This window comes from Paenibacillus anaericanus, assembly GCF_003994475.1.
Lineage (GTDB): Bacteria > Bacillota > Bacilli > Paenibacillales > Paenibacillaceae > Fontibacillus > Fontibacillus anaericanus.
Map to the genome: position 1 here is coordinate 1 of NZ_RZNY01000013.1, position 115,343 is coordinate 115,343.

A 115,343-nucleotide genomic window follows, 5' to 3' on the forward strand; every position below is an offset into this window, starting at 1 on the left:
CGTCATTCTTTTTACTGTCTACTTAAAGGGGATAATATCACTGTACAGGAGTCATCTTTTGTCTTCCCCACTGATATCTGTGATGGTTGTAATAACGAATATATCGATTCACTTGACGTTGAAGTTCAAGGAAGGAGGAGCAACTTCGATGATCCACATGGTCCTTCATGTGACCAAAAAAGGATTCTTGAGGAGCACAGTTTCCGCGTCTAGACATAGACTGTCCTAGACCATGATCTCTCAACAGTTTTTGGTAGACTGGGCTGGTATAGTGACTTCCTTGATCGGAGTGAATGAATGCATCCGTATGCAGTTTTACATTTCGTTGCTTTAAAAGACCATCTACCGTATCTGTGGCAATGTCGAGCGTGATCCGATCGGATAGGTTATAAGCTAACACCTCTCCTGTCGATGCATCTAGCAGGGTAGACAAATAGGCCATCTCAGAGCGGCCATAAGGAAGGTAAGTAATATCGGTGAGTAGAACCAGTCCAGGAATCTCTTTTCTGAAATCTCGTTGTAGGAGATTAGGCAGCGTCCGGTGTTCCTTCGTGGCTTTAGCAATGCGTTTATACGGGTTAGGCTTACGGTGAGGACATACCAAATTGAATTTTTTCATAAGTCTGCTAATTCGCTTCAAGCTATAAGTGACCTTAAAGTCTTGCTTTAAGACCATCTTAATCGAGCGTGCACCCTTTTTGAATCCACGACGGTTGAATGCTTTTTTTACGAGTTTTCCGGCTTCTTCATCACGTTTAGCACGTTCTAGACGTGCATTTGTGGATGCGAGATAGTTGTAGTACCCTGAACGAGAAACCTGAAGGAGCTCGCATAGATATCCCGTCAGTCTACTAAATCCCTTATCTACCGTGTTCTTGATGAGTTCAAACTTAACGCTTATGCTTCGCTTTATTCCGCTGAGTAACAGCCTCCTTTCGTTCTTGTCTAACTTTTTTAACAGTTCAATTTGAGACTCGAGCAGATTGATTCGTGCCTCTTGTTTCGCAATCACTTCTTCCGAGGTTAGTTCTCTTTGAAGAGGACGACCAGAAGCACCCTTTCGGTTATCTAATAACCCGATAATCCCATCCCGGCTATATGCCTTTTTCCATCGATCTGCACTCTGCTCCACGCGTGTCATACCAATGATATGGACAGGAAGACAATGGCTCTCAAAGATCTCTCTTGGCAATTTACCTATCATGAGCTCTTCTATGAATAACCGCTTAAACTCGTCTGTAAAGGTAATTGATCTTTCACTAATTTTGCTTACATAGTTATTCTTAAGTAAAAGTATTTGATCTGCTTCACTAAAAAGTTTCTTACTCATGTCATCCCCCCATGCTTACTCTAGTATACAAAAGTACCCACAGCCTAGACACCTTTTTTTCAAAGTGTCCAGTCTATGGGTACCAGTTTAGTAGATGATCAGGGAACTGCTCTTTTTTTAATAATTTTTTTCAAGGACTAGTTGGATCCAATAGGTTGATTACTCCACTTATTCTCCAGTTGCTGTGGAGTGTAAGTCTCCATCTGATGTATCAGTTCTTCCGCATGTTCAGCGACATTAAGCAAACTTAAGTGCGTGGGCTTGACGAAACCTTCAGTAATGCTGGTCTGAATCATCTTAAGTAGTGGATCAAAGTAACCTTTGACGTTCAGCACACCAACCGGTTTCTGATGAATGCCTATTTGCGACCAACATAGTACCTCGAATAATTCTTCATAGGTTCCAAAACCACCGGGTAAGGCAATAAATCCGTCAGCAAGCTCCGCCATCTTAGCTTTACGCGAATGCATGCCATCTACCTCAATCAGCTCTGTCACTTCCCTGTGCACCACCTCACCGGCAAATAGTCCGGTTGGCATCACTCCGATCACTTCACCACCACAAGACATAACCTCATTGGCTGTCACCCCCATAAGGCCCATCCTTGATCCACCGTATACTAAACGATAATTCTGCCGTGCCATATACCCGCCGAGCTCAATTGCCGCTAGTCTGTAAGCCTCATCAGATCCCATGTTGGACCCTGAAAAGACACAAATTGTTTTCATATTATCGCCTCCAACTCAGGTATCTATATGTATAGCAAAAGACAATTATAATTATACTGTATTTTTGTAAAATGTAATGTAACCCTACTCAAATACAAAAAATACAACCGGAAGCTACAGGTAAGTAGATCCGGCTGTATTTATTCGGGAGCTGGGTCTTCAACCGGCTGCTATGATGTCACAGCGAGAACGACCATCCCGATCCCTTGAACCTTCAGCTTATTGTATTCTAGGGCACTCACAAATTCCCCACCATACCGTACCTTCCAGCGCCCAAGATTAGGCAGGTCAAGTATAGTAAGATGGCGATTAGCGTTATAAAGTACGTACAGATGAAGGTCAGGGTCTCCTCCTGCGTGGTTTCGAAGTGTGTAGGCTACAGTATGACTTGGTGCATTCTCAAAAATGAGATGCTCACGAATTTCCTGCGCTTTACGGAGAGAAAAGGCGGGATGAGCTTTACGTAATTGAATAAGGCTACGCATATATTCCACATCTATCTGATGGGCCGCACAACGTTCCCAGTCCAAAGCGTTAATAACTTCAGAGGATTTATAGCTATTCTCCACCCCGTTCTTACTGCGCATAAACTCCTGCCCCGCATGGATAAAGGGGATGCCTTGACTTGTTAGTATAATAGCCGAAGCAAGGCGATGCATGCTACGACGCTGTTCCTCGGATTCACCTTCAGTGGTCAACACGATTTTATCCCATAAGGTATGATTGTCATGACATTCCACATAATTCACGGTTTGTGTAGGTTCATCCGCAAATTGCCGCAGATTCCCCCCATAATTTATGCCTCCAACAATCCCCCGTCGAATACTATCCTCTAATCCTGCTCCACCACTAACAAACCCTTTACTTCTTGATATAAATATATCGCCTTTGATCGCATCGCGATAATCATCATTAAATTGTCCAATTTCGGGAATCTGCGAAGCATTTCTCTGATTTGCCCTCAGAGCCTCAGGTAGTACCGTATCCATCATCCAACCTTCAGCAATCATAATTATAGAGGGATCCAATTCATCTAAGCGTCGCCTAACTTCATTCATTGTATTAATGTCGAGCAAGCCCATTAAGTCAAAGCGGAATGCGTCGATATGATATTCACGTGCCCAATGGATGACGGAATCAACAATAAATTTTGACACCATACGACGTTCTGAAGCACACTCATTGCCACAAGAAGCACCATCCGAGAACGTACCATCTGGTCTATAGCGTAAATAATATCCTGGAACCAATTTCGTGAAATTAACTAGATAACCATCATATACGTGGTTATATACTACATCCATAGTTACTCTTAGTCCACGGTCATGTAGCGCCTGGATACTCTGTTTCAATTCGTTGATCCTAATGGAAGGAGAGTACGAGTCGGTCGCATATGAACCCTCAGGGACATTGTAGTTTTTCGGGTCGTATCCCCAGTTGTAGTGCGGCTGATCCAGCTTTGTCTCATCAACACTTTCGGTGGCATAATCGTAGATGGGTAATAATTGTACATGGGTTACTCCTAAATCCACGATATGATCTATTCCGGTTGAAATACCCTCAGGTCCGAGAGTTCCCTTCTCCGCTAACCCCAAGTACTTCCCCTTATGGGTAATACCACTACGGGGATGAATCGATAAATCCCGAACATGAAGTTCATAGATTATGGCATCTACAGCTACTCCGGAGAATGATGGTTTATCTTCTGTCCAGCGTGTTGGGTCTGTACTTCGTAAATCGAGCACGACGCCCCTGTCACCGTTAACCCCTACTACCTTAGCATAGGGGTCAGCTGCTTCATTCAGCTGGTCTCCCACTTTGACACGATACGTATAATAGCTATTCTTGATATCGCCAGAGACGCTCAAAATCCACGTCCCTTGTACATCACGTGCCATCGGCAATACACTTACAGGCTCTCCATCCCAAGATTCGTAGCATACAACATAAGCCTCCGAAGCAGTAGGCGCCCATAATCGAAACTTGGTCTCCTCGGGGGTATAGGTTGCCCCCAAATCATCACCGTCGTAATAGAACATTTCATCAAACCTCGGATCAAAAACAGAAATACCGTTTGTCACCGCATGATCTCCATAATGTATCAAGACATTGCTTTCTTTCTGCACCGACATATAATTCACTCCAATCGTCTTAAAATACGTGTTACGATACGGTTACTTATTTATTTCATGTTCGGTAAAACATCCTCGGTATATGCCCGTAATATTTCCCCTACACTCCAGGCTTGAGTGAAACAACCTCGACCCGTACAGGAAAAATCTCCATCAAAAATCTCAGCAATCCCACCAAGGCCACCATCCTGCATATGATCCTCGAATACTTCACACATCTCTCTAGCCACCCTTATTGCTTCCACCGTATAGTCGTTCACTTTGCAATAAGCCGTAATAAAAGCGCCCAACGGGAAAGCCCACACAGTCCCCATATGATACGCCGCATCGCGGTCAATGAGCTTACCGATGTAACGGTCTTTGTAATTCGGATCTTCATAAGATAGCGAGCGTAGACCATAAGGGGTATATAAATGTTTGTACACCATAGCTACTACTGCCTTTGCCTTAGCCTCTGGTAGCATGGTGAAAGGCAATGACACAGCCCAGATTTGATTCGGACGAATCGCTTCGTCATTACTCTTACTTCCATCTCCAAGGTCTACATCCACAACGTCAAACAAACACCCTTTCTCTTCATTCCAGAAGCGTTTGTTGAAGGATTCGTAAACAATATGAGATAGTTCATCATATGGCGACGATTCCCCGAAACGTTCCGATAACTCAGCCATAATTCTTAATGCGTTATACCAAAGTGCATTTATCTCAACAGGTTTACCGTGCCGAGGTGTAACAACCCATTCTCCGACACGAACATCCATCCAAGTCACTTGATCCAAACCACTACCAGCACGAATAAGGCCATCTTCATCCATCCCAATAGAAAAGTCAGTGCCATCGTTATATGCAGAAATAATCTCCTTCAACTTAGGGTAAATGACTTGTTGAATAAACTTATAATCCTCTTCCCCCCCGGTATATCTCAAATATTCATAGACCGAGTGGAAATACCATAGTGAGGCATCAACCGTATTATAAAGTGGCTCTTGTCCATCATCAGGAAACATATTGGGAATTAGTCCATTCCGCAGATACTTAGAAAATGATTCAAGAATCTCTCGTGCTTCTGCAAACCGTTTCGTGGAAAGCGTCAGGCCTTGAAGTGCGATCATCGTATCCCTGCCCCAATCAGTGAACCATGGATAACCAGCCAGTATCGTCTTGAGACCAGTCGATTCGCGGTCCACAATGAAGTGATCTGCTGCTTCAACCAATCGATTCGCTAATCGGTCATCGTAACCAGCCTGACGAACGAGCTCGTCCATTCTCTGTCTATATTCACGAACAATTGTAAACCCATCTTTGTCATCCAGAGCTTCAATTGAACATTTCACATAGAATAATTTCTGCTCGTAGGGATCCAGGGTAATGTTGATTTCATAAGGAGTATAATGATTATCAACGCCCAGGAAACCATTTCGGTTCTCGAAGGTATAGTAATGATTTTCTTCATATATGTAGTTGGGCGTAGCCATCGTCACCGGTAGCGTCGAACGATCTAAATATTCGCCTGCGGATGACATGAAGGATATGGTTAAGTCAGGGTTATCAAGTGGAATAAGCTTCAATAAATTTCCAGACTGCTCCTTCCGAAACTTCAAGTTCCCCTTCTCAGCGGTATCACCTGGTGAGCGGTGATTAAAGAGTGGAACTATTTTCAACTCGGTGGACTCACTTCCACCGGATACCTCGTAACAAACAACTACCGTATTATGCCCATATTCCATTGAAACTGTTTTGCGGATTCTAACATCCTCCACTTGATAGTAATATTCCGGTACCGTATCCAGCTTAAATTGCTTCAAATGCTGTTGGCCATTCTTCTCCCAATTCACATATTGCTGAGAGGTCAGATCATAGATTTTACCGCCTATTTTCAGTTGTTCCTGTGTTCTAGTAAATACCAACATACGGTTTACTGGCGCCTTAGAGGAAGACACCAAATAACCATGCGACATCCGATATCCACCGCCCGGAACTGAATGGTTGGCGTAACCCCCTATCCCATTACCGATCAACCACTCCCGCTCGTTCCCCTCTTGAATATTTCGCCATGCACTACGTCCTAAGATGTATGCTCTATCCATAGAATCCCCCTCCTCATAAAGCCATTTAATGATTGCATTCACCCGATAAAAAAAACGCTTACCTACCTTTATGTGGTGCATTATATCATCGTTTTTCCAACTAGGCAATCGTTTGCACAAACTTGACCCATCTACTAAACCTATTTGAAATAATTCTCAATTTCGAATCTATCCTATATAATTAAATAGATCATTTGCACTATAACAAATGAACTAAACAGTCTTAGATTAAATCAAATGGAGGTCATCATGTACTGCTACAACTGCGGCACGCTTATTTATGAAGACGACAAATTTTGTGTGAAATGTGGATCACCGAAAGAAGCCCGACACGAAGTTAATATCCCCCCTACTGCCATCCTTCGATCATCACGCCATACGAACTCACCACAAAATGAACCTATGTCAGACGATTATTCAGGAGATCTGGAGCTTTTTGTAGGCCCTCAAGCGGATGTATATGCTCGTAAATGGAAGCAAGGCAGTCGTTGGAACTGGCCAGCTTTTCTATTTGGCGGTTACTGGATGCTGTACCGAGGTATGTACCTGTATCTACTCATTTACTTAATATCCGAAGCATTGATCCTTAACATCGTTGGTTCTCTTTTCCCGAGATTTTCTTTCTCGGCTGCAATGGTAATCGTCATGCTTCTTACTAACCTCGTGATAAAGATTGGCCTTACTGTTGTTGCTAACACGATATATCTACATCATGCACGTCGTAAAATTAATGCAATACAAGAGCGCTATCGTAATGATACAGAGACCGCAGATGCGAAGATAGTACTAGCAGGTGAAACAAGCTTGTACATCCCAATCGCACTTGCTGTTCTTCCCATTCTTATTGCATTCGTCTACGGACTCTATAGTTTTCTACATATGTATAATCAAATTAATCAGGACTTTCCACTCAAATAATTCAGTCACCATTTAATACATATACATAAGAAATGTTATGAAATACCTCTACTCAGGCTATCGTATTAATTAGCTTTACCCTAGATCATCATATATAATAATATTATATTTGCATTATTCTATATTTTAAAAGAAAAAAGGAGAAGATGTTCAGAATGGAAAGTGACAGGCTTTTGGTATTAAACTTGGTTTTGATCGTAGTACTTATCGGACTTACGGCGTTTTTCGTAGCAGTGGAGTTTGCGATCGTTCGTGTTCGAAGCAGTAGAGTAGATCAATTGATTGCCGAGGGACGCAAAAATGCGTTGTCCGTCAAGCAAGTAACATCAAACTTAGACGGGTATTTATCAGCTTGCCAATTGGGGATTACCATTACAGCTCTCGCGTTAGGTTGGCTAGGGGAGCCTACGGTGGAAAAAATCATGCACCCAGTATTCGAAAGGATCCATGTACCAGAAGCATTAGTTGGAGTTCTATCTTTTATTATCGCATTTGTTATTATCACTTACCTTCATGTCGTTGTGGGGGAATTAGCCCCAAAAACAATCGCCATTCGCAAGGCGGAAAATGTAGCTCTGATTACAGCAAAACCGCTCATCCTTTTCACAAAAATCATGCGCCCGTTCATCTGGGCACTAAACGGATCGGCTAATCAACTTGTGCGGCTAATCGGCGTTAAGCCTGCTTCTGAACAAGAAGAAGCCCACTCTGAGGAAGAGCTCCAAATCATTATTAACGAGAGTTTCGAAAGCGGGAATATTAACTTAACTGAATATGGTTATGTTAATCGTATCTTTGCCTTCGACAATATGCTCGCCAAAGAAATTATGGTTCCGCGCACTGACATGGTGTGCTTATATACAGACAAAACAAGAGAAGAGAATCTGGAAATCATCAAAGAACAACAATATACCAGGTTCCCTGTCGTCTCTGGAAGCAAAGACAATGTAATAGGTACAATCAATACAAAGAAATTTTTCCTCGCCTATGAGGATAACCCGGATCTAGAGGTCTCTTCTATCCTACAACCTGTGATGGGCGTCTCCGAGGTTACACCTGTTGACCAATTATTGAAAAGAATGCAGCGTGAAGGTACGCATATCGCCATTCTGATTGACGAATACGGTGGAACAGCTGGACTTGTAACTATTGAGGATATTCTAGAAGAAATCGTTGGGGAAATTCGTGACGAGTTTGACCATGAAGAAGAGCAACCAGTTCAGCAGATCAACGAGCATCATCTAATCGTTGATGGTAAAGTAACGATTAACCAAATCAATGACTTACTACACTGCGATCTAAACTCCGAAGATATCGACACCATTGGCGGCTGGTTATATGGGACACACCCTGAGATGGGCGAAGGTGAAACCCTGCAGCACCAAGAGTTGACCTTTATATTACTAGAGAGAGAACCTCATCGTTTCCGTAAACTTGAAATTATCAAGAATATTTCTGAAGAATCTGTATAAAGCAAAACCTCAATCCATAAATCGGATTGAGGTTTTTTTTATGTTCTTAAACGTTATAATTTCAACTTGTCTCTAATAGCTGCTATCTCCGCATCATCTGGTCGCTCTTCTCCGTAACGAACTCTATAATATAAGTTAACTAACGGTTCAGTAGATGGTCGCACCTTTCCTCGCTTAGCCTTCGCTTGAGTGGATGCCTCCCCTGCTTCGCCATGATCCAACCATTTCTTAAATTCTCTTTCCTGTTCCAAGGGAGTCAGGCCGGGCGTCGGTTCATATCCCACTCCTAGTTCCGAGCGTACTAAACGGCGATACAAATAACGGACACGTTCCTTATTGTCGCCCATGTCCTCCCAGCGTTCATTACTTCTTCCTATTCGAGTGAAGGGAATACGTATATCCCTTAACCTTTTAGAAACACTTTCCCAAGAGAAAATATTTTTTTCCTCATCATGATACGAAGTGCTGGATTCATCCCGTCCGCGGCGCCTCAGTAAACCTAGCAGAGAATCTATACTCTTTCGCCAGAATCCACCTACATTTTTGTATAACCAGTAAACCAGTAATGCCACTAAACCAGCCACGATCAGCGCACCAATAACGTATGCCATTATATTCAGAATCTCTGATAGTAGCCCTGGAGAACTCACTTCCTGAGGTAGAAATGGCTCCATAACAGAAGGTGCTTCTTCTTCTGGAACCTGCACAGGCTCCACAGGAGATTCTCTTGTTAACCAACCTACAACCGCCTTGACTAATCTCCATAACGTACTGCTGATCCATTTCCCAGCACCCGCCGCAAGCAACGCCGCCACTATAACAATTACAGCCATATAAATACGGTTATGACGACGTAAACCCTCTGGGAGATTCGGTGTTGTTTCGTCCGAAAGTGTACTAGAGCGCAAATGCCCTACATTCGTAATAAATAGTGTTAGTACGAGAGTAGCTACTCCCGTCCAAGTTAATAGAGGCCACCAGATCTGTAATACCTCAATACGGGGAAAAAAGATACTGGAGACCAAATATAAAATAATACCCCACCCGTATAGTCTATGATCGTGAAGGCGTGCTGAAGCGGTCATTCCCTGCAAAGCACAAAATGCCCCAGAGAAACAAAACCAAACCAGCATGATCCATGATCCATTTACAACCAAAATGCCAAATAAGAGGCCTAACAAGATAGCGGCGCCTAACCTTTTCCACATCACCTGTAGATATCGTCGCAGCATCACACCTACGAACGAGAACAGTAACAATCCGCTAATCCAAATGATATTTATCGGTCCAGCAGGCAGCAAATAGACGGAAACCATTATCCAAAGCGGCAGACACAAACTAATCTCCATCAAACAAGATAACCAGAGCCTAAATGATCTATTTATATAAACGGAGGTATCACTATTCACGATAAACTCCCTCTCATAGTGGGGTATGTATCTTCCAATTCTACGTCCATCAATAGCTCGATCATAGCATACTCTACACAAATAACGAATAACTGCTGAATAGAATAAGTATAGAATAAAGCTAATTCTAGCATTCAAACGGACAACAAAGAGACCGAATAAGGTAACTACCTAATCCAGCCCCAATTTATAAATAAAACCGTTACAGCTTGAAATCAACTATAATGTTTCGTTATCGTCACCCTATCTTGATCCAAGCAGTACTCTCTGTCGCAATCCCTACATTTTGCTTGCCCCCTTCGAAAAGCTAAATTAACCCCACACATGCAAATCCAGCCCATCTGTCTAGCTGGAGACCCCGCATAAAGCGAATAAGGAGGAATATCGCGTTTAATTATTGCACCTGGTGCTACGAATGCCCATTCTCCGATCGTCACTCCGCAGATAATCGTTGCATTCGCCCCAATGGTGGCTCCACGTTCGACCACTGTCTTCTTATATTCGATACTCTTGTCGTGCGGAAAGGCTGAACGAGGACTAAGTTCATTAGTGAATACCATACTTGACCCGCAAAAAACGTCATCCTGTAAAATGACTCCTTCATATACGGACACATTATTTTGAATTTTAACACCATTTCCGAGTGTTACATGATTATCGATGTATACGTTTTGTCCCAAACTACATTGGCTTCCAATAATAGCTGATGATGAAACATGTGTAAAATGCCATATTTCCGTACCTTCACCGATCTGAGCTCCCTGATCAACAATGGCGGATGGATGAACATATACATTCATAGTTACACCGTCTCCTCGCATTAGAGTTAGTATTGTTGTTATATTCATGTCTTAGTGATTTTAGTAATCAAACGTAAAAAAGACTCTATCCCGAATAACTTGGCCCGGGTTAAAGTCTTAGCTTCATTCCTCACAGGAATTCCTTACATCACACTTGCCAGCTCGGGAATATCCATCCATTCGATCCCATTTCCTCTGTTTTGCAATTGCTCCACAGTTGTCCGAAGTTTATCGCCTTGATGGCAGGTGATAATCAAATAATCTGTACCTGTAATTCCCGCTTCAATCTCTTGTTCAAGCAAACGAATCATCGAAACAGATCTATCTAGGACGATTCTTGCCATGACTTCTAGCAGCAGATCCAACTGATCAATAACTGCTTGAGGCTCCTTGCGAATAGGGATTTTGGGGCCATCCACAAGCCGCGCATTACATAAAAAGCCTGTCTCCATCCCACTACGCAAAGCATATGCAGCAATTGCAGCCGCATAAGTAATTCCTAGCTCAATCCGCTCTGGCTCGGTCACCGCTTTCCACATCGAATCGCTAACCTCTATATTCAAGCAGATCATAAGTCGATGGTCGGCACTGTAATCTCTCTTATGTACTTGCATGGTCCCCGTACGAGCTGTTGCTTGCCAATTGATCGATCCTAAGCGATCGCCGGGACGATATTCAGTCACACCGGATGTAAGAAAAGGATCCTCGATAATCCATCTCCGCACAGCAATCTGCCCGATCCAACTATGATTTGGGAGTGGTAACTCATCCAAATGAATGACTTTAGGGTAGACTAACAGTTCTAATGCAAGTGGAAACTTCTGTGCATCCCCCCCCATACCGAGAGGATCACCAGTAGTCATGGTTACCGAATCTAAGCGGTATAACCCCCTGCGGCTACATGTAATTTGGTGTCGTCTAGTGATTTGACGATACGGACGGAGATAGAACAAACTAATATGATTCTGTAGGGTCTCCCCCGAATATATATCCAAATTGCCTTGGGCTCCAAATATCAGTCCACTTGCCATACTTGATTCCAAACGCAGCCAAGGCAGCGGTAGCAGTTTCTCATTTGTGATCACTTCGATCATATCGATGTGCTCACCCTCAAACACTGCCTCCTTGGAGAAATAGCGTGAATATTTAACACCCTTCAAAGCCCAGGAGTTATAAACTAGGGATAAAATAAATACAATAAAGCCGACGCTGATTATGAACCAAGTCAATTGCATTCTTTAGTTCACCTGCTTGCCCTTTATCATCGAAAGGGGTTCTGCCGGTACCTCAATCTCACTCAGGACTTGTCGAATTATATCCTTGCCTTGTTTGTCCTCTGTTCGTAGACTATGACGGAGTAGCAAGCGATGGGCAAGCACCGGTTCCGCTAAAGTCTTGATATCATCTGGAATCACATAATCCCGCCCTTGTACCAAAGCATACCCTTGTGATGCACATAGTAATGCTACGGTCGCACGTGGACTTGCCCCGAGCCTAACTTCCGGGTGTTTTCTAGTAGCTTCAACAATCCGTATAATGTAAGCTAGCAATTCTTCTTCAATTTTGATTCCTGCGGTAAACCTCTGTGTTGCGGCAATCTCTTCTCCAGTGGTTACCGAACTCAGACTGGTTAGGGGATTATTCTCGCGGAAACGAAGCAAAATGTTCATTCCTTCTTCAGGAGTGGGATAACCCATGGAAATACGGATCAAGAATCGATCCAATTGCGCTTCCGGCAATGGGAATGTCCCTTGACTATCAATTGGATTCTGCGTAGCCATAACAAAGAATGGAGATTCCAACATATGTGTAACACCATCGATTGTCACCTGGCGTTCCTCCATGCACTCTAATAAGCTTGATTGCGTCCGAGGTGTCGCCCGATTAATCTCATCGGCTAACAATACTTGAGTAAAAACGGGGCCAGGACGGAATTGAAACTCCCCCGTCTTCTGGTTGAAATAATGAATACCGCTGAGATCCGATGGCAGTAAATCCGGTGTAAATTGAATCCGCTTGAACTCACCATCGATAGAGCGGGCGAGCGATTTTGCCAGCAGCGTTTTCCCTGTACCAGGAACGTCCTCAAGTAGAACATGTCCATTGCCGAATAAAGCGGCCAATAATAAATCGATAACATCTCGTTTTCCGACGATCACTTTACCAATGTTCTCACGAATACGACCAACCACATCTGCTGCTTCCCTCAATTCCATCCAGGCACCGTCCTCTGTAAAAGTATGCTCTAGCTATATTATTAATCTCTAATCTATTCATCATAGCAAAAAGATTGGTAGGTTTATAGCAGATCAATTACATCGTTGTGCCTTTGTAAGTCAAAGACGCCCTTCCATGTGGGAGGGCGCCTTTATTTTATTAGTGTGCCGCGCTAGTTATTTCTGAAACTAAAGTATCTATTTCATTAAGCAGTGACTCTGTACGCTGCAACAATGCCTCTTCATCAACCGCATCTAAGTATATCCCCCGGAGCTCGTCTTTGACTCTCTTTGCCTCAGTCAAAAAAGCAGTCGATTCCTTCATAGAGGATGTGTATCGTGCCTTTACTTCCGCAACTTCTTTCGTATATTTCTCGTCTGTACCTTCCGTTATAGCCAGTTCATACACATCAAGAATGCTATCACCTTCACGAACTGGATAATGTTCGTGCGGAGCCGTACTATCAAAGATCGCTAAGCTTAGCTCAGGGAAGATCAGCATATCCAAGCTATGTGGATCGAACCCACAGTGGTAAATCTCGGTATCGATACCTCTATCTAAAGCAGCATTTGCGATCTTTTTAAATAATGTTGATTTGCCCGAACCCGGCCGGCCTTTAACAAAAATACGTGTCTGCAATTTATCTGTCAGGTTAGGTACAAAATCGACCGCACCACTCGAAGTTGCTGCACCTAGGAAACGATGAATTTCTTTACCTACCTTCTCTTCCAATTGAGGTATTAGATAGTCATCTCCCCACTCTTCAGCGAGCTGGTTCATAACTTCACGGTCCAGATTATCGATATAGAATTTCTCCCACTCATCGTGAATGCGTAGCGTTCTCAGAAATGTTTCATAAGCTTTGCCATAGAGATTACTAATCTCACTTTCTAACGTCGTGATGGTCTCAGAGTTCTCAGCAACTTTCTCTGTGTCTAATGTTTCACGAATATCGATATAACGGATTTCTGTTCCTTCTGGATTGAGCTCCTCTGACCATGCATCTCCATCTACCAACCCGAGCTGCGCATCTTCTAGTATGATTCCCTCCAGCAGATTACTTTCTAAGGGCTGATGAATGAGCTCTATATTCCAACCACGCAAAGTCCAGGCCGAAGCGAGCCGACCCAAAACCGTTGCTGTCCCTCCAGGATATCCCTGCACAACATATATCGTGCTCAGCCCCTGATATACAGACTCCACCAAGCTGTGCAACCCTTCCGCTGTATTTCCACGCGCAAAATAATGTTTGACCTGTTCCGCCATTTCCGTCAAACTCCCTTCCTTGTTCCGAAAGTAATGATTACCTTACACCCTATGCAAGAGATTGCCACTGTGTGTTAGCCTATACGGGAGAGAAGAAAGTATACGGAATCGACATTTTTTTTATTTCAAATGCGGGGGATGGCCTACACCTTAGGTTATACCTGAAGCCACCGATGTAACTCAACAACCGAAGACATCGCGTATTCTATTTGAATAGGAGCTCCGTTCTGAAGCACAACTAAACAAGGCACACTGGATATTTTCCATGCATCTCGTAAGAATGGGGTGTAATTAATATTCATCTTGGATACCGTAATGACAGTTCCCGTCTCCAATACGATATTCAGCATCTTTTCCGTAAGCTTGCAGGTACCACAAAAGGGTGTATAGAAGAACAAAGCTTCTTTGCAACCATTTGGTGTCTGCTGCACTGGACGACTCCGCCATTCGTGTTCTGTCATCTCGGGAATTATGATCTCATTCACCCTCTTTCTTCTATTGGCCCCCACTATTCCGATAACTTTTTGGCGATACCCCTGTGATTTTCTTAAACACCCGGGAGAAATAGAATGTATCTTTGTAACCGAGTAACTCCCCGATTTCCTTTACGGTCATTTCCGTATTGAGCAGGATGTTTCTCGCTTCCGCAGCCTTGAGCCGATGTAGAAATTCATTTAATGGATACCCACTATAGTCATGAATAATTCTTCGAAGTGTTGACAATGAAATATGGTGCCTACTTGCCATCTCTTCAGGTTCAAACGGTACGTAGAGTGACTGTGAGATATCCTCGATCACTTTGAGTACGAACGTTCTTGGGCCACCTTCATCCTTACCGTCGGAGCCAGCAGCCAGTTCATATAAGAACGATTCGAGCATCATGGATGCACGATCCAAATTACTAGGCATCCCGCTATCAATCAGCATGAACATCATTTCCATCTTATGTAGAAGAGCATCATCAATTGTCGCTTTATGAATCAATGAGGGAGAACCAAGCCAATTGTCCACCCATTCAACTACTCTATCTCCTTCAACAGTGAAATAATATTCATCCCAGTATCCATCGTCATTTGGACCATAGTTAAACACTGCGCCAGGGAACAGGCAAAACCAGTTACCAGCCTCGACCTTTTGCAGTGGCCCACCATCCACCTGATAATATCCCCCACCATCCGTAATGACTACAAAAGCCCAATTCATAAAATTCGCATCTTTACGCTGCATGGTTCTTCCAGGCAAATGTCCCCCATTAATCACGGTAAGTGACTTCACCTTAAGTTTGCTTGAATCCACTATAGAGTTAAAAATGCGGATCGGACGCGAACTAATCATATAGTCCATATACTTTGTCATCCTACACATTCTCCCTTTATCATAACTGTGATAAATTGTTGTTACTTGAACAAATAAAACATATCTGTGCTAAATGACTTGTTCTATTGTAGCAAATTGGCATAGATAACGAAAGGATGTAAACGCAATCATGAGCCAACTAAAAATAGGTCTTATCGGTAACGGTTCCATTTCTGAATCACACTTATTAGCGTATCAATCCAATCCAAAGGCACAAATAATCGCGATTTGCGATTTGAACGAAAGTAGAGCACAAGCAGGAGCTAAAAAATTCAATGCCCCTCATGTATATACCGATTATCGCGATCTTTTGGCTAATCCTGAGATTGATGCAATCAGTATCTGCACTTGGAACAATTCACATGCTGAAATTAGTATCGCTGCCCTTGAGGCCGGTAAGCATGTACTGTGTGAGAAGCCACTTTGCAAAACCGTCGATGAAGCACTACAAGTTGAAGCAGCGGTTCGTCGCACCGGGAAGTTACTCCAAGTGGGTTACGTACGTCGCCATGCATCTAACATTTCCGTATTGAAAAAATTTATAGACAACGGCGATCTGGGTGAAATTTATTTCGCTAAAGCCAGCCTTACTCGCAGACTCGGAAACCCAGGAGGTTGGTTCGCTGATAAGGAACGCTCTGGAGGTGGACCACTGATTGATATCGGTGTACACGTTATCGACCTATGTTGGTATCTGATGGGTAAACCAAAAGTGAAATCTGTCAGCGGTAACACTTACAACAAACTTGGTAATCGTTCAAATGTTGAGAACTACGATTTCTACAAAGCATCCGATTTCGATGCATCGCTCAATACAGTCGAAGATATGGCAAATGCCATGATTCGCTTTGAGAATGGCGCTTCCCTGATGGTTGATGTCAGCTTCACGCTCCATGCCAAACAGGATTCAGCCTCTATCAATGTATACGGTGATAAAGGTGGAGCAGAAATCGAACCTACACTTTCGATTGCTACTGAAAAGCATAATACGATCATTAATATTGAGCCGCAAATTACAACTCCAGGTTTTGATTTTCAAGGAGCTTTCCAAAATGAAATCAATCATTACATCGACAGCTGCCTAGGTATCATTGAAACTAACAGCCCTGTAGAAGACGGTGTTGAGATAATCAAAATACTGAATGCTATCTATGAATCAGCCGCTACAGGCCGTGAAATTCATTTCTAAAAAATATATATTTTTAAATTAAAGGAGGCCGCATAAGTGAAACTGCAAAATAAAATCGGTGTCATTGTCGATAGCTTTGGTGTAGGCGTTATGGAAGGTCTAAAGAAAGCGAAAGAAGTAGGCGCTGAAGGTGTGCAAATTTACGCCGTATCTGGCGAGATGGACCCAGCGGTGTTGACGAGAGACAAACGTAAAGAGCTCCGGAGCTATATTGATGGTCTAGGACTAGAAATATCAGCACTTTGTGGCGATTTAGCTGGCCATGGCTTCCAAGATAGTGCGGTGAACCCTGATAAAATTGAGAAATCCAAACGAATTCTTGATTTAGCACTTGATCTAGGTACTTCCATCGTGACTACTCATATTGGTATTGTTCCCGAAGATCCAAACAGCCAAATTTACGACTCTATGCAACGGGCAGTTGAAGAACTAGGCGTATATGCGAACAGTATGAATGCTTATTTCGCCATTGAGACCGGTCCAGAACCTGCCTCACATCTAAAAGCATTCCTCGACACCATGACGACAAAAGGTGTATCCGTTAACTTTGACCCCGCTAACATGGTTATGGTGACTGGCGATGACCCTGTTCAGGGCGTTAAGACACTGCGGGACTACATTGTCCACACGCATGTTAAAGATGGTAAACGTATGCGTCTTGTAGATCCAAGAGATGTGTATGGTTATCTTGGTTATGGCGGAATGTCTCATGAGAAAATTGCTGAAATGGCCGCATCGGGTTCGGCATTTGAAGAAGTTCCATTAGGTGAAGGTACAGTGGACTTCCCTGCTTACTTCGCTGCCCTTCAGGAAATTGGATATAACGGTTACCTGACGATTGAACGCGAAGTCGGCTCTTCCCCAGAAGAAGACATCCGTAAAGCCGTGCAATTCATCCAAGCTTACCGGAAATAAGGAGAGATAATCATGAAATTAGGAGTAAGTTCTTATAGTTTGTATCAGGCTATGGCCGCAGGTAACATGAACATTCTTGAGGCCATAGAGTGGGTAGCTGAAAATGGCGGCGAGCATATTGAAATCGTGCCGTTTGGATTCGACTTCGAAGGTAATCCTGAGTTGGAGGATCAGATCCGTGAGAAAGCTGCAGCAGTGGGCATTGACGTTTCCAATTATGCGATTGGAGCCAACTTCATCACTGACTCTGAAGAGGCTTATGAAGCAGAAATAGCTCGTGTTATTAGCGAAGTAGATCGTGCCAACCGCCTTGGAGCAAAATTGATGCGTCATGACGTAGCTTCCCGCCCAGATACCTCCATTGTGAATTTCAATGAGGATCTGGAACGAATCGCTGTAGCTTGCCAGAGAATTGCTGACCATGCTAAACAATACGGTATTATCACAAGCGTGGAGAACCACGGATATTATGTTCAAGCCAGCGACCGCGTGCAAGCTTTGCTCCACGCCGTTAATCGTCCAAACTTCAAGACGACACTTGATGTCGGCAACTTCGTCTGCGTGGATGAAGATCCTATATCTGCAGTGAAGAAGAACATTCCGTTCGCTTCGATGGTGCATATTAAGGATTTCTATATTCGTCCTGCACACCGCAATCCAGGAGATGGCTGGTTCCCAAGTGCTAGCGGAAACTTCCTTCGTGGTGCGATCAGCGGACAAGGGGATCTTGATTTATGGGAAATCCTCCGCATTGTGAAGCAGTCCGGTTACGATGGATATCTATCCATCGAGTATGAAGGTATGGAAGAATGTACAAAAGGAACTAAAATTGCACTGGATAACGTGAAACGTATTTGGAGCGAAGTTTAATTTTATTACAAAAGGGCTAACTAAGATCACGTTGATCTTAAGTAAGCCCTTTTTCTCTATTCATTATCCACCTGTACAGTCCTGTTAGTACGTTATTCTCCTTATGCATGAGCACTGCCCGACAAATTTAGACCAATTACCCCGGCAATAATCAACATTAGGCAGATGGCCTTCATCCACGTGAGATCTTCTTTAAAGAAGATCATGCCGATTAACACGATCAATACTGTACCCATACCCGACCATATCGCATATGCTGTGCCTACATTTAAATTTTTAAGTGATATGCCTAGTGAACTGAAACTCAAGATATAGAACATAGCCATACCAATAGAAGGCCACAGTCTCGTATATCCCTCCGACAGCTTCATGAACGTCGTCCCCAATACTTCAAATACGATAGCTATTGCAAGCCACAAGTATGCCATTCCCACCACTACCTTCTAAATACTTTATTTATGGTCACTCTTATCACTACAAATCCCTTCAAGCAGAATGTCTACGACTTGTGTAATACCTTCTATAAGAGTCATTTCCCCAGCCCGGGATACCTGATATTCGATCAACCGATACATGGAGCCAATATACATTTGTACAAATAGGTCAAAATTAAACTCCTTAAGAACACCCTGCTCTACCCCTTCATCTACCAATGCCCGAATACCGATCCAGCCTTCCCTCATATATTCATCGGCATATCTCCAAGCTTCCGGATATCCGTTACGGAGTTCATCTAGCAAACGTACATCTTTCATCGCAATTCCACCGGGCAATATGATCAGGGCTTGCTTCAATTTTTCTAGGGTAGGTAGGGATTCGTCTTCTCTAATTGTAGCTTCAGTTGCCCGCATTTCTCCAATAGATTGCTTGACTAGTGCCAAGACCAGCGATTCCTTGGATTCAAACTGCTGATATAATGTCTTCGAACTGATTCCCAGTCTTGAAGTGATATCCCGGATCGAAAACTTCAACCCGCGATAATCCACCTCGGCGGCGACAGCCTGAAGTATACGTTCTCTCATAATTTAAACTTCGTCTCCTTCATGCTATCCGTATGTGTTCTTATACCTCTTGGTAGTGTAGCCCCTCTTTCCGAATGAATAAACCTCGGTATAAAGAATAATGGATACAGCAACAGAAATAAATTAGGGATCCACCAGAAGAGATCAAAGTCTCCACGGATGCTCCAGAAGGCAATGGCTTGCAGCCCTGAACAGAACGTCAGAACCAAGGATATTAAGGCGAGTGACTTCCACGCAGGATTGTCATTGCTCTTCGCGCATAGATACAAGGCTGTCAAACCTGTAGCCGAGATGAATAAATCAAGCGGAAGGAAAGACACATTCCAAGCAACCAGCAATGGATTACTGTAATCCTGATATAAATACTCTTTAGGAATCCAACCAAGAAAGGTGATTCCCCAATAGATGATAAAGCCGACATCCGTTAAGAGCATAAATCTCTTTAAAGTTCTGCTCATTTAGCCGCCTCCAATTGAATAGTTATCAGAAAACACGGAAAACATTTTTGTTTATTTGTTTTCCAGCGTATCAGATTCTTCTCTATGTGTCAAAGAAAAGGGAACTATCTCCCATCTCATGAAATGTAAAAGAAGGTTACCCTCATGATGGGTAACCTTCTTGAACTTGTTTATTTTTAGACCAGTGCGTTCGCAGTTACAATTGACTGATAAGTTGCATTCACATTAAGCGGTGCCGTTGGCACACCGCTCTGGTCAAAGATCAGACGCTCTGCATCCAATTCTTCTAGCGTAGAGACACGACCTTCTACATAGTCCAGAATTCGATCTCCGGCAGATTGGATCCGAGCCTTCAATCCACCGTAACGGATATCAAGCACTTCCCAGCCAAAGGCTTTGTAGGTGAGCATCCACATTTTGCGATTTGCCAAGCGAAGCTCTTCAACTAAAGAGATTAACTTCGGTAATTCGTCACTGACGATCGAGGTCAATTCTCCCAATTGCTTGGCATCATAATGACGTTTGATACGTACACCCAGCGTCGATTTCACCGATAATACAGCAGCTAGTTTCTCATAGCATGCGAATAACTCATGGAAAGGAGTTGGCATAGTCTCTTTGCATCTGCACCATTTCTTCTCCATCTCAGCATAATATCCCGGCAACATGCTCTCAGTCTCAGCCCCAATATGCCCATCGAACAACCCTATCATTAAATCCTGCCATAGCAGGAATTTAGAAGTGTTTGCCATCCAGTGGTTGCCTTCATCCACACCTGGAACTTCGTCCATATACTTAAGCGATACCAGCGGTTCAAATAAATCTAAGCCCGTACAAGCCTTCAGACGTTTGGCTAGATGCTCGTCATCCACATCATCTCCATACCCATGTTCTGCAAACAACTGGAGTCCAGCTAAAATGACAAGATGATTCGTTTCATTTCCATTGTCACCCCAAGCAGTCGAAAAGACTTCCTTCAGTCCTTTGTTCTTAGCAGCTCGAAGCGCCGGATGACTTATAGTCCATGTCTTACCGTAATTTGGCACGATAGAATTCCACATATGAATTCCACCTGCAAAGATCGGCAGCGAGCCAAATTTCAGGTGCATATCATATATTTTCTCGTAACTTGCTTCGTCACCTTTACCATAATCCCAATATACAAACTGAACACCTTCAGGGATTTTGTCCATATTCTCGTCCGAAAAATTAGCATTAGGGTTATATAAATGTCCCTGATAATCATTCGCGAGCAGATTGAAATACATGTCGCTCCAAATCATCGGATGCAGCTCATATTTATTTGTGATTTCTAGAACCTTGCTTACGTGTTCATTCATAATTTCAAAGCGGTCACGGAAACCGTGCTCACGTAAATACCGTCCTAATCCAACTTGGAATGCTTCATCCATACCGATATGAATTCGTTTCGAACGGAACGTCTTTGCCGCTGTACCGATCATCTGCTCAATAAATTCATAGGTTTTGGGCTCACTCGGGAGCAAGATATCGTTATGATCCTTGATCTGACTGGCATAATCCCATTTCAATGCATGAGGCAGGTGACCTAGCGTTTGTATGCATGGAATCATTTCAATACCAAACATATCAGCATAATCGTCACAATCCCGTAATTCTTCAACTGTGTAACGGCCTCGCATGTAGCCGAAGTATGGCAACTCCTCAACCTCATAAGTATCCTCGGTATACATCATCAAACCGTTTAGCCCCATGACTGCCATATAGCGAATAAATTGCTTAATTGTATCCGTTGTCATAACTCCGTTGCGTGATACATCTAGCATCGTCCCATTGAAATCAAATCTCGGCTGTTCCGTTACCTCAAATGAACCGCCTTCTTTCGCATGCTCGACAAATAGTCCAAGCGCACGGTAGAAATGAATCTTATTCTGATATTGGATACGTCCCTGACCTTCGCTTAGTGAAACCTTCAGGGGTCCTTCCTCTTGAATTACGTCGATGGTCAAACCTTCATTGTGAAGTTGTAACCCAAGCATATCAGCCAACTGAGCTACGCCTTGCGATATCTCTTGGGTCACGCCGTTTAAATGTATCTTCACTTTCTCTACCTCCTCTAGTCTAATTGCCCTCTCTTATTATGAATAATAGGGGGCTCCCCTTGTCATCCAAAATGACTTAAAAAGCCCCCCCCTTTTAGTTACTTAATATAGACGAAGACCTGTCGTCACAATCTCACATGGACCAACCACCATAGATAAACCACCTACGGCATTCTTAGTTAGAGGCAGCATCACCTCTTCCAAGATCGTTGTTTTGTAGAAGTGTTCACAAGGAATATCTGTACTTAAGGTAAGCTCCGTTTGTTCTTTGCTCATGTTGTACCAACGTAACATGAGATCTCCACTCTCTTCATTCATCTTCATCGAAGAGAAGGCAAGCTCAGCACTTTCCCATTTAAATGGAGTATATGCTGGAGCAATCGGCCCCTCATGAACGTCGCTTTGGCATACAGTCCAAAGAACTTGGAATTGATATGCTTCAGCGTAAGCGCCGGAAGTCATACCGTCTCCAGTGTGTGGAATAAGCTCCATATGGACAGTATGTTCACCTAGGCATTGTGCTTCTGGTGTAGGGAACAATCCCCAATCGCCTAGTTCTCCCACACTGCGAAGCAATGTGATCGCGATCGTATTACGTCCGTCACGTAGTACTTCATACTCGTTCAGACCCAGGTTCGCAACGGTTAGCCCCGCAGTTCCATCGCTTACGTCGACGAAAGCTTGTTGGTGCTGCGTGTTGCTAGGGTTCTGCCATTCTGGTGCAGGCACATTATCCCGCTCCACAACCTCAAACATCGAATCAACTTGATGTACTGAAGCTTCTAGATCCGTAGGGAACAGCGCCCGAACGCGGTGATCCTTCGCTTGGTTATCCAGCTTCGTCTCGATCTGTACGCCTTTTCCACCTTGCTCCAAGGAAATGACAGTTCGGATCTTCATGATCACAGTACGGCTGCTCCGCTGTGCAGTACGCTCTGGGTAATATACCAGTGCCCGTTGTTCTTCATCTAATTTATCATCTGCTGATGCAGGAATTTCCCACTCATGGGTAACTTCTACCGAAGCGCGATAAGGTGTATCTTCCAGCACGGAGATCCCTGCAGTAAGTCCCTTCGTCGTCAACGTCTTCTCACCATCTGGTTGTCTGTACATATATTCGTTACCAATATCTCCAGTATTCTCATATACCCCTAGATCACTGTAGATGCGGCCTGTTGTTTTGTCTGTGAGTGTGAATGAACCGTCGCCCTCAACATTCACTTTCAACGTAGCATTCTCCATTGTACGGTCTCCCGTGAATAAAGAATCACTTTGAGCTGGAGCTCCTGCTTTCCGTACCCATGCATACGTGCGTAAGCCAATAGCTGGAACGTTCTCTGCTTGGAACGTCAGTTTGACCTTACGACACATATAAGGCTGACGGAATTTATCGTCTGGTAAGTCGTAACCGAATAGAAGACCTAAATCTTCCACCGTGCAATTCAGCACATTTCCTTGCTCATCAACCAACAGACGGCCGGAAAGATCAACGTCCTTCATCCGCTGTGCAGTCTCCTCAAGCGTGAAACCTTCACGCAAATACAAGCGGGCAGCATCCAACTCGATCGATACCGTTCCCGTACGGCTCCATCCCGTCGTGTTCATCACGAGTAGTGGTAGCGGGTCTTCGCCAAACTCAGCAAAGCCTGCAGTGTTCACTGCCTCAGCAATGATACGTTTGCTGTCATCGATGATACTCTCAGCGACATGGCGGCTCTTGTCGAAGCGTGTAACCATCTCACGATGCACTTCATCCACGCTACAACCACAAATACTATCGTGTGGATGGTTCTGCATCAAAGTCTTCCAAGCGTACGTAAACAGATGATGCGGATAGTCTTGTCCCAACACATGAGCGATAGATGCAAGGGGTTCAGCGACCTTCTCTAGAATCGCTTGTCCTTCCTGATTCATCTGCTTCAGGTAGACACGAGCTGACGCGGTATTTACAAGCGTGCCCCAACCATCGGTACGTTGGCTGCGAAGCTCGCCTTTTACCGACGACAATTCACGATCGCTAGCACTTTCAATCGCACGTAGATAATCCGGGAAGTTCGAATGAATGAATTCCGTATCCGGGTACAATTCCTTCGCTTTGCGGATAGCTTCCGGTAGATCAAGTTGCAACGGTTGATGGTCGCAACCATTCATGAACAGAAGTTGATCTGTCGAAGCATATTTCTCTGCATCTGCCAGCTTCTTATCCCAAAATTCTTTGGCCTCTGTTTCATCGGTAGGTACTTCGTTCCCATTAGAATACCAGTTAGCAAACAAAATGCCGAGCACTTTAGATCCATCTGGACCTTCCCAAATCAACTCGGAGAATGATGACTCATAGTCGCCGTCCGATACCATGTTATTGAATCCAGTTGGTTTCACACCACGTCCGAAGAACGCATTGGTGATACCGGATTGCAACATCAACTGCGGGGTTTGTCCCACTAGACCAAACGTATCCGGGAAATAGCCAATCTTGGAAGGCTCGCCGTAACGCTTAGAATCCTGGTGCCCGATCTGCATGTTACGTACGTTCGCTTCTCCACTCGTTAGGAATGCATCCTGCAGAATGTACCATGGGCCGATCAATAGACGTCCCTCAGTAATATATTTCTCCAAACGTTCCTTGTTCTCNCATCCTGCAGAATGTACCATGGGCCGATCAATAGACGTCCCTCAGTAATATATTTCTCCAAACGTTCCTTGTTCTCCGGTCGTACTTGGAGGTAATCTTCTAGGATGATTGTCTGTCCATCAAGATAGAAACTCTTGAATTCCGAGTCCCCATCTAATTTATCCAATAATGCATCCACCAACTGGACTAGACGGACATGATGCTTCTCATAAGGTAGATACCATTCCCGATCCCAGTGCGTGTGGGAAATGATATGTGCGGTTCTTTTGTTAGCCATAACCCAGATGACTCCCCTTTCAAATAAACCCTATTATCATAAGGAAATATCGGCCTCATTAGGCCGATATCCCCTTTGCTCTTCTATTCGTACTAATCGTACTAATTCATCAAAAACTATGCTTCCAAAGGAAACTTTTCCATGTACTCAAGCAACTCATCAACAGTAGTAAAGGCTAGGCCTGTCACTGTATCTGCACAGCCATAGTAAATCGCAATTCGTCCTGTTTCAGCATCTGTTAAAGCCGCGCAAGGGAAGGTTACATTCGGAACATCTCCAACGCATTCGTACAAGGTTTCTGGTCCCATAATGTAGTTACGTGACCGTGCAATAACTTTCCATGGCTCATTAATATCCAAGAGAGCAACACCCATACGGTATACAAAACCGTTACAAGTATTGATTACCCCATGATAAATCAACAACCAACCTTTATCAGTTTCAATTGGAACCGGGCCTGGACCGATTTTCTTGGACTGCCAAGCCGAAGTGTCCCCATCTACTGTACCCATTACATAACGGTGTTTACCCCAGAAAGTAAGATCAGGGCTTACACTGTAGAAAATGTCTCCGAAAGGAGTGTGGCCCGTGTCACTTGGACGGCTGACCATAGCATAATGATCATTGATTTTACGTGGGAAAAGTACACCATTACGGTTGTAAGGCAAAAAGGCATTTTCCAATTGGTGGAACGTTTTAAAGTCGAATGTATAAGCGATCCCGATGGTAGGGCCATGATAGCCATTGCACCACGTAATATAGTAGCGGTCTTCAATTTTGATGACCCGTGGATCATAACGGTATTCGCGCTTAATTATTTCTTCGTCTCCCTCAAAAACGATCGGCTCGTGATTGATTTTCCAGTTCACGCCATCGTCACTGAAACCAGCGAAAATGTCCATACTGACAGATTTCGAGTCGCAACGGAATACGCCTGCAAACCCACCTTCAAAAGGAACAACAGCCGAGTTGAATACACTGTTAGAGTTCGGAATAGCATCCCGATTGATAATCGGATTTGCGGAATACCGCCATACCGGTGAGTTAGTGTTGGCAGGTTTCTCCTGCCAAGGAATGTTTGACAATTGTTCTCCAATAATTTTGCTCATGTTCATTTCTCCTTTTCATTAGAAGCATTTATATTTCAGGTCCATCCGGATTTGCTTATTATAGTCAGGCTTAGAGAATGCCTTCCTTCATCGCACGATATACAAGCTGTGAGAACAGACTGTTTGACCATGCGAACCATTTGCGGGTGAAAATCGTTGGATCATCTACATGGAATCCTTCATGCATAAATCCTGTATCCGCATCTGTGTTCTCTAGCATAGCGATCATTTCCAGTTTTTCTTCAGCCGACTGAGCTGTAATTCCTTGCATCGAAAGTGCCATGTGCCAAATGTAGTTCTTTGGTGTATGTGGACTACCGATACCTTTAGCCATTTTACCTTCAAAGTAGAATGGGTTCTCTTTGCTCAGCGCAAAACGTCTAGTATTCTGATAAATTTCATCATCTGCACTCACGTAACCAAGGTACGGGATAGACATCAAACCAGGTGTACCTGCGTCATCCATCAAGCAGTAGTTGCCAAATCCATCTGTTTCATAGGCATAGATAGGTCCAAATTCAGGATGACGATAAATACCATACAACTTGATACCGTAATCCACTTCAAATTCCAATTCCTTCAGCTCAGCTAGGAGTTCCATATCACGGAATACCCATTCTGCAAATTCCTGCATTTGACGAAGTGCCACAACCGCAAACATGTTACCTGGAATGTTGTAGTGGAAATCGCAAGCATCGTCACTGGAGCGGAAACCTGACCAGATCATGCCGGTGTAATTGACTGGCATTCCAAGGCCATTGTTACGCAATGAATCCTCAGGAATTCCGTTATTCCGAGTGAATCGATAAGGAGATTTCTCGAAATGATGTTGTTCGGTTTTGAATAGCTCAATGATACGTTTCATAGCCGATTTGAATCCAGCGTCGAAGATATCAGTTAATTCAGTTTCTTTCCAATATGTGTAGGCCAGACGGATAACGAAACATAAAGAATCGATCTCAAATTTACGTTCCCATACCCATGGCGACATTTCAGTAACATCCGTCGTATTCCAATGCCAATCGTTAGCAGACTCGTTGAATGCATTAGCATATGGATCAATATGAATATATTGAATATGACGCTTAATAAGCCCACTGATAATACGTTGTAAATCCTTATCTTCCTTAGCAAACGGCACGTATTGAATTACTTGCTCTACCGAGTCACGCAGCCAAGAAGCTGGGATATCCCCTGTGATGACAAAGGTTGTTCCATCATCCATCAGTTTCGTTGTTGTTTCTAAAGTATTAGGAAAACAGTTTTTGAATAACTGTAATAGTTTCGGTCGATGAGCCAGCTTTTCCTCGGCTTCGGCCAGTACTTCTTGTATTGCTACCGGTAGTGTAAGCTCAGGCATCGGTATTTTTGGAAGTCTGAATTGTTCCATGGTAGTCTCGCTCCTTTAAATTTTATATTAGTAGTTAATTTTAATTGTCTTAATCTCATACGGCGTGAATTGCAGTTCAATCCGACCACCAACATGATCTATCACGTCCATCTCTTGCTCCAAAGCATTGGAGTGGAAGATTTCAGTACACGCCTGAGGCCAATTTAGTTCTACAGTTTCCCGACCACCTGCTGATTCGTAGAATCTTAGGATACTCCCCGTTCCATCTTCAGAAGGTTTAACTGTATCGAGTATAACATGTTGTCCCGAGAACTGGATTAAAGATTGCATATTCGGCAGTGAACCTTGCTTATTCTGAGCTGCTACAACAACTGGAGCATGGTTCAGTTCAGCTGCTTTTCTTAGTGTATGAGCTTGACGCCAGTCCTCCATATGAGGATAAAGCGAATAAGTAAACTCATGCTCGCCAAGATCAGCCGTGACATCTGGCCATTTCGGCGCACGTAGCAATGACAGGCGAATGGTACTACCTTGAATGTCATAACCGTATTTGCAATCATTCAACAAGCTGACACCATATCCGCGCTCGGATACATCAGCAAAACGGTGACCACATACCTCGTACTGCGCCTGTTCCCAGCTAGTATTACGGTGAGTTGGACGTTCCAGCGCACCAAACGGAATTTCATACGTCGCTTTGTCAGTTACCACATCTACTGGGAAGCCAACCTTCAGCAATTTATGAGATTCATTCCAGTTTACCTTTGTCTTGAAATCAATGCGCCCATCATGATGATATAGAATCATGTCTTGTGTAATTTCCGATTGATTCAACTTCCAACGGAAACGCAGCACATCTCGAATAGTTCCAGAACTAAGAAGTTTCATCTCTAGAAGTTCAGCATCTCCAGCTGGTTGCTCTTCATACCGGGTATCAATATCCCAAGCATCCCAAAGCGTTGGACGGTCATGGAAGAAGTGTAATCTATTCGCACTTTCTCCAGGCTTAATTGTTTCTCTGTTCGCTGTTTTATCAAACAGGCTAACAATTTCACCTAGATCATTGAAACGAATACGATAGTATTCCGTCTCCCACTCTTTGCTCAAACTAATCTCATGCTTTGTATTAGAATGAACAAGAACAGCAGCATCTTTCTCATTTCTCAGCCAGATCGTCTTATAACCAAGTGCTGGAACGTTAGGTACACGTACCCAAGCCGTGTTCGCATCATTCGTTGTAATATCCATACCGAGACGTGTTCCTTCTCCGTCATAAACGGCTTGTCCCGTCAATTCATTCTCACTAGCGATTTCAATGACAGCGTCACGAGACCAGCCAAGACTGTTGAATATGATATAAGGCGTACCTTCGCCCTCCGTATTCACCTGTCCTGCTAGCAACTCCAACCCTTGAGCAAGACCCTTATTTCCATGTTCAAAAATTTCCGCATATTCCTTCATCGACGTTACATAAGTTTCTGTTATCGCCGAGCCCGGAATAATATCGTGGAACTGGTTGAGCAAAATAAGTTTCCAACCGTCATGTAAAGACTGGCTTGCCTCAAGCTTTTGCTGCGGTTTCATATCTGGCGCTGCAAGTGTGTTCCACAATTCAGCTTCCCGATATAGAACCTCAGCCTTACGGTTGTTCAGCTTATTACGGCCATGTGTTGTATAAGTCCCTCGATGTAATTCCAGATACAAGTCGCCCCGCCATTCAGGAAGCTCTGGTGAGGCTGCCGTAATGCCAGCGAAGAATTCCGCAGCATTACTATATTTACTGACTGGTTGACCAACCATTAGATCTCCACGATTAATGTACTCCAACATTTCGCGAGTGGCACCACCGCCACCGTCTCCATGTCCGTATAGTAACATCTGCTCGTTATGCTTAGCTTTCTCCCGGAAGGACTGCCAATGGTCATGGACATCCTTCGGTAGCGTATTTTCATTAACACCATGATTTAGATAAGACAACATAGGTGTTCCATCAATCCCGACCCAGTGGAACAGATCATAAGGGAATACATTCGTATCGTTCCATCCGAGCTTCGTCGTCATGAAGTACTGAATTCCACCATGCTTCAGAATCTGTGGCAAAGATGCACAGTAGCCGAATGTATCCGGCAACCATTCGATCTCAGATGTCATGCCGAACTCTTCCTGATAGAATCTCTGTCCGTACAGCATTTGGCGCATAAGAGATTCCCCGCTTGGAATGTTCAAATCCGGTTCAACCCACATCCCGCCAACAAGTTCCCAGCGACCTTCTTTAATTCTGTCCTTCACTCTTTCATAAAGTTCAGGATCGTTATCCTTTAAGTAAGCAAACAACTGAGGTTGACTCTGAGCATACTGGTACTCAGGGAATTCATTCATGAGTGCATCTACCGTTGAAAAAGTCCGACTCGTCTTACGAACGGTCTCTCGTACTGGCCAGAGCCAGGCGATATCGATATGTGATTGCCCAACCATGTGGATCGTACCCTCGGCATTTCCGCCGATTTCCCCAGTCTTCTTCTTCAACCGTAATTCTATATCCTTAACGAGACTACCTTCACGAATGGCTTCCTCATCAAGTGCTACAAACTCATCCATGGCAATATATAATGCCTCAATCAAGCGAGTCCGACGGAAATCCTGCTCAGGCAATAACACTGCGGAATCACGGATAACAGTTGCCGTGTACATCAAACTTTGTATTGGACGATTAACGCTAACAATTAAGCTTTGAATCGACCGTATTGGCGGTTGAATAACCGCCTGCTGATTTAACGGGTCCACTGGTTCAGGAATGGGGTCAAACATCTCAATTTCAAGCTCCATTGGCCGTCCTACAACGTCTGCACCTAATGTAACAAATGTATGATTGCGATCTAACCCTTGATATGAATTTCCATTTATACGAAGTATTCCTTCGCCACCACAATTAAATATCAAGCCTACATGGGATTTCAGCCAGTCTTGTGGAATCTCTAAGCGAGAACGAAAAAAGTATGTTGTTCCTTGCTTACTTGGAAAAAGATCATAATCTCCCCCTGCCGTGTAAGGTGCCACGTCATCGTACTCTCCAGGAAGTTTATATGTGGATGATATGATCTCCCAATCGCGAAATTCACGCTGTTCCAACCATTGAGACTCGGATAGCTCTCGAATAAAACGTTTGATCCGTTCCATCTATATTAATCCTCCTGCACAATTAAAGTTGCATGTAGCGTATCGTTCACGTGTTTCCCTACCAATACGCGGAATTCACCAGGTTCTACAACAGGCTTGTAATCCAAGCCAATATACTCAAGCTGTTCAGCTCCAACTGTGAACTCAACTGTTGTACTCTCACCAGGAGCTAGCGTCACCTTGCGGAACCCTTTTAGCTCTTTGGCTGGTCTAGTTATAACACTGACAGTATCGGAGATATACATCTGTACGACCTCTGCACCTTCCATGTCGCCGGTATTAGTTACTTCTACCGTAACAGTGGCTACTCCATCCGCAGGAATTACTTCCGGCTGGACGGTGAGATTAGAGTAACTAAATTCCGTGTAACTCAGTCCATAACCAAACGGATAACGCGGTTGAGAGTCGTCTTCTAGATAACGTTTTCCTCTAGAACGCTTCCCATTATAATATACCGGAAGTTGCCCAACATGTTTCGGTATAGAGATCGTCAATTTACCCGACGGGTTCACATCACCAAACAAGATATCGGCAATCGCATGACCACCCTCTTGACCTGGATACCAAGCCTCCAGAATCGCATGTGCGTGATCTTCAATCCAAGGTTCTGCAATCGGACGACCGTTTATATAAACTACTACAAGGGGTTTACCAAGTTTATAGATTTCTTGAATCAGTTCAAGCTGAGCTCCGGACAGCTTCAAAGACATACGATCTATGCCTTCCCCACAGTCCATATCACTCCAAGAATGATCTGTAACCTTTGAAGCACCTGTCTTCAAATCAATAGATCCTTCACCAAAATCGCGGGCACTGGATCCTCCAACAACCATAACTACCGTATCTGCATCCTTGGCGCAGGTAAGGGCGTAATCAAAACCTTCTTTGGAATCATCCTTAATCCGGCATCCAGGCGCATAAAGAACGCGTCCCGGTTCCTCAGCAAACTTACTACGGATACCACCAAGAACAGTTGTTACCTTAGAGCTAGGTTGCGGTGAAGTATAGTCTCCGAGCTGATTGTAGCCTACATCTGCATTGGGTCCAATGACAGCGATCTTACCAGAAGCTTTGGATAGTGGAAGGATCTTACCTTCATTTTTCAATAGAACAACACCCTCACCGGCAATCTTCCGGGCAAGTGCAGTGTGCTCTTCACTACCAATTACTTTAGCTGCATTCTTTGGATCGGCATACGGGGAATCAAACAATCCCAGTTTGAATTTCAGATTCAGCACACGACGAACTGCAGTATCAACTATCGATGTGTCTAGTTTTTCCTGGCGTACAGCTTCAAGCAAGTACTTCCCGAACATTTCACCAGACATTTCCATATCAATACCTGCGGAGATCGCTTGTACTGCTGCATCCATCCCACCTTCAGCGGTATCGTGGCCTGTAGCCAGCATATCAATGGCACCACAGTCGGTTATGACCATACCGTCAAATCCCCACTCTGTACGGAGAATATCCTGTAAAAGCTCTCTATTCGTCGTACAAGGCATACCATCAATCTCGTTATAAGCTGGCATAATTGATACAGCGCCCGCTTCCACCGCTTTCTTGAACGGAAGCATATCAACTTCAAGCAATTCTCTCTTACCCATATGAACAGGGCCAGCATTTCTACCGCCCTCTGAGCTACCGTAGCCTACAAAATGTTTCAACGTAGCGACCACGCTATCCTCTTGATCCAATGATTCTCCCTGAAGTCCTTCCACAGAGGCGACCGCAAGCTCACTGATCAAATACGCATCTTCACCGAAGCACTCTTCAGTCCGACCCCAACGAGGATCACGCACTACATCAAGTACTGGAGAATAAGTCGCGGCTCCACCTTGGCTCCGCGTCTCTCTCGCCACAGCACGGCACATTTCGCGATATAGATCTACATTCCATGTGCTACCAAGACTTAGCGGTACAGGGAATACTGTAGCACCAATCGCCATATGCCCATGGGAGCATTCCTCTCCAATCAGGATAGGAATACCCAAACGGGAATGCTCTATAGCATAACGTTGGATTTCGTTAACGGCCTCTGCGCCTTCTTCCGGGGATAATCCAGTCTCGATTGTGACTCCCGTCCACGGATCAGCACGAAGCACGCCGTACAACGAACCTATACCGCCATTCTTTACCTGTTCCTTGAATTCCTTAGTAAGCTCGATTTTGCCGTCTTTATTCTCATAAGTCTGCCATCCAAATGGTTGGATCAATTGGCCGATCTTCTCTTCCAAAGTCATCAGACTGAGCAAATGTTCCACTCGTTCTGAAGTAGAATTGTTACGATCCTTATAGATCATAGTTGCCTTCTCTCCTTCTTTGAGGACCTTATTCTTTAACAGCTCCTATAGTGAGCCCTGAAATGAAATAACGTTGGAAGAACGGGTATGCAAAGATAATCGGTAACGTAGCCAGAACAACCATCGCCATACGCGAAGTATCTTGAGGCAATGATCTCAAAGCTTCCAAACTCAGCGAGCTATTCGATGCATTTTGCATGATGAATTGCATACTAGTCTCGATACGCATCAACATCGATTGCAATGGCACTAGGTTCGGATTGTCAATATAGAGTAGCGCATTAAACCAGTCATTCCAGTAACCGAGTGTGCTGAACAAACCAATCGTTGCCAGACCCGGTAGGGATAAAGGAAGTACCAATTTAAGGAAAATACGGAACTCTCCTGCTCCGTCAATTTTCCCTGATTCAATAATAGCGTCAGGAACGCTTGTGCTATAGAAGGTCCGCAAGATCATAATGTAGAAGGCATTTACCGCTAGCGGCAAAATCAAAGCCCACACCGTATCTTTTAAACCCATAAGCTGAGTAACTACAATATAGGTCGGAACAAGTCCACCATTAAACAACATCGTGAAGAAGGCAAAGAAAGCGAAGAAGTTACGATATTTGAAGCTCTTTCGCGAAACAGCGTACGCGTAAAAGGACATAAACAGCAAACTGATGATAGTACCTACGACTGTGACAAAAATCGTCACCCCATAGGAACGGATTAATGAATCCCCCATATCAAATACATATTGGTAAGCCGAAAAACTCCATTTTTCAGGAATTAATCTGTAACCATTGTTAGCAAGCGCACCCTCATCTGTTAGGGAAATGATAACTACAAACAGAAAAGGAAATACGCAAAGCAAGGAAAAGATTCCGGCAATGAGGTTAAATGAAATATTCATTGGTGTCGATAGGTTATGAAAATCGCGTTCTTTCTTTTTTCGTTGAGACACACTACTCACTCCCTTCGGTATTTTAGAACAAGGCGTTATCCTTGTCGAATTTTCGTACGATATAGTTTGATGCCATAACTAGAGTAAAACCTACAACCGATTGATACAATCCTGCCGCAGCACTCATGCCAATCTCACCTGTTGTTTTAAGACCACGATATACGTAAGTATCGATAACGTTTGTCACGCCATACAATGTTCCGGAATCCCTTGGTACTTGATAGAACAAACCAAAGTCTGCATAAAATATTTTTCCGATAGCTAGCAATGTCATGATCGTGATGATTGGTCTAAGAAGCGGTAGCGTAATTGCACGAATTTGTTGCATTTTGCTGGCGCCATCGATCATTGCGGCTTCGTAAAGTGATCTGTCGATCCCCATAATAGAAGCTAGATATACAACGCTGTTATAACCGACTGCCTTCCACAAATAAACAAATACTAAAATGAACGGCCAATACTTCGATTCCGAATACCATTGAATCGATTCAATGCCCATTGATTCAAATACTCCGTTCAACAATCCACGGTCTGAGCTCAAGAAACTAAACGTGAAATAACCGACAATGACCCATGAAAGAAAATAAGGGAGGAACATGCCGGTCTGGTATATTTTCGAGAGACGCTTGTTGGTAATTTCGGATAATATGACAGCCAATATTACCGATAAGATGAGTCCAATAAAGATAAATGCAATATTATAGAGCAATGTATTCCTTGTAATCACATAGGCATCATCCGTGCTAAACAAAAATTTAAAGTTGTCCCATCCAACCCATTTACTGTTCACAATGCTGGCCCAGAAGCCATCGCGGCTGAAGCGATATTCCTTAAAGGCTATGACCGTTCCGAGCATCGGTAAATAGGAGAAGAAGAGGAACCACAGTGCGCCGGGAAGAACCATGAATAACATAACTTTATTTCTGTTGATATTTTTGAAAAACTCTCCGACCATTTTCACGTTATATCCCTCCTGAAAGTGTAAATTTCATGAAAAAAAATCGGGCGAAAGGCTATCACCCGCCCGATTTTCTTCATTAATTATTGATATTACTTACCAGTTGCCGCTCTCCACTCATCGATTTGTCTTTGAGCTTCTGCCATAACTTTATCCAATCCAGCAGCTTTGAATTTCTCAATAGCTTTTGGTAGATATTCATCTGGATCAACGGTTCCTGTCATTAATGCTGCCCAATACTCTTCCTTAACGTTTTGAACAGAAGCAAGTTCAGTAGATACCTTCGAAGTATCGAAGTTGAAACCTAGCAATGGAGCATCAATTCCTGATTCATTAAATTTCTTGAATTCATCCCATTTGTTCTCTGGGTCGCCTTCATTTAGGTAAGTAAGCATTACGTTACCAAAAGCAAATGTTGGCATATCATAGTCTTTAGATTTATCTAGATTCTTCATAACGTTTTCACTAACTTTTTCGTAGTGGACGCCTTCAATACCGGAATCGATCATATTACGCAATACCGGATCTGTGTTCAACAGATTAAGGAATTCCATAGCTTTCTCAGGATACTTAGAGTTAGCTGAGATTGCTTGCATTGAACCCATTACAGACCAGTTGTAAATAATTGGGTCGCCAGCTGGTGTAGATACGATTGGGTAACCCATGCTTGTAGACCAAAGGTTATCTGCGAAAGGTTGAGTTGATGCACGGTCTACCAACCACTTGCCTGATTTGTACAAGTCATCTACTGAAGTTACTGTGGATACTTCTGGGGAAACAAATCCCTCTTTGTAGAATGTGCGTACAGTTTTCAATGTTTCTTTTAATTCTGGTGTTTCTAAGATGTTAACCACTTTGTAGTCTTCAGTATCAAGGTAAACAGCCATAGGCAATTTCTCGATAACATAGTCAAATGGCATTACAGGTACGAAATCCTTAACCATTGCATAAGGAGTAACGCCTGGTTCGTTTTCTTTGATCGTCTTCAACAAAGGAATTAGACTTTCCATTGATTTCACATTTGTGATATCCAAGTTGTATTTATCAACGAGTTCTTTGTTGAAACGCCATACTTCTTGAGCTGGAAGCTCTTTGTTAGCCGGTACTCCATAGTTATGACCGTCTACTTTGGAACCTTCAAGGAACGCAGGGTCAAGAGTTGCTACGATGTCTTTACCTTGATTTTGCAACAAATCATCTAATTGCATAAATGCGCCTTTACGTGCGTTTTGCACGTAATCAAACGCCCATGAACATGTAAACATGATATCCATCGGTTCGCCGGATGCAGCCATTACCTGCATTTTTTGCGAATAGTCACCGAAATCGATCATTTTCAATTTGATGGTTGCATTTATTTTTTCTTTGGTATATTTGTTTACTTCCGCCATAACCAAATCAGCATCTTTTTGTGGAGCTCCGACCGTATACCAGATCAATTCAACTGGTTTCTCGGACTTAGATGGTGTTGATCCAGAAGCATTGTTATTGCTCGCCGCATTGTTGTTTCCACCACAAGCAGTGACCAATAGTGTAAGCGCCATCAGCGATGTTAGCAAAAGAGAAAACTTTTTTCTTCTTGTACTCATTATTGAATACCCTCCCTTTGATTAACCTTACTTTTGTTTTTGTCTATGCCCCTTAAGGACTACCTTAACTTTAAATTATGAAAGCATTTTCACATAGAAGTGAAACTAAATAAATCATGTACAAAATAAAGAAAAGGCTCTAGCTAGAAACCGCTAGCTTAGCCCTTTATATTCTGTTGGAGAGATACCCACATATTTTTTGAATTGTTTATAAAAATAACCAGTTTCCCAATAACCGACACTTCGAGCTATTTCATGAACTTTCATCTGACTGGTTCTAAGCAGCTCTTTTGCTTTGTCAATTCGATACCAGTTTATATAATCGGTGAAAGATTCATTAACTTCCTTGTGGAATAGTTGTCCTAGATATACCGGATGAATATTGTACAGCGCACCCAGTGTCTTAAGGGATAGATCTTCGTTATAGGACTGCTTGATATAGTTCAGTACCTGCTGGACTACTGGGCTCTTCATATCGCTGGCCAGAGAATCCACAGTAATTTCTGCAACTTCCTTCATAATATCAATTAATTCCTCAAGCGAAGATGTAGTTCTAATCTTCTCGAAGTGCTTCTTGTATAGTTCAGATTCCTCAGCATGCCTAATCTCTTCCAATTGCATTTTGAAGCGAATAATCCATTCCATAGCCAGGTCCTGGAGTAAACTAGGAGAAATCCACTCCACTTGTCGGAGTGATCCGAAATCCTCTTCTATACGAGCAAGTAGTCCCTCCTTATCTTTTGCCATAATCAGCTTAGCGTAGTTACTCCAGTTCATATGGAGACCTTGTTCAGCATTAGTCTGATGGTCTTTGAGATCATCATATCGAAGGATGTTTTGTTCCTGGTAGATCATGAAGTACTCCTGAACCTTTTTGGCGTTAGTGTAGCTACGAGCGGGCTCCACTTCCATAATCTCTACGTTCCCTACAGATAGATGCAAGGGCTGAAGGGGTGTAAGTAGGTCAATAAGTTTATGATGTACAATGTCTACTTTTTTTATTCCCTGTTCTATGTCATCAAAGTTATAAACCAATACGATATCCCCATCCATATCACGGAACGGAATGATCCCCTCTTCCCCTTCCAATTGAGTTAGAACGGAATCGAACGCCTCATGTTCTGAATCCTGTAGTCGTAAAATTGAAACTAATATGTAACGCTTATTAAGGACAATACCCAGCAAATCTGCACGTTCTTCAAATTCTTGAGGATTAATCTGTCCTCTCATCCAGCGGTGCATTACATTATCCTTTAAAATCATGATGCTATACGCATTTAAGGTATTATATTTGGTTTTGGAGACATTCAACTTCTCGACCACCGTATTCAGAGTAGCCTTAAACTCCTCCAAATTAATAGGTTTCAGCAAGTAATTTTCTATACCTAGTGTTAAGCCTTCCTTCACATATGCAAAGTCATTAAATCCGCTCAATACTATCACCTTAAGGTCTGGATGAATTTCACGAACGAAACGGATCAAATCAAGGCCATTCATTTTCGGCATAGAAATATCGGTAACAAGAATATCCGCAGGAGTTACCTTTAATGCTTCTAGTGCTTCTAACCCGTTCTCAGCATGCCCGACGATTTCCATTCCCAGAGCAGCCCAATCAACAATATCGTACAAACCTTCGATAATAAATGGTTCATCATCTACAATAAATACTTTATACATTTTTCACTTCATCCTCCCCCAAATCAGGAAACCAAACGGTAACAACCGTTCCCTTCCCAAACTCACTCTGAACGTCAACACCATATATACTTCCATAGAGTAACTTTAACCTCTCGTGAATACTACGAATTCCAAAAGATCCCGAGTAAATGTCTGGATGTAACAATCCCTGCTTTATTTGTGCCAATTTCTCCGGATGAATACCTTGTCCATTATCTCTCACTTCAACGCATAGGATTTCATCTTGACTCGTAACCCTAATACTAATTTGATTATCGGCCCTGTCGGTTCTCATTCCATGGAGAATGTAGTTCTCAATAATCGGTTGCAGGGACATTTTTAGTACTAACTTGTTCTCCAGTTTCTTATCATATTGAACATCATAAGAGAACTTATCCTTGTAACGTATTCGAAACAGTTCCAAATACATCCGACAGGCCTCGAGTTCATCCTTTAACGTATACCTAGGCTTCTGCTGAACATAACTTTTGAACAGTACAGATAGACTGTATATCATTTCTCCAACATCTGAAGCTCCCTGGGATATAGCTCGCATCCGGATCACTTCCAGGGTGTTATATAAGAAGTGGGGATTCACTCTAGCCTCTAATGCGGCAATTTCGGTATGCTTTTGCTTAATCTCCGCTTTGTAAACACGGTCTATATACAAATTAAGTTCTTCTAACATCTCATTGAAGCTCTTGGCGATTTGACCGATTTCATCTTCTTTAATATCTGTAATTCTCGCTGTTAAATCCCCTTTCTTCACTTTTCTTGTAAAGCGAATAATGCTGTGCGTCCGCTTAGCAAAATTACCTATGAACAGAGAAGAGATGATAATAGCGAATAAAATACAAATCGTACTAACCGTCAGTATTGTATTCCTTAATCCGCGGTACGAGGCCGCAAGTTCCTTCTTGGGTACCAAACTAAGTACAGTATATCCGCCTTGGATATCCGTTAACTTTGTGATAGACATTCCTGTCGTAGTCACATCATTTTCATACACTGTGTTTATTTGATCAGCGTATGGATACTTTTGACCATAATAAGTACCCGACGAATCAAAAATGACTTCGCCTACACTCGAAAGAACAAGAATCGTACCTTTAAACTCATCTTTATAGTTTTCCAGACTACCCCAAATCTTCTCTGAATTGAAGTAAACCTGTAATTGGCCAATGTTACGTAATGACGTATTATTATTAATCGGTACACGAACTGAGAACATGGGCGATTCCGGTAATTGAATACTTTGTCGCACCCAAATATTTGGTATGGAGACGTTTGATCCTGCTTCCAAATACATGGCATCTGGGACGTAGGAGTGTGCAGCATTCGTACCAACAATTTTAAACTGTGTATTGTTGTACACATATAAATACTGCTGAGCAGCACTATATAACATCAAACTCGCAATATCCGGATCGTCCTCTACATGGTTTCTAAAAAACTGTACGGGATCACTAGTGGCACCATTGTCACTATAAAAACGATCCAATCTGTAGTTAACATATTCCTCATAAGGGTGCTCCAGAAAATATGAAGTATTGGACGCCAAATCACCATTTCTATATACATCACGCATCATAGTCTGTACGGATTCATATTTGTTATTAATGTACTTACTTACGCTTTGAATAGCGCTTTTCTGGACATCTAATTGTCTCTCAACCATCGCTTGCGACATCGTGATAAACATCAAATAGGAAAATATAATAACAGTTACAATCGTAATCACGGAAAAAAGAATGATAATTTTCATAAACAATTTATTTTTGAGGTATTTCCTATAAATCTTGCTTATCAGCATAATGTCCTCCTAGATCTGTCAGCTCGAAGTTATAATAAAGTGATTTATCTAGCTAATTCATCATAACCGTTAACCTTTATGGGAAACAAATCTAATTATAATTCTAAACTGATTACAGCCCTACTTCTAGCTACATAAATATAAATAAGAGCATCTACTCTCCAACTTCCTTGGAGAGCAGGTGCTCTTATTATAGAGTATTTCTATACTATCCTTTCCCTAACCGCGAAACTCTTGAAGACCAGTGTTCAGTTCAAGCGTAGCTGAGTACACCTGTTGATATAATTTGAAGAGACGACGGTATTTCTCCACATGTTCAGGAATCGGCTCGTAAGTAGTCCCGTATCCAATGAACTGGTCTGCACATTCTTTTAAACTACTAAACCAGCCGCATCCTACCGCAGCCATCATAGCAGAACCCATTGCTGGTCCCTGTTCATTCTTCAGTGAGACAACTGGAATACCAAAGATATCGGCTTGCATTTGTAACCAGGTCGGATTCTTAGCTCCACCACCAATCGATATAACTCGTTCTATTGAAATACCCGCCTGCCGGAACAATTCTAATGACTCCTGCAAGGAGAAGGTGATGCCTTCCATCACGGCACGAGCTAAGTGTTCACGGCCATGTGTACCGGACAAGCCAATAAAGCTACCACGGATAACACTATCCGCATGTGGAGTACGTTCACCTACAAGATAGGGTGTAAATAGTAACCCATCTGATCCGACTGGTACATTTGCAACGGGGGCAAGTAGATCCTCGAAGCTCAAATCTGGAGCAAACGAATCCTTAAACCAACTCAAACTGTATCCTGCAGCCAGCGTTACTCCCATTGCATAAAATGCACCAGGATGAGCGTGATTGAAGAAATGTACTTTGCCGGCAAAGTCTTTATTCTTGTCTTCCTCATACGTTAGAATGACACCCGAAGTTCCGATACTGCAGAGTGCATCCCCGTTACGGACAATACCTGCGCCGACAGCACCGCAAGCATTATCTGCTCCACCACCAAAAACACGTGTCTTTGGAGATAGACCCGTTTGCTCTGCAAACTGTGGTAACAGTGTCCCCGTCGCTTCAGTACTACCAACAATCGGTGGACAGAAGTTCTCAGGAAGACCAAAAATCTCTGCGATTTGCGTGCTCCATGCTCCTTCTGAAACGTTCAGCAGCAATGTTCCGGCAGCATCCGATATTTCCATTTGTACCAACCCAGTCATACGATAGCGCAAATAATCCTTAGGTAACACGAAGCAAGTTGCCTTATCGAACAATTCCGGTTCATTCTCCTGCACCCAAAGAATTTTGGGTAAAGTGAAGCCCTCCAACGCAGCGTTCTTCGTAATATCAAGCAAGTTGTGGCCAAGCTTCGCTTCGATCTCACGACACTGTTTCGTAGTCCGTGTATCATTCCAGAGAATCGCATGACGTAACGGCTTGTTCTGTTCGTCTAGCAGCACCAATCCATGCATCTGACCTGAGAATGAAATCCCCTCAATTTGATCCTGTGATATTCCGTTCTCTTGAATTAACGTCTTCAAGCAAGAAATAGTCCCACTCACCCATACCTCTGGATCCTGCTCACTATATCCTGGGTTTTCATGAATTAGCGGATAAGAGGCAGTAGCCTCCCCTTTGATTTCTCCGTTCTTATTTACTAATACTGTCTTCACCGAACTCGTTCCTAGATCAATACCAATCACATAACTCATCTCAGATATTCTCCCCTCATTAACCGCTCTTAAGGTTTACATTTTTTACATTGTCCAGCTTATTTCAGTATTTAAAAAGGGGACGACAGGCGCCCCCTTAATTCAGCATATATGTGCTGATTATTTCACTAAATTACTTAGTTTAAAACATATATTCGTTCAATTGAGCTTTAATTAATTCCAAGTGATTGGACTTGTTCTTAATCTCATCAGCTTGCATTGCATATGCAGCAAGGGATTTCAAATCTGTCTTACCTGCAACGATGTCAGCGCCGATACCGGATTTAAAGCTAGCATAACGTTCGTCAAGAATATTGTCGAAGAATTTATCTTCGATTAATTTCCCAGCTACTTTCAATCCTTTAGCGAAAGTATCCATACCTGCGATGTGAGAGTAGAACAAATCTTCTGGATCGAATGATCCGCGTCTAACTTTGGCATCAAAGTTAACTCCACCTGAACCCAGACCGCCATTCTCCAAAATTTCATACATCGCCAAAGTAACGGAAGCTACGTCAGTTGGGAATTCATCTGTATCCCAGCCAAGCAGCATGTCGCCTTGGTTAGCATCAACCGAACCCAGCATGTTGTTGATACGTGCTACGCGAAGTTCATGCTCAAAAGTATGACCTGCAAGTGTAGCATGGTTAGCTTCTAGGTTAAGTTTAAAGTGATTTTGAAGATCATATTTTTGCAAGAATGCAATCGTTGTAGCTGCATCAAAGTCGTATTGGTGTTTGGATGGCTCTTTTGGTTTTGGTTCAATCAAGAATTGACCTGTGTAACCAATTTCCTTAGCGTAATCTAGAGCCATATGGAAGAATTTCGCCAAGTTATCAAGCTCAAGACCCATGTCTGTGTTTAATAGGGACTCGTAACCTTCACGTCCACCCCAGAACACATAGTTCTCGGAACCAAGTTCAAGACCTGTATCCAAACCTTTCTTCACTTGTGCTGCAGCGTAAGCAAATACTTCAGCATTGGATGAAGTCGCAGCGCCATGAACAAAACGAGGGTTTGTGAACATATTTGCTGTATTCCATAGCAATTTAATGCCAGTAGCGTTCATACCTTCTTTAAGTTTAGCAATAATGACATCTAAATTTTCGTTAGTTTCTTGCAGCGTGTTACCTTCTGGAGCAATATCACGATCATGGAAGCAGTAATAAGGAACTCCTAGCTTCTCCAAGAACTCAAAGTTAACTTCAACGCGAGCCTTTGCCAAATCCATTCCGCTTACAGTTTCCCATGGACGAATCATGTTGCCTTTACCAAATGGATCGCTACCATCCATTGTTAATGTATGCCAGTAAGCCACGGCGAAACGAAGATGTTCCTTCATTGATTTACCAAGTACTACTTCGTTCTCATTATAATGTTTGAATGCTAGTGGATTACTTGATCCTGCGCCTTCATACTTAATTTTATTTACGTTTTTGAAATAACTCATAATTGAGTCCTCCCTGCCTAATTTTAAAATTTAGTAAGCCTTTTCATTCAAGTCCTATACAATGGCACGCACTCACAATAATGGTGGCGTGCCGCTTTTTCAACATGATCTTACCACGACAAACTTAGTTTGTCTAGTGAACTAACAAAGTAATTGATTTATCACCTAGTAGGTATGTTATGATAGCAAATATATAGAATATCGTACAAAGCTACACCTATTCTGGAGGATGACGAATGAAGATTACGGGCGATCAACAACTGATCAAAAAAATGAATAAAAGGATCGTTCTAGATACGATACGAAAGCAACAACCGCTGTCCCGAGCGGACATCTCCTCAGCCATTGGGCTGAACAAAGCAACTGTATCATCGCTTGTGTCCGAACTGATTGAAAGTCAGCTTGTCACTGAAATTGGTCCTGGCGAATCCAGTGGCGGACGGAAGCCCACACTGCTGTTATTCAATCGAAGTGCTGGTCATGCCATCGGAGTAGACATCCGTGTCAACGATTTGCTGATGATTCTTGTTGATCTCGAAGGCAATGTAATTCAGGAGAAGACGGTTCCATTGACTGACTGCTCCCCCGAAAATGTTCTGAATCAAATGCGTAAACATATAACCCTTCTGGGAAAAAAAGCACCGGCATCCCCATACGGAATAGTCGGTATGGGGATCGGAGTACCCGGACTTGTTGACGAGGAGAACAAGGTCGTCTCCTCCCCCAATTTAGGGTGGAACAACATCTCTCTTTATGATTCTCTAAGCACGTTATTTGGCGATAACATTCATATCGACAATGAGGCAAATGCCGGGGCTATCGGTGAGAAGCTATTTGGAGCAGGACAAGACTCTGCTAATCTGATCTACCTCAGTATCGGCGTTGGTATCGGATCGGGAATTATTGTCAAAGGAGAATTGTATCGTGGCACCTCCAATTTCTCTGGTGAGGTCGGCCATATGACGATAGCCGAAGATGGCCCTCTCTGTCGCTGCGGTAATCGTGGATGTTGGGAGACGCTTGCTTCGGAGAAAGCATTACTAGATCGCGCCGCTGTTCTATGGGAAGATTCCCGTCCCAATTTAGAAGAGATTATTATTCAGGCCAAGACAGGTCACGAGACTGCTATAGCCTTATTAGAAGAATTGGGTTCACACTTAGGTGTTGGACTGGCGAATCTGATTAATATTTTGAATCCTGAGTTGATCGTCATTGGTAGCAGGCTCTCACTTGCGGGAGATATGCTTCAAGACGCTATGCTACGGACGGTTGAGTCCCGCAGCTTGTCCTATCATCGTAAGAAGACTAACGTCACATTTGCTGCACTCGGCATCCGTTCAACCGCATTAGGTGCGGCTTCAATGCCGATTACTTCTTTTCTCGCAGACCCCGATGTAACTGTGGCCAGTAGTTCAAGCTTGTGACAGCTGCTATTATCCCTTAACTTTGCGCAATTCCCGCGGAGTCTGTCCGTATTTTTTCTTAAAAGTCCGTTCAAAGTGATTTAGGGTGCTGAATCCTGATGCGAAGCAAATCTCTGTGACGGGAAGTGTTGTTACGCGTAATAAAGAATGGGCGAATTGCAAACGCTGCTCCTGTAAAAAAGTTTGAAAAGACACCCCTACTTGTTTGCGAAAGCACTCGCTAAAATAGTTGGCGGACAAACCCACGTTCTTTGCCACTTGATCCAAGGTGAGCGAATCGCGAAAAAGATGCTGGATATAGGTAATAGCACTACGAATCGAAGGATGTAGATGACGCAATTCTGCGTTTGCTAACTCTTTCGATCGTCCAGGGAGCTGGCGCCTGAGGTCAATTAACACTCGCTCCAATGCACCTTGAATGATGTAACCGCTGCCTTCCTGCGGATCCTCACTTTCTTCCCACAGCCGCCTAAATTCTGCTTCGAAAGTCTGGAAGTCCTCTTCTGGTAGTTGGTGATAATCCCCACCTCTGTTCTGAAACAACCATTGAAACAGCTCTGGCCGTAGGAAATGCTGGGTAAAGATCAGATTATAGAGTTCAACAGTTTGCCCTGGATCTGGTACAAGCTCATGAAAATCTGCAGGAGTCATTAGAAAAATGTGCCCCCTAGTAAGTGGCATTTGCGTACCATTTAAGATATGAATTCCATTGCCCTTGATGACAAGAGCCATTTCAAAAAATTCATGCCAATGTACATCAATCTGACCATCAATCTGGTGATAAAAAATTCGAAAGGGAGAAGAATCAGACATGTATTGTACATTCTGCAACCGATCAGGCTGTTTACCGCTCATAGCCTTTCCTCCCTTTCATTCCGTCGTTGTAACTATTCGATTATTCTACATTACAGAATGAATTTCCCGCAATGTCTTTTCCCCGGGCAAGCCAAATACGAAAGCCAGGATTATTCTCCGGTACTACTCTCGCTTCGGTGGAAAAATAGCGCATAGTATAACCGCAGCGCCGATATATGCTTTTATTCGGCTCTGCTCCATGGATAATTCTTGAGTCGTGCAGCGAGCATTCCCCCGGTTCAAGCTCTAAATAAACGGCCTCAGAATCTTCCACATCTTTGATCTGAGATGAGAATAAATTTTGTTTGCCGTCCACCTCCACATACTCCGAGAAGCCGTTATGATGCGTGCCAGGAATGACCCTCATGCATCCATTCTCCTTGTTGCTTCGATCGATAGCCAGCCAGACGGTTACGATTTTATCATAACGGTCCAGACGGCCTCTCCAATAAGTAGAATCCTCGTGCCATGGAGTGGCGCGTCCCACGTATGGATCCTTGCATATGAAGTGGCTCGACCACAATCCGATATTAGGTCCAATGATCTGCTCAACCAAATCAAGCACTTCTTCGCTTAGCAAATAGGTAAGTAGGCGTTCATCCCGAAAATGGGGGGTGTCCAGCTCATCAGACAACTTATCACCTTTGTGTGCCAGCTGTTCTTCAAAGATGGATCGCAATGCAGTGAACGCCTCGGGTGAGAATAGTTGCCTTTTATTTAGTAGGTATCCGTTCTTATGGTAATGCTCGACATCAGAAACTGTTAATAGGTTCTTACTCATCGCTATGGCTCATCTCCTTAACCAATTGTGGCTTTTGTCACACCCATACTGTAAGCTATCGTGTTTATAGTTACTTCTGCTTCTTACGGTAAAAGTGTGCATATCTTCAGAAAGGCCAAATCTGAGAATATGCACTATATTGAGGAAGAAACGAAAAGCGGTGTTATTGAATATGAGATACGATCTTTCTAGAACAAGGAAGGGAGATCTATCCCATGGTTAACTATCCAGCATTAACTTCGCATACTAGCGAAGGCTTATCCGATCCGCTTATTTATGTGCATGACTTCACAAACACTTATAAAAATCACCTCCTCTATCCCCCTGCTGTACGTGAAGCGGCATGCCTAAAGGTACAGATCCCGTGGATATTACAGCCTATGCAGAAGGGAGACCTGCTTGCTGGGCGCAAACGAACACCATTTCTCGGGTTCACCCCGATTCAGGGATTCGGTAATATTGATCGAACGGGTTATTACATGGAGGAGCAGAGCTTACGGGATGAGTTGGAACCGTACCTGCAGACAGAAGAACAGAAAGTGGAGCTTGAAGAATTGATCGCTTACTGGCAAACCGAAAATACCAACTCCAAAATACGTGCTCGTTATACCGAAGTGATGGCACGGGAGCTGTGGACCGATAATTGGGGAGTTGAGAGCGGAGTCATTTATCCTCTTTATCGGATGGCTGGGGCCCACATGGATATGGATAAGCTCGTTCGTCTAGGGCTACCGGGTCTAAGGGCTGAGATCCGCGAGAAACTTGTTTCCAGCGCAGAAACTTACCACCCTTTATATGAATCAATGCTAACAGCACTGGATATGCTCGAATACTCCATGATCTACTATATCGAGGATGTGAAGCAAGCCTTAGAGCAAGCCGACCAAGCATCCGATAAGTTACATTTGAAACGTATGGTAGAGGTTTTGGAGGCAATCCGTTATCATGCGCCTCGACATCTTGATGAGGCAATGCAGCTTTGCTGGCTTTATATGCTATTGTCGGGGAGCATGGAGCATGGTCGGATGGACGTTTATTTCGGTGATCTACTTGTACAGGATCTGAATACCGATTTTATTTCGGAACTGGAAGCACAGGAGCTCGTCACGGCATACTGGCGTATGATCCTTGGCGTACTGGGACGAGATGCCCGGGTGATCGTCGGTGGTGTAGGACGCCGAAATCCCGAGAACGGAGATCGCTTCACCTTGTTTGCCATAGAGGCTTCGCGCCACGTCCCATTCCGACCTCAGCTCAGCCTTCGCTGCAACAAAGGAATGAACCCTGAAATCCTTGCAAAAGCTCTAGACTCCCTCGGAGAGGGAACCACGTTTCCAATTCTGTACAATGATGAAGCAAATGTACCCGCAGTAATGCACGCCTTCGACGTATCCCGTGAGGAAGCTGAGCAATATGCCTTCTTTGGATGCGGAGAATATATGTTGGATCATCGGAGCTATGGTACACCAAGCGGTGTTATCAACCTTGTGAAAGCACTTGAATTAACGCTGTTTAACGGGATCGATCCATTGACCGGACGAGAGCTTGGTCTGAAACTCGGCACTCTATCCGATTTTGCAACTATCGATGACCTCTGGGAAGCATACCAAAAACAGCTTAAACACCACATCGACATCATCGCCGATCAAGAAGCGCTAGAGTATAAAATCGTAGGCGAAGAAACCTCACTGTTATTCATCAGCATGCTGTATGACGATTGTATTACCCGCGGCAAGGCTGTATTCGAAGGCGGCATCCGTCATCTTGGCGGCACTTTGGAAACTTACGGCAATATAACAGCATCAGACAGTCTTGTTGCTATCAAGAAGGTCATTTATGAAGAGCAAAAAATAACGAAAGAACGACTTATGGAATTGATCCTTACCAATTTCACAGGAGCAGAGGGCGAAAGGAAACTGCTATTGGAGGCTCCAAAGTTTGGGAATGACGACGATGAGGCCGACCAAATGGCAGTCCTGTATCATGAATTTGTATGCAATACGGTAAGGAATCAGCGGGATCGAACGGACCTTGATTCTTATCTTGTAGTTATGATTAACAATGATGCCAATACCACTCTCGGTCGACTGACCCTTGCCTCTGCGGACGGTCGCCTTGCCTACTCACCGATGTCGAATGGCAATGCTCCCTCTCCAGGCATGGATCGGAATGGAATTACTGCACTTTTTAACTCGATGACGAAGCTTGATGCCGGGTTGCATGCCGGTTCCTCGCAGAATATAAAGTTTAGCAAGCAGATGTTTAATGGGGATCGTCCGAAACTGGAGGCGTTACTGGACACTTTCTTTGAATTAGGTGGCACATCAACCAACATTAGTGTCGTCAGCAAAGAAGATTTGCAGAATGCGATGAAAGAACCGGAGAAATATGCTAACCTCATTGTCCGTGTGGGTGGATTCAGCGCTTATTTCGTTACGTTGAACCACAATGTGCAGCGGGAAATATTGGAGCGTACACTCTATTAATTTATGGGGAGGAGAGATCTGGTGGAGGAGTCTGGTATTGTCTTTGACATCGCGCGCTTTTCGTTGCATGACGGTGATGGAATTCGCACAACTGTATTTTTAAAGGGATGTCCTCTCCGCTGTTTGTGGTGTCATAATCCGGAATCGCAAAAGTTCGAACCTGAAGTTTATCCGCTTGAAGGGGACACTGGCGACGTGAAGACGATTGGAAGTCCAATGTCGGTTTCTGAAGTTATAAACGTAGTCATGAGGGATTTGCCATATTATAAACGTTCCGGTGGTGGCTTGACGCTCTCTGGGGGCGAGCCGCTAGCGCAACCCGATTTTTCGCTTGCCCTATTGCGGGAAGCGAAAAATCGAGGTCTTCACACCTGTGTGGAGACCTCCGGGTATGCGCATCGATCGATTCTTGAACGAATTTCCCCCTATGTCGATTGTTTCCTATTTGATAGTAAGGAATATAATGCCGATCAGCATAAAGAGTATACAGGCCGTTCTAACAACGTTATTCTGGCCAATCTTCAATGGCTTTGTGAACAAGGTGTACCCCTCATTCTACGCTGTCCTATTATACCTGGCTTGAATGATCGACCTGATCATTTTGCGGAAATCGTCAAATGGGTTAATAGCAATTCAAACATCATCGGTGCCGAATTACTTGCATATCATCCATATGGGCGATCCAAAGGGGATGGCCAGGGAAGCACCTTCATAGCTCCAATTCCTACGGAAGAAGATAAGGCAAATTGGCTATCAATCATTCGTTCCTATGGGTGTGAGAAAGTCGTCATTGGATAGACCTAAGCCGTTATCAAATATCAAATACTCGCTGGCTATGGATTAAATCTATAGCCTCCTCATCCTTTAGAGGTTTACTGATTAAATATCCTTGGATTACATCACACTTGGCTTGCTTGACATAGTCTAACTGCCGCCTCGTTTCAACCCCTTCGGCCACTACTACTAATCCCATTCTACGACCAATCAGTACAATAGCTCTTGCGAGTGAACGCTTATCTTCTTCTATAGGAACTTGTTCAATAAAAGTCCGGTCTATCTTCAGTGTAGTGATCGGCATTTGTTGTAAATAACTCAATGAAGAATATCCGGTTCCAAAATCGTCAAGAGCAATTTGAACACCCAATCTTTTCATAAATTCTAACTTTGGAATCACAATGTCAAATGACTCAATAATAATCGATTCAGTAATCTCGAGTTCCAAATATATTGGATTGAGTCCTGTCTCATCCAAAATACGGATAACCATATCGACAAACTCATCTTGCACCAATTGAACGACCGAGATGTTCACCGAGATTTTATAATCTCCAATCCCTTGGTCATGTAAGCCTTTAGCAAAACTGCAAGAGCGTAATAATACCCACTCGCCGATGGGCACAATGAGTCTGCTATCCTCTGCAACTTTGACGAACGATAACGGGGAGACTAACCCGAGCACCGGACTATTCCAACGAATTAGCGATTCAAATCCAACAATTTTCCCCGTTTTAAGACTGACTTGAGGTTGATAATGCAGCACGAATTCTTCCTTTTTAATGGCTTCGCGAAGATATTTTTCTACATTTACACGATCATTAAACGTTTGTAAGAATGAAGGGCTGAAGACCATATACCTTCCTTTACCCGTCTCCTTAGCTTTATACATAGCAACATCTGCATTTTTCAGTATTTCTTCACCACTCACACCATCTTTGGGATAGAAGGAGATACCCATACTTATTGAAACGTACAAATCGCTATCATTGATCCGAAAAGGTTCCTTAAATCCTTGAATCAATAACTCGGCAAGGTCCTCCGCTTGCGCTTCTCTCTCGATATCCCTCTGAAGAATAACAAATTCATCCCCACCTAACCTAAACAGCATTCCTTCCTCTCTGACCAAGGAGGATAGCCTGAGGCTCACTTTCTTCAAAAGTTGGTCACCGAACTTGTGCCCTAGCGTATCATTGATATATTTAAAGTTGTCTGTATCCACAAAGAATAGTGCGGATTTTCCCAGGGAATACGTGAAGTAGTACTCAAGCTCTTCAAGTAAATATTGACGGTTTGGCAAATCACTTAAAGTATCATAATACGCAAGATGTTGAAGCCTCTCTTGAGATAATTTCAACTCATGAATGTCGACATCAGAACCTGCCATTCGGCAAGCCATCCCCAGCTCGTCGAACAGTACTTTCCCTCGTCCAATGAACCAATTGTACTCTCCGTTCTTCTTCAATAAGCGATATTCACATTCAAACAGTTCCTTCTCACCTGCTTGTGCTGCTTTTAATTCTTCGCTAACTCTCTTTACGTCCTCAGGATGCATCACATGCTTTAACCGATCACTAGGCATATCATCTTCATACCTATAACCGAGCAATTGAAACCATCTTGGGGAATAGAAACGTCGATTTCGGATAAAATCTATTTCCCATATCCCACCGTTGGACGATTCCGCAACTAACTTGTACCGTTCTTCACTTCTGCGGAGTAGTCTGTCATTCTCAACCAGCATGTCGTAGTTCTCTCTTAATTCATCTTGGGTCACTGCCAGTTCTTCGTAAGTCTCTTCAAGAGCTTTATAGCTACGCTGCAATTGATGTTCATAATTTTTTTGTTCCGTTATATCAATCATCGAACCCGAAAATCGTCCCGGGCACCCGTCACTATTTCTTAGTAACATTCCTCTAGCTTGAATCCAAAGATACTCCCCATTTTTCTTAATCATGCGGTACTCAGCTTCATATACCGGAGTTTCACCATTTAAGTAAGCCTGTCTCGCACCTTCCGTAGCTATAAGATCATCGGGATGGAGTAATTCACGCCACTGTTCTGCTGTCGTCTCAATTTCATCTCTCCTATAACCTAAGAGGTCAAATAATCGGTCTGAAACATCATAATTACCGGTAGATGGGTCTGTATCCCAAATAACAGCTCCTGATCCGAGCGAGGCCAGACGAAATTTTTCCTCACTGTTCCGCAGTTTATCCTGGTTCAATAGTAATTCATGCATTTGGACTTGCATTTCTTCCTTTGTTACCGCAACTTCCTCATAAATTCCTTCTAGCTCCTGATAACTGTTCTGCAGCATCTTTTCGTACAGCTTGCGCTCATGTATATCTATACCACAAACAATAAAAACATCAGGATATCCCGATACTCCAGTAATAACCGTTGTTCTAAACAGAAATGTCTTGTGGTCCCTCTGCTCATTACAAATTAATGTGATCTCCTGCTGATCCACAAAATTCATAGCTAAGGCATCATCCATGAGCTCGACAAGTTGTCCATAATATTCCTGAAGATACATTAGCTCGTTATATTTCTTTCCAATCACATCTGCTTCTTGGATCCCTGTCAGCCATTCGACATATTTGTTAATTCTGAGAATGCTCTTGTCACTATGTACAGCCCAAATGAATAATTGAGTATGGTCAAAAACATTCTTAGAAAACTCCTGCTCCCCATGAATAATTCTTCTTAAGTGGTTAATATACAGTTTTAGTACCAAATAACTTACAGCTATTAATATAATAAAAGATAAACTAAATATCATAATGGATTTATAGGATGATGGATATATTGCTCCATCCCAATTACCATAGGCCGCAGGCGGGTATAGCAACGCAGCTAATACGATCGTTATAGAGGCCAACATCATCCTAGAAATCCGCTTCATCCGTGTACCCCTTTACGAAATAAAGTAATGTGAGATAAGTAATTTAATCGCTTTGTCTGTTTAATTTTAACATATTTTCTATAAATATAAATACAGCATTTTCCTTTTACGCGAGCAGTGTCGAATAATTAGGTAAGAGTAATTTCGAAAGAATAGAGTTTCATTGAACCAAAAAAGAACCGATAAACCCTTCACTATAACCAAGGATTTACCGGTAATATGTTGGTAGAGATTTGTTTCAAATGCGTTAGTTCTCTTCCGAATCTAGGAAGGGTTTGTTCACAAAGTAATACATGACGCCCATAAGTAAAACCCCTCCAATCAGATTTCCAATCGTCACCGGAATTAGGTTATGTAATACGCCTGGGAAAGATATTGTTCCTGGATGGTCCAACACGAGTGCGATCGCGAAGGTACACATATTGGCGATGCTATGTTCATACCCCGAGATAAAGAAACAGAATACGAACAACATCATGGCAAACATCTTTGCCCCATCTCCCTTAAGTGACATCGGGATAAAGAATGCCATACAAACTAGCCAGTTACAGAGAATCGCCCGGAAGAAAAGCTCACTTGCTGACGTGGTCATTTTGTGCTCTACAACATTCAACAAAAAACTGTTAACTGACGAATCTGTAAATAAACCTGTTAGAAAGATCAGTAAGGCGAATACCGCCGCACCCATGATATTTCCAATATAACTAAACAACCAAAGTCTTACGACATCTCTCCACTTCAGTTTTTTTCTGAGAGCAGCATAGGTATAGTAAAAAGTGTTCCCCGTGAAGAGGTCTCCGCCACCGTAAGCTATAAGAATAATTGCGGCACCAAACGTGATGGCTGCCATGGGATACGCAAATGGGGAATGTTCCATATAGAAGTAGTTTCCGCTTTTGAAGGCAACAATTACACCAAACCCAATAAACATACTCGCGAGCATGGCTCTTGCGATATATCGAATCTGGCTTTGCTTAAAAATCTTATATTTCTTAAGTGCCAGTTCTTCAACCCTTAGCAGCGATTCTGTCTCCATAGTTCCTCCTAAATAGTTAACGTAATAGATTTCATATTTATCCTTAGTATATGGACTGAAGACAAGTTGATACATGCTGAGGGCGATTACTTTCACTTCGCTAAAGCAGGATCTAATCTAATTTTTTTATTATTGGTGGAGTTTGGAGGCTCGTATATTTACAATTGGCTTAGTTTTGTGCATAATGTAATTAGAACATCATGATAATGATTATCATTATTAATAATAATATACTTCAATAATATAGCATGAATACAAAAGGAGCTTAACAACAATGAGAATATCCGCTCGGAAACCTTCGCCGTTAACAGTCGATGATTACCTAGATCTACTTAATCTCGCGACCCGTCTTGGGGACTTAAAGTGGCAAGAGGAAATCATTCGTAAGCTTTCATGTCTACAGGATAACCTATCTGAAGTTGGCAAATAGTGGGGACGTTGACAGGATAACGGATATCCTGTATATTGGACCAAAATAACCCTGATGAATCAACTTACGACGGAAGCACCCGTAAGAAAAGGCATTTATGCCTTTCTTGCGGGTGCTTTTTTTGTGTCGTATTCGTTCATTCAGGGACAAGGAGAGTGATGATAGGATGAAAATGCATAAGTTAAAGCTGGAACTGACCGCCGCGCTTGTTGTGGTACTCCTTCTTTGTACAACTATAGGAAGTGGTTCGGTAGCAGCAGCTACCCTGCAATTTACAGATGCGGTTAGAGCATCATTAGTGAAGACTGCAGGGACCGCGGGGAGCACCAAGCAAGCAAAGCTCGTTAAGCAATATGATGATTTGGCCGCACTTCAAAAGCAAGCTATGGAATGGGACAACAAGACTTCGACACTCCACTACAATAATGAGGCCTTAGTTACAGCTATACGAAAGAAAATCAAGGAAATCGACGCTGATAAGATCATAAAGTTAGAAGACCAAGTCAAACAGATTAAAGCAAAGTATCAGCCTCTATTTAACACATATAGTTCACTGACCAAACAGGTTGCTGCTGTTAAATCATTCAAAGATAAGTCTCTCTACAAAGTGCTGCGGGGAGAAGCTGATGTGATGAAAATTGCTGTAGGTTTGGCCCGACAAGATATCCGTACTAAGGAAGACTCCCTAAAAGCGGCCAAAAGTGATAAGTCACGAAAGGCTACTCAAATCCGTTCTATTCTGACTGAAATAACGCCACTTAAGACCAAAATAACGGCAGAACGAAGTCTCCAATCTACACCAAACAAGAGCATTACCACCGAATGGACCAATTTTAAGGGCGCAGCTAAGAAAGGCGACGCTGACCGATCAGGCGATTGTTTAGCCAGACTTTTGACCCTATCCGGTCAAATAACAACATACAAACAAAACATGTACAACCTAGAAGTTAAAATTAGTGCCGTTATCCAGCGGGCTAATTCACAGTTACCGTAACTCTCATGGAAAAAGCTGACCCCACACTACAATGAGCGGGGTCAGCTAATTATTTAAGATCTTATATTATTGCTACAGCTCAGTACTTCCCATGAGATAGCAATCCACTTCGCGGGCAGCTTTGCGCCCTTCATGTATAGCCCAAACAACCAAGCTTTGTCCTCGTCTCATATCACCAGCTGCGAACACACCTGGAACATTTGTCGTGTAATGATCTAGCTCAGATTTCACGTTGGAACGTTCGTCACGTTCAATACCAAGCTGTTCCAACATGCCGCCTTCTGGCCCTGTAAAACCAAGTGCCAACAACACCATATTAGCCGGTATTACCTTTTCACTTCCTGGGATTTCGACGGGAATCAAACCGCCCTGCGGATTCTTGCTCCACTCAACTTCTACCGTTCGAATGGCCTCCACATTTCCATTAGCATCACCGATGAAGCACTTGCTGGCTGTTAAATAGCGACGAGGATCGGTTCCATATAGCTTCGTTGCCTCTTGCTGACCGTAGTCCGTCTTCATTACCTTTGGCCATTCTGGCCAAGGGTTACCCGGTTGACGGCTTAATGGAAGCTGTGGCATGATTTCCAACTGTATGACACTTTTGCATTCAAGTCGGATTGCTGTCGCCACACAGTCTGTACCCGTATCTCCACCACCAATGACGATGACATCCTTATCCTTGACTGATAAGTACTTACCGTCCTCAAGTTCTGAATCGAGTAAGCTCTGCGTACTACGTGTTAAGAATTCCATTGCTTGATGTATGCCATTAAGCTCTCGCCCTTCTATGTTAAGATCCCGCGGTTTTGTAGCGCCTCCACACAGAACAACGGCATCAAACTGAGAGCGTAATGCCTCTGTAGTGATATCCTTACCTATCTCCTGTTTAGTGATAAAGGTAATCCCCTCCGCTGCAAGGAGATCGACACGTCGCTGCACCGTCCCTTTATCCAGCTTCATGTTGGGAATACCATAGATCAATAATCCGCCTATCCGATCGGCACGTTCATATACCGTCACATCATGTCCTGCTTTATTAAGCTGATCCGCACACGCTAGACCTGCAGGACCTGAACCAACGATAGCCACCTTCTTACCTGTATGAGCAGTAGGCATGGTGGGTGTAATCCAACCCTCCTGAAACCCTCTATCCACGATTGCTTTCTCGATATTCTTGATCGTAACCGGAGAGCCACTCTTCCCAACTGTACAAGCCCCTTCACACGGTGCCGGACAGACACGTCCAGTAAATTCAGGGAAATTATTAGTTTTGTGTAGACGCTTCAAAGCTTCTTTCCAGCTTCCTCGGTACACCAGATCATTCCACTCGGGAATTAGATTGTGTATTGGACAACCCGATGCCATTCCTGATATAAGCCTGCCAACATGGCAAAAAGGTGTCCCACAATCCATACAACGAGCACCTTGTATCGTTAACTTCTCTTCCTCTAATGGTATGGCGAATTCTTTCCAGGCATTGATTCGTTTTAACGGATCTAACTCCCCCGGAACTTCACGTTCATATTCCAAAAAACCGGTTGCCTTACCCATTTCCATCCCCCTGTTCATAAATAACGACTTCAAACTCGAATCTATTACGCTATCGCATTATTACAATGAAGTATTAAAATTAACTTATGTTAACATTTCAGAGGTTGTCCGTAGAATGATGAAGATCACGCACTAGTCATCTTCGATAAACATTCATTCAAATTATGCAAACAAAAATATATATACCCATTTTTTTCTTAATCGAGTAAGTAATTTGATCTCATGATCTGGGCCGATTGATTGATAAAATGGCGGTACTACAGCATATCTTGTATGTAGGTTTTATTTTTTAGATAGACCCCGATATTTCGGGTGAGAAAACCCATTGATTTCCTAAAGGAACCACATGTATGATGTGTGTTAGGACATACTTTCGTAGTGATGCCGGACATGGACATCATCAGCTAGTACATACATTTTTTGGTTCATTTCGAGGGGGATTTATTTTGGAAAAGGACGAATATCACGCTCAAATCGATTCGATCATTCATTCCTCCGCTTTGTTGAAGTCCATTGATAAGATGGGTGTAGGAATAGCTATAACTGATCCGACTCTGCCAGACCATCCATTGGTCTACGTTAATCAAGGGTTTGAGAAAATCACCGGATATACGCGCGAAGAGGTCCTGATGCGTAACTGTCGATTTCTTCAAGGTGAAGAAACGGACAAGGAGCATCTTGGAGTCATTCGTAAAGCGATCAAGGAAGGTCGCTCTGATACGGTCACCATCAAAAATTATAGAAAAGACGGCAGCACATTTTGGAACCAATTTATTATCAGTCCGGTCATCGGATCCGAGGGTAAACCCACATACTTTATAGGTCTTCAGTTAGACGTCACTAAAGAAGTTGAAGAACGTAACGCGTCTAAGCAAAAGATTCAACAACTTTCTTATTTTGATCCATTAACCGAATTGCTCAATATGAATCGCTTCAAGGAAATTATGAAATCGAAACTCGAAGCGACTGGATCCACGAAGAAAATGGCTGCTGTACTGCGTGTAAACTTAAATAGATTCCGTTATATTAATGAAAGTTATGGGGAAGTTACAGGAAATGAGATTCTGAAACAAGTTGCAGAGCGTCTAAAAAACACCTTAGCGGATGGGACACCTATTTGTCGTAGCTTTGCAGATGACTTTATCATATTCTTGTCTGATATTTCTGACCCACTTCAAATTCATGAGATCGCAAACAACTTAAGTGATACTTTAAAGAAGCCTTATTCTGTATTCAATGAGGAGATCACCAGTGGGTGTGGTATGGGCATTAGCCTTTACCCAGATGATAGTCAAGATGTAACCAAATTACTAAAGCATGCTGAACTTGCAATGAAAGAAGCAAAGGCCGAGTCATTAAACGGTCCGCACTACTTCGATTATTATTTAATGGATAAATTACATAAGAGAATTAATATTGAGAAGAAACTACCACGAGCCATGGCAGAAGGTGAATTTGAGCTTCATTATCAGCCTAAAATAGATACCTCCACTTTAACGCTCACCGGCTTCGAGGCTCTCATTCGTTGGAATGATCCTGAACTGGGACTAGTTCCGCCTAACAACTTCATTCCGATAGCAGAAGATACCGGACTTATCGTTCAATTAGGAGAATGGGTACTATTGGAGGCATGTCGAACCAATAAGAAGTGGCAGGATGCTGGCCTCCCTAAGCTACCGGTATCCGTAAACGTCTCAGCCGTACAATTCAAACACCCACAATTCGTTCATATGGTCCAGTCAGCGTTAGAACAAACTGGGCTTGACCCACAATATTTAGAGCTTGAAGTAACAGAATCACTACTTAACACACCCTTATTTATTATGGAAAAGCTAGATTCACTGCAAGAGAAAGGGATAACTCTCTCTATCGACGACTTTGGAACAGGATATTCCTCTATTTACTATCTAAAAGAACTACCTCTTCAAGTTCTAAAGATTGACCGTACCTTTGTTCGTGAGACACCTAGCTCTATACGAGACAGTTCCTTACTACTGTCCATCATTCAATTAGGCAAATCCCTCGGGATGACCGTATTAGCTGAAGGTGTCGAGACCGAGGAACAATTTAATTTCCTACGTGACAATGGTTGCGACCAAATCCAAGGTTATTATTACAGCCGACCACTCAATCAGATGTCCATGGAAAAATTGCTAAATTCAGACCCGAGCTAATCGCTTGGGGTTATATTAAAAGAACCGTTTCCACTGATCATTAGATCATGTTGGACACGGTTCTTTGTTTGATTTTATATGGGGAAATTACACTTCACTCATAAAGTTTCGATTCTTTTTTTATTACATAAGTACCTGCTATTAGATCATGTAGTCCTCTCTTCTTCTCATTGAACGCAATCATTATAAATCCAATACACAAAATGATTGCAGACACATATACAGCAAGATACCGCCCTATGGAGCGTAGATAAGATATTTTCTCACCTTCCTCATCCACAATTTTGACACCGAGGATCAGCTTCCCAACCGTGCCCTGCCAAGCTGTACAAGGTAATAAAGTGAAGTATATGAACCCGAGTATCCATTCTGCTACCCAGTTAAATGGCGAGAACCAAGTTAGTATTTCTAAAATCACGCAGTCAATTAATACTGCGAGCAATCGTATCCAAAAACCTACAAATTCCGGGTTTGGGTTCCGGTAGATCATTCCCGGTTGATAATCGTAATTATTATTGGAAGAATCCATATTATTGTACATTTTACTGGCCTTCTTTCCTGTCTCATATCGATTCATTTATTCATCATATCTGTATTTCCCTGTTTATGTGAAAAATCCCTCTTTATGATATTCATAAGATGAAATTACATGCTGGGTAAACATCTCAATACCCCTCGCCAAAATAAAAAAAGCACCCAAAGGTGCTTCTATTTAATCATTATGGATTCGATAATGGTATTCTGATACCACAGAAAAACCCAGCTTATTGTACAAATCTAGCGCGCCTGCATTTTTACGGAGCACCTGAAGATAGATATGCTGTGCTCCTTGCACCAAAGACCACTCACAGAGCGCTCGGAATATCGATCCAGCTACTCCTATTCTGCGGTGCCGAGGATCAACAATCACGTTGCTAATACCCGCCCATCCTCGTTCAAGGACTGCGCTAGCAAGCCCTATCCTTTCACCATTCTCCAACACAGATACAAAACATTTCGGAACCATAATTCCTTTGAAAATAGATCTATATGATTCTTTACGCTCATTCGGAAACCCTTCCAACACTAAGAAATCATCAAGCCAGCCATCATCAACCTCCAGTACAAACTTTGCGGACCATGACGTGATCTGTTCTGTACGTTTCAGAATTTCTTCGCAAGAAGCCGCCATCATAAAGCAATGCATAATGGCGGAGTAACCTCTATGCTCTAATATTCCATCTAATTCAGAGGGAGAAGAATTACTCACCTGAAAGCAAGGAGAAATACCCCGATTGCGGTAAAATCCTTCTATCGCCTCCAGCCAATCGCCCTCTGGGAAAGCTCCTGCTGCAAGGACGCTATTCGCCCGCCTGGTAACCCCATCATTAGCGCGTAGTCTCCAATTGCCTAGGTCCGCACGCTCCCGTGGAGGCCATGCATTGGCTGCAAGTTGTTCCAGCAATCGAGCTAGGTCTGCTTCTGAATGAATCATTTCAGAATTTATCTTAGCCATTGGTCAAAAAACTCCTTGTACCCCCGTTTCATTACGGAGCTTGAAAACATATCAAATGCATATTCCCGGTTATCCGGTGAATATTTAAGCGGAGAGGCCGCCGCCATATTGACCAGTTCGAACCAATTACGTTCATTCCCTGCAAAAGCATGCTTGGAACTAATATGCCCGTAACAAGGATGTTCCGGCTTGACCACAATTTTGCCCATCGCAAGCGCCTCAGTAAGTGGCATCGCAAAAGTATCGAATTTAGAACAGCTCCAATATACTTTCGCCGAGTTCATGAGTGTGAATATCTGATCCTGTGTCAAAGCAAACTGCAGGTTAACGTTTGAAGGGATGTCATATTTCTTCATACTTTCCTTATACCTTTCCCCGCCAAACACCATGAAGATTTCCTTGTCTGGATTCTGCCTTGCGTAATCGAGCACCAAATCTGGCCGTCGATTCTCTTCATCCCTACCAATCCAAAGTATGCGATTGTCGACAATAGCACTTGGATCAAAATGTTTCCTCGCCATCTCCTCACTAAACCCAATCGGGATGACATTCACATCTGTGACCCCAAATACATCATTGAACTGGCGCTTTAGAAATTCAGTCTGTACGATAGCTTTATCCACGATCCCGTAAAATGGCTTCATCATTTCATACCCTGTCAACGCAGGATCAGGAAAGCTATGTGGGAACAGCACACTATTCTTGATGAACATCTTCAGGAAAGTGAAGCCGGATATAGTGTAAATTACGTGCTCAATATTTTGCGAGTAAATCTGGTCTAATACGATATCGTAGTTAACCAGATCTCCCTTTTCATGCTCATACCCTGGAATCCAGTCATGTCCGCTGACATGCCGCTCAGGAGATATAAAGACGATCTCAACGCCTAATTCCAAGGCAATATCCCGAAGTCGCTCAGCAAACACCCTCGGACCTTGGGACTCCGTAAACTGAATTTTTCGCATCACCAACCCGACTTTTTTCATAAATTCACCGTCTTATCTATATAATTAGATTCCACTTTATATGCATCCAATAATTCTAAACACTCCATCAAATTTGATGATGTTTCTTCCCACTGTGTTAGCAGCTTGTCCTTTGGCCAAAGAGTTATTTCTTGGCGTAAATCCCCTTGGATCAACAGTAGCATCCATAGGGAAAATAGCGCAGCGAAGAGATAATAATCTTGTTTGAAGCTATCCTTATTCTGATTCCCCTGGGTACCACGAAGAGCAGCGGTTTGATCTATATAACAATTTAAGATTGCTTCCCTATCTGCACTTGTCATCTGCTTCGGAAACAGAGGATGCGACATATCAATCAGATGGTATAAGTCCCACAGCGGTAGATTCGGATGGGCATGTTCCCAATCCAATATATAGATCTCTCCGCTCTCTGTCTCGGCATAGTTCCCTAAATGAAGGTCACCGTGACAAAGCACCTTTTCCCCCGTGAAGACTTGTCCCTCCGCCACGAGCCTTATATCCTCAAGAAATCGATTGGATATCCCCATCTGTTTCATAACGACTATGATTTCATCTGCACGAACAAGTAATTCCGATGCTATTTGTTCAATAGGTGGCTTAGGCCCTATAGCAGGTATTCCATCCCAATGTGTCGTGGGACGGGAATGCCAGCATGCCATCTCTTTAGCAACCCTCAAGGCGTGTTGCAGACTGTACTCATGACGTAGCGGGCCAATATCTTCATAGATCGTCCAGCTCTGCTCCCCTCTCCCTGGACCAGAAGAGGCAAGTAATTGGGGATATATCTTGGGGAACAAATGCAGGATATGTTGATACACCCAGAGTTCCCGATCTTCGGTAGCGTCATTCGTTAAAGGCTTGAACACATAGCTTCGTTCTGGCGACACATAGAATCGCTCCACGAGTTTACCGTTCATCCCTTGATTCAAAGTTTCTCTTCTCCAAATGTTCCGATCATCTAGCGTACCGTCAGGTAATACATACTGTCCAGAATTATCCATGTGATCAACACCCCCCTTTCCCCTTATTTCCTTCAAGGGTACAAAAGGTTGTGAGGGGTTGTCAAATGGCACTTTCAAGAGAGTCATATTAAATAAATATAATCCGCTCCTCAAAATAAATCAAAGACCTAACCAGTAATGGTCAGGTCTTTGATTTATTTATTAAAGAAACAATTCAAACTTAAATTTTTACATCTACTGATCTAGAAAGGGCATAGTTAGAACCGCTTTTTGGAACTGACAGAATGAATATTCTGTATGGTTGACCTGATACAATACGAGCTCCGTTAACATCTTTTGTCCCCGCAATTAATTGCTGAGAGATATTGTATCCTGTACGAGTCACCCGGGTATAATCGGTTTCCTTTATAGCATCACCTTCGCCAAAGCCTAGATTTGAAGGAACCACCATAATCCGATATTCTAAGATATTATTTTCATTAGGTATGTCAAAGTTGACTTGAATATCCCTTCCATCACCATTAATTCCGATTTGAGTGTACGTTACATTGGTAACAGAAGCTATTTGAGTAGATGAAAGTGTAATCGTCGATGCATCTGACAACACGTTGTTGCCATAATAACTTCCGTAGCCTACAGATAGGACGTATACTCTGTAACTGACTCCGTTCTGGATCTTGTTGCCATTTATGTCCAGAGTATTCGCTGACAACGTCTGGTTGTAATAATTAGATCCTCTACTTACTTCTGTATATCTGTTGCTTCCCAAATTACTTGCTTCTGACAAACTAAGCGTACCGGATGAAGTTGGCACTACAATAATCCGATAAGAGCTAATGTTTGAATCATCTGCAGCCTTAGTGAATGATACACGTAAATCTCGACCGTCACCATAATCGTTATCATCACTAACACTTAGGCCCGAGATCTTGCCTACACTATTGCCGTTCGCCAAAGTAATCGTAGATGAAGACGATGATAAAGCATTGCTGACAGAGTAGCTACCATTACTCACGGATAGAACATACACTCTGTATTGTTTACTGTTCTTAATTAAATCGCCGCGTACGTCCCGGGCATTGCTGGATAGCACTTCGTTATAATTGTAGCCTTTGCTCACTGTTGTATAGTAGGAACTGGATACATTATTCGCATCTGACAAGCTGAAGTTGTTGCCATAATAATCTATTGGCACAACCATGATCCGATAAGAGCTAATATTCGATTCTTCGGAAGCCCGAGTGTACGATACGCGCAGATCTCTGCCGTCTCCATAATCATTTACATCACTTACATATAAACTTGAGACAGTACCTACGTTATTGCTGTTAAGCAAGGTAATGGCTTGGGATGCGGAAGACAACTCATTACTACCCGCATTGTTACCACTACCTATCGCCATGACGAACACTCGATAGCTAACTCCGTTCCTAACGGTAACGCCATCGATATCTCTAGCACCGGAAGACAACACTTGGCTGATGTTATATCCTGTCTTGTTTACCTGTGTATAGTTGGAGCTAGAAACCGCATTTGCTTTCGTTAAATTGAAATTGCTATAGTTACTGGCTTTGACCACAAAAATGCGATAAGAACTAATTTTGGACTCATCCGACAGCTTGGTAAAGCTGACGCGTAAATCTCGGCCATCTCCATAGTCGTTTATGTCTTCTACAGCCGTAATGACTGGGGAAGTTATAGAACCTACGCTTAATGTAATTGATGATGAACCAGAAGATAATTTATTCGAAGCCACAGATGAATTGCTGCTTACAGATAGAACATATATCGTGTAAGGCACGTTACTCTTAATCAGCTCTCCGGAAGTATCCCTTGAAGAAGAAGTCAAAGCTGAAGTTTGTGTACTGCCACCCGATTTATAAATCGTAGTGTAATTCTGACTGCTCACATTATTAGCCGCAGCTAGATCAAACTTGCTAATATCTTTAGTCTTTACAACAAGAACTCGATAACTAGCAATGTTACTATCACTCGAAGGACGTGTGAAGCTTATAGATAAATCCCGTCCATCCCCATAATTGTTCACATCACTTGCCTTCACATCTGTGGTTGCTGCCACATAGGTAACGTTATCCAATGTAATTGTTGAAGAAGCACTTGAAAGTGCACTCGCGTTATTTCCCTTACCAACTGCCAAAACATAAGCAACATAAGCTTGCTTACTTCCAATCAAATTACCGTCAACATCCCTTGAATTGGCTGTCAGTTTAACCACAGGATCAGCACCCGTAGGTAATACGGTGGAATAATTAGCAGATGATACTCTTAGTGCATCCGACAGATTAAAATTAAATGTATTCGCCGCTTTAACCACTAGCACTCTATAATGATCAACAAGTGACTCATTAGTTGATTTCGAGAAGCTAACTTGTAGGTCACGACCATCGCCAGCGTCGCCCACATCCTTCACCGTAACATAAGATACCGGATTGACGCTTCCATTCCCTCCGTTACTGTTATCAGAAGTGATAGTCACTGTTTGTGTCTTGGAATTCCATCCAACTTCTTGCCCAAGTGCTTCACCAACAAACCGGACAGGGACCATCGTTCTACCCTTCAAATTTTTCCCTGGAACATCTAAACTTACGGCCTTATTGTTAATCGTAGCGACCTTAGATCCGATCTTCAGGACAATGGTCGTGTCATTTTTAATCGCAGTTACGGTTTGTGTCTTCTGATTCCACTGGATCTTAGCATCAAGTGCTTCGAAGATTGCGCGTAACGGCAACATCGTCCGACCCTGAATCATAACTGCTGCTTGATCTGTCACCAACGGAACACCGTCAATATAAATACGTATAGGCGTAGCTGCCTGAGCTGACGATTGGAACAGGATCGGTAAAACTAGCAACCCAGCCAATAAAGTTACCCATAATTTTTTCACATGCTCATCCTCCTGGATAGTATAAAATAATTCATTTTTTTTCCTACTCTATTTGACGTATCGACCCGGTTAAAAGTTTCCAATTTCACCGGTTACAATAAATTAACCCAGAAGAAAAGCATAAGAAACCCCTTTTCTACGTGAAAAGGGGGTGAGTTTAACTTATTTATCTCCAGTTAGCCGTTCTTTAGTTGGCGTTTGCCCGCCATTCAATCGCTTAGCCAAGGTCTGCCGCCAGCTATCTGACAATTCAGTTACTTCTAAAATATGTGAGACTCCGTCCATGTTATCCTTGTCTTTATGCATGATCTGGTTCGCAAACGTCAAAGTCACTCTGGCCGGATGCCTGTGCGAAAGGATCAATCTGTCCTCTGAGCTAACGAGTCCTTCACGAAGTACTCGCAAATAATACCCCGTATATCCTATTTGCTGTACTTTCAAAGGAAGATCCGGTACCCCGTACTTAACGGCTAGTTTAAAGCAAGGTTGTCTTGGTTGGCTTACTTGCACAAGCGCTTCCCCTAGTTCAAAAATATCGCCGATACAAATATCGTCTTCCACCATGCCTTCCGTCGTTAGGTTCTCCCCAAAGGCACCAAAAGCTAAGGCTGTCCCTATTTCCTGTTCCCAATAAGCGTACCATTCAAAGGGATATACACATACCGCTTTGTCTTCTCCGCCATGATGGACATGATCCGCTTGTCCATCCCCCTCAAAGTTAAGCAAGGAAAGATAAATCGCTCCATTAACTGGGGTCTTATTAATTCCTGTCGATACTTCCTTGCCGTTATGTATTACTTGTGCTGGCTTTCCGACATTGATTGATCTAATTTTGATATTCTCAGTCATGTCACACACCTCATATAATTATTGTAGTTCTACCTATCCACTAAATAAATCGCTTTCATTTGAAACTTAATCCAGTTGTATACGTAGTATCATTAGAACGTCCCTTATTTCGATGCTTACTCTGTTTATTATGATACATCAACATTGCCTAGAGAGGATATTACAAATGATGAATATAAAACAAGTTATTATTGTCGGTACGATGGCCTTTGTCATTACATTAGGGCCAAGCTTATCGGGATACTTATCCGGCACTGATACTGCCCTGAACCAACCAAAGCAAACTGATCTCAGCAACGATACCAAAGAAACCGGGATAGACCCCGTAGTCGAAGCTCTTGGATTAACTGATGAAGAAGCTGTATACGAAGAGTTACTTGAAGGACACTCCTTGGCTGATATCGCTGAAGCTAATCATAAAGATATCTCACAGATTATTGAACTACAAGTCTCACAACTGCAGGAGCAATTATTGGTCCGATTCTCTGAAGGAAACCTAACGCAAGAACAATATGAACAGCAGGTACACGAATTGCCTGAAATCATTACAGACAGTGTTCACAGGCAATACGCTCTATCCTAGTAAGTTTTTAATTGAACTAAAAAGGGGTGTTCCACAGGTTCTTACAACCTGTGGGACACCCCTTTAATATTTCACCCTGATTGTTACGGTTAACTAATGCCGCTTGGGTAACAATTTAACGTATTCATCTGACAACTTCATCAATTCATTCACATAATCATAATCCTTGCGGTATGCAGCGTAATCTGCCACAGGTTCCAGTGTTTTCAGTGATATGGCTGTTCCATCTTGAAATCCTTCCCCCGGTACAAACATAATCTCATCGTTAAAGAACGATCCTGTAGGAAGATAATATCGCATTCCAAACACATTCCGATCAATATTAAGTAAATCTTGACCCATTGCAGTAAATTGATTGTCCTTTAAAGATATTCCTAACAAATTTGTGATCGTTGGTAACATATCAACCTGTCCACCCGCACGTTCAGAAACGACACCCATGTTTTGTCCTGCAATATGCACAATGAACGGTACGTTAAAACGACTAACTCGGTCATCATAAGATATACCCAGCTTCGTAGTAATCTCTGCTGCACTCGTGTCGTTAGGTGACACCCCGAAATGATCCCCATAAAATACAAGCATCGTATTATCCCACATATCGGCATCTTTCAATCGCTGAATCAAGGTACCGATTGCGTAGTCAGTATAATTAGCTGCGAGAAGGTAATTTCCCAAATTGGTATCTTCCAAATTAGCCGGAAGCGTCATTTGTCGCTGGTCTTCTGGCACAATAAACGGAGAATGGCTCGACGTTGTCACAAACTGAGCGTAGAACAACTTAGAGCGATCCTTAATTGCCTTCAGCTTTTCTACTCCGACCCGGTACATCTCCTCATCTGAGGCACCAAAGTCATTAAAATGATCATTTTCATAATAAGGCTTATCATAATACTTATCGAAATTCAGAGCAGGATATAACTTATTTCGATCCCAAAAAGTTACATTATTAATGTGAAACGTATTGGCCTCGTAGCCGTGACCTTGAAGCAATCGTGGCAAACTTGGCAACTCCCGACTGCCAAATCCTGTAGACATTGCAATCGTCCCTGTAGGGTAAATCGACGTATTAGACATGAACTCTGCATCTGACGTATTTCCTTGCCCAATCTGCTGGAACACACGAGGGAAATATATTCCCTCCTCAGCCAGTCCATTCAATACAGGTGTTACCTCCTGACCACCCACACTCAAATGGATCGGGAAGTTCTGAAATGACTCCAATTGTATGACAATCAAGTTTTTCCCTTTGGCCGCTCCAAAATATTCTGGTTGTCCTGCTGTTTCAGGAGTATCCCGATAAGGATAACTAGCCTGTAGATTCTCAATTTTGGTGATGGTCTCCTGCAGATTTCCCTCAGCAATCATTCGTTCTTCTTCCTGATTGCGAAGTGCTGCATCTACCTGGAAATTCAAGAATCCCATATGTTCCGCGCGTACAAGCTCGTTATTAATATCACTACCTGAATTAATGTACATTCCAGAAAACAGCATACAGACCACCATAACAACAGCAACTCCGGTCTTCCAGAGCCATCCTCTACTTCGACTTCTGTGGTTACCGAATCCGTAGGTATAACCAGAATAGGAGGTTGTACGACGAGGCTGTCTTATAACCTTCCATACCAATATGATGAGTACATCGACAAAGAACAAAAAATATTCTGGTCTAAGCAGAGCACTCACACTTGCGCTAACTTGAGGCACCTGATTCAATCCTCTAAGTACCGTATAGGTAGGTACCGTTCCAAAATAAGCAAAATAAAGTGTTGCTGCAAAGAAAATAAACGAGAAGATCAAATTAAATCCTAAGTAGGCTGTCCATTTCCACTTGCCTTTGGATGGTAGTAATAACTCAACGAAACAGAGTAGAACTAACATGGATAGAATTTCAGCCGGGAGGCCCTTCCAATGAATCGCTTCAAAGAAAAAATACCTCAGTAAAATCAACTTAAGTACCAGTAGCATAAACGTTACTATAAAATTGTATCTGGATTTAAAATTAGTAAAAATAGCGTCCATCTCTTTCCTATAATTATAGTCCGTTAACAAAAAATGCACGGTTCTTCCATTCAATTATTATAGCACGGTTAAAATGATAGTCCATTTACAGTGCTGTACTAGCATTCTCAACAACTACGCTTTCTATTGCGGATGTTTATATGTTTTTTGAAAGTAGGTTGATGTGAATGTTACTACTCATTTAAATAAAAACAAAAAAAGCCGCAGGATGAACAAAGTTCACCTACGGCTTCTCGCAGACCATAATCACCCATAGCACAGAAGTTTATAGTCTAACGTTCTTATTTCCCATCCAGTAAGTTACCCAAACCGCCTAGAATGCTACCTTCTTCTTTTCTACCGGAGTTCCCAGCAGCGGACAGAATTCGGTCTGCCATACGACTGAAAGGTAACGACTGCACCCAAACCTTCCCTGGACCACGCAAAGTAGCGAAGAACAAACCTTCACCACCAAAAAGTGCGGTCTTTACACCTTTTACAAATTCAATATTATATTCAACATTAGCGGTCATAGCTACAAGACAGCCCGTATCAAGCTTAATGGTTTCGCCCGGTTGCAGCGTTCGCTCAATCACATGACCGCCGGAATGTACGAAGGACAGTCCGTCTCCCTCTAGCTTTTGCATGATAAAACCTTCACCGCCAAAAAAACCTACTCCCAGTTTCCGCTGAAACTCAATACCGATCGAAACGCCTTTCGCTGCACAGAGGAATGCATCCTTTTGACAGATTATTTTACCGCCATATTGCTGGAGATCAAGCGGAATGATTTTGCCTGGGTAAGGAGCTGCAAAAGTGACACTCTTGCGTCCATATCCCCCGCTATGAGTAAATACAGTCATGAAAAGACTCTCACCAGTCAGCAATCGCTTGCCCGCACCCATTAATTTGCCCATGAGACCGCCGCCTCTGTTGCCATCACCGAAGATCGTCTCCATCGAAATTTCCGGGTCCATCATCATAAAGCTTCCCGCCTCAGCAATTACGCTCTCCCCTGGATCAAGCTGTACCTCAACACACTGTATTTCCTCGCCCATTATTGCATAATCAATCTCGTGAGCACTCATCCTCTTAATCCCCCTTATTAAATTGGTGTTCCTCTGGCAACCATAAACTGCATAAATAAAAATATATACGTCCCCTGCGATCTACGGTTTCAATCTCCATTGAATCCATTGGATCGTTAATGAAATGATATTCCATGAACGCCTCATCCACAAGACTCAAATTTAATAACAGATTGAAATGGTAAAAAGTATCCACATCCAACCCAGTTCGACTTCATCCAAAATTCAGTTTATTTTGTAGGTATGAGTCTTAATCTTCTTTTTTACATAGGTCAATATATTATTTAATGATAGTTTGGGAGGTATAAAGGTTAGAAAATGAGGGCGATTTATATCCATACTAGTAATATCTAAATTGATCCGTAGTATAATACTGTTCAAGAAGAAATTCACCGCCAAGGAGGTTTCCCCTTCATGGGAAAAAGAGCTCTAATCGCCGGTTCGACCGGTTTAGTAGGAAATGAACTGCTCCATTATTTACTCGAAGCCGAAGAGTATGATCAAGTCATTGCAATCGTCAGATCATCTCTTCAGATTGTCCATTCTAAGTTGACTGAAAAGATTGTCGATTTCGATCAGCTTGAGGAGGTTCAGGAGTACTTTGCTGTGGATGATGTGTTCTGTTGCTTGGGGACGACCATTAAGAAGGCTAAGAGCCAAGATGCCATGTATAAAATTGATGTCGAGTATCCTTTAACTATTGCCCGCTTAGCTAAGGAGCAAGGAGCCTTGCACTTCCTTCTTATTAGCTCCATGGGTGCCAACCCTAACTCCTCCGTATGGTATTCAAAAATAAAGGGCAATCTTGAACAGGAGCTAAGTAAGATCGGTTATGATTCTACCTCGATCCTACGTCCCTCACTACTGCTGGGAAATCGCCAGGAATTCCGGTTAGGGGAACAATGGGGTGGGAGCATCTTTAAAGTGGTCTCGCCTCTACTTGTGGGGCCATTCAGAAAATATAGAGCGATTCAAGCAAAGAACGTGGCTCTAGCTATGTATCGGATCGCTCAGCTAACTAGTCCAGGAGTGACCATTTATCCCTCTGACAAGTTGGCCTCGATCGCATCAAGGAAACAATAATTACAAAAAAGGACTGCCCCTCAGTAAGATTTAAAATCTACTTGTAGGTGCAGTCCTTTTAAGATTAGAACTCACTATTTCTTAAATGCCTTAACTAGGAAGTAAATGACTCCAAATAGAATGCCCGCTACTACGAGCAATCCAAGAAGTGTTATCAGTATATTTCCCCATAAAATTTTCATCGTGAGCTCCCTTAAATGAACAATAGTTTAACGCTCCGCAACTAACTCCGCTGCACTAGCATTGGACTCGACTTGAGCTGGATTCTTACAACCTGGGATAACCGCACTTACGGCTGGATGTCTCAAGCACCAAGCGAGCGCCCATTGAGCCATATTCACACCTTCAGGTACTTCATCACGTTTAATCTTCTCGACCTCTTGAAGTTTTAAGCGTGTACTCTCAGGATCGTGCCGATGTCTTACGTCCGTATTGTCAAAATGAGCTCCCGGCTTATATTTACCGCTGAGATAACCACTAGCTAGTGGTACGCGCGCAAGAACACCCAGGTCTTGACGTTCACAAGAAGGAAACACTCTGTTCTCCGGCACACGATCCAAGCGATTGTACACGACTTGAATAACCTGCGAATTCACTTCAGTTGAGGCATCCGTCTGATGAAGATTGTCGTTACTCCCGATGGAAGTCCCCAAATGACGGATCTTACCCGCGGCGATTTGTTTATCCAGCGTACTCCAGAGCTCATCATTATCAAACACGGCATCCGGACCGGAGTGAAATTGATACAAATCGATATATTCCGTATTTAACGCCTTAAGTGAGGCATCCAATTGTTGTATAACTTCCTTGGCTCCGAACACATCCGTACGGGTAAAGCGCTCATGGAAGTGATGGCCAAATTTTGTTGCGATGATCCAGTCTTCACGTTTGCGGCGACTAATATAGTTACCAATAAAGGATTCTGACAGATGATCTCCATAACATTCCGCAGTATCTATCAGGTTTATACCAAGCTCCTGTCCTTTGTCGAGAATGGCATCGACTTCATGTTGACCAAACTGCTGTCCCCATTCCCCACCGAACTGCCATGTTCCAAGGCCGATGACCGAAACATTCAACTCTGTCTTGCCTAATCTACGATATTTCAAGGAAATCCCTCCCGCTCAAAATTGTACTTCACATGTGACTTGGCATCTTTAACCAATGCCCAAATTGTACACTTGTGAGCGTAGGAAAGTCCAGTTTTAGAGCTTACGTAAATAATCAAAATCGGGGTGGACCACCTGATCCGTGAGAAAGGCTGGCGTTGTACTTCCCGGCCTTCTTCTGGAGTTAAGTGCCGATAGAATTTGTTCTGAAGTAGTTATCCCTATCCCATGCCCAAAATATAGATCATCCGCAAGCTTGACGACATTCTCCCCCTGCCATTCTGGGGTTCTAGGATCATGATCAGGATTTTGGAAATATAACACATCCCCGGTATACGCCTCATTCGCATTATTTGTCGAGATCAATCGTAGGTCTTTGTCATAATTCCAATCCCATAGTAACAAATCCCTAAAGTATTGATTAAAGACCGTAGGACCCACCATATCGAGCACTGCCTTATACAGTATAATGACGATAGCAGTAGCACATTCAAATGCATACAATGATCCATTCGCAAAAATATCGTTAATTCCATCTGAAGGTAACACACCCGGTCTCAATTGAAATCCTCCCTCGTCTGTACGGGACCAATATCTCTCATTACAGCGAGAATCTTTGAACCTGGCAAATTGTGCTCCTCCGGAATTTAATGCTTTGGCGGCTTCTACGATCCGTGTTCTCATCTTTAGTTCAAATTTCAGAGCCTCTGGAGAATCGTACCTGTAGACGATTGGACTGTTCTTCTTCGCCTGCAAAATCGCTTTCTCCTCTACAGTTAGATCCAGCTTATCCACTTGTTCTGCGCCTGTATTTAACGTGACAATCATCGTCATTCCTCCCATGACGTACTAGGTTATTGTACGCACCCCGAACAGTTTGCGTGCATAGGAGACAGGCATTTGTCCTACATGACACTTACTCGAAAGGGATGCGGGACTGGCGTCCTAGCCCTACGAAGAGAGAACTTGAAAGATCGCCTCGGCATACAATATCGATATCTAACCGAAATAAGGAGGGGATTCCATTGACTAAGTATCTCATCATAAACGGCGATGATTTTGGTATGAGTGAAGGTGTAAACCGAGGGATACTTGAGGCTCATACCTTCGGAACGTTAACGAGCACCTCTCTTATGGTCAACATGCCGAATTTCAAACAAGCAGTTAAATGGGCACTACAAACACCCACCTTATGTGTGGGACTCCATTTCAACCTAACTTGGGGGAAATCTATATCTCCACCAGAAGCGGTCCTTTCTCTCGTTGGTGATGATGGTTCTTTCTCGGGGAATCGAAGTGATTTTATTGAAGAAGAAATTGAACATGAATTAACCCATCAATATAACAAAATGGTCTCCGCTGGACTTACGCCAACCCATTTGGATTCCCATCATCACATTCATATTGAAATCCCCTTGGTGTATCTTGTCATGAGTAAGTTTGCCTATCAAACAGGGATACCCTTACGCATAAATCCGAATACAAACGATATCATTAACCGCCCACTAAGTACCGATCATCTCATTTTGGATACCTATGACACTCCAGATGGAAATATTCGTCTCCTAAATCATCTAGCAACACTACAGGAGGGAATTACCGAAATTATGTGTCATCCAGGATATCCAGAACACAAAAATCCCCCTGAACAAGATACAAGGGGGCGAGAATTCCAAGCTCTAACGGATCAACGAATCGGGGACATTCTCCGAGAGCAAGGAATTCAGTTGATACACTTTGGACATCTCTCAAAGATCCAAGCGCTACAGCAAGCAGAGCAGGCACAACAAGCAGCGCAAGCAGAACAAGCAGAACAAGCAAAGTTAGCAGAGCAAGCAAGAATATTAGAACAGACAGCAATTACATTGCTAGACGAACCTCCAATTCAAGAAGTACCAATTCAAGAAGTACCAATTCAAGAAGTACCGATTCTTCCCGCTTCTCCCCGCCTTCCTTTCCTTAAAGAGAGAAGGTTACACAAACCTAAAAAAACAAAGTTAAACAAAAAAAGGACCCGAGGCCGGGGTCCAAAGCGAACTAAACGTTCATTCCGCAAGACAAGAATCCGTAGATATGTAAGACGTTAAATGATACCTTCCGTCTGTGCTTTCTCCGTTGCTTCAGTTCTGCTAGTCACATTCAGTTTGGAATAAATGACCGATAAATAATTACGAACTGTTCCTTCCGCTAGAAATAATTTTTCGGCAATTTCTTTATATTTCATGTTCTCAGCCAGACATTGAAGCACTTCTACTTCTCGCTCCGTCAGACCATATTCATTCTTCTTATCAACATCATGAAGAGCACTTTCCTTCACCGATTGAACCAGTTGTCTAGCAAGCTGCTGGGTAATAATCATTTCTCCGCCATATATGGATCTGATCTTAGTTAATAGTTCTCTTGAAGGAATCGCTTTCTCAATACAACCTTCTACACCTAATTGAATGGCTTCCATAACCAGATGCTGGTCGTGATCTGAGGAGGTCATGATAATAACTTTTATATCAGGTAAATTCGCCTTAATTGAACCTATTAGGGTGAGGCAATCCCCCTCCTGCTCCGTTGAGAGGAGAATCACATCAGGCTGTAAAGTGGTGCATACATCCAATAGCTCTGATCCCCCCGTAGACATAGCAACTACCTCCATATCCTCTTGCATCGAAATTAATGCGGCTAGCGCTTCACGAACAATCGGCTCATTATCAGCTACTACGATTCCAATTGGAGTATTTAATGAATTCATAACGATAGGTAATGTACATTGCACGGTCATGCCTTTATTCAGAAATGATGAAATGAGTAGATCTCCTTCTAAGCTCTGAAATCGCTCTCGTAACGATTCAAGACCACGCGACAGACGCTCTTCTTCACTCCCTTGACCATCATCCTGAGCAGTGAGTTCAACCACCATATCCGAACATTTCACTGTAACACCTACATGGGTCGCTCCCCCTTCTCTTCTGGCAAGTGAGACCACCTCATGCAGGCAACGTATCAGAAACAGCTTGTGCTCTTTGGAGAGGTTTCTTTCTTCCCCTGTCATCTTTAAAAGAACTTCACACTCTGCACTATGGAGTTCTTGGATAGCTAAATGCATCATTTCGCTGAGGGTAAAATTCAATTCTAGTGGTCCTAGATCTTGAAGTGCTTGCTTCACTTCAGTTAGCCCCGTATGGGTCACATCCATAATTCGGTCAAGCATTGCCGCCTCTCGCTCAGTCGATATTTCTTGCTTCAAAGATTCCAAACCCAGCACAAGCGTAGTATATGTATGACTAATCGAATCTTGGAGTTCATTGAAGATGCGGTCTCTTTCTTTAAGAATCGAATTCTGCTCTATTTGCCCTGCATGCTGTTCCATTAATCGATATTGCTCTTTTATTATTACGTTTCGTTTCTCTATCTCTTCTTTGGAGGATACGAGGATATGAAACACAACTCCCAATGCCGTATACATAAGACATGACAGGAGAATTGAGAAATATGAAATGGGTGCGTCCGGTAACAATACCAAAGGACCTACAACAGCAATGAATAGGATACCGACACCTGAACCAATATACATTTTACGTTCATTATAGAAACCAACCATCATACAATACATGACTAAATTCCCTGTGATTAAATGGTCTATCGAGGTTAAATAGGGAACCAGTACCGCCAGTAATATTAGCTCTGAAATGAGATAAGGTTTCTTACCGATTTGCAACAAAACTAAGGGTAGCACATATGAAATTCCAATAAGTCCAAATAACAACCATAGTGGTGTAGAACTGTTCCCTCCATTTTTCTCCGCAAAATAAAGCACAGAAACTAAACATATCGTGCGAATGATATATAGCAGCCAATCATTCCATTTTATTCTCCAGGCCACGGGCGGCCCCTCCCTATCTGCTTATGATTTTCACTAACCCTTGTCACATGAAAGATGTGACACGATGTCACTGGTTATTATGACATCCCGATCTGTAAGATGGGGACTATAAAACACTATCCGTGAAGGGGTTATTAACATGAATAACAAGAACATTGCACTTCGAAACGCTTTTCTATTTGTAATCATGGTCGCCGTATCTGAAGCCATTCTCCTCATCTTACCGATTGAACTGAATACGGCTATGTTTATGTTGCTACCCTCGGCTGCTGCAATTATAACGATGCTCCTAACACGTGAAGCATTCCAAAAAGAGGGATGGAAGTCACTGGGGTTTGGCACCTTCCAAGGCAAATCCTTTATGATTGGTCTTCTAACACCTATGCTACTCATTGGCATCTCTTACGCCATCGTCTGGACTGTAGGTTGGGGCGACTTAGGAGTGGCATCTGAAAATGCTGGTAAAGGTGTGGAGTTAGCCATCCGTTTCATCTGTATTTTGGTTGCTGGATCGGTAACTGTTGTCCTAGGTGAAGAACTCGGTTGGCGTGGGTACTTACTACCGAGACTAAAAAGTCTAGGTACAAGCAAGGCGCTTCTTTGGAGTAGTGTTATCTGGGGCCTGTTTCACTTACCGATTATGATCTTTACTGATCTTTACCACAGTGATGTCAATTTGTATGTATACATCCCGCTGTTTATGTTGAACGTCATTCTCGCGGGTATGTTTATCGGGTTCCTTCGTCTAAAAAGCAACAGTATCTGGCCGGCACTGATCGCACACAGCGCACACAACTTAGCCTGGTCTTATGGTGATCTGTTCACCCAAAACCAATCATCGATTGTGAACTATATGACGGGTGATGCCGGAATTCTACTAATTGTTGGTTACGCTTTGGCCCTCCTCATATTATTTAGAAGGAACAAAGCGATGTTTACTTCATAAATTTTTTTAAAAGTTTCAATTTCTTATCAGTAGAGGGAGGAAAAATAAGACTCAGATTGATTCGAGTGGATTTCTTCAGAACACTTTTCATATGAGAGAATGTTTCGAAGCTGTGCCGTCCGTGATAAGCTCCCATCCCTGATGACCCAACGCCACCAAAAGGAAGATAAGGGCTAACCAAATGCAGCATCGTATCATTGATACAACCACCGCCAAAGGTAACCCGTTCGATAACCTGGGTCTCTATCAGCTTATTGTCCGTAAACAAGTAAAGCGCCAGGGGCTTGGGTCTAGAGTTGATTTTCCCAATAACATCATCAAGATCGTCATATTCGAGCACCGGTAAAATCGGCCCGAATATTTCTTCTTCCATTATCTTGTCGTTCCAGGTCACACTATCCATTATCGTAGGCGCCAAATACAAATCATTGCGATCTCCAGTTCCACCGACCACCGTCTTTGATTCATTCAGAAGTCCTGAAAGACGATCCCAATGTGACTCATTTACGATTCTTCCATAATCCCCACTAAGCTGTGGATCCGTGCCATAGAAGGCAACCACCTTCTCTTTCATCTTCGTAAGGAGTGCTTGCTTAATCTCCTTATGAACGAGTAAATAATCCGGTGCGACACAGGTCTGGCCGTTATTCAGAAATTTACCCCAGACAATCCGCTGAGCGGCTAGATCAAGATCAACGGTTCGATCTACAATACAAGGACTCTTACCACCTAGCTCAAGTACAACAGGTACGAGATTCTCAGCCGCTGCCTTCATCACGATCTTCCCTACTTTGGTGCTCCCTGTAAAAAATATCAGATCCACAGGGGCATGAATCAAAGAAGACGTGACCTCTTTGGCACCTTCGACAACGGCAATATAGGACTCTTCGAACAGGTCACGAAGCAGTTTCGTAATGGCAGCAGATACGTGAGGAGTGTACTCCGACGGTTTGACGATAGCCGCATTCCCGGCTGAAATAGCTCCAATTAACGGATCTAACACCAGCATAAAAGGATAGTTAAAAGGACCTACGATGAGTACAGAACCGTAAGGTTCAGGATAGATGTAACTTCTTGATCCAAAATGAATCATCGGCGTTCTAACCCGCTTGGGTTTAGCCCATTGTCTTAAATGCTTTATGCAATGGCTGAGACTGTCATATACATAGCCGATTTCTGTGGCGTAAGCTTCGAAGGGTGATTTATGAAGATCTTTATTCAATGCTTCTGTAATCAAAGCTTCATTTTGCTGAATTCCTGCCTTTAATCGTTGGAGCTGCTGTATCCTAAATTCAATAGATTTCGTATTACCGGAGCGAACAAACTGCTGCTGATTACTCACCATGGATAACACAGCTTTAGAATCAATTCCATTCATACGGATTCCACCCTCTCAATTCTGATCTGGTCTTAATGGATCAGAATATTTTAATTAATTCTACTATAACTCCAAATCCCAATAATAACTAAATCTAACTTAACAAAAGCTCCCCGGACTGAGGCCCGGGGAGCTTTAACCATTTCTATAATTACAATTGTCCGGCAACTTCCATCAACCGGATTAAAACTTTAGCCATTTGCCCACGTGTAGCTGCAGCTTTGGGATTGAAATTACCTTCTCGTGTACCATCAACTATACCTAGTCCTTGAGCGGCTTTTACGCTGTCCACAGCAAAGCTGCTTACATGTTGAATATCATTAAAGGTAGCTCCAGCATAACTCCCTGCTTCCTTGAAGGATTCCCCTATAGCATAGCTGTAGGCTCGCATCAATAGGGTAACCATTTCTTCGCGCGTCACTGCTTTTTCCGGCTGGAAGGTTCCGTCTGCATAACCTTCAATTATTGCTGCCTTCTTCATTGCAGATACATACCCCGCATAATACGCACTACTTGATACATCCGTGAACCCTCCAACTCCACCTTCTTCTGAGAGCCCGAGCACTCTTCCCAAGAAGGTAGATAACTGCCCTCTTGTTACCGTTCCTTGTGGATCAAAATGATTACTATCGACACCGCCAGCAATTCCTCTAGCTGCGAGCACTTCAATGTAATCCCTTGCCCAGCTTCCTGCCGTATCTCCAAAGGTTTTAAGGGATTCCATCACCATAAAGTTACTAAAGTGCTGTGTTAGGAATGTAATATCTTGATCCCCAAATATACCCCCTTTGAACTCTGAAGAACCGTCATTCGCTACAAAATATACCCCCGACTTTCTCTTATCCGTAATCTTAGCTTTTTCTTGCGGAGTCAGTGTGAGTGACACCTTCACGTTCTTGTTAAAGGCTGTAACTTTAGTACGAGTACCTGCACTATCGATCAAGAACATGCCGAAATCGTATACTTTACCGCGTGGTTGTAAGGACGGATTTGCACCTACGACTTGTTCTGTCAAAGTACGGGCCTCAATTTCATCCACCAAAGACTTCGTTATGATTAACTCTTTGGTATTAACCAAAGCAGCTGCGTCAATAAAATCGGCAGGTAGGGTTATGGTGGCATCTGCCGTGACTAACTTGATGGCTACTCCAGCCGATTTTAATTTGTTCAGTACAGATACAGGGAAATTTAATTCTACCAAATCCCCGGAAACGGCACTGAGATCAATAATGATGGACAATTCTGACCTTACTGCAGCTATCAACTTATCTTGACCTGCCAAGCTTTGCTGAACAACTTCAAAGCCTTTCAAGAGATTAGTCAAAGCTTGCTCGACCTTCTGGGCGTCCACTTTGGCAACATTCTTACCATCAACAGCTTCAGCTTTAACCCCTTGCACGGCACTCAATTTATCTAGTTCATCCATAATGGCTGTAAGTGCGTTATCCGCATCGACCGGCAAATTAGTTAGCACCTTTTGAAGACTACTTGTTAACGCTGGAGGCACAGACGTACCTCCCGATGATGTTGAATTCGACCCAGATGATGGCGGTGTAACTGGATCTACTGTAGAAGTCTTTTTATTTATAATGACTGTGGTCAGAGGGTCTAGAGTGATGGAACGGGAGCTGAGCGTAAATCCAGACTTCTCCGATACCCCGTTGGCCCCAGCTTCATCGTTATCTACCAATACCTTTCCTGTAGTTAAGTCTTCTGACAACGTTAATGTTCTAGCGGTACTATCCGCGTTTACAAATACATAGTAATTCCCAGTTCCGTCTGTTGCTGTGTTCTTATAAGCGATTACGAGATCACTAGCTTTAATTTCTGGTGATTTAATGAGCGTTACATTGCTATTTACAAGCTCTTCATCACCTAACGTGAATGCATTTGTTGATTTTCTCAGATCGATTAGACCTGCAGTATATTTCTGCGTGATCTGATTCACAGGATACTTCACTTCATCCGTTGCTTTGCTCCAGTCAAACATATTGATTGCATCCGTGGAATCGTAAGAATCATGCACGAAGTACCCAAATACTTCATCATTCTCATCTGTAAGTGCATGATATTTCTGCTCGGGTATACCTTCACCCTTCCACTGTTTTGTCCGCCCATATTCTTGACCCGCATGCAGAAATGCCGTTCCTTGTGAGGTTAAGACTAGCATATTGCCAAGTCTGACCCGTTGGTGAATTTCTAGGTCATTGGCTGGGATTGCAGGATCTTTCTTGATGGATTGAGCAATGATATCATACAGCGTTAAATTATCATGGGCTTCAATATAAGACACCATGTCCCCCGGATCATCGGCCGGTGTGTTGGATGGCTGAGCTTTAATGTTGTTAAAGATAACGTTGATATCTCTAGCTCCGCCCGTAATAAATCTTGGCTCTCCTTCTGAACCATATCCAGATTTCAATTCATTTCTGATCTCATCAGAGAATACGCCGACACTATCCGTTTTGTCCATCCAATCCTGATCAGCAGCTTTGCCTTCTAGCGAAGGATCAGCGATATTCCCACTAAAGGTTCTCCAACCTTCACCGATGAATAACGTATTAGGATTAATTTCGACGACTTCATCGTATGCATTTTGGATCGATTCATAGGTTGCATCACCCATCATATCCCAACGTATACCATCAACTTTGTATTCCTCCGTCCAGTATTTCACGGAGTCAATCATCAATTTCTCAGCCATCTTATGATTTGTCGCCAGATTATTGCCGAATCCCCCAACATTATTACCATTAGCATCTTGCCATCCATAATAGTTAGGAACGATATCATTCAGAAAGCTCGCTTTGGCCATATGTGTATAAACAACGTCGAGAACTACACCCATTCCGGCATCATGGACAGCCTGAATCATCTCTTTCAACTCTTTGATTCGAAGTTCTGGATTACTTGGATCTTCTGAGTAGGCACCGTCTGGGGTAAAATAGTTGTGCGGATCATATCCCCAATTGTACTGATTGTCTTGGGTTGAATAGTTTAACTCTCTCTCGCTCATGTTGGTCTCGTCTCCATAATACCAAGCCATAATCGGCATGAGTTGAATATGGGTCACACCCAACGATTTAATATATTCTAACTTATCTTTGAATGCCGTGTAGGAACCCCATCTTCCACTCAAATCTCCCTCTATAGAAGGATCAGATGTGAAGTCTCGTACATGAACCTCCCAGATAATCGCATCTTCTCTTTGCTCATATCCTTCAATTTGAGCGTAATCAAAATTGGCAGGATTGGTCGTGCTTAAGTCCACGATTGCCGCTTTTCCTACGGCATCTCCATCGGAACCAACTTGCCCCGTCGTACTCACTCTAAATGGAGCCATGGATTTAGCATAAGGATCAAGCACTGCTTTTGTGACACCGTCATTTGTCACTTGATATTGATAGAAGTATCCCTTGAAATCTGAAATATCAAGAGTTCCAGGTACAACCTCAGCGCTCCAAACTCCCTTATCTCCCTTAGATAAATCAACACTACCCATGTAATGAGTATCATCCGTTTTATCATAGACGCTGGCTGTAACTGAGGTTGCCATTGGTGCCCACAGTTTAAATGTAACTTTCCCTTCGTTATATGTGGCTCCCAGATCGTCACCATCGTAAGCATACATTTCGTCCAGCATTCTCCAACCTGTTCCAGCAATTATGGTTCGGCCAGAGTAAGTGACACTTAGAGGTAGGTTATCGAGAACTACTTTCGCTGCAACTTCAACTGTTGTTGTACCCGTAATTTGTACAGAATCAATGGAGATAGGCGCTCCAGTCTTATCTTTGATGGATAGCTGATCCTTAAGTGAATTTGCCTCCAGTCCATCCGTCATAGTAAAACCTAGCATGATTTTACTCTCTGACAATACTTCGGCGGACACCAGGCCCACGGGTAGCTCTCCATATGGAGATACGTAAACGATATCTTCCCCTTGATTGATCCAGAGATGATTGTAACGATCTAAGAGGCTAAAGCTTTTATCCCCGCCGTCCTTCTCATCGCCATCTGAGCGATTGACAACAAGAAAGTTAATCTTCTTTGCTCCTTCTTTCAGCTCGACATCGATGTAAGCTCCATAACGATCGACATGTTCCGAAGTAAAAGCTGTCGCTCCTGTTGGCCACCCTTCGGACGGTGCAACCACATCATCTCCCCAAGTCCACAGTCCATAAGTACTGTGGTTATTATCGTCTCTGCCATAATGAATACGTACCGTATTCATTGGAAGATCCACGGGCTCATAAGCATACACATTGTCTGAGCCATGCTTAATCCAAATTTCATTCATTTCTGGAGATGTGATAGCTACATTTTTGTCGCCACCCTCCTTCACGCCATTAACGCGATTCACAATAATAACGCCTATTTTCTTAGCTCCTTCATTAAGTGGGACATCTAGATAGGAACCATAGGAATCCTGCTGTCCCTCTAGAAAAGCTGTCGCATCCGTAGACCAATTCTTCGAAGGTTCAGTTACATCTCCCCATAACCACAATCCTAAATTCCCAATTTCCTTGTTCGCTCTATTATAATGAATACGTATATGTCCATTTGGCACGTCCAAGCTGCTGCTTATTCCTTCTGATGAAACGGAATCGGAATCGGCATTCACCCGAATTGGACCCAATCCGATGCAGGAAAGAATCATTGCGATGATCATAAAAACCGAGAATATTCTTGTACAGCTCCTGTTAAGCTTCATTTAGTGATCCTCCCATTGGTTGTATTCATGTATTACGCATCGAGATAAACATCAATTTAATGCAAACGATTGCATAAATAACATGACACCCCCCTTCATTTGAAAATATGTTATATTAAGCGTAATGAAACCGTTTGCATAATATATAACACATCCAATTGTTGGGCGTCAATCTACATTTTTGTCGAATATCATTCATATTGTCGTTTCAAAACAGCGTTTTACTTTCTTCCATAATCGGCCTTAATTTCTCCCCATTCCTTCGTTTCCCACTTCAGCACCTTATTCTCGTAACTATTGTTCTTCAGCCAATTTATAGCTCGATCAACCAAATCCCAAATTTCCTTCGTAGATTCATCTCGTACCAGACTCGTAGCTACTTGCTTCTCACGGACCCATTTTAAAGCCGTTCTCGAATCGCTGTAGACAGTCTTCGTGCTCCCCAGCTTCTTCAGGTAGGCTAATGAGTGAACAATCGCCAGAAATTCACCTAAATTATTTGTACCGTTGGGAATAGGACCAACCGAGAATAGAACTTTACCACTTTGCGTTTCCACCCCTTGGTATTCAATCGGTCCTGGATTCCCTCTAGTTCCTACATCAACAGATACGCTGTCATAATCAATACTCTCCGCAGATGGTGATGAGGAGGAAGTCGCCCGACCAGGTGAAGTTCCCTTGGAGGTACTGCTCCCAGTCTGTTTTTTGCCCCAATGTTTAGTCCAGCCTTCGCTATAAGCCTTCTGCGCCTCTGCACTGGAATCATAAGATTTATATTTAGCATCTTTAAATTGCTCCACTTGCTCCTTACACTCAGCCCAACTATTGTATATGCCTGGGCGGTTTCCTACCCAAACTACATAATATTTCTGTTTCGCCATTATACTTGTCCCCTTCTATAGGTAAATCGCAACTAGTACTGTTGTATACTCGTTCATACCACTTTATCTTTATCCACGATACACCATAACGAGTATGGTTTCCATTGTGGAAATAACAAAAAGAACTCAACACCCCTATCAGAATGTACAAAGTAGGTCGATGACCGCTTCGCTACCATCTGCATATACTTCTACTATTAGAAATCACTGATTTCGGTTTAGAGCCCTAAAATTATCATAAGAGCGCTCGATTCTACGTCATTATTACTTTAAATAGTCAAATTAGATAGAGGCAAACACAAAGAGACATCCTCTCCCCTTAAACCGGGATTGGATGCCTCCTTAATATAGTAATAATTATTTAAAAGTCGGAAGCCAGCTACCATGTGCTTCGATAAGGTCGTCGCACATCGCAACGATATCATCTATAGACAACTCTGCTGCCGTATGTGGGTCCAGCATGGCAGCGTGGTAAATATGTTCCTTCTTCCCGGTAATAGCAGCTTCAATAGTGAGCAATTGTGTGTTAATATTCGTTCTGTTCAGCGCAGCTAGTTGTGGTGGTAGGTCTCCCACATACGTCGGGTTGATACCCGAGGCATCTACAAGACAAGGTACTTCTACACATGCTTCCTTAGGCAGGTTGGTAATCAGGCCTGTATTCATTACATTGCCGCCGATTTTATAGGGATTATTTGTCTCCATCGCTTCCAGCATATACGAAGCATATTCCAAACTTCGGACATGCTCAATATTCTGACTAGCAAATATTTTCTCGCGCATATCGGACCAGCCCTTGATCTGTTCGATGCAGCGGCGAGGGTATTCATCCAGTGGAATGTTGAAGCGTTCAATTAGCTCGGGATAGTTCTTTTTAATAAAATATGGATGGTACTCCGCACTATGCTCGGACGATTCCGTCACATAATAACCGAAGCGAAGCATAAGCTCGTACCGGACCATATCATGATGACTCTCTTTCTGCTTCTCCGCTGCTCGGCGTTTGATCTCAGGATATAAATCCACTCCATCCCGAGATACTTCCAGCAACCAAGCCATATGATTAATGCCTGCAATCTTTGTTTTGAGGCCGCCTTTATTCATATCCAATGCATCAAACAGATCCGACACACAGGTCTGTACGCTATGGCAAAGACCCACTGTCTTGATTCCACCAACAGTGTTCATTACATTCGTTAACACAGCCATCGGATTCGTATAGTTGAAGAACCAAGCATCTGGACACACTTCCTGCATATCCTTGGCAAAATCGAGCATTACCGGAATCGTCCGTAGATTCCGGAAGACCCCGCCTATTCCAAGCGTATCCGCAATGGTCTGACGTAGACCATACTTCTTAGGTATTTCAAAATCTGTAATCGTACATGGGTCGTAACCACCTACCTGAATCGCATTAATCACATATTTGGCGCCATTTAGAGCAGCTCTCCGGTCGCTATATGCCCTCACTGTGCAACGACTGCCAAGCGATTGTCTCATACTATCAAGCAATTTCTCTGAGTCACTCAGTCGTTCCATATTAATATCAAATAAAGCGAGTTCAAATCCCTGTAATGCTTCGGTCAACATCACATCGCCGAGAACATTTTTGGCAAAAACCGTACTACCTGCACCTATAAAAGTAATTTTGGACATTACATGTTCGCCTCCAATGAATAAGTAAGAATGCACCTTAACTATAGACATTAATGCGACAAAACGACATGGATCAATCTATTACTTACATGTCATAATCCCAGAAATAAATCCGCTTTCATGATGTATTGTCCAATATTACTTGTTATAATGTGAGGATCAATATTCTATCATTTACTTATTTTTAGAACTCCATGGGAGGATGGCCTGTGCATGTCTCGAATTAATATCACCTTCACCAGTGAAACGTTACTAGGTCAGTTGGATCTTAATTTACTATTCTTCGGTAAGGAAGAGTGTCTGCCCAGTCATACTTGGGGGCCCGGCTTGCGCGATTCCTACATTCTTCATTACATTCATAGTGGATGTGGAATCTTTGGTAGGGGGGAACAGAGTCACTTCTTAACCGCTGGACAGGGTTTTCTCATCCCGCCAAGTACAATTGTTCATTACCAAGCTAACGAAAATGATCCCTGGACCTATTCCTGGGTCGGTTTCAATGGCCTGCATGCCAAATCGTTCATGCAACGCGCGAATTTAAGTCCTCCTTATCTCGTCTACGATACTGGTAAGGATAGCCGCCCTCATTTTGAATCATTCTATGATGATCTGCTAAATGCCCGGTCGTTGCGTAACGGAGATGTACTCAGTCAAAGTATTCTATATCGACTTATGGCCGAATTAATTTCCAGCTCTAAGGCACCTCTCCCAGACACCAAGCCCTCTCCCTCCAAGGAATCTTATCTTAATCAGGCGATCGGATTTATAGAGAACAACTATAGTCAGAAGATCTCGATTCTGGATATCGCTGCTTCTGTCGGTCTAGACCGAACCTACTTATCCAGCCTGTTCAAAATAAAGTTCGGAGTATCACTTCAGACCTTCCTACTAGAGTACCGTATTAATCGTGCTACCGAGTTGCTCCGTAATCCAGAACTGTCTGTCAGCGACATTTCCCGCTCAGTGGGTTATGCCGATCCGTTTCTCTTCTCCAAAATGTTCAAGAAGGTTACTGGGAGTTCCCCGAGGAACTCTCGCGATAAGAATACAGAAGACTACCTATGATCGCCCTAATAGACGGCAAAAACCCGACTGGATCAACATCTAAGTCGGGTTTTCTATAATTATCTCCAAAAGAGAACTTTAGATCTAAACGAACTTAACTTCTGAGCTTTGTTGTGATTTCAAGCTACGACTAATGATTTAAGCCGCAATGGAACCGACTACTTTCTTCATATCCAGACTTTTGATGAGAATAACAGTGTAGATAGCCAGGACTGCAAGTGCAATCAGATCGAAATAGTTCACACCTGTACTTTCAATACCTAAAAACTGAATCAAGTTATGTAAGAAGTGAAACAAGATGAGTGGAAGAATATTACCGTCCCGAACCATAAGCAGAGCCAACACTGCGCCAACTAAGAGCGAATATACAATCTGTACTGCTGTTGAAGCGGCATCCTGACCCGAAATTAAATTCAGAGCATGTGTGAATGCAAACAGAAGACTTGAAGTAACAACGGCTGCGGTCACACTTTTATTTAACATCGCTTTTAAAATTAGTCCCCGATAAACGGTCTCCTCCACAAACCCTACCAATAGAGTGAATGATACAAATTGGATGACCTTGGATAGCGTTACGCCATCAAAACCCTCTATTCCAATGATGATTAGCACCAAAATCAGTGGAAAATAGTACAGCCAGTTTCTCTTGGGTATCGTGGAAAGTGAACGGAATCCCACACTCCCCCACTTCTTTGTCCAGGTTAAATAAATGATGAGTGCCAGCGCGATCGGAGTAAATGAGACCCAAATAGCCGATGTATAGTCCAGTTCCTTAATCGTGGCAATCGCACCACCCACCGTGACTACGAACAGGAGTAGCACCTCAACAATAATAACGAACAGAATCGGACGTTTCACAAAAAAAGATGATTTATTACTTTGAGTTTGGGACATGGAGATCATTCCTCTCTTTTATGTTTTGAATCCACTCTTTAACTAAGGTTAGTTGACTTATCCCATTAAATAGAACAGATACTCTGTAGTAATAGTCCCCAGGATTCGGGAGTGATGCAAGCTCCTGCGAAACGATCTGTTGCACCGTCCCTAGCCCTTTAATTTCTTGCTCCAGCCTGTAGAGATATTCGGATAGGCGTTGCTCACGGGTAGCCTCATCTAAATGATCATAGAAAAAGATTCTACCTAGCAGTTCATTTCGAGGTGTCTCTATCGGCTCTGCTAACCAAGTTAAAAATGTCTCTTTCCCACTCGGTAGCAAGGTATAAATTTTCTTATTCTTACTGTTCTCAGTTTCCATTACAGACACGTAGCTTTTCTCGGTTAATCGCTTCAAGGCTGGATACAGACTGCCATAACTTGCTTTAAGAAAAAATCCAAATGAACTATCTATCGTCTTCTTGATGTCGTATCCACTCATAGGTTGTTCCAACAATAGGCCTAAAATTACGTTTTCCAACATTCCCTCTCACCTCTTATATATATCTATACGATATATCGTCTTGATACATATAATAAAGTATTTCCAGTTAAAGTCAAGGGTTATTTTTCCACAAAAAAAAAAGAAACATAGCAATTGAACGCCGTTACGCGTACATTACCATGCTCCTGTGCTCATGTTCCCTCTTTGCCCTGTCTATCTACTTTAATTTTGTAACATTGTATTCAGCAAGCTTCATATGAAATTTCGCGTAAACAAAATCTCCACCCTCTAAGTGCCAAATCCCTTCACCATAAGCAGGAAATTTCACTCCATTTACGGTTTGATAATCTTTGACTGGAGTACTCCACTTTGTCTTTATGGACTCTCCATCCGATGTTGTATAATACCTATCCTCCGTTACAAAATCAACCAATGCACCTTCTGTATTAAAATACAGTATCGCTGACACCTTCATACCCTTGTCTTCTATTGAACACTCTACCCTTTGGTCATCTATTGAATTCCAAGTAATTCTTGAATCAACTAATGCAGCAGGAGATAGCAAGCTAATATCATTTAATAACGTGACCAACTCCGCTTGATCCATTTTTTCACCAGATTCATCAGCCACTTTAATCACAGACGCTAATTTAATTAACATTCTACCTTTACCTTCAATATAAGAATCAATACCTGTTAGTGGAATACCGAATATCTTCCCCTTTATATAGAACAATCTTGTATATTGGTCATAAAAATTATGCTGGTCGACTACAACCTTCATCCAAGGCTTATCCAGCCCTTGCTTCATTTCTCCTTCAATTTTCATATGTAAATTATGTACTTTGGGTTTGCCGACTGCCCCAACATAATGTAGATATTTCTTCACGGGTGCTGGTAGGTCTGCAATATCCTCTTGAGTTAATATATCCTGTGTTACTTCCAGGGTAGAAAAGGCTTTGTTTACCTTATCTTCATAACTTGTTCTCATCGTCCACGCTCCATAAATGCAGATTCCAACTATAAATATGATTATGATGCCAATAATACTGAGCAATATTTTCTTCTTACTCACTATACTTCTCTCCAATTTTATGAATATTACTAAACACCTGACTAAAACCTCTCAACATGACTTCAATTTCATTAGCAGGCACTCCACTAAATAGGCTCTTAATAAATTCCTTATCCTGTTCCTCTCTCCCCGCCCAGAACTGCCCACTTTTCTTCGTCAAACTCAGTCGAACCACCCTACTATCCTTGGCATCCTTATCGATGGTTAGAAAACCTTTGTTTTGGAGCTTCAATGCGATCTGTTTCAGATTCTGTCTTGAACTACCTAGTTCTTTCGCCACCTCCGACAATGTAGGGTGATACTCTCCGAACCTTTCAATAATCACCATCAGGAACCACTGTTTGGTTGTGATCTCCTCCAAGTAGCTATCTCCAATGATTTGGAGCCGATTTGAAAGTAGAAATATTTCCCCGAATAATTGCGCTTGTTGATCTATTGGTGCCTGGTTTTTCATTATTTCTATCCTCCATCACTATAAAGGTAATATCCTCCCTATTTAGGTAACATATTACCTTTGTGATTATTTGTCAATGAACTTATCTGCACATCCCCCTCCATCCAAAACTTTCAACTTACTTTCAACACTCTTTCACCTTGCGTTCAGCTTTAATTCAGCTACTGCAAGTATCATGATGGCTAGACATTCTCCTTTCGCTTAGAAAGGGCTACTAATGCAATTGGCGAGGTGGAGTTCCACTTATGGTAAAAACAATAAGGTTGATAAAACGACAATCAAACTGACATCCAAGAGACCCAAACGAAAGCTGTACATCATTCTTATCGTGATCATTCTAGCTATAGGAGCAATAATCTATGGACTCGCAGATCGCTACTTAATTGAACATGTTGAAATTGTCGTATCTGATGATCAGGTAACCACCGATAGCGCGAGTAAGGGGGATGGCACGAAGGTTAACGCAACTTACGATGACTGGAATTATACAAGTGATGACATCCAGATCAAGATTGACCAAGTACAGACGGGGTCTGGATCTGATCAAATTACCTACTATGTAGCGGATGTCAAACTTCAAGATTCAAACAACCTGCTCTCCGCATTCGCAGACAATAGCTTTGGACGTAACATCATAGAGAACACCTCGGAGATCGCATCCAATAACGACGCCATCTTTGCAATCAATGGTGATTACTATGGCTTCCGTAATGATGGTGTCATCATTCGCAATGGGACCTTATACAGAGATAGTCCAGTACGAACGGCCTTGGCATTGTTCAATGACGGGGCGATACAATCTTTCGATGAGACACAGATCTCCTCCTCTGAGCTACTGGCAGACGGTGTCACCAACACATTGTCCTTCGGACCCGTGCTAATCGAAGATGGCAAAATGGTAGAGGATTTCAGCCATGTCATGATCGACACCAATTTTGGCAATCGCTCTATACAAGGGGCTAATCCCCGAACCGGTATAGGGATGATCGCCCCCAATCACTATATTTTCATCGTGGTAGATGGACGTAAAGAAGGATACAGCCGAGGGATGACCTTACCTGAATTTGCACAAGTATTTGCTGATCTTGGATGTACCGAAGCCTATAATTTGGACGGTGGTGGTTCATCCACCATGTATTTCATGGGCCGGATCGTCAATAACCCACAGGGCAAAAACCGCGAGCGGGGTGTCAGCGACATACTCTATATCAAAGAGAGGTAGATTAACATGAAGGTAACGGTACTGATTCCAGCCTATGAACCCGACATAAGATTACTGGACCTGATTCAGCAGTTAAATACACTCTTGAATGTTTCGATCCTTGTAGTGGATGACGGCAGCGGCGAACGATACCGTGAGATTTTTCAGTCTGTAGAGGCATGTGGATGTACCGTCTTACGACATGATATTAATCGCGGTAAAGGTCGTGCCCTCAAAACTGGATTTCTCCATTTACAAGAAACAGAAGTACAAGGAAAGGTGGTCTGCGCGGATAGTGATGGGCAACATTCGCCTGCAGATATCATGAAGGTTGTCCATGCTTTGGAGAACCATGATCATCAACTTGTACTCGGAAGTCGGCGATTCAGCGGGAAGGTTCCACTGCGGAGTCGCTTTGGTAACGCGGTCACACGAGGAATATTCACCTTGACAACAGGCACCAAAATCTACGATACGCAAACTGGGCTACGTGGCTATTCAGCTTCGATGCTGGACTTTCTTTGTCAGATTCCGGGTGAACGCTTTGAATATGAAATGAACATGCTGTTGATGGCCCATAAGGACGGTTACGCTATTGTTGAAGAATATATCGATACTATCTATTTGGATAATAATAAATCGTCGCATTTCCGTCCTCTTGTAGATTCTTTCAGAGTGTATCTTCCCATCCTCATGTTTAGTGCTTCTTCTGTACTTTCAGCCATACTGGACTTCACGCTGTTATTCATTCTCCAAAGCCTCACGGACAATTTGTTCTTATCTGTGACCACTCTTTGTGGCGAAGCTACTGACTGAGGCATCGATCTTCTTCTTCAGCTATTGGGCCCAGGTTAAATATGTATACTAATGCACAAGGGGACTCCAAGGTAAACTTACCATTACCTTGGAGTCCCCTTATTATCTTTACTCCGTCACAATATCATAAATAAGAATAGGCGATTCCGCATGATCGCTAATGCGAATATTCTCATAAATCTTGGTCATGACGTCATCTACATTCTCTCGATTAGAATGAATCGTCACTAATGACTCTCCAACCTTAACCGAATCACCCACCTTTTTGTTAAGCATCAGGCCAACGGCTAGGTCAATAACTGAATCCTTCGTCGCTCGACCAGCACCTAATAACATAGCAGCGGTACCAATCTCGTCAGCTACTATCTCAGCCACTACACCATCTTCTTTGGCAGGAACTTCAATTTGGTATTTCGCTTGTGGTAATTTCTCTGGATGATCTACAACCGATGAATCGCCACCTTGATTGGCAATGAAATCCTTGAATTTATTTAAGGCTTTACCATTGCTTATAACCTCTTGGAGCATTTTTTCAGCTTCTTCAAGTGAGCTTGCTTTATTTGCCAAGAACACCATTTGTCTTCCTAAAGCTAGGCAAAGTTCTTCTAAGTCTTTGGGTCCTTTTCCTTGTAAAGTATCAATCGCTTCTTTCACTTCAAGTGCGTTACCAATAGCAAATCCAAGCGGCTGGCTCATATCGGAAATAACAGCCATGGTCTTGCGCCCCACATTGTTCCCTATGCTTACCATAGCATGTGCTAGTTCCTTGGCATCCTCTACGCTTTTCATAAATGCGCCGGCCCCTGTCTTCACATCCAGTACAATTGCATCAGACCCAGCGGCGATTTTCTTACTCATAATAGAGCTGGCGATAAGTGGTATTGCATCGACTGTCGCGGTTACGTCACGTAGTGCATACAACTTTTTATCCGCAGGTGTAAGATTGCCTGATTGACCGATGACCGCAATCTTATCCTTATTCACCAATTTCACAAATTCCTCATTACTGATCTCTACATGGAACCCTGCAATGGCCTCCAATTTATCGATTGTCCCCCCAGTATGACCTAATCCACGACCAGACATCTTAGCAACTGGGATGTCTAAGGCAGCAACAAGTGGTGCTAAGACAAGTGTTGTTGTATCACCAACACCGCCAGTAGAATGCTTGTCTACCTTCACTCCCTCAATGGCTGATAAGTCGATAGTATCTCCAGAGTTGACCATAGCCATGGTCAGATCGGCCCGTTCCCGCTCGGTCATATCTTGGAAGAAGATTGCCATCGCCAAGGCACTCATTTGATAATCAGGAATTTCATCCTTCGTATAACCTTCAATAATGAAGTTGATTTCCTCCGTTTTCAATTCCTTACCGTCCCGCTTTTTCGCAATAAGATCAACCATTCTCATCCTAAATTCTCCTCGCTATGTGCTTTTATTTGCCGATTGTCAAACCCCCGTCGCACTTGACCTGACAATTCGCCATTTAAATAAATATTCCTGCCACGATGGCAGAAAGGATACTGACTAACGTTGCCCCATAGAGTAATTTCAGACCAAAGCGAGCCACAACATTTCCTTGCTTCTCATCCAAACCTTTTACCGCACCTGAGATAATTCCAATGGACGAGAAATTCGCGAACGAAACCAAGAATACAGATACAATTCCCACTGTCCGCGCGGATAGCTCAGTGTGCTTGTCAAGTTCGAGCATGGCAACAAACTCATTAGAAACCATTTTCGTCGCCATAATACTCCCAGCTGCAACCGCTTCTCCCCATGGAATCCCCATAATAAAAGCAATCGGTGCAAAAATGTAGCCGAGTAGTTGTTGAAATGACACGCCGAGGATCGCACTAAAGAGGCCGTTAATCATCGCAATGATCGCCACAAAACCAATCAACATGGCTGCCACCACAATAGCAACTTTAAAACCATCCATAATGTACTCTCCAAGCATCTCAAAAAACGATTGTTTTTCCTCTTCCTGTACCTCCAGAATATCCTCATCTTTCTCGACAATATACGGGTTGATGATGGAAGCAATAATAAACCCACCAAATAAATTTAACACAAGCGCCGTTACTACATACTCGGGATTTAGTATCTGCATATAGGATCCCACAATGGACATGGAAACGGTAGACATCGCCGAGGCACATAATGTATAGAGCCTGTGTTTCGGTATTTTATGGATCTGTTTTTTGACAGATATAAATACCTCAGATTGCCCTAGAATAGCAGAAGCAACCGCATTATACGACTCCAGCTTACCCATGCCATTCACCTTGCTTAGAACAAGACCAATGTATTTAATTATGATGGGTAAGACTTTAATGTACTGCAAAATACCAATGAGCGCTGATATAAACACAATGGGCAACAACACCGATAAAAAGAATGTGAATTCTCCCTCGTTGAGGATCCCACCAAATACAAAATTAACGCCCTCTGCAGCATACAACAATAGATGCTCGAACACACCTGAAATAGCTCTAATCAATAATTCTCCAACAACTGTATTTAATAATACAGCCGCTAAAATGATCTGCATAATGACCATAAGGATCAATGGTCGATAGCGGATCTTTCTCTTATCATTGCTGGCAATGTAAGTGAGCACAAAAACGATTAGTATTCCTAGTATTGTTATTAGATATCTCATCGTTGCTTCTCCTAGTTGTCAATTGGATTCTGACTGGTTAATTCATGATTAATACGACGATGTGGATTGTCCACCCTCCATAATTTTTACGCCTGAACTAGCGCCAATTCTGGATGCACCTGCAGCGATCATTTTTTCCATATCTTCAAGATTACGTACTCCACCGGAGGCCTTAACCCCAACCTTTTCACCAACCGTTTGTCGCATTAAAGCTACATCTTCCACCGTTGCTCCGCCTGTTGAGAAGCCTGTCGAGGTTTTAACAAAGTCTGCACCCGCTTTGACTGCTAATTGGCTTGCGATTTTCTTTTCTTCATCTGTTAAAATGCATGTTTCAATAATCACCTTTACTAGTGCCTTGCCAGCTGCAGCATCAACGACTGCCTTGATATCTTGCTCGACAAGATCATGATTTCCGTCCTTCAAGGCACCAATGTTAATGACCATATCCACCTCTGTTGCTCCATTTTTAATCGCATCACTTGCTTCAAATGCTTTGGTTGCACTGGTATTAGCACCAAGTGGGAAGCCGATCACCGTACATATCTCCACATTTGTATTAGCCAAATGTTCAGTGGCATAAGATACCCATGTTGGATTCACGCATACGGAGGCGAATTCATATTTTTTCGCTTCTTCAATTAATTTGGTAATCTCTGCTTTAGTTGCATCTGCGCGTAAAAGCGTGTGATCGATCATCCTTGCTAAGTTAGTCATGTTGACATCACCTTTCTTTGTTCATATCAATTGTCTTATTTGTCTTAACTTACCCTGAACTTACCTGAAATATAAAAAGCCCTTAAAACCAATCTGACATTGGCTTTAAAGGCTTTTCCATATTCTAATCATTTGCTACTATGGATCTAATTTGCGAAATATGATGTTGATTATGCCATATAAATCTTTGAAGAGCTGTATCCATTGTAATTAGCCCTAGTACTTGCGTTCTTAATCTTCTATTAAACGCCTCAGGGCTCAATCCGTTTAGTAAAGTCAGAAACCGACTATGTAGTGTTTCAAGGAGTAAAAGTGAGGTTTCAATAGGGACGTCTTTATAATCACTTAGTTCTGCCCATAAATCTTCACGATAAGAGTCTGAAAGGGGCTCATCTTCTGTCAACGCTCTCTTAAACCTTAGATAAGCGTTCATATCGTTATCCGCTAAATGATGAACAATTTGCTGTATGGTCCAACCATCAGGACGATAGGATGTATGAAGTTGCTTTGGTGTAATATCCTTTAAAAGATTTCTTAGCGTTATTGTAATCCCAGGAATTTGATCTATGAAATTTAAACGCTCTTCTACCGAAGGGTTCGGAATGAGTACAAACTGACCTATTGGAAATTGAACTTTATTCATTTCTGGATGCACTCCATTCGAATATAGATTATCACTCTTCGCCTCGAATTTCTTTAATCCCTTTTCCACCTAAATACGCATGAGCATTTTTTATTTTATCGACGGTTTGAAATCCATACTTGTTATAGACCTTTTCTATTGATTCATTTATTGGAAAAACCCAGAGATTCTCTATTCCTCTATTCATTACTTCTCTTTGTATAAACTGAATTATTACACCGATTAAACCTTTTCCTCTGAACTCTTCAATCGTAGCTACACTTTCCATTCGAGCCTGATCTCCATCTTCAAAAACACATGCGGTAGAGCAAGCTACTCCATCGTATCGAAGAAGATAATGAGTGAAGGCCGGATGATTAAATTGTTCTTTATAGACATTCTCAATGATCTCCATTCCTCCAAACTCTTTAATACTACTCTCTATCTCTAGTGCCTCTTGGTAGTTTTCTTCGGTTACCCTTTCAATCGTAATGCTATTGTTATTAACGATTTCAATCACTCGATTATCCCATAATTGAACGGGGCTCATTAACTCTTCATACATAAAATCTCTTTCTTTTAACTCGGAAATGATATTCTGTTGGTTCTCTAAGTTATAGATATAGAATCTTGGAATGATTGCTCTGGATTCATAAAAATTAATTACTTCATCTACTATTAACTGTGGATCATGACACGTATCGCTTAGATGTGCGTGATTTGCATCATAATAATTCGGATGATCTTCATTGCAAAATATGGAACCCCACTTCGTTTCAATTCGCTCGGTAAATGTTTCTAAGTATGCAAAATCTAGCTTAAGTACATCTTGTAACATCATAATATAGCTACTCCCTATCTAATTATTGTTTCAGAATTGTATTGCCTTCTATAAGCTCTTATACCCAGCCCAACAGCTAAGTATAGAATGGTAGTGATGATCCCACTGATTGGTGATACAAATATTTCTTTGCCTGCGGCAATACTGATATATCCAGATATAACTAAAGGATTAATTAGTGAGTCTTCTACCATATGTAAAATAACACATGGCCAAATGGACTTTGTTACCCTATAAAGTTCAGTATACATCACAGACCAACAAATCATTGTAATGACAGCAACAACGACAAATATAGATCGGTTTACAGGTAGTACTGCTTGCATATCTGTTCCCGATAAAAAAAACAAGTAATAAGGAACATGCCATATTCCCCACACTGATCCAACGATCAGATATAGCTTCCAGTCTTTAAGATTAAGTTTGATGAGTTGTGAAGTTAGGAATCCCCGCCAAACCGTCTCTTCAAAAATATTTTTAATAAAATTAATAATCAATGTACCAAGAAATACCCCAACAAAAACTTTCAGATTAAGTGCGGACAACTCAATCCACTTTGTTGTAGCACCGATAACCAAGATGATTGCTGTTACAACAGGAAAAATCAAAACTGAAGTCAAATACCATTTCATATTACCTTTTAAATTTAGCTTGAAACCAACATCTTTCCAACTTCCCTTTGAGAATATAATGATTGCAAATGCAGTAAGCATAGGCAATACAAGCCATATCCCCATACCGAGCGTGTCACCTTTAGGTTGATCAGTAAGAACAGAGTCTACAAGCACGCCTATCCACCCACTAAAAATAACAACCAAGACAAATATAACAATATTTTGTATCGTTTTTTTATCCATGGAAGCCTCCATTGTATCAAGATTTTGGGAATTCGGTTCACTGATCTAGCATACCGTTGTTTCAAAAAAAAGCGCTCAGTCTCTAGAATGATTTTCATCCTAGACTGGAGCGTTTGTTGTCTGAGCATATTCAATTATTTTATATCTCAGTTTCATCTTTCTTTGATATCTTTATCTCGCTTAAAATAAGATTTTGCTCAGCTATAATTTTTGTGAGGTCTTCCATCTGCCTCATCATTTCTTGATGATTTCGATTAAGCTGAGCATTCATTGCACTAACTTCTCCATCTTGTTTAGCAATATTAGAATGATTAATTGCTCCCCTAATAACTGCATAAAGCAACAAAAAACTAATAGCTGTAGAAAACACCCAAATTATAATACCCATAGGAGATTCACTTCCTTTCATATAGCAAAAAGATAAATTTCCGCACTACTCTAACTGTTCCATATTCATTTAACAATTCCTTCCTTATTATAGACCCTTTAATTCTCTAACGGTCAAACAGCCGTAGAATAAACCGTAGAATAAGTCCTCTTCCTTTCGGAGATAATCTGTATAGCAGCTTATGGAAAGGGATAACAATCCATGAAATTTTTGAACAAAATGATTATGAGAATATTTACAGGCACTTCACAAGGACAATCCGATTCAAGTAAGGAAACACACCAGAATCAGGTCAAAACAAAACTTCAGGACAATATTCAACATATAAAAAAAACGCTTGGAAATAGCACGGATCTAATCGTTAGAGAAATTCGGATCGGGACGGATAAACAGATCAAAGCCGCTATATTCTATACGGATGGATTGGCTGATGCCAAGTCTGTACAGAATTTCATTATGGAAACACTCATGATCAATTTCCCGAATTCTAATCTTGATAAGATGCTAACATCCGGACAAGATAGCTTCCAGATCTTAAAAAATCATATCCTTACAGTTGGAGAAGTTAAGGATGTTTATGAGTTTGATTCCTTATTCACATCCCTGTTATCAGGAGATGCTATTCTCCTGCTGGATGGATACGCGCAAGGGTTCACTCTTGGTATGCGAGGATGGAAAGACCGCGGTGTTACGGAGACTTCCACAGAAACTGTTATTCGGGGGCCTAAGGAAGGATTTACAGAGAACCTTCGCACGAATACCGCGTTAATACGTCGAAAAATAAAAGACCCTCATCTTTGGTTAGAATCAAAAGAAATTGGAAGAGTGACCAAGACTAGCGTGGGCATTATGTACATCAAGGGAATTGTTAATGATAAAGTTGTACAAGAAGTTCACAGGCGCTTAGACCGGATCGATATCGATGGGATACTAGAAAGCGGTTATATTGAGGAATTAATCGAAGATGAGACATATACACCGTTCCCAACCATTTACCATACGGAACGGCCAGATGTCGTTGCCGCCGATCTCTTGGAAGGGAAAATAGCCATATTGGTGGACGGAACCCCAATAGTACTTGTCGTCCCTATTACCCTGATGTCCTTCATTCAGGCTGCGGAGGACTATTATCAGCGAGCAGACATTAGTACCCTTATCCGTATGCTCCGTTTTCTGAGTATATTCATTTCTCTACTAGGTCCATCTCTATATATAGCCATTACCACCTTCCATCAGGAGATGTTGCCAACTCTACTTCTAATCAGTTTGGCCGCGCAACGGGAAGGGGTGCCCTTTCCCGCATTTATTGAAGCGCTCATGATGGAAGTATCCTTTGAAATTTTGCGGGAAGCCAGTATACGAATGCCTAAGGCCATAGCCCAATCCATATCCATTGTAGGAACTTTAGTTATCGGAACTGCGGCGGTTGAAGCTGGGATTATCTCCGCTGCTATGGTTATCGTTATTGCGATTACCGCCGTCTCCAGTTTTGTACTGCCTTCCTTCGACCTGTCCATGACCATTAGAATGCTTCGTTTCCCGATGATGATGCTTGCCGCCTCATTCGGTTTATTTGGGATTATCATTGGAGTCATTGCGATTGTTCTTCACCTATGTAGCTTACGTTCCTTTGGTGTGCCCTATATGAGTCCGTTCGCTCCGTTTATCCTTGAAGAACAAAAGGACTCCATTCTCCGAATGCCCCGTTGGGCCATGTTTTCTCGGCCTAGGCTTATCAGTCGAAAGAATATCATTCGAGAGCAAAGTGCTCCTCCAGAAAAACCACAGGACAAAACAGGAGGTTGACCTATGAAACGGAGTGGACTCTTGCTTTGTATTTGCATCAGCTTAGTTGTATTCGTTACGGGGTGTTGGAACCGCCGCGAGTTGAACGAACTTGCTATTGCCGTTGGTATGGGGATTGATAAATCTGGGGATCAATACGAGATTACCGTACAAGTAGTGGAACCAAGTGAAGTCGCAGGAAAAAAAGGGGGTACCTCCTCGCCAGTCACCTTGTTTCAAGCGAAAGGACCTAGCATATTAGAAGCCCTTAGGGAAATTACTACAATTAGTCCTCGCATAATTTATCTAGCGCATTTACGAGTTTTGGTCCTCGGTGAATCATTGGCGAGAGCGGGAATGGCAGACGCCCTTGACTTCATGTCGAGAGAACCTGAAGCACGAAATGACTTCTTCATTGTTGTGGCTAAGGAAGCTAAGGCGAGTGACACGCTAAAAATATTGACCAATCTGGAGAAGGTTCCCTCCGTTAGATTGTTTTCAACTTTGGAGACATCTGAGCAACAATGGGCACCTACAACGACAGTTAAATTGGATGAACTTATCTCTGTACTAGTAAGTGAGGGGAAACATCCCGTATTAACCGGGCTAGTTCCCTTAGGAGATCTAGCTATAGGAGAAACTCGAAAAAATACTGAAACCGTTAAGTCGCCCGCCGAGTTGCAATACACCGGACTAGCCGTATTTAGAAAAGATAAATTAATCGGTTGGTTAAGTAACGAGGAGGGCAAAGCCTATAATTATGTCACTAATCAAATTAAAGGTACTGTCGGCTATGTTTCTTGTCCAGACGGAGGAAGTATATCATTAAAAGTCATTCGCTCTAAAACGAAGGTTAAAGGTAGCGTGAACGATGAACAACCACAAATCGAAATTGAAGTGCGAGCAGAAGCGAATGTAGGCGAAGTTCAATGTCATCTCGATCTGACCAAGAACGAAACAATTACTAAAGTGGAGAAATGGGCAAATGAGAAGTTGGAAAATTTAATTGAAATGACCGTATCCAGGGTGCAACAAGACTACAAAGTTGATATTTTTGGATTTGGTGAAGTCATTCATCGCTCAAATCCAAAAGCTTGGAAAAAGCTGAAAGATCATTGGGATCAAACTTTTGTGAATATTCCGGTCCATGTGAAAGTTAATTCTAAGATTCGAACCCTAGGTAAGGTATCCAACTCCTTCCTGGAACAACTGAAAGAATAAACTGAGGTGAAACATAGAATGCTCGAGGGTGGGAAAATAAGTATTCGTCAACTTACCATACTAGTGATGCTTGTTACTATTGGAGATTCGATTCTGGTGTTACCTTCTATATCCACCTTTTATGCACAGCAAGATGCTTGGGTGTCAAGTTTCATCGGCATGACAGCAGGCTTATTAGTCGTCTACGTGTTCTGTATGGTCGGACAACTTTACCCCCATTTGACCTTGATTCAATCCATTCAACAAATATTAGGGAAATGGGTTGGGGCCATCGTATCATTACTTTTCCTAGCTTACTTTTTTCTTTCCGCAACAGCACATACGCGGGAAGTGGGTGATTTTTTGAATATAGAAATGATACAGGAAACTCCCCTTCAGGCGTCTCAAATCTTATTTATAAGTATTGTGATCATGGCAGCAAGATTAGGACTTGAGGTCATTGGGCGCACAGCGGAATTTTTCACACCGTTGATCCTCATTATTTTCCTCATACTGATCATGTTCCTTTTACCACAAATTGAACTAGAAAGGATAGAACCCCTCCTGGAAAACGGAATAAAACCTGTACTAATGGGATCTATCCCTTGTCTCGCTTTCCCCTTTTTGGAGTTGGTTACCTTCTTAATGATTCTGCCTTATGTAACTCAAACGAAAAAGATAAGGCAGGGATTCTTACAAGGTGCACTGTTCGGAGGTATTGTATTGATCATCATTATCGCGATGTCCGTTCTTGTTCTCGGTGCAGATGAAACTTCGAGAAGTATATATCCCAGTTATTCCTTGGCTAGAAAAATAAGTCTCGGCCGCTTTCTCGAGAGAGTTGAATCCTCGATAGCCCTTATGTGGCTGTTAACCATATCAATAAAGATAACTTTGTATTTTTATGCTTTCATTCTAGGGTTGGCGCAATTGTTCAAATTAAAAGAATACCGGATGCTGGCTTTGCCTGCAGCGATGCTCCTGATTGTACTCTCTCCGCTCATTTCTCCCAATATAACTTATTACAATGTACTGATTGCGAAATACTGGCCGTACTTGGATTTGACTTATGGGTTACTCTTTCCGCTGTTATTGATAGGGGTATATTATGTTCGCAAAATATCCAAGAAACCTACTGAAGCTTAGGGAAAGGGGAGGACTCAACATGCTGACTATAGCAGGAATTCTTATAGCTGTTGCTATAATTATTGCAATTGATGTTCCCGTTCTTTTGAGAAAGAAACTACATAAGGAGCTTTGGCTATTCTCCTTTCTGCTATGCCTCGGGACTGTGCTAGGTATTGTTCAAGCATTACATATCCAGATTGCTAATCCTATGGATTGGCTGATCATGGTTTACAAGCCCGTTGCTGACTTGGTAGAAACGTGGTTAAAGTGACAACGAAGTGGAGGGGATTCAAAGATGACCAAAAATAATGAGAAAGTTATCATGTTAGGAAAAATAAAAATAAGCTCGCGACAGTTCTCCATACTAATAGCTATATATATGATCGGTAGCGCCATTTTGAATATTCCAGCTATGTTACAAATCGTGGCTAAACAGGATACTTGGATTTCTACAATCGTGGCGTTGGTGGTAGGTTTATGCGTTTTGCCCTTATACATCTATCTAGGCAACCGCTTCGCACATGCTAACTTTACATGGTATATCGAGAAACTCCTTGGAAAATGGCTAGGAAAGATAGTTGCCCTTCTGTTTCTTGTCACTTTTCCAGCTATCGTTGCTATACTTACGCTTCGTAATATTGGAGACTTCATGACAACGCAGATTTTAGAGGATACACCTATCCAGGCTATTCTTATCATCATACTAAGTGTAGTGATCATGGGTGCTCGGCTCGGGCTTGAACCTCTGGCACGTGCAGCAGAGCTTTTTTTTCCTTTCATTATGGTTCTATTAATAGTCTTCATCGTATTAGCGTTCCCACATATCAACTTTAACAATGTTCAGCCGGTACTCGAGAATGGATTAAAACCTGTACTCAAAGCATCCCTCATATTTATTGCCTATCCTTTTTTGGAGCCCATTATATTATCCATGCTATTTCCAAGCGTTCAACATACCGAGAAAAATGGAAAAGCACTATTTACTGGCGTCCTTATCGGAGGATTTATTATGGTCGTCATTACAATACTCACCATCCTGGTATTAGGAACACAAACGGTAAGCTTTGCCTACCCCAGTTACGCATTAGCGAAACTTATTCGCTTGGGGGACTTTTTGGTACGAATTGAAATCATCATGGCGGTGATTTGGTTTATCACGATCTTCGTAAGATTAGCCCTACTGTTTTATATATCTATTGTGGGGATAGCCCAAGTATTAAATCTAAAGGACTACCGCTCCTTGACGTTCCCCATAGCCCTTCTACTGGTCCCTCTTTCGCTTCTGGCATTTCCAAATGCTGCATATTTTCAAGAGTTCACACCCATCTGGACCATCCATGCCCTAGTAATGGGATTCATCTTTCCACTTTTGTTATGGTTGATCGATATTTTGAAAGGTGGAGGCAAGAAGACACCGTGAATTACAAGTAAATACAAGGTGCTTCTTTTTTGATCACCTTATTCTTGATCACTTGATCCAAGACTACTTGCCCTTCATTCTGGATACTTCGCAGAGCTTCATCCAGCGATTTCTGCTTATTTTGAACTTGTACCATTTCACGATCGACGATTGGCTGATAATGACTATAAAATTCGGAAGGGATCTTGTCCATACCTCCAAATCAAATTATTCATTTGCTGCTCCGTACCATTACGTTTTTTATTGGTAAATAGTTATAAGTTTTACAGGTGCACAAATTCTAATCTGTGTCGAAAAGAGAGTTTTTGCGTAAAACTATGGCGCAGGACTCTAGAACTATATATACTTAATCCTTGAGGATAATCTTGGAATAAACGGGTATATAGTCCTCTAACATTCATCAGATACATAAAGTAGCCCACATAGCTCCTCTAAGCTGTCGTAGATGAAAGTCCCCCCCGTCCTTGTAAGAAGAAATACATACGCTCAGCATGTTTGAAGGAAAGTAATTAGTTTGTGACTCAATTGGCGAAATATCAAAATGATTAAGGAGTGGTATATTGATGAGTATGGCAAAATTCTGCGCTAATTGTGGCGTACCCAGGAGAGAGAATGCTAAGTTTTGTAAAGAATGTGGACAGTCTTTTCTTCAAGAGGACGTTTCTTCTGTTGAAGATGAGAAAGAGATTTTAGCTCCAACGGAGACAGAACTAGAGCTAGAAACAGAAACAAAGATAGAAACAGAGACAGAGGCAGAAAGTGCAGCCCCAACAGAGGAAAATAACATAATCGTAACGGAAATAGAGGAATCTTTAATAGAGGAAGTAGCTTCAACTGATGTTATGACCTTAAATGAGAACGTAGCCTTAACAGAAACTCCTGAATTAAACGAAACAAGTCAGCCTCCTAGTAGCACCCGCAATAGATTATCTGGTGTTATTAATCAACGCACCAAGAAGCCACTTATCTATGGAGCTGCGTTGCTCGGCTTTATACTTATTTGTGGCGTGGCATGGTCCATTTTCGCCTCAAGTTCCTCCCAATCCTCACCTCCACTGGTATATATCAAAGATTTTGAGTTAACCCTATCGGTCGACAAGCAGGATAGACCCATCACAGCAACAAAAAAGTGGATGGATATGGATGAGGAAACTCGAGAAGAAATAGATTTATCTTCTTCCGGTGAAGAAACTAGAACTTCAGACACTTCATTCTACAAGTTAGGAGAAAGTATTTATTTCTGGGTCAAACTGAATGAACGCGCAGACCGCATGTTCTATCTGAGTAAAATTAGTGAAGATGGGACAGCCAGTCTATTTTACTCCGACCCAACAAAGCTTTCTAAGTCTAAAGATGGAGTAGAAAGTTTTGATCAGGGAGTTCGTATCTCCTCCAATCTTAATATAAATCAATTCAATCCCTTTCAAATTACTAGAAACGGTGACTATGCACTATATCTCAAAAATTATGAAGACCAGAGTGGCAGCTTATATCTGTACAATATGAAAGAAGAAATACTTATCGACAACAATGTAGCGGATAATTATTACTTCTCTGAGGATGAATCCTCAATCATCTATATGAAAGTAATGGACGATGATACTAGCGATCTTTACATTAAATCACTCGATAGTAAGCGTGAAAAAGTAAAAATTGATAGTGGTGTTGCGCAAATTATCAACTACTCAAGTGATTTGAAAAAAATATATTACACCAAATCTAATGATGATTCAGAAAGCTCAAATTACTACTCACTTTATGTGAAAGAAGACGGTAAAGATAAGCGTAAGATCATCTCAGATTATTCTGGCATGGAATCCAGCAGTATGACGGATGAGTTTTTCTTCACCAGAACAACGATGAATAATACTAAACTAATCGATTTTGTTGAAGATGATATGGCTGCTAGCGATCTCAATATTACTGAACCAGTCTATAGCGATTTTGAGTATGAAAGTACCTACACCGATTATTGGGGATATACATATACCACTACGGATGTCGACTATGACCAATACTATCTCGCATACGATTTGTATCAAGATAAATTGGATCGGGATACTCTTAGAAGCGATTTAGAGTACGAAGAGTTGTCTACTATAACTAAGCAATTATTTCTATATGCGGACGGCAAGGAAAAAGAAGTCTCCAGCGAATTGGCCTGGGTTAATTATGCTGATGCCGCAACAAAATCTGTTATTTATGTAAAATCTGAAACCGTTAAAAGTCCTACCGATAAGATGAAGTTATCCGAAATTAGTAGCATATACGACGTTAAAGATCGTTATGAGACTAACAGTAGCAATAGTAGCAGCAAATACATTGTGTTAAACGGTGGAACGGAACAAGAAATGTCGGAGGATGCAAGTGAATCCTATAGGTTCACGTTCAGCGAAGACGGCAAAAAGCTGTATTATTCAGAAAATGAAAACGATAATGAAAGTACCTCTGGTACGCTAGTTGTATGGGATGTACTTGAAGGCAAACTCAGTAATCGCAAAGTTATCGACGAGAATGTCGAGCAATACATGTTCGTCAATGATAATATTTGGTATTACAAAGATGTGAAGGATGACAAAGGCGAACTGTTAACCTATAGTAAGGATGGCAAGAAAGTCAAAATTGCTTATGATGTTCAACTTGGAAATACTACGGTATATCCTGAGGATGATGTCGTCTTGTACATGACAGACTTTAATACTAAACGTCTAATGGGCTCCTTATTCATGAAACAGGGAGACAAAAGCACCAAAATTAGTGATGATGTAAGCTTCTACAATTACAATAAAGTATCACGGTTATTTTACGTCTCCGACTATCGTTTGAAGAACGGAGCGGGCGATTTGTGGGAATATCGAGGTAAAGACGAGAAGAAACTAATCGATAGCGATGTACAAACCATGCTTCCGATTCAGTACGGATTTACATTCTAAAACAAAAGTTGAGGGGCTACCATACTGATGGTAGCCCCTTACTTTCTAATTTTACACCTATACATTATTCACTTTTCACTACCGGAATGTGAATCTCCATCACCGCTCCAGTCTCGTCATGGCAACGTTCATCATAGAACTCATAATCCACTTTACCCGGTGCAAACTCATATCCCGAATCAGGAAACCATTCTTCAAAAATATACTTTGCAGTACCTTCGATCGCTTTGGCAAACGCACAATCGGCGTAGTCAGCGGGAGGCGTCGTAAACACTGCATAAGTGGCCTCTGGGATGCTTCCCTTAAACATCTCTTCCTTAGCGTTATCGAAATTCTCTACTTTAACACCAATGACATACGTAAATGCACCCGTCTCCATATTCGGAGGAAAACATACACAATACTCCCCATGTTCTTCAGGTTTGAGCTGTTCATATAATTGTTGCTCTAGTCCATCAGCATCAAAGTGATTCCAGAATGCGGGGATGTCTCGCTTGCTTCGGCTTTCCTCAAATGTAGTTTCAAGTGCATACCCAACAATATTAAATGCTGGTTTGGTTATAAATTTAGGTTCCAGAATAATTCCTCCATATAGATTCAACTTTTCATAAAGGGCAAGATTAACTTTCCCAGGCACTTTTGTACTCACATATTTACGATAATTTTCAGGGGAACACCCATATACCTTCCGAAATGCTTTACAAAAACCGGAATGAGTCTCAAACCCATATTCCATGGCAATATCGATAATCTTTTTATTGGTAGATAATTCAACAACCGCGTGAGCCAGTCTCCGTGTTCGCACATACTCCATTACGGGCATTCCGACATACACATGAAATAACTTATAGAAATGATCAGGGGAAAATCCCGCAATTCCAGCTAAAGTTTCCACAGTTATTTTTTCGGTAAGTTGTTCTTCAATGAAATCAATACTCTTCTGAAAACACTCCATATAGTTCATATGGTTCCTCCTCCCGATCGGTAATCTAAATTTACCATCAATTCATAAATGGGACTGTTCCAAAATTGTCATGTTGATTAATTTTCCTGGAACATTCTGTTGTGCCATACGAGAACAAGAGGTCTATCCTATGCGAACAGGGATAGACCTCTTGTTGTATTTGTCATATCTTGCGATTACGCTAAGGGTATCTTGACAGGTTCCTTTTGCAGCGATTTTTTACGGTAGATGGATAGGATAAGGATGGAAACGATGACTAGAGCGGAAATAATGGCCGCCGTTAAATATAAGTTTCCAAAGCCTTTCCCAATACTGTCATGTATTGCGTTCATAATGATTTCTTTAATGGTCGGATCAGGTATTTGCTCTACTGCCTCATATAGTTGGGAGGTGCTCATTCCCGAGATGTCTGAGAAGGCAGGTCCACTACCGCTAATACCTGCCGCCGCCAGTCCACTTTTGATTTCATTGCCAATGTTACTAGCGCCAGCCGCGATGAAACCAGCATAAAGTGTCGGGGACAAAGTTAGTCCAATTTGTCTTATCAAGGATAATGTTCCCAGGGCACTACCTTTATTGCTGTTATCCACACTTTCAGATACAAGTACATTCAATGGAGCTCCAAGCAAGAATCCAAACCCTACGCCTGCGATCATACTTGCAATGACGAACTCCCATCTTTCTGTCACCCAGAGTGGGAACAAAGCAAAACCGACAAGTGAGATAACGCCCGAAATAATGGTTGTAAACACGGGGCCTTTTTTATCCACCAACACACCGCCTAGACCAGCACCCACGCCGGATGCTAGTGCAAGAGGTGTCATCCAATACCCCGATTTCTCAGCTGATACACCTAAGAATTGCTCCACAAACGAAGGGATAAAGATTACGGCTGCAAGTAATCCTCCCGAGAAGAAACCGATTAGCAGCGTCCACTGAAACACTTTGCTACTAAGAAGCGAGTAAGCCAGTATAGGGTCACCACTTCTTGCTTCCAAATTTTTCTCATAAAGAACTAACAAGATAAACAGTATAACCCCACCTAGGACGAATCCATAGACCATAGGGTCAGCAAAACTACCGAGGAAGTTGCCTGCATCCAAATTGGTAATACCGTACATCAGCGATAAGATCGCTAGGGATAAAATAATCGTTCCGACAAAATCCAACCGTTTTGTGGAAGATGCCTTTGTCTCCGTAATGAACGGAATACCTAGTATAATTAAAACTGCTGCGATAGGTATGTTGATTAGAAATAACCAATGCCAGTTACCTGTTAGATCTAACAGAAAACTACCTACATTAGGACCGAGTACAGCTGCCATACCGTTCATAGCACCCAATAACCCCAATGCCTTCCCTTGTTTCTCCTTCGGTAAGGTCGTTAAGACGTGGGAGCTACCGATAATAAATATCCCCCCTCCTCCAAACGCCTGAAACAGCCTTGACAGTAAGAACATGGGAAACGAACTACTAAGGGCCACAAGCAGTGACCCGATTCCGAACAAGGCCACCTCAATAAGAAATAATCTCTTACGTCCAAATCGATCAGACAGTTTGCCGATAATCGGTACACTAACCGCCAATCCCAATGTATAGAGTGTTATTCCCCATGATCCCCATGAAGCAGACACCCCGAAGGAATCATTGATTGTCGTTAGAGCGGCTGAGATAATGCCGTTGTCTAAGGCAGCCATAAATACCCCAATGGTAAACAACGTAATCGCCCAATTGGAGCTGTGCTTCTTTTGCACCGAATTCATTCATATCCCTCCTAAATTTATTTACATTATCAAATAGTTCATTTCAAGTTAACTAAATATATAATCAATTATATGCAGCTCCCTGTCAAGCATCACCTAAAAAAAAGCCAACATCCCCCCTGATAAACAGAGATTATGTTGACTAAATATATTGTGCCCTATTTTTAATCTTTTAACGCGATCGATAGAATCGTAAGGCCTTGCTTCACAATTTCTTTTTCAGCGTCTGTCATTTTTTGAAGGGATCTTTTGATTTTCTCATGCCCTTGTTCATATAATCCTCGAAAAATAGTCTTCGCACTCTCTGCTAAACTGACATCGATCGAACGTCGATCAATTTCAGAAGGTTTTCTATTAATGAAACCCGACGACTCCAATCGGTCAAGCAGTCCGGTCGTATTAGGCAATGAAGCACCCATACTATCGGCGATTTCACTTACTTTCAAACTCCCATGATTGTTGAGTAGCATTAACACCTTCATTTGCGGCATACTCATATCTAACTTCATCCACTCCGATACATCGCCTAAACCAGCTGAAGTGAGTACCTTCATATATAGCACCCATACTTCTCTTTCATCAGGAGAAAGTATATCTTTTTTCAATGTAGTTGTATCATGCAAATTATATTCCATATCATCACATCCTTAACGAGAACTACCTTCCTTTATTATAGGATGATTACTTATAAAGTTATAGTGTTAGTCTGTGTCATAATTTCACACCACAAAAAAGCAACCTCAGGAGGTTGCTTTTTTATACTACATATGAATAGCGAACTGTGGCTACGAAAAATCAGAACTCCCTACTATATAATAACTAATTTATTCACATCCGTACGGCTCGAAAAACGATGATCTTGCGGAGATCCGCCGCTGGTATTTAGATTCTGCGCATTCTTCGCTGCCTTGCCGCACAAAGTCTGCTATTATCATGTGGTATGCATAGAGGAGTACCATAAAGAGGATCGGGAATGATATCACATTTCAACCGGAACACCTTCTCAATTAATTCTACATTAATCACTTCGCTTGGTTCGCCCTGAGCCTCAATTTTACCATCCCGGATCGCAATGATATGATCGGCATAACGACAAGCCAGATTGATATCATGAAGTACCATAACAATCGTCCGCTCATCGCGGTCATTCATTTCAAAAAGAAGGTCGAGCACTTCGATCTGATGCGTCAAATCTAAATAAGTGGTAGGCTCGTCCAGGAGAATAACCGGTGTCTCCTGTGCCAGTGTCATGGCAATCCATGCACGCTGCCGCTGGCCCCCCGATAATGAATCAACCGATCGCTCTGCAAGCTCACCCATACCCGTTGCCTCCAAAGCCTCTTGAACCACAGCCTCATCCTCACGCGACCATTGCTTCAGCCAACTTTGATAAGGATATCGGCCTTGTTTCACCAATTGCAACACCGTCAACCCATCTGGTGTACTTGGACCTTGCGGGAGAATAGCAAGCTTACGCGCAACTTCCTTTGTGGACATGCTGGCAATATCGCCACCATCCAATAATACTGAACCACGCTGTGGTTTCAGAAGCCTCGCCATGGATCGAAGTAGCGTCGACTTGCCGCATCCGTTACTGCCAATGAATACAGTGATTTTCCCCTGCGGAATCGTCAGATTTAAATCTTCGAAGACAAATTCGCCTCCATAAGATAATCCGAGTCCCTTTGCTTCTAATGTACTCATAACAGTTCTCCTTCTCCAGCTTAATAACGATTCCGGTTACGATACAGCAGATATATAAAGAACGGTGCGCCAATTGCCGCCGTTAATACACCAGCCGGTACATCTCGTGGTAAAAAGACAGTACGTGCCGCCAGATCTGCCACTAATAAAATTAACGCACCAAGCAGCGCACTAACAGGTAGGACACTGCCAAAGGAAGAACCCACAAGTTTGCGTGCCATATGAGGCGCCATTAATCCGATAAAAGCAATCGCTCCACCTATAGCAACCGCAGATCCGGCAAGAGCTACACTCAGAAAAATTAGGAATAGTCGTTGCTTCTGTACTGAAGCACCCGCTCCGCTCGCCACATCATCGCCCAGTGCCTGAATATTAACATTCCGTGCCTGCAGCCAAGTGATCGGAAGAAGAATGGCCACCCAGGGTAGTAACGTGAGGACATCTTTGTCCCATGAAGTACCATAGATACTTCCACTCATGAAAACTAAGGAGCGCTGCGCCAGTATTAACGGTCCTGAAATAATAAACATATAAGAGATAGCCTTAACAGCAGCCGAGAGTCCGATGCCCACAAGAATGAGCCGTAACGGTTCAACTCCATGTTTCCAAGACAGAATGTACAACAAAGCGGCCATGAGTAGCGCCCCGCCAATAGCAGCAAGTGGCATCCAATGAATCGACACCGTACCTCCGAATATAAACATAAAGAGTACTGCACCGAGTGAAGCCCCTTCCGTAATCCCTGTCACATCCGGTGATGCCAATGGATTACGAATAACTCCCTGTAAAATGGCTCCCGCTACAGCTAATGAAGCACCGATTAACGTCGCAATCACAATCCGCGGCAATCGGAGTTTCTCAACAACCACCTGTTCCATAGGTTCTCCCCTACCAAAGATTGCTTTGATAACACCAAGAGGAGAGATATATAGGCTACCAATACCTGTACTAATTAGCATAACAACGATGCAGAGTATGAATAAGATTAGAGTAACCCACAGGGTTCTTTTCTCTATTAAAATTGAAAATTTAGAATTAGCCGAGCGAAGTGATCTATATTTACTCATTACGTCCGTCTGCCTTTCCTAGCAATATATACGAAGAATGGCACACCTATAATCGCGGTCATGACCCCGACGGGAACTTCCTTCGGCATAGCGATATATCTTGAGCCTAAATCAGCCGCAACAAGTATCAAAGCGCCTAACACTGCGCTATATGGTAGAATCCAGCGGTAATCGTTACCTACTAAGTAACGAACAATATGTGGGATGATGATGCCAACAAAAGCAATCGGACCCGCTACTGCAACCGAAGCACCCGCAAGCAGAATCGTCGCAATCGCAGCGAATAATTTAATATGTGCCGTACGCTGCCCCAGTCCCTGAGCAACATCGTCACCCATGGCCAAGACGTTCAAGTGACGCGCAAGTAGCAAGGCAATTAACATGCCCACAGCCATATAAGGCCATACGGTTTGGAGCTGCGCCATGTCTCGTCCGGCAACCGAACCGACCAACCATACGAGTACCTGGTCAAACATTTTACCATCTGTAAGCATAAGTCCTTGGGTCAGAGAAGCAAAAAACGCAGTCATGGATGCCCCAGCAAGTGTGATCTTGACCGGAGTCATTCCGTCTCTACCTATACTCCCCAGAGTAAAGACGATACCTCCACTTACAGCAGCACCTATCAATGCGACCCATGTAAATGCTCCCATCCCCGATATCCCCAGCAAAGATGTTGACATCACGATAAAAAAAGTTGCTCCGGAGTTTACTCCTAAAGTGCTAGGTGAAGCAATAGGATTACGCGTCATGACCTGCATAACTGCCCCAGCAACTGCTAAGCAAGCCCCAACGGAAGCAGCAATCAGTGCTCTAGGAACACGAGTTGTGCGAATGATCAAATGTTCAGTACTCATATTATAGTGCGTGAATGATTCCCAAACGGAACTAATTGGGATATCCGTAACTCCAAAAGCAATGCTACACACGATGGCGATAGCAAGCATTAATAGTGAAATAACTAGCAAAACGATTCTCATATAGTCACTTTCTTCCGAAAACTATTCTAATTTAAATATCTTATTTAAAAGGAACTTACTACTTGTAGAATTTTAGAGTAAGCTATATATAATGTCAATGATTGTGATAATCATTCTCAGATTTTTATTGACAGTTAGTTCCTTTACCATTATAGTTTAAAATTGCAACTGATAATAATTCTCACACAGAGAGATTCATACCATTTAGGGGGAAATAATCATGCTAGCTAATTCGACACAAACAAAGAGAAGAAGTATTACTTGGTTAGGGATGCTGGCGCTGATTCTAGCCGTGGTGCTATCCGGCTGTGGAAGTAATGATGCCACCAACAGTGCGGGGCAAACCGATCCAACGACAACAAACAATACTGCTACAAATACAGATAATCAAACTCGTACCGTGAAGCATTCAATGGGAGAGACAGAGATCTCAGGAACACCACTTAAGGTTGTTGTACTGACAAATGAAGGTACTGAAGCCCTTTTGGCACTTGGCGTGAAACCAGTCGGGGCCGTTAAATCTTGGACAGGCAACCCTTGGTATGATCACATCAAAGCCGATATGGAAGGTGTAACAGAGCTTGGCGAAGAGAGCCAGCCAAACCTTGAGTTGATCGCTGGTCTGCAACCGGACTTGATCATTGGTAACAAAATGCGGCAGGAAAAAATATATGAGCAATTAAAAGCCATCGCTCCAACTGTTATGGCGGAAGACTTGCGCGGTGAATGGGAAATCAACTTCAAACTGTATGCGGAGGCATTAGGTAAAACCGCCGAAGGCGAAGATCTGATGGCTGCATACGATAAGCGAATTGAAGATTTCAAAACCAAAGCTGGCGACAAATTAAATCAGACAGTATCCGTTGTACGTTTCATGGGTGGTAAGACACGTGTCTATCACACCAACACATTTTCAGGAATTATATTTGACCAAATCGGGTTTGCCCGCACGGAAATGACGAAGAATGCGAAAGACACATTCGTGGATGAAATCACGAAAGAACGTCTGCCAGAAGCGGACGCTGATCGTTTATTCTACTTCACGTATGAAACTGGCGATGGTAAAGCAAATGAGACAGAACAGGAATGGATTAACGATCCGCTATGGAAAAACCTTAGCGCCGTTAAGAACGGCCAGACCTATAAAGTTGATGATGCTATTTGGAACACCGCTGGTGGTATCAAAGCAGCAAACCTGATGCTGGATGAATTATACGAAATTTATGATATTCAACAATAAATATCGCGCTTCAAAGAAAAAGAGCTGTCCCCTTCGAATAGGTGGCAGCTCTTTCTTTTTTATGTCATAACGGTACTAGATCATCGCTCTCATTTTCTCGTCTAGCATTTGAAAAGCATTCTTTATCGCTTCTGTGGGAATATTAGCGTACCGATCTCCGATACTAAGTTCACTATAACAGCTTGTCTCGTCAATTTTCGTTAAATAACCTACTATACCTAGCCCGGTGGCTTCATAGATACTGAATAGAACAGGTTCTAACTTCTCCTTAGGCACAGCAAAATGTATATGGAACATGTTAGATACAGGTTTCGCAGGTTTTGAATTAACCCCGTGACACTCATTCACAATAGTAGCAAGTTCTTTCGCATCCTCATAATACTGCCCCATTTTATCCACTCTCTGTTCGAAGTAATAATCAGAACTAATAATATAAGGGTACAGGCTTATGAGATCACCACCGTGCCGTCTCTTCCATACCTTTGACTCTTTGGTAAAGTCAACATCGCCAGCAAGAACCGCTCCTGTAATCCCACCGATTCCTTTGTAGAAGGAAATATATACACTATCAAACAGCGCACATATCTCAGCAGCCGATTTTTGATAATACGGTAGGATCTCAAACAATCTCGCTCCATCCAAATGCAGCTTAATCCCCTGCTCACGGCAGTAAGTAGAGATCGCTTCAAGTTCGCTGTATTCTGGCAATTGCCCGCCAATCTCACGTTGAGGTAATTCAAGCAATAAGCATGCAATATCCTCATTCATGTTACATACATCATCCAAAGTAATCAATCTGTTACTGTCCGCAAGTAGAATAGGCTCAATATGGTGAAGTTCCTTCAATCCATCTTCCTCATGAATCTCTAAATGACACAAAGGATGGTACGCTACTCTCTTCAGCCCCTTCTGATCGCACCATATTCTCAATGCAATCTGCTGGGCCATCGTTCCACTAGGAAAAAAAACAGCCGATTCCTTCCCCAACACCCCTGCCATTTTCTCTTGAAAATCCTCAATCACTTTGCCTTTACCATACATATCACTATCCAGATTGCCATCGATATGTTCTAATGCCTCTTTCAATACTTGAATACTTCTTGGACCATGACCCGACAAAGGATAGGTTGTTTGTTTAAATGCTTCTGATAATGTTAAATTTTCGTTCATCTAGTAGCGCTCCTTCTTGTTTCACTAATGATCACCATTTTAATATGTAGCGTGAAATTTGGACCTCTATATACATGATATATGCTATAGAATCGGTACCTTGTACGGTTGACGGACACTGAGTACGCTAATTACTCCAAATACCCCAATTTCCGCATTATGCGGACAGTGGTTCCGTTATTGACATAAATTCCAGATAAAATCAGCACTATACTAACGGATAACGGATCCTATGTCCGCTACTGCACCTAAGTGGGTGCCTTTGAACGAAATAAGGTACCTCATGTCCGCCTAGCTACTGAAAAAGAAAAGCCAGCACATATTTTGGGATAGAGCCCAAAATTAAATATAGTCTTTTAGGATTTCTTATATCACTAAGAAAAGACTACTCCCTTTCCCGCCATGTTACAATAAAAGAAAAACGGAGGAGGTACCATTCATGTTCCATCCTACTGTCTTCGACAATATTAAGGTCGCTATTGAGAACCAGATCTATGACTATGATAATTTGGACGGAATTCTCGTGGTTACGGATCGCTCCGACCTTCTGAATATGGCGCTGATGTCCAGAGAGTTTAGTCTCTCGTTCAAACTAATCGGAGGCCTGAAGGTCACATCAGAAATTGTATTAAATGCCTCAACGAAAGATTTGAATGACGAAATACTGGATGCTCCAGACACGAATCCCGGCTGCAATCTGCAGCTTCGCTTTTATACTCAAGTACATGATATCCCTTCT

At 42.5% G+C, this 115,343-nt stretch carries 91 protein-coding genes and 1 pseudogene (1 of these 92 running past the window's edge); 26 read left to right on the forward strand and 66 right to left on the reverse strand.

The features are described from left to right. Nucleotides 1-37 precede the first annotated feature (37 nt). From EJP82_RS15705 to EJP82_RS15720, 4 genes are all read right to left on the reverse strand, one after another. Nucleotides 38-1,330: an IS3 family transposase gene (locus tag EJP82_RS15705; protein ID WP_127193027.1), complete on the reverse strand. Its 1,293-nt coding sequence runs from the start codon at nt 1,328-1,330 to the stop codon at nt 38-40. A gap of 137 nt (nt 1,331-1,467) precedes the next feature. Continuing rightward, entirely contained in the window at nt 1,468-2,058 is a 591-nt protein-coding gene (locus EJP82_RS15710) for an LOG family protein (protein ID WP_127193028.1), read from the reverse strand. Nucleotides 2,059-2,228: 170 nt separating this feature from the next. Continuing rightward, complete coding sequence (gene pulA / locus EJP82_RS15715; protein WP_127193029.1) at nt 2,229-4,190, reverse strand: type I pullulanase; 1,962 nt, start codon at nt 4,188-4,190, stop codon at nt 2,229-2,231. Nucleotides 4,191-4,240: 50 nt separating this feature from the next. Further along, a complete protein-coding gene (locus tag EJP82_RS15720; RefSeq protein ID WP_127193030.1) occupies nt 4,241-6,277 on the reverse strand; it encodes an amylo-alpha-1,6-glucosidase in 2,037 nt (678 codons plus the stop codon). A gap of 249 nt (nt 6,278-6,526) precedes the next feature. On the opposite strand from EJP82_RS15720, the gene EJP82_RS15725 reads away from it, so the two are divergent. Further along, a complete protein-coding gene (locus EJP82_RS15725; protein ID WP_170220203.1) occupies nt 6,527-7,195 on the forward strand; it encodes a DUF2628 domain-containing protein in 669 nt (222 codons plus the stop codon). A gap of 155 nt (nt 7,196-7,350) precedes the next feature. Next, the gene (locus EJP82_RS15730) at nt 7,351-8,667 is read left to right on the forward strand and encodes a hemolysin family protein (protein ID WP_127193032.1); all 1,317 of its coding nucleotides are present in this window, start codon (nt 7,351-7,353) and stop codon (nt 8,665-8,667) included. 53 nt (nt 8,668-8,720) lie between these two features. Here the strand turns inward: EJP82_RS15730 and EJP82_RS15735 are convergent, their stop codons facing one another. The 7 genes from EJP82_RS15735 to EJP82_RS15765 all read right to left on the reverse strand — a co-directional run bounded on the left by EJP82_RS15735 (nt 8,721) and on the right by EJP82_RS15765 (nt 15,715). Beyond that, a complete protein-coding gene (locus tag EJP82_RS15735) occupies nt 8,721-10,076 on the reverse strand; it encodes a DUF4129 domain-containing protein (RefSeq protein ID WP_127193033.1) in 1,356 nt (451 codons plus the stop codon). Nucleotides 10,077-10,291: 215 nt separating this feature from the next. Further along, complete coding sequence (locus tag EJP82_RS15740; protein WP_127193034.1) at nt 10,292-10,876, reverse strand: acyltransferase; 585 nt, start codon at nt 10,874-10,876, stop codon at nt 10,292-10,294. 143 nt (nt 10,877-11,019) lie between these two features. Beyond that, entirely contained in the window at nt 11,020-12,111 is a 1,092-nt protein-coding gene (locus EJP82_RS15745) for a DUF58 domain-containing protein (protein WP_127193035.1), read from the reverse strand. A 3-nt stretch (nt 12,112-12,114) separates the two neighbouring features. Then, complete coding sequence (locus EJP82_RS15750; RefSeq protein WP_127193036.1) at nt 12,115-13,092, reverse strand: AAA family ATPase; 978 nt, start codon at nt 13,090-13,092, stop codon at nt 12,115-12,117. 160 nt (nt 13,093-13,252) lie between these two features. Then, nucleotides 13,253-14,359, reverse strand: a complete 1,107-nt coding sequence (locus tag EJP82_RS15755; RefSeq protein ID WP_127193037.1) for a hypothetical protein — start codon at nt 14,357-14,359, stop codon at nt 13,253-13,255. 155 nt (nt 14,360-14,514) lie between these two features. After that, on the reverse strand, nt 14,515-14,844 hold the full coding sequence (locus EJP82_RS15760) for a thioredoxin family protein (RefSeq protein WP_246054186.1): 330 nt from the start codon (nt 14,842-14,844) through the stop codon (nt 14,515-14,517). A gap of 10 nt (nt 14,845-14,854) precedes the next feature. Further along, nucleotides 14,855-15,715: an AraC family transcriptional regulator gene (locus tag EJP82_RS15765; RefSeq protein WP_127193038.1), complete on the reverse strand. Its 861-nt coding sequence runs from the start codon at nt 15,713-15,715 to the stop codon at nt 14,855-14,857. A gap of 130 nt (nt 15,716-15,845) precedes the next feature. Here EJP82_RS15765 and EJP82_RS15770 point away from each other — a divergent pair, with 130 nt between their 5' ends. The 3 genes from EJP82_RS15770 to EJP82_RS15780 are packed head-to-tail and all read left to right on the forward strand — an operon-like array spanning nt 15,846 to nt 18,689. Further along, entirely contained in the window at nt 15,846-16,904 is a 1,059-nt protein-coding gene (locus EJP82_RS15770) for a Gfo/Idh/MocA family protein (RefSeq protein ID WP_127193039.1), read from the forward strand. A gap of 36 nt (nt 16,905-16,940) precedes the next feature. Next, nucleotides 16,941-17,819 carry a sugar phosphate isomerase/epimerase family protein gene (locus EJP82_RS15775; protein ID WP_211350140.1) on the forward strand — a complete coding sequence of 293 codons (879 nt, stop codon included), beginning with the start codon at nt 16,941-16,943 and terminating at the stop codon, nt 17,817-17,819. 12 nt (nt 17,820-17,831) lie between these two features. Further along, nucleotides 17,832-18,689: a sugar phosphate isomerase/epimerase family protein gene (locus tag EJP82_RS15780; protein ID WP_127193040.1), complete on the forward strand. Its 858-nt coding sequence runs from the start codon at nt 17,832-17,834 to the stop codon at nt 18,687-18,689. A gap of 101 nt (nt 18,690-18,790) precedes the next feature. On the opposite strand, the gene EJP82_RS15785 is transcribed toward EJP82_RS15780, so the two are convergent. From EJP82_RS15785 to xylA, 16 genes and pseudogenes are all read right to left on the reverse strand, one after another. Then, nucleotides 18,791-19,117 carry a DMT family transporter gene (locus tag EJP82_RS15785; protein ID WP_127193041.1) on the reverse strand — a complete coding sequence of 109 codons (327 nt, stop codon included), beginning with the start codon at nt 19,115-19,117 and terminating at the stop codon, nt 18,791-18,793. Between the two features lie 24 nt (nt 19,118-19,141). Then, nucleotides 19,142-19,711 (reverse strand): TetR/AcrR family transcriptional regulator, encoded by a 570-nt coding sequence (locus EJP82_RS15790; RefSeq protein ID WP_127193042.1) that lies wholly within the window; start codon nt 19,709-19,711, stop codon nt 19,142-19,144. Further along, nucleotides 19,708-20,169, reverse strand: coding sequence for a DUF5360 family protein (locus EJP82_RS15795; RefSeq protein ID WP_170220204.1), 462 nt, complete (start codon nt 20,167-20,169; stop codon nt 19,708-19,710). The genes EJP82_RS15790 and EJP82_RS15795 overlap by 4 nt, the downstream gene beginning before the upstream one ends. Before the next feature lie 176 nt (nt 20,170-20,345). Beyond that, complete coding sequence (locus EJP82_RS15800; protein WP_127193043.1) at nt 20,346-22,250, reverse strand: beta-N-acetylhexosaminidase; 1,905 nt, start codon at nt 22,248-22,250, stop codon at nt 20,346-20,348. A 102-nt stretch (nt 22,251-22,352) separates the two neighbouring features. After that, a pseudogene (locus EJP82_RS15805) lies at nt 22,353-25,159 on the reverse strand (alpha-mannosidase). Nucleotides 25,160-25,275: 116 nt separating this feature from the next. Next, nucleotides 25,276-26,268 carry a glycoside hydrolase family 130 protein gene (locus EJP82_RS15810; protein WP_127193044.1) on the reverse strand — a complete coding sequence of 331 codons (993 nt, stop codon included), beginning with the start codon at nt 26,266-26,268 and terminating at the stop codon, nt 25,276-25,278. A gap of 70 nt (nt 26,269-26,338) precedes the next feature. Beyond that, complete coding sequence (locus tag EJP82_RS15815) at nt 26,339-27,658, reverse strand: glycoside hydrolase family 125 protein (RefSeq protein ID WP_127193045.1); 1,320 nt, start codon at nt 27,656-27,658, stop codon at nt 26,339-26,341. A 27-nt stretch (nt 27,659-27,685) separates the two neighbouring features. Continuing rightward, nucleotides 27,686-30,796, reverse strand: coding sequence for an alpha-mannosidase (locus EJP82_RS15820; RefSeq protein WP_127193046.1), 3,111 nt, complete (start codon nt 30,794-30,796; stop codon nt 27,686-27,688). 5 nt (nt 30,797-30,801) lie between these two features. Further along, complete coding sequence (locus EJP82_RS15825; protein ID WP_127193047.1) at nt 30,802-33,099, reverse strand: glycoside hydrolase family 3 N-terminal domain-containing protein; 2,298 nt, start codon at nt 33,097-33,099, stop codon at nt 30,802-30,804. Between the two features lie 28 nt (nt 33,100-33,127). Further along, nucleotides 33,128-33,994 (reverse strand): carbohydrate ABC transporter permease, encoded by an 867-nt coding sequence (locus tag EJP82_RS15830; protein ID WP_170220211.1) that lies wholly within the window; start codon nt 33,992-33,994, stop codon nt 33,128-33,130. Between the two features lie 73 nt (nt 33,995-34,067). Further along, on the reverse strand, nt 34,068-35,000 hold the full coding sequence (locus EJP82_RS15835; RefSeq protein ID WP_127193155.1) for an ABC transporter permease: 933 nt from the start codon (nt 34,998-35,000) through the stop codon (nt 34,068-34,070). Between the two features lie 95 nt (nt 35,001-35,095). Next, on the reverse strand, nt 35,096-36,592 hold the full coding sequence (locus tag EJP82_RS15840) for an ABC transporter substrate-binding protein (RefSeq protein WP_127193049.1): 1,497 nt from the start codon (nt 36,590-36,592) through the stop codon (nt 35,096-35,098). Nucleotides 36,593-36,745: 153 nt separating this feature from the next. Beyond that, a complete protein-coding gene (locus EJP82_RS15845; RefSeq protein WP_127193050.1) occupies nt 36,746-38,269 on the reverse strand; it encodes a response regulator transcription factor in 1,524 nt (507 codons plus the stop codon). Then, nucleotides 38,262-40,082 carry a cache domain-containing sensor histidine kinase gene (locus EJP82_RS15850; protein WP_127193051.1) on the reverse strand — a complete coding sequence of 607 codons (1,821 nt, stop codon included), beginning with the start codon at nt 40,080-40,082 and terminating at the stop codon, nt 38,262-38,264. The genes EJP82_RS15845 and EJP82_RS15850 overlap by 8 nt, the downstream gene beginning before the upstream one ends. A gap of 219 nt (nt 40,083-40,301) precedes the next feature. Continuing rightward, the gene (gene xylB / locus EJP82_RS15855) at nt 40,302-41,798 is read right to left on the reverse strand and encodes a xylulokinase (RefSeq protein ID WP_127193052.1); all 1,497 of its coding nucleotides are present in this window, start codon (nt 41,796-41,798) and stop codon (nt 40,302-40,304) included. A gap of 142 nt (nt 41,799-41,940) precedes the next feature. Then, nucleotides 41,941-43,248, reverse strand: coding sequence for a xylose isomerase (gene xylA / locus EJP82_RS15860; RefSeq protein ID WP_127193053.1), 1,308 nt, complete (start codon nt 43,246-43,248; stop codon nt 41,941-41,943). A 236-nt stretch (nt 43,249-43,484) separates the two neighbouring features. Here xylA and EJP82_RS15865 point away from each other — a divergent pair, with 236 nt between their 5' ends. Then, nucleotides 43,485-44,672, forward strand: coding sequence for an ROK family transcriptional regulator (locus tag EJP82_RS15865; protein ID WP_127193054.1), 1,188 nt, complete (start codon nt 43,485-43,487; stop codon nt 44,670-44,672). A 9-nt stretch (nt 44,673-44,681) separates the two neighbouring features. On the opposite strand, the gene EJP82_RS15870 is transcribed toward EJP82_RS15865, so the two are convergent. Further along, a complete protein-coding gene (locus tag EJP82_RS15870; RefSeq protein ID WP_127193055.1) occupies nt 44,682-45,527 on the reverse strand; it encodes a helix-turn-helix transcriptional regulator in 846 nt (281 codons plus the stop codon). Between the two features lie 40 nt (nt 45,528-45,567). Then, nucleotides 45,568-46,308 (reverse strand): phytanoyl-CoA dioxygenase family protein, encoded by a 741-nt coding sequence (locus EJP82_RS15875; RefSeq protein ID WP_127193056.1) that lies wholly within the window; start codon nt 46,306-46,308, stop codon nt 45,568-45,570. Nucleotides 46,309-46,523: 215 nt separating this feature from the next. On the opposite strand from EJP82_RS15875, the gene EJP82_RS15880 reads away from it, so the two are divergent. Next, nucleotides 46,524-48,794 carry a pyruvate formate lyase family protein gene (locus EJP82_RS15880; protein ID WP_127193057.1) on the forward strand — a complete coding sequence of 757 codons (2,271 nt, stop codon included), beginning with the start codon at nt 46,524-46,526 and terminating at the stop codon, nt 48,792-48,794. Nucleotides 48,795-48,815: 21 nt separating this feature from the next. Then, nucleotides 48,816-49,592, forward strand: a complete 777-nt coding sequence (locus EJP82_RS15885; RefSeq protein ID WP_170220205.1) for a radical SAM protein — start codon at nt 48,816-48,818, stop codon at nt 49,590-49,592. A gap of 13 nt (nt 49,593-49,605) precedes the next feature. On the opposite strand, the gene EJP82_RS15890 is transcribed toward EJP82_RS15885, so the two are convergent. Next, a complete protein-coding gene (locus tag EJP82_RS15890; RefSeq protein ID WP_127193059.1) occupies nt 49,606-52,476 on the reverse strand; it encodes a GGDEF domain-containing phosphodiesterase in 2,871 nt (956 codons plus the stop codon). Between the two features lie 247 nt (nt 52,477-52,723). Continuing rightward, nucleotides 52,724-53,512 carry a formate/nitrite transporter family protein gene (locus EJP82_RS15895; RefSeq protein WP_127193060.1) on the reverse strand — a complete coding sequence of 263 codons (789 nt, stop codon included), beginning with the start codon at nt 53,510-53,512 and terminating at the stop codon, nt 52,724-52,726. 274 nt (nt 53,513-53,786) lie between these two features. On the opposite strand from EJP82_RS15895, the gene EJP82_RS27985 reads away from it, so the two are divergent. Together EJP82_RS27985 and EJP82_RS15900 are read left to right on the forward strand one after the other, a co-directional pair. Continuing rightward, on the forward strand, nt 53,787-53,942 hold the full coding sequence (locus EJP82_RS27985) for a hypothetical protein (protein ID WP_170220206.1): 156 nt from the start codon (nt 53,787-53,789) through the stop codon (nt 53,940-53,942). Nucleotides 53,943-54,108: 166 nt separating this feature from the next. Next, on the forward strand, nt 54,109-54,936 hold the full coding sequence (locus EJP82_RS15900; RefSeq protein ID WP_127193061.1) for a hypothetical protein: 828 nt from the start codon (nt 54,109-54,111) through the stop codon (nt 54,934-54,936). A 72-nt stretch (nt 54,937-55,008) separates the two neighbouring features. On the opposite strand, the gene EJP82_RS15905 is transcribed toward EJP82_RS15900, so the two are convergent. Beyond that, nucleotides 55,009-56,490 (reverse strand): glutamate synthase subunit beta, encoded by a 1,482-nt coding sequence (locus tag EJP82_RS15905; RefSeq protein ID WP_127193062.1) that lies wholly within the window; start codon nt 56,488-56,490, stop codon nt 55,009-55,011. 446 nt (nt 56,491-56,936) lie between these two features. On the opposite strand from EJP82_RS15905, the gene EJP82_RS15910 reads away from it, so the two are divergent. Further along, complete coding sequence (locus EJP82_RS15910) at nt 56,937-58,664, forward strand: putative bifunctional diguanylate cyclase/phosphodiesterase (RefSeq protein WP_246054187.1); 1,728 nt, start codon at nt 56,937-56,939, stop codon at nt 58,662-58,664. 94 nt (nt 58,665-58,758) lie between these two features. On the opposite strand, the gene EJP82_RS15915 is transcribed toward EJP82_RS15910, so the two are convergent. From EJP82_RS15915 to EJP82_RS15940, 6 genes are all read right to left on the reverse strand, one after another. After that, nucleotides 58,759-59,205, reverse strand: coding sequence for an RDD family protein (locus EJP82_RS15915; RefSeq protein WP_170220207.1), 447 nt, complete (start codon nt 59,203-59,205; stop codon nt 58,759-58,761). Nucleotides 59,206-59,376: 171 nt separating this feature from the next. Beyond that, a complete protein-coding gene (locus EJP82_RS15920) occupies nt 59,377-60,159 on the reverse strand; it encodes a GNAT family N-acetyltransferase (protein ID WP_127193064.1) in 783 nt (260 codons plus the stop codon). Continuing rightward, nucleotides 60,147-61,145, reverse strand: coding sequence for a glycosyltransferase (locus EJP82_RS15925; protein WP_127193065.1), 999 nt, complete (start codon nt 61,143-61,145; stop codon nt 60,147-60,149). The genes EJP82_RS15920 and EJP82_RS15925 overlap by 13 nt, the downstream gene beginning before the upstream one ends. Next, on the reverse strand, nt 61,142-62,146 hold the full coding sequence (locus EJP82_RS15930; RefSeq protein WP_170220208.1) for a phosphotransferase: 1,005 nt from the start codon (nt 62,144-62,146) through the stop codon (nt 61,142-61,144). The genes EJP82_RS15925 and EJP82_RS15930 overlap by 4 nt, the downstream gene beginning before the upstream one ends. A 181-nt stretch (nt 62,147-62,327) precedes the next feature. After that, nucleotides 62,328-65,012 (reverse strand): copper amine oxidase N-terminal domain-containing protein, encoded by a 2,685-nt coding sequence (locus EJP82_RS15935; RefSeq protein WP_246054190.1) that lies wholly within the window; start codon nt 65,010-65,012, stop codon nt 62,328-62,330. Nucleotides 65,013-65,174: 162 nt separating this feature from the next. Next, nucleotides 65,175-65,861, reverse strand: a complete 687-nt coding sequence (locus tag EJP82_RS15940) for an MOSC domain-containing protein (protein WP_127193068.1) — start codon at nt 65,859-65,861, stop codon at nt 65,175-65,177. Nucleotides 65,862-66,027: 166 nt separating this feature from the next. Between EJP82_RS15940 and EJP82_RS15945 the strand changes: the two genes are divergently transcribed. Then, nucleotides 66,028-66,444, forward strand: a complete 417-nt coding sequence (locus EJP82_RS15945; RefSeq protein WP_127193069.1) for a hypothetical protein — start codon at nt 66,028-66,030, stop codon at nt 66,442-66,444. A 93-nt stretch (nt 66,445-66,537) separates the two neighbouring features. On the opposite strand, the gene EJP82_RS15950 is transcribed toward EJP82_RS15945, so the two are convergent. Then, nucleotides 66,538-68,466 carry an LTA synthase family protein gene (locus EJP82_RS15950; protein ID WP_127193157.1) on the reverse strand — a complete coding sequence of 643 codons (1,929 nt, stop codon included), beginning with the start codon at nt 68,464-68,466 and terminating at the stop codon, nt 66,538-66,540. A gap of 281 nt (nt 68,467-68,747) precedes the next feature. Beyond that, nucleotides 68,748-69,533, reverse strand: coding sequence for a TIGR00266 family protein (locus EJP82_RS15955; protein ID WP_127193070.1), 786 nt, complete (start codon nt 69,531-69,533; stop codon nt 68,748-68,750). Nucleotides 69,534-69,947: 414 nt separating this feature from the next. Between EJP82_RS15955 and EJP82_RS15960 the strand changes: the two genes are divergently transcribed. Continuing rightward, nucleotides 69,948-70,616 (forward strand): oxidoreductase, encoded by a 669-nt coding sequence (locus tag EJP82_RS15960; protein WP_127193071.1) that lies wholly within the window; start codon nt 69,948-69,950, stop codon nt 70,614-70,616. Between the two features lie 209 nt (nt 70,617-70,825). Here EJP82_RS15960 and EJP82_RS15965 read toward each other — a convergent pair whose 3' ends face one another. Together EJP82_RS15965 and EJP82_RS15970 are read right to left on the reverse strand one after the other, a co-directional pair. After that, the gene (locus tag EJP82_RS15965) at nt 70,826-71,725 is read right to left on the reverse strand and encodes an aldo/keto reductase (protein ID WP_127193072.1); all 900 of its coding nucleotides are present in this window, start codon (nt 71,723-71,725) and stop codon (nt 70,826-70,828) included. Between the two features lie 96 nt (nt 71,726-71,821). Then, nucleotides 71,822-72,553, reverse strand: a complete 732-nt coding sequence (locus EJP82_RS15970; RefSeq protein WP_127193073.1) for a protein-glutamine gamma-glutamyltransferase — start codon at nt 72,551-72,553, stop codon at nt 71,822-71,824. 197 nt (nt 72,554-72,750) lie between these two features. On the opposite strand from EJP82_RS15970, the gene EJP82_RS15975 reads away from it, so the two are divergent. After that, a complete protein-coding gene (locus EJP82_RS15975; RefSeq protein WP_170220209.1) occupies nt 72,751-73,812 on the forward strand; it encodes a carbohydrate deacetylase in 1,062 nt (353 codons plus the stop codon). Here the strand turns inward: EJP82_RS15975 and EJP82_RS15980 are convergent. After that, the gene (locus tag EJP82_RS15980) at nt 73,809-75,599 is read right to left on the reverse strand and encodes a helix-turn-helix transcriptional regulator (protein WP_127193075.1); all 1,791 of its coding nucleotides are present in this window, start codon (nt 75,597-75,599) and stop codon (nt 73,809-73,811) included. The genes EJP82_RS15975 and EJP82_RS15980 overlap by 4 nt on opposite strands. A gap of 139 nt (nt 75,600-75,738) precedes the next feature. On the opposite strand from EJP82_RS15980, the gene EJP82_RS15985 reads away from it, so the two are divergent. Then, nucleotides 75,739-76,545 carry a CPBP family intramembrane glutamic endopeptidase gene (locus tag EJP82_RS15985; protein ID WP_127193076.1) on the forward strand — a complete coding sequence of 269 codons (807 nt, stop codon included), beginning with the start codon at nt 75,739-75,741 and terminating at the stop codon, nt 76,543-76,545. Here EJP82_RS15985 and EJP82_RS15990 read toward each other — a convergent pair. The 4 genes from EJP82_RS15990 to melA all read right to left on the reverse strand — a co-directional run bounded on the left by EJP82_RS15990 (nt 76,535) and on the right by melA (nt 85,171). Next, a complete protein-coding gene (locus tag EJP82_RS15990) occupies nt 76,535-77,923 on the reverse strand; it encodes an aldehyde dehydrogenase (RefSeq protein ID WP_127193077.1) in 1,389 nt (462 codons plus the stop codon). The two genes, EJP82_RS15985 and EJP82_RS15990, sit on opposite strands and share 11 nt — an antisense overlap. Nucleotides 77,924-78,074: 151 nt before the next feature. After that, nucleotides 78,075-82,634, reverse strand: coding sequence for a pullulanase (locus EJP82_RS15995; RefSeq protein ID WP_127193078.1), 4,560 nt, complete (start codon nt 82,632-82,634; stop codon nt 78,075-78,077). 221 nt (nt 82,635-82,855) lie between these two features. Then, nucleotides 82,856-83,515 carry a ribonuclease H gene (gene rnhA, locus EJP82_RS16000; protein ID WP_127193079.1) on the reverse strand — a complete coding sequence of 220 codons (660 nt, stop codon included), beginning with the start codon at nt 83,513-83,515 and terminating at the stop codon, nt 82,856-82,858. A gap of 357 nt (nt 83,516-83,872) precedes the next feature. Beyond that, nucleotides 83,873-85,171, reverse strand: coding sequence for an alpha-glucosidase/alpha-galactosidase (gene melA, locus EJP82_RS16005; protein ID WP_127193080.1), 1,299 nt, complete (start codon nt 85,169-85,171; stop codon nt 83,873-83,875). A 213-nt stretch (nt 85,172-85,384) separates the two neighbouring features. On the opposite strand from melA, the gene EJP82_RS16010 reads away from it, so the two are divergent. Further along, nucleotides 85,385-86,236 carry an AraC family transcriptional regulator gene (locus EJP82_RS16010; protein WP_127193081.1) on the forward strand — a complete coding sequence of 284 codons (852 nt, stop codon included), beginning with the start codon at nt 85,385-85,387 and terminating at the stop codon, nt 86,234-86,236. Between the two features lie 138 nt (nt 86,237-86,374). On the opposite strand, the gene EJP82_RS16015 is transcribed toward EJP82_RS16010, so the two are convergent. The 4 genes from EJP82_RS16015 to EJP82_RS16030 all read right to left on the reverse strand — a co-directional run bounded on the left by EJP82_RS16015 (nt 86,375) and on the right by EJP82_RS16030 (nt 89,143). Beyond that, nucleotides 86,375-87,130, reverse strand: coding sequence for a CPBP family intramembrane glutamic endopeptidase (locus tag EJP82_RS16015; protein ID WP_127193082.1), 756 nt, complete (start codon nt 87,128-87,130; stop codon nt 86,375-86,377). Further along, nucleotides 87,111-87,653 (reverse strand): PadR family transcriptional regulator, encoded by a 543-nt coding sequence (locus EJP82_RS16020; protein WP_127193083.1) that lies wholly within the window; start codon nt 87,651-87,653, stop codon nt 87,111-87,113. The genes EJP82_RS16015 and EJP82_RS16020 overlap by 20 nt, the downstream gene beginning before the upstream one ends. A gap of 178 nt (nt 87,654-87,831) precedes the next feature. Next, nucleotides 87,832-88,689: a DUF6544 family protein gene (locus EJP82_RS16025; protein ID WP_127193084.1), complete on the reverse strand. Its 858-nt coding sequence runs from the start codon at nt 88,687-88,689 to the stop codon at nt 87,832-87,834. Beyond that, nucleotides 88,682-89,143, reverse strand: coding sequence for a MarR family winged helix-turn-helix transcriptional regulator (locus EJP82_RS16030; RefSeq protein WP_127193085.1), 462 nt, complete (start codon nt 89,141-89,143; stop codon nt 88,682-88,684). The genes EJP82_RS16025 and EJP82_RS16030 overlap by 8 nt, the downstream gene beginning before the upstream one ends. A gap of 217 nt (nt 89,144-89,360) precedes the next feature. On the opposite strand from EJP82_RS16030, the gene EJP82_RS16035 reads away from it, so the two are divergent. Further along, nucleotides 89,361-90,365, forward strand: coding sequence for a phosphodiester glycosidase family protein (locus EJP82_RS16035; RefSeq protein ID WP_127193086.1), 1,005 nt, complete (start codon nt 89,361-89,363; stop codon nt 90,363-90,365). A gap of 6 nt (nt 90,366-90,371) precedes the next feature. Continuing rightward, complete coding sequence (locus EJP82_RS16040) at nt 90,372-91,160, forward strand: glycosyltransferase family 2 protein (protein WP_246054192.1); 789 nt, start codon at nt 90,372-90,374, stop codon at nt 91,158-91,160. Between the two features lie 108 nt (nt 91,161-91,268). Here EJP82_RS16040 and EJP82_RS16045 read toward each other — a convergent pair whose 3' ends face one another. From EJP82_RS16045 to EJP82_RS16075, 7 genes are all read right to left on the reverse strand, one after another. After that, nucleotides 91,269-92,570: a pyrimidine-nucleoside phosphorylase gene (locus tag EJP82_RS16045; protein ID WP_127193087.1), complete on the reverse strand. Its 1,302-nt coding sequence runs from the start codon at nt 92,568-92,570 to the stop codon at nt 91,269-91,271. Between the two features lie 76 nt (nt 92,571-92,646). After that, entirely contained in the window at nt 92,647-93,825 is a 1,179-nt protein-coding gene (locus EJP82_RS16050; protein ID WP_127193088.1) for a NupC/NupG family nucleoside CNT transporter, read from the reverse strand. A gap of 48 nt (nt 93,826-93,873) precedes the next feature. After that, nucleotides 93,874-94,542 (reverse strand): deoxyribose-phosphate aldolase, encoded by a 669-nt coding sequence (deoC, locus tag EJP82_RS16055; RefSeq protein ID WP_127193089.1) that lies wholly within the window; start codon nt 94,540-94,542, stop codon nt 93,874-93,876. A gap of 124 nt (nt 94,543-94,666) precedes the next feature. After that, nucleotides 94,667-95,185, reverse strand: a complete 519-nt coding sequence (locus tag EJP82_RS16060) for a YfiT family bacillithiol transferase (RefSeq protein WP_127193090.1) — start codon at nt 95,183-95,185, stop codon at nt 94,667-94,669. 31 nt (nt 95,186-95,216) lie between these two features. Beyond that, the gene (locus EJP82_RS16065; RefSeq protein WP_425464351.1) at nt 95,217-96,005 is read right to left on the reverse strand and encodes a GNAT family N-acetyltransferase; all 789 of its coding nucleotides are present in this window, start codon (nt 96,003-96,005) and stop codon (nt 95,217-95,219) included. A 14-nt stretch (nt 96,006-96,019) separates the two neighbouring features. Beyond that, nucleotides 96,020-96,862 carry a CPBP family intramembrane glutamic endopeptidase gene (locus EJP82_RS16070; protein WP_127193092.1) on the reverse strand — a complete coding sequence of 281 codons (843 nt, stop codon included), beginning with the start codon at nt 96,860-96,862 and terminating at the stop codon, nt 96,020-96,022. Nucleotides 96,863-97,001: 139 nt separating this feature from the next. Then, nucleotides 97,002-97,250, reverse strand: coding sequence for a hypothetical protein (locus EJP82_RS16075; protein WP_127193093.1), 249 nt, complete (start codon nt 97,248-97,250; stop codon nt 97,002-97,004). Nucleotides 97,251-97,451: 201 nt separating this feature from the next. Here EJP82_RS16075 and EJP82_RS16080 point away from each other — a divergent pair, with 201 nt between their 5' ends. The 5 genes from EJP82_RS16080 to EJP82_RS16100 are packed head-to-tail and all read left to right on the forward strand — an operon-like array spanning nt 97,452 to nt 102,783. After that, the gene (locus tag EJP82_RS16080) at nt 97,452-99,056 is read left to right on the forward strand and encodes a spore germination protein (protein ID WP_127193094.1); all 1,605 of its coding nucleotides are present in this window, start codon (nt 97,452-97,454) and stop codon (nt 99,054-99,056) included. Between the two features lie 3 nt (nt 99,057-99,059). After that, entirely contained in the window at nt 99,060-100,256 is a 1,197-nt protein-coding gene (locus tag EJP82_RS16085) for a Ger(x)C family spore germination protein (RefSeq protein WP_127193095.1), read from the forward strand. Nucleotides 100,257-100,274: 18 nt separating this feature from the next. Next, complete coding sequence (locus EJP82_RS16090) at nt 100,275-101,381, forward strand: GerAB/ArcD/ProY family transporter (protein ID WP_127193096.1); 1,107 nt, start codon at nt 100,275-100,277, stop codon at nt 101,379-101,381. 19 nt (nt 101,382-101,400) lie between these two features. Beyond that, nucleotides 101,401-101,634 carry a hypothetical protein gene (locus tag EJP82_RS16095; RefSeq protein ID WP_127193097.1) on the forward strand — a complete coding sequence of 78 codons (234 nt, stop codon included), beginning with the start codon at nt 101,401-101,403 and terminating at the stop codon, nt 101,632-101,634. A gap of 24 nt (nt 101,635-101,658) precedes the next feature. Beyond that, the gene (locus EJP82_RS16100) at nt 101,659-102,783 is read left to right on the forward strand and encodes a GerAB/ArcD/ProY family transporter (protein WP_127193098.1); all 1,125 of its coding nucleotides are present in this window, start codon (nt 101,659-101,661) and stop codon (nt 102,781-102,783) included. Nucleotide 102,784: 1 nt separating this feature from the next. Here EJP82_RS16100 and EJP82_RS16105 read toward each other — a convergent pair whose 3' ends face one another. Further along, a complete protein-coding gene (locus tag EJP82_RS16105; protein ID WP_127193099.1) occupies nt 102,785-102,976 on the reverse strand; it encodes a hypothetical protein in 192 nt (63 codons plus the stop codon). A 370-nt stretch (nt 102,977-103,346) separates the two neighbouring features. Between EJP82_RS16105 and EJP82_RS16110 the strand changes: the two genes are divergently transcribed. Continuing rightward, nucleotides 103,347-105,716, forward strand: a complete 2,370-nt coding sequence (locus tag EJP82_RS16110) for a zinc ribbon domain-containing protein (RefSeq protein WP_127193100.1) — start codon at nt 103,347-103,349, stop codon at nt 105,714-105,716. A gap of 64 nt (nt 105,717-105,780) precedes the next feature. Here EJP82_RS16110 and EJP82_RS16115 read toward each other — a convergent pair whose 3' ends face one another. From EJP82_RS16115 to EJP82_RS16140, 6 genes are all read right to left on the reverse strand, one after another. Then, nucleotides 105,781-106,680 carry an AraC family transcriptional regulator gene (locus EJP82_RS16115; protein ID WP_127193101.1) on the reverse strand — a complete coding sequence of 300 codons (900 nt, stop codon included), beginning with the start codon at nt 106,678-106,680 and terminating at the stop codon, nt 105,781-105,783. Nucleotides 106,681-106,856: 176 nt separating this feature from the next. Further along, nucleotides 106,857-108,443, reverse strand: coding sequence for an MFS transporter (locus EJP82_RS16120; protein WP_127193102.1), 1,587 nt, complete (start codon nt 108,441-108,443; stop codon nt 106,857-106,859). A 164-nt stretch (nt 108,444-108,607) separates the two neighbouring features. Beyond that, nucleotides 108,608-109,078, reverse strand: coding sequence for a MarR family transcriptional regulator (locus EJP82_RS16125; RefSeq protein WP_127193103.1), 471 nt, complete (start codon nt 109,076-109,078; stop codon nt 108,608-108,610). Nucleotides 109,079-109,325: 247 nt separating this feature from the next. Beyond that, nucleotides 109,326-110,147, reverse strand: coding sequence for an ABC transporter ATP-binding protein (locus EJP82_RS16130; RefSeq protein WP_127193104.1), 822 nt, complete (start codon nt 110,145-110,147; stop codon nt 109,326-109,328). Between the two features lie 20 nt (nt 110,148-110,167). Next, the gene (locus EJP82_RS16135) at nt 110,168-111,214 is read right to left on the reverse strand and encodes a FecCD family ABC transporter permease (protein ID WP_127193105.1); all 1,047 of its coding nucleotides are present in this window, start codon (nt 111,212-111,214) and stop codon (nt 110,168-110,170) included. Then, the gene (locus tag EJP82_RS16140) at nt 111,214-112,194 is read right to left on the reverse strand and encodes a FecCD family ABC transporter permease (RefSeq protein ID WP_127193106.1); all 981 of its coding nucleotides are present in this window, start codon (nt 112,192-112,194) and stop codon (nt 111,214-111,216) included. Before EJP82_RS16140 ends, EJP82_RS16135 begins: the two co-directional genes overlap by 1 nt. Before the next feature lie 220 nt (nt 112,195-112,414). On the opposite strand from EJP82_RS16140, the gene EJP82_RS16145 reads away from it, so the two are divergent. Then, the gene (locus EJP82_RS16145) at nt 112,415-113,434 is read left to right on the forward strand and encodes an ABC transporter substrate-binding protein (RefSeq protein WP_127193107.1); all 1,020 of its coding nucleotides are present in this window, start codon (nt 112,415-112,417) and stop codon (nt 113,432-113,434) included. A gap of 75 nt (nt 113,435-113,509) precedes the next feature. On the opposite strand, the gene EJP82_RS16150 is transcribed toward EJP82_RS16145, so the two are convergent. Continuing rightward, nucleotides 113,510-114,604: a threonine aldolase family protein gene (locus tag EJP82_RS16150; RefSeq protein WP_127193108.1), complete on the reverse strand. Its 1,095-nt coding sequence runs from the start codon at nt 114,602-114,604 to the stop codon at nt 113,510-113,512. A 439-nt stretch (nt 114,605-115,043) separates the two neighbouring features. Here EJP82_RS16150 and EJP82_RS16155 point away from each other — a divergent pair, with 439 nt between their 5' ends. Further along, nucleotides 115,044-115,343: the 5' portion of a hypothetical protein gene (locus tag EJP82_RS16155; protein ID WP_127193109.1), read on the forward strand. The gene runs 216 nt beyond the window's last position; the window shows 300 of its 516 coding nt (coding positions 1-300); it begins with the start codon at nt 115,044-115,046; the stop codon falls past the right edge of the window.

Bases quoted from the DNA above. Each gene is read 5' to 3' on its own strand.
- xylB (WP_127193052.1), bottom strand. From the start codon at position 41,798: ATGAGTTATGTGATTGGTATTGATCTAGGAACGAGTTCGGTGAAGACA.
- EJP82_RS15925 (WP_127193065.1), bottom strand. From the start codon at position 61,145: ATGAAAAAAGTCGGGTTGGTGATGCGAAAAATTCAGTTTACGGAGTCC.
- EJP82_RS16115 (WP_127193101.1), bottom strand. From the start codon at position 106,680: ATGAACTATATGGAGTGTTTTCAGAAGAGTATTGATTTCATTGAAGAA.
- EJP82_RS15920 (WP_127193064.1), bottom strand. From the start codon at position 60,159: ATGGCTAAGATAAATTCTGAAATGATTCATTCAGAAGCAGACCTAGCT.
- EJP82_RS15825 (WP_127193047.1), bottom strand. From the start codon at position 33,099: ATGATCTATAAGGATCGTAACAATTCTACTTCAGAACGAGTGGAACAT.
- EJP82_RS16135 (WP_127193105.1), bottom strand. From the start codon at position 111,214: ATGAGTAAATATAGATCACTTCGCTCGGCTAATTCTAAATTTTCAATT.
- EJP82_RS15850 (WP_127193051.1), bottom strand. From the start codon at position 40,082: ATGCTGATAAGCAAGATTTATAGGAAATACCTCAAAAATAAATTGTTT.
- EJP82_RS15900 (WP_127193061.1), top strand. From the start codon at position 54,109: ATGAAAATGCATAAGTTAAAGCTGGAACTGACCGCCGCGCTTGTTGTG.
- EJP82_RS15870 (WP_127193055.1), bottom strand. From the start codon at position 45,527: ATGAGCGGTAAACAGCCTGATCGGTTGCAGAATGTACAATACATGTCT.
- EJP82_RS15895 (WP_127193060.1), bottom strand. From the start codon at position 53,512: ATGGAGACAGAATCGCTGCTAAGGGTTGAAGAACTGGCACTTAAGAAA.
- EJP82_RS16035 (WP_127193086.1), top strand. From the start codon at position 89,361: ATGCAATTGGCGAGGTGGAGTTCCACTTATGGTAAAAACAATAAGGTT.
- EJP82_RS15710 (WP_127193028.1), bottom strand. From the start codon at position 2,058: ATGAAAACAATTTGTGTCTTTTCAGGGTCCAACATGGGATCTGATGAG.
- EJP82_RS15970 (WP_127193073.1), bottom strand. From the start codon at position 72,553: ATGATTGTCACGTTAAATACAGGCGCAGAACAAGTGGATAAGCTGGAT.
- EJP82_RS16070 (WP_127193092.1), bottom strand. From the start codon at position 96,862: ATGGATAAAAAAACGATACAAAATATTGTTATATTTGTCTTGGTTGTT.
- EJP82_RS16090 (WP_127193096.1), top strand. From the start codon at position 100,275: ATGCTCGAGGGTGGGAAAATAAGTATTCGTCAACTTACCATACTAGTG.
- EJP82_RS15790 (WP_127193042.1), bottom strand. From the start codon at position 19,711: ATGAGAGAACGTATACTTCAGGCTGTCGCCGCCGAGGTGGATTATCGC.
- EJP82_RS15780 (WP_127193040.1), top strand. From the start codon at position 17,832: ATGAAATTAGGAGTAAGTTCTTATAGTTTGTATCAGGCTATGGCCGCA.
- EJP82_RS15795 (WP_170220204.1), bottom strand. From the start codon at position 20,169: ATGAGCAGAACTTTAAAGAGATTTATGCTCTTAACGGATGTCGGCTTT.
- EJP82_RS15725 (WP_170220203.1), top strand. From the start codon at position 6,527: ATGTACTGCTACAACTGCGGCACGCTTATTTATGAAGACGACAAATTT.
- EJP82_RS15750 (WP_127193036.1), bottom strand. From the start codon at position 13,092: ATGGAATTGAGGGAAGCAGCAGATGTGGTTGGTCGTATTCGTGAGAAC.
- EJP82_RS16145 (WP_127193107.1), top strand. From the start codon at position 112,415: ATGCTAGCTAATTCGACACAAACAAAGAGAAGAAGTATTACTTGGTTA.
- EJP82_RS15705 (WP_127193027.1), bottom strand. From the start codon at position 1,330: ATGAGTAAGAAACTTTTTAGTGAAGCAGATCAAATACTTTTACTTAAG.
- EJP82_RS16020 (WP_127193083.1), bottom strand. From the start codon at position 87,653: ATGTTGGAAAACGTAATTTTAGGCCTATTGTTGGAACAACCTATGAGT.
- EJP82_RS16105 (WP_127193099.1), bottom strand. From the start codon at position 102,976: ATGGACAAGATCCCTTCCGAATTTTATAGTCATTATCAGCCAATCGTC.
- EJP82_RS15840 (WP_127193049.1), bottom strand. From the start codon at position 36,592: ATGAGTACAAGAAGAAAAAAGTTTTCTCTTTTGCTAACATCGCTGATG.
- EJP82_RS16015 (WP_127193082.1), bottom strand. From the start codon at position 87,130: ATGTCCCAAACTCAAAGTAATAAATCATCTTTTTTTGTGAAACGTCCG.
- EJP82_RS16045 (WP_127193087.1), bottom strand. From the start codon at position 92,570: ATGAGAATGGTTGATCTTATTGCGAAAAAGCGGGACGGTAAGGAATTG.
- EJP82_RS15745 (WP_127193035.1), bottom strand. From the start codon at position 12,111: ATGCAATTGACTTGGTTCATAATCAGCGTCGGCTTTATTGTATTTATT.
- EJP82_RS16080 (WP_127193094.1), top strand. From the start codon at position 97,452: ATGAAATTTTTGAACAAAATGATTATGAGAATATTTACAGGCACTTCA.
- EJP82_RS16085 (WP_127193095.1), top strand. From the start codon at position 99,060: ATGAAACGGAGTGGACTCTTGCTTTGTATTTGCATCAGCTTAGTTGTA.
- EJP82_RS27985 (WP_170220206.1), top strand. From the start codon at position 53,787: ATGAGAATATCCGCTCGGAAACCTTCGCCGTTAACAGTCGATGATTAC.
- EJP82_RS16030 (WP_127193085.1), bottom strand. From the start codon at position 89,143: ATGAAAAACCAGGCACCAATAGATCAACAAGCGCAATTATTCGGGGAA.
- EJP82_RS15865 (WP_127193054.1), top strand. From the start codon at position 43,485: ATGAAGATTACGGGCGATCAACAACTGATCAAAAAAATGAATAAAAGG.
- EJP82_RS15770 (WP_127193039.1), top strand. From the start codon at position 15,846: ATGAGCCAACTAAAAATAGGTCTTATCGGTAACGGTTCCATTTCTGAA.
- pulA (WP_127193029.1), bottom strand. From the start codon at position 4,190: ATGTCGGTGCAGAAAGAAAGCAATGTCTTGATACATTATGGAGATCAT.
- EJP82_RS15785 (WP_127193041.1), bottom strand. From the start codon at position 19,117: ATGGCATACTTGTGGCTTGCAATAGCTATCGTATTTGAAGTATTGGGG.
- EJP82_RS16050 (WP_127193088.1), bottom strand. From the start codon at position 93,825: ATGAGATATCTAATAACAATACTAGGAATACTAATCGTTTTTGTGCTC.
- EJP82_RS15945 (WP_127193069.1), top strand. From the start codon at position 66,028: ATGATGAATATAAAACAAGTTATTATTGTCGGTACGATGGCCTTTGTC.
- EJP82_RS15720 (WP_127193030.1), bottom strand. From the start codon at position 6,277: ATGGATAGAGCATACATCTTAGGACGTAGTGCATGGCGAAATATTCAA.
- EJP82_RS15765 (WP_127193038.1), bottom strand. From the start codon at position 15,715: ATGACAAAGTATATGGACTATATGATTAGTTCGCGTCCGATCCGCATT.
- EJP82_RS15950 (WP_127193157.1), bottom strand. From the start codon at position 68,466: ATGGACGCTATTTTTACTAATTTTAAATCCAGATACAATTTTATAGTA.
- xylA (WP_127193053.1), bottom strand. From the start codon at position 43,248: ATGAGTTATTTCAAAAACGTAAATAAAATTAAGTATGAAGGCGCAGGA.
- EJP82_RS16140 (WP_127193106.1), bottom strand. From the start codon at position 112,194: ATGAGAATCGTTTTGCTAGTTATTTCACTATTAATGCTTGCTATCGCC.
- EJP82_RS16095 (WP_127193097.1), top strand. From the start codon at position 101,401: ATGCTGACTATAGCAGGAATTCTTATAGCTGTTGCTATAATTATTGCA.
- rnhA (WP_127193079.1), bottom strand. From the start codon at position 83,515: ATGGCGAAACAGAAATATTATGTAGTTTGGGTAGGAAACCGCCCAGGC.
- EJP82_RS15940 (WP_127193068.1), bottom strand. From the start codon at position 65,861: ATGACTGAGAATATCAAAATTAGATCAATCAATGTCGGAAAGCCAGCA.
- EJP82_RS16075 (WP_127193093.1), bottom strand. From the start codon at position 97,250: ATGGGTATTATAATTTGGGTGTTTTCTACAGCTATTAGTTTTTTGTTG.
- EJP82_RS15880 (WP_127193057.1), top strand. From the start codon at position 46,524: ATGGTTAACTATCCAGCATTAACTTCGCATACTAGCGAAGGCTTATCC.
- EJP82_RS15960 (WP_127193071.1), top strand. From the start codon at position 69,948: ATGGGAAAAAGAGCTCTAATCGCCGGTTCGACCGGTTTAGTAGGAAAT.
- EJP82_RS15875 (WP_127193056.1), bottom strand. From the start codon at position 46,308: ATGAGTAAGAACCTATTAACAGTTTCTGATGTCGAGCATTACCATAAG.
- EJP82_RS16150 (WP_127193108.1), bottom strand. From the start codon at position 114,604: ATGAACGAAAATTTAACATTATCAGAAGCATTTAAACAAACAACCTAT.
- EJP82_RS15815 (WP_127193045.1), bottom strand. From the start codon at position 27,658: ATGGAACAATTCAGACTTCCAAAAATACCGATGCCTGAGCTTACACTA.
- EJP82_RS15955 (WP_127193070.1), bottom strand. From the start codon at position 69,533: ATGAGTGCTCACGAGATTGATTATGCAATAATGGGCGAGGAAATACAG.
- EJP82_RS15995 (WP_127193078.1), bottom strand. From the start codon at position 82,634: ATGAAGCTTAACAGGAGCTGTACAAGAATATTCTCGGTTTTTATGATC.
- EJP82_RS15915 (WP_170220207.1), bottom strand. From the start codon at position 59,205: ATGTACAATAATATGGATTCTTCCAATAATAATTACGATTATCAACCG.
- EJP82_RS16100 (WP_127193098.1), top strand. From the start codon at position 101,659: ATGACCAAAAATAATGAGAAAGTTATCATGTTAGGAAAAATAAAAATA.
- EJP82_RS16065 (WP_425464351.1), bottom strand. From the start codon at position 96,005: ATGATGTTACAAGATGTACTTAAGCTAGATTTTGCATACTTAGAAACA.
- EJP82_RS15740 (WP_127193034.1), bottom strand. From the start codon at position 10,876: ATGAATGTATATGTTCATCCATCCGCCATTGTTGATCAGGGAGCTCAG.
- EJP82_RS15730 (WP_127193032.1), top strand. From the start codon at position 7,351: ATGGAAAGTGACAGGCTTTTGGTATTAAACTTGGTTTTGATCGTAGTA.
- EJP82_RS15835 (WP_127193155.1), bottom strand. From the start codon at position 35,000: ATGGTCGGAGAGTTTTTCAAAAATATCAACAGAAATAAAGTTATGTTA.
- EJP82_RS15890 (WP_127193059.1), bottom strand. From the start codon at position 52,476: ATGAAGCGGATTTCTAGGATGATGTTGGCCTCTATAACGATCGTATTA.
- EJP82_RS16125 (WP_127193103.1), bottom strand. From the start codon at position 109,078: ATGGAATATAATTTGCATGATACAACTACATTGAAAAAAGATATACTT.
- EJP82_RS16120 (WP_127193102.1), bottom strand. From the start codon at position 108,443: ATGAATTCGGTGCAAAAGAAGCACAGCTCCAATTGGGCGATTACGTTG.
- EJP82_RS16010 (WP_127193081.1), top strand. From the start codon at position 85,385: ATGTCTCGAATTAATATCACCTTCACCAGTGAAACGTTACTAGGTCAG.
- EJP82_RS15820 (WP_127193046.1), bottom strand. From the start codon at position 30,796: ATGGAACGGATCAAACGTTTTATTCGAGAGCTATCCGAGTCTCAATGG.
- deoC (WP_127193089.1), bottom strand. From the start codon at position 94,542: ATGACTAACTTAGCAAGGATGATCGATCACACGCTTTTACGCGCAGAT.
- EJP82_RS15755 (WP_127193037.1), bottom strand. From the start codon at position 14,359: ATGGCGGAACAGGTCAAACATTATTTTGCGCGTGGAAATACAGCGGAA.
- EJP82_RS15845 (WP_127193050.1), bottom strand. From the start codon at position 38,269: ATGTATAAAGTATTTATTGTAGATGATGAACCATTTATTATCGAAGGT.
- EJP82_RS15990 (WP_127193077.1), bottom strand. From the start codon at position 77,923: ATGAATGGAATTGATTCTAAAGCTGTGTTATCCATGGTGAGTAATCAG.
- melA (WP_127193080.1), bottom strand. From the start codon at position 85,171: ATGTCCAAAATTACTTTTATAGGTGCAGGTAGTACGGTTTTTGCCAAA.
- EJP82_RS16060 (WP_127193090.1), bottom strand. From the start codon at position 95,185: ATGAATAAAGTTCAATTTCCAATAGGTCAGTTTGTACTCATTCCGAAC.
- EJP82_RS15810 (WP_127193044.1), bottom strand. From the start codon at position 26,268: ATGAGCAAAATTATTGGAGAACAATTGTCAAACATTCCTTGGCAGGAG.
- EJP82_RS16130 (WP_127193104.1), bottom strand. From the start codon at position 110,147: ATGAGTACATTAGAAGCAAAGGGACTCGGATTATCTTATGGAGGCGAA.
- EJP82_RS15830 (WP_170220211.1), bottom strand. From the start codon at position 33,994: ATGAATATTTCATTTAACCTCATTGCCGGAATCTTTTCCTTGCTTTGC.
- EJP82_RS15905 (WP_127193062.1), bottom strand. From the start codon at position 56,490: ATGGGTAAGGCAACCGGTTTTTTGGAATATGAACGTGAAGTTCCGGGG.
- EJP82_RS16040 (WP_246054192.1), top strand. From the start codon at position 90,372: ATGAAGGTAACGGTACTGATTCCAGCCTATGAACCCGACATAAGATTA.
- EJP82_RS16110 (WP_127193100.1), top strand. From the start codon at position 103,347: ATGAGTATGGCAAAATTCTGCGCTAATTGTGGCGTACCCAGGAGAGAG.
- EJP82_RS15985 (WP_127193076.1), top strand. From the start codon at position 75,739: ATGAATAACAAGAACATTGCACTTCGAAACGCTTTTCTATTTGTAATC.
- EJP82_RS15930 (WP_170220208.1), bottom strand. From the start codon at position 62,146: ATGGATAATTCTGGACAGTATGTATTACCTGACGGTACGCTAGATGAT.